Here is a 115343-nt window from a genome sequence, read left to right as displayed (position 1 = left end):
CCGAACGCCGCACCCCGCAAGACGGCCGCTTTCGTGCGCGTATACGCGACCGCGACATCGACTTTCGCGTGTCGATCATGCCGAGCATCCACGGCGAAGACGCCGTGATCCGCATTCTGGACAAGGAACACCTGAGCGACCAGATGGCGGGGTTGACACTGGATCACCTCGGCTTCGACGAGGTTCCGATGCGAACGATTCGCACCCTCGCCGCCAAGCCCTATGGCATGTTGCTGATCACCGGGCCCACGGGCAGCGGCAAAACGACGACGCTGTACGCAGCCCTTTCCGAGATCAACGACGGGACCAGCAAGATCATCACGATCGAAGACCCCGTCGAATACCAGGTTCCGGGAATCCTCCAGATTCCGGTCAACGAGCGCAAGGGGCTAACCTTCTCTCGCGGGCTGCGGTCGATCCTGCGCCATGACCCCGACAAGATCATGGTTGGGGAGATTCGCGACCCCGACACTGCCCAAATCGCTGTGCAGGCTGCTCTGACAGGGCACTTGGTTTTTTCTACCGTCCACGCCAACAACGTCTTCGACGTGCTCGGGCGGTTCGAGCACATGCAGGTAGACCCCTACGCCTTCGTCGGCGCGCTCAACGGCATCGTCGCGCAACGTCTGGTGCGGGTGTTCTGCACGCACTGCGCGGGCCGGGGCTGCGCGGACTGTCGGGGCACCGGCCTCAAGGGCAGGCGGGCGATTGGAGAATGTCTCGTCCTCGACGACGAACTACGCGAATTGATCGCCGCACATGCGCCGGTACGCAGCATCAAGGAAACAGCCCGGCAGCGGGGAACGCGAACGCTGCGCGAATCTGCCATGGAGCTGGTAGAGCGGGGCCTCACCAGCCAGGCGGAAATCGACCGGGTGACGTTTGCGTAATAGCACACGGTGCCACGCTGGAGTCGGTGCTCATGATGTCGTGGAATCACCCCCCACGAACATCAGGCTGGCCTGAATCTGTTCCTGCGCGCTGGCAAAAATCCTCGCCAGACCGGCGCCCACCTCGCGGCTGGCTTCCAGATCTCTGGCCGATGCTACGTCTTCCAACCTCTGGCACGCTGCTCCCAGCGCCAGAGCGCCGACTGTGCGCGAAGCCGATTTAAGCGTGTGCGCCGTCAGTTCGATGGCAGCCAGTTCCCCCGCAGACAGGGCATCTTCTATCGCGCATACCTGCTTGACTGCGTTGACCAGAAATTTTTCGAGCAGTCGGCGCTGCATCATCGGGTTTTCCCCCACCAGCTCGCTCAGCGTGTCTTCATTCCAGACGACCGCATGGGCTTCCGGTGCAGTGTCTTGCGGCCCCGGCAACGCGGAAGACTCGTCCGGCAATGCGGCAGACTGGAGAGCGATTTCCTGCATATCGCCATCCAAAGACAACGGCAACCACTTGGCCAACATCGCTCCCAGTTCCTGCAAGCGAACCGGTTTACTCAGGTAATCGTCCATGCCTGCGTCGATGCAGTGCCTCGACTCCCCTTGCATCGCACGCGCAGTCACGGCGACGATGGGAATGTGCTCGCCTTCGCCCTCGTCCTGCCGAATCGCTTGCGCCAGCCGGAACCCGTCCATCACAGGCATGTGGCAATCGGTCAACAACAGCGCGTAACGCCGGGTTTTCCACATCTCCAACGCCTGTTTCCCATCCCGCGCCACTTCGGCTTCGTAGCGCAACAGCCGGAGTTGTTCGAGCATGACTTCGCAATTGGTGTCGTTGTCCTCCGCCAGCAAAATCAAGCGCGAGGAGGAGCGCTCCCCTAGCTCCGGCATCGCGACATACTGCGCATCCACAGACACCAATTCCTTGGGTATCACCGATGTTGCAACCGATGTCGCAGCCGATGTCGCCACCGGGGCCGTCCAACGCCCGCACACGCTGCCCACCGCCTGGACCAGATCGAGATACAGCATGGGCTGCAAGGACACGGTGACTTCGTTCTCCAGCGACGTACTCTGATCACGCCGCAACTGCACCCAAGGGGTTCCCGGCGGCAGGCCGAAGCCTGGGCCACCACCGGCAATAGCCTGCCCCAGAAGCAGCGCGGGTTTTTCCGAGATGGGGGCACGGTGCCACACCTCCCGGGCAGCGACGAAATCGCCAGACATGGTGACCTGCGCCCCTGCTGCAGCCAAGTAGGCATGCACCACTTCTTGGCACAGCAAATCCTGCATTACCGCGAGCACTGCCACGCCAGCGAGATTCGGCTCTGCCGGAGGAGGCAGATTGACCCGCGCTTCCTGCAAGGGCAGCACCACGGCAAAGTGCGTTCCCTGCCCCGGCGTGCTGCGCACCGAAATGCTCCCGCCCAACATGCCGACAAGCCGCGCGCTGATCGACAGCCCCAGCCCCGTCCCCCCGAATTCGCGTGCGATGGAGGTATCCGCCTGCGTAAACGGCTGGAAGATGCGCGCCATGACTTCTTCGGACATGCCGATGCCGTTGTCTGACACGCTGATCTGGATGGCTTCGTAGTCGTTGGCCAGCACGCCCTTTTCGAGCCGCAACACGACTCTGCCCGTGCGCACCGCAGTACTGCGGGTGAACTTGACGGCATTGCCGATCAGGTTGAGCAACACCTGCCGCAGCCGCGCCGAATCCGTGATCACAAAACGGGGCAACTCGGGAGACACGAACACCGTAAGCTCGACGCCATTGCTGCTGGCCACATTGGCAAGCAGGTGCATCGCTTCCTCAGCCAGGTCGCGCAAATTCGCCGGCGCAAATTCGACATTGAGCTTGCCAGCCTCGATCTTGGAATAGTCCAAGATGTCGTTGAGGATTTTCATCAGCGCGTGCGAACTGCGCTGGATGGTTCGCAACATACGTCGCTGCTGCGGGTCGAGGCGCGTTTGCTGGAGGATGTCAACCATCCCCACCACCCCGTTCATCGGGGTGCGTATCTCGTGGCTCATGTTGGCCAAAAACTCCGACTTGGCGCGATTGGCCGCATTGGCCGCGTCTTCGGCCCGCTTGCGCTCGGTGATGTCCGAGTACGACCAGACCCTGCCGACGACTTCCTCGCCAATCCGCTGCGGCTGTGTGTACATCGCGTACATCTTGCCGTTGGCCAGCGCCAGCGTAGAGCTTACGACCTTGTCCGGGTGCTCGAACCACGCGGTGATGTCGGCCAAGTACGCATCGGGGTTGGACATTTGCGAGGCCATGAAAGGGCGCAAATTGCAAACTTCGTGCGTTTCGAGCACTTCCTCGGGAACGCCCCACAAATCAATGAATCGCCGGTTCCAGTGTTGGATATACCCGCTGTGGTTGACGACGAGGATCCCTTCCGCCGTCGAATTGAGCGTGGCATGAATCATCGCCAGCGAAGCATTGAGCGCCTGTTCCGAATGCTTGCGCTGCGTGATGTTCTTGGAGATGCACAACACTGTCGTGACATGCCCGTCGTCATCGGCGATAGGTTTGACAGTAGTCAGGTAATACAGCTCTTCCTGGATCGTCGGCACGCACACCTCGAAAGACACCTCCCGGACGTTATCGACGACCCACTGGATCGTTTCGGCCATTTCACCGGCTTCGTCCGGCGGAAAAAAGTCCACGGGGGTCTTGCCAACGAATTCCCCAGGCGCCTTACCGAACGGCTTGGCATACATGTTGTTGACGTACACATACCGCCCTTGGACGTCGAACGCAAAGATGGGATCGCTCGATTCCTGGATCAACAGACGGTAGCGCTCTTCACTCGTGCCCAACACGTCGACGAGCCGCTGCAACTCATGGGTTTTGAGGTCGACAAGCTCTTGGAGCCTGTCTCGGTACATCGCCAATTCCAGTTCGGCCGTCTTGCGTGCTGTGATGTCCTGTACCGTCCCGCGCAACAGCCCTGGGCTGCCCTCCCCCCCGTCCACGCGCAGCGCACGAACGGCCAACCAGCGCCGCTCCCCATCGCTGGGCCGCACGATTTGGTAGTCCAGCGAAAGCTCTGACGAACCGTGCAGACTCTGTTCCGTGCCTTGCACCACGCTGTTGCGAAACTCCGGAGCGATGAGCGACACCCACCCCTCCACCGTGCAATCGAACGCTTGGTCGACCCCCAGGATGCCGTACAGCGATTCCGACCCCGCCCAACGCCGCGTCTGCAAGTCGATCGCAAACGTGCCCACCTGGCCTACGCGCTGTGCTTCATTCATGGCACGCAGACTTTCTTGCAATGCCAAGGCACTGGCATGGGTGTGTTCCGCACGTTCGCGGCGTTCTCGCTCCACCAGATGCGACGCCGCAGCCTGCGCCTGCTGCCCATGCATCCGAATCACCAACGCCACCGCCACGCTCAGGACGATGCTGATCAACACCCCGGCTGCGGCGATGTACATCGGGCGGGTATGCACCTCTGGCGAACCGTATCCTGATCGAGATTCGAACGCCAGCATCCACTGGCGCATCCCAAAGGAAATGCGGCGTACCCCCTGAAAACGCGCCGGACCTGCGCGGGCGCTCACCCGCTGGGCAGTGGAACGAAACAGCACAGCCTCTTCCGACTGCGCTGTACCGTCGTACACCGCCAAATCCAGCAACCCCAGCCCCTGCGGCAAGGCAAATTGCAACAAATCCGCCACCCGGAACGGCGCATCAACCCATCCGACAAAGTGCGCACGGCGTGCGGCCAGATCGCCATGTACGGGGCCGTGACGATAGACCGGCGCATACATCACCAACCCCACGTTCATGGTTCCCACATCCTGCGCAAGTTGCAACCTGCCCGACATCGTGACCATTCCGCTATCGCGCGCCAGTTCGACCGCAATGCGCTCCACAGGAACAGACCAAGGATCGAAGCCCAGCACGCTGCGGTTGGCGCCTTGCAATGGCTCGATGTACAGCAGCGGCGCATACCCATCCCGCTTGCCCGCCGGGTGGATGCGGTACTCGGGGAACCCCTGCTGCCGCATGGCTTCGATGTGTCGTTCCACATCGGCCTCTGCGACAAGCTCGTGGTAGGCCACGGCGACCAGGCCGAGATGATCTTCCCCGGCATGTAGGGTCTCGTAATACTGCTGAAAGTCTTGGCGGCTAACGTGCCCCGTAGCGTGGAACAGCCCCTGGAAGCCCCGTAGCAGCGACTCATGGATCGACAGCGAACGCTCGATTGCCTGGGTCACCGTGTCCATCTCGTGGGCAAATTCCACCCGCAATCGCGCATCGGCCTGCTCCCGCGCCTGCCACCACAGCACTCCTGTCAACGCCAGCAGAGCCAGCAGCAGCAAGGCTGCCCAGCCGACGGCGTAAATGGGAGGATGGGAGATGGCGTAGGGATGTGCCGGTACGGCTGTGGGTTGGGACGGTGGCTGCATCGGAGCAAAGGCTTGCGGTGATTCGACCATCGGAACGGGGAATACAGACGGGGATACAAACGCGGGGCCTACGCTGGGAAACCACCTCGGCACTCGGCAAAAGTCGTTGCGCAGGAGAAAGGGGGCCTGGCAAAGAGTGCAAAAAGAATCAGCAGGGAATACGGCAACACCCGACTACCAGTCGGCGCACAGGCTCGTCCATCTTACTCTTCCCCCTATCTGCTGGCCGATGCGCCTTGGCATGGATTTATCGATCCCCATGTCAGGAACCATTCCGAACGCATACCCATTGCTATGACAAAGGTTGTGAGAGCGACGGAATGGATACGCCGCACTTTTCGTGGGGAATCGGTGAGCACAAGAGCCAAACGGTGATCACAGGGGCGAGGGGATTTTTTTGGGTATACCGGACTACTAGAATTTCCGCAGTATGAAAACCTCCCCTTTCCCGCCTGCCGGGTACTTTCGCGCCATGGCATTGCCGCTTGCGGGCCTGGCCGTCGCAATCTTCGTATCCGGGTGCAACAGTCTGGATCACGTCAGCCACAAGGTCGCGAATGCCATGTCGCCGTACCAGATCGACATCGTCCAAGGCAATGTCGTCACCCGGGAGCAATTTGCCGCGTTGCGCAAGGGAATGCGCCGCAATACCGTACGCAACATCCTCGGCACCCCCTTGCTGGAAAGCGCCTTCCATGCCGACCGCTGGGACTATGTTTTCACGTTCCGGCGCCAGGGTATGGAAACCCAGTCGCGTCGCGCCACCGTGTATTTCGAGGGCGATGTCCTTGCGCGCTTCGAGGCCGACCCCCTGCCCAGCGAGGCCGAGTTCGTCGCATCCCTCGACCACCATCGCCCTACCGGCCCTATCCCTGTGCTGGAAAGCCCCCCCATTCCCACGCAAGCAGCTCCCACTGCCCCAGTCAGTGCTGTGCTCCCGCCCCCTGCGCCGGAGCCTTTGCCAACAAGCTACCCCCCGTTGGAAGACGACGCTCTCGCGCCCTGAAGCGCCATCGCGCACAGCCGACGCACAGCCCGTTTTGTGCCTGTTTCCTGTTTCCTTTTTCCTTTTTCCTTCTCCCCTCCCACACACACCATGTCCACTGCTGACCGTATGCAGGTATGCATCGCAGGCGCGGGCGGCCGCATGGGCCGCGTGCTGATCGAAGCCGTTTTGGGCGCCACAGACTTGCAACTTTGCGGCGCGATTGATGTCGCTGGCAGCCCCCACATCGGTACAGATGCCGCAGCCTTTCTCGGCAGCCACAGCGGCGTGCAGATCGTTGCCGACCCCGGCGTGGGGCTGCGGAACGCCCAGGTGCTGATCGACTTCACCCGTCCCGAAGGAACGATCGGGCATCTGCGCCACTGCCGGGAATTGCGCATTCCCATCGTCATCGGCACCACCGGATTCGATACAGCCCAGAAAGCCGCCATCAAGGAAGCCAGCCGCGATATTCCCATCGTGCTCTCGCCCAACATGAGCGTGGGCGTGCAAGTCACGCTCAAGCTGCTGGCCGTTGCCGCGCAGAACTTGGGCGCAGAGTACGACGTCGAAATCATCGAAGCCCACCACCGCAACAAGGTCGATGCGCCGTCGGGAACGGCATTGCGCATGGGGGAAGTCATCGCGCAGGCGCGGTCGCAATCGCTGGCAGACTGCGCAGTGCATGGCCGTGCAGGCCACACCGGCGTGCGTCCAGCCTCCGCCATCGGGTTCCACGCAGTGCGCGGCGGGGACATCGTCGGCGATCACCTCGTTCTGTTTGCTGGAACTGGCGAACGTATCGAGATTCGGCACACCTCGAACAGCAGGGTCGGCTACGCGCAGGGAAGCCTGCAGGCTGCACGCTTTCTGCGTGGGCGCAGCAACGGGCTGTATGACATGCCTGAAGTCCTCGGCTTGACATCCGTGGCGTGACGGACATGACGCTGGCGCAATGGTTGTGGGGTAGCGACGCGCTCACCCAGGCTGTCGCTCTGGTTCTGCTGGGCATGTCGATCGGCAGTTGGGTCGTCATCGTCGGCAAAGTCTGGTTCCTGCTGCGTGCAGGGCGCGATGTGGCGCGCTGCGTCGATGCTTTCTGGCAATTCCGCGATATGGCGCAGGCAATGGCCTCGCTGCCCGCGTGGGATCGGGAACGGCTCATCTTGCCGCTGGTCGAAGCCTGGAGGGAAGCGCCTGACGCCACGCTGGCCAGCGCAGCCGATGCCCCGGCACGCCGCACGCGCCGTCTCCGCGACGTGCTGCATAGCCACCGCGCCCGCCTGCAATGGGGGCAGGCTTGGCTTGCGAGCGTGGGCGCCACCGCTGCCTTCGTCGGTCTGCTGGGCACCGTCTGGGCGATTCACCGGGCTTTGGTCGACATCGCCAACGCAGGTAGCGCGACGATCGACAAGATTGCCGGGCCGGTTGGGGAATCCTTGATCATGACCGCCGCCGGTCTGGTCGTGGCCATCCCGGCCGTACTGGCTTTCAATGCGCTAGGAAGGTGGGCAGTGCGCATCGACACCGCCCTCGACGGCTTTGCGCACGACTTGCTGGCGCTGGATATGCCGCACACTTCGCAGCATCCTGCGCCCGAAGCCGATGCAGTTTCCCTCACCCCCAACCCCTCTCCCGTTGGGCGAGGGGAGCTTCGAGAAGCCGCTTCGCGGCTTGCCCATGAGGGCTAGGCTAAGGCTGGCTGATGGCTCTCGGTTCTTTCGACCACCGTTGCACATCCAACCCTGAGAGGGAGATGAGCGACATCAACGTGACCCCCATGGTCGATGTGATGCTTGTCCTCGTCGTCATCCTGCTCCTGACGGCACCATTGCTCACGAATTCGATCCCCATCGACCTGCCCGTCGCGCAGTCCCAGGAAGGTGCTGCGGCATCGCAGCCGTTGACCGTCACCGTCGATGCCGAGGGCAACGCCTATCTGGATGGCCAGCCCGTGCTGCTGGAGGAACTGGCGCAACGCTGTGCCCGCGCCATCCAGGCCAACCCCCGCGCCGAATTGCTGCTTCGCGCCGACAAGCGCGTGGCGCATGGGCGAATCATCGACATCATGGACACCGCGCACCGCGCAGGCGTGCGCTACACCGGGTTTCTGACAGAAGCCCCGGCGGCGGGAACGGGGCGCTGAAGTGTGCTGAAGCGCTATCGGCGCCTCAGCCACGCCAGGGGAAGTCAACCCTTGGATTTGAGTTCGGCGTCGTGCTGATCAAGGAACGCCAGGATCTCCTGCGACATGCCGAGGAGCTTGCGCCACTGTTCCTTGTACAGGGTCACGGGAAAACGACCCATCCCGTACACCGACAAAGCCCCCTTGTCGCTGACCTTCAGCGTGATCCCTGTCGTAGGCGCTTTTTTGAGTGCGGCGTTTTCGCGGCGCAGGCGCTCCAGTTCGGCTTGCAGGTCTTCGGTGGAATCGTTCATTCGTGTGCTCCTGAATCATCTCTAGGTTGTTGATATTGCACGCTACCCTACCGGGCGCAACGGCATGCCATGGGCGGCGCAGTGTATCGGGCGAGGGGAGCTGCAAAAAGCCGCTTTGCGATTTCCGTCGCTGCTACAAGCGTTTCATAATTCCCCGTTTTGCCTGCTCGCTGCGCACCCTTGACCATGAGCCACCAACATTCGATCACCCCCCACGACCAGGCGCGTATCCTTGCCGAGGCGTTGCCCTACATCCGCCGGTTCCATGGCAAGACGATGGTCATCAAATACGGAGGCAATGCGATGACGGATACGGCATTGCAAGCCGCTTTCGCGCAGGATGTGGTGCTGCTCAAACTCGTAGGGATCCAGCCGATCGTCGTTCACGGCGGGGGGCCGCAGATCGAAACGGCGTTGCATCGTCTGGGCAAGAAAGGTGAATTTGTTCAGGGAATGCGGGTGACTGACGCGGAGACGATGGAAGTCGTCGAATGGGTGCTGGCAGGCGAAGTGCAGCAGGACATCGTCGGGCTGATCAACCACGCAGGGGGCAAGGCTGTGGGGCTGACGGGGCGTGACGGCGGGATGATCCGCGCAAAAAAACTGCGTATGCCCGACCAGCAGGATGCTTCCAAAGTGCATGACGTAGGCCAGGTCGGCGACATCGTGTCCATTGACCCCGGCGTGGTGCGCGCCTTGCTCGAAGACGCTTTCATCCCCGTCGTCAGTCCCATCGGTTTTGGCGAACACAACGAAAGCTACAACATCAATGCCGATGTCGTAGCGTCCAAGCTCGCCACCGTGCTCAAAGCCGAAAAATTGTTGCTGCTGACAAATACCCAAGGGGTGCTGAACAAATCCGGTGACCTGCTCACCAACCTGACCGCACGGCAAATCGACAAACTTTTTGCCGACGGCACCCTGAGTGGAGGGATGTTGCCGAAGATTGCTGGCGCGCTCGATGCAGCGCGCAGCGGCGTGAGCGCGGTACACATCATCGACGGGCGCGTGCCGCATGCCATCCTGCTCGAAGTCCTGACCGACCAGGCTTTTGGGACGATGATCCGCTCGCATTGACCACCACAAGGCACGGCAAACGTTCGCATAGCGTTGCAGGGCTACCCATGACACAGCGATTCGACGTCCACCCCGACAACCCCCAGCAGCGCTTATTGCAGCAAGCGGTAGCCTTGCTGGCGCGGGGAGAAATTCTGGCGGTGCCTACGGATTCGTCGTACGCATTGGCCTGCCGCATCGCGGACAAGGATGCAGCGGCCAAGATTCGGCGCATCCGGGGTATCGACGAGAAGCACTACCTCTCGCTGCTATGCCGCAATCTCTCGGAGCTATCGACCTACGCCCGCGTCGACAACCAGCAGTTCCGCCGCATCAAGTCCGCCACGCCCGGCCCGTTCACGTTCATCCTCGAAGCCAGCAAGGAAGTGCCACGCAGGCTCAGCCACCCGGCTGCGCGAACCATCGGGCTGCGCGTTCCCGATCACAAGGTGCTGCAAGCGCTACTGGAACTGCACGGCGAGCCATTGCTCGCCTCCACCTACATCCCCGCCGGGCAGACCGACCCCGTTCGCGACGCCGACGACCTCCCCGAACACGATGCCGGACAAATTTCGGCCATCGTCGACTGCGGAGCTTGCCCCGGCGAGCCGACGACGATCGTCGACCTCAGCCGGGACCCGATGGAAGTCGTCCGAGTAGGCGGCGGCGCTTTGCGATTGCTCGGGGTGTAGGGTTCGCGACTCCGGTCGCTCCCACCAAAGATGGATGCGCCGCGCCAAGGTCGATGCACCTGGCTATCGCTGGCTTTACCAAAACTTCAACGTTCTGCCTGCAATCCGTAACGGAATCCCGATACCCTCCCACCCATCACACCCCATCCCTACACCACCCATTGGGCATTGCCGCCACGCCAACGTTATGACTGCCCCCTCTACCGACATCGCCCTCGCCCTGCCAGACCTTGGTACCCCGGTTCCCTGGTGGAAGCGCCGCAGCGTTTGGGTGGTCGTTGTGGGCATTGCGCTCTTGGCCAGTGCCTATGTGCTATGGCAACGGCAGCAGGCACGCGCCGATGCGCCCGCTTTCGTCACCGAAGCTGCCACCCGAGGCCCGCTGACGTTGAGCGTCAACGCCACGGGTACCCTCTACCCCACCCGGCTGGTGCAGATTGGCAGCGAACTGTCCGGCACGGTGGCCGAGGTACTCGTCGATATCAATGACCGCGTTCGTACTGGGCAAGTGCTGCTGCGGCTTGATATTGCCAAGCTCGATGACCAAGTCAAGCGTTCCCGCGCCGCAGTCACCGTGGCGCAAACCCAGCTCGACCAGGCGCAGGTTGCTCTGGAGCAAGCGCAGCGGCATTTGCAGCGGCTCGAAAAGCTCTATCGCATCTCGGCGGGGGCATCCCTCTCCGCGCACGATCTCGACACTGCCCGCGCCGAGGCACAACGCACCGCAGCGGCCCGAGACGGCGCACGGGCCAGTCTGGATTCGGCGCGGGCCACCCTGTCTTCCGACCTCACCAACCTGGCCAAAGCGTCCTTGCGCTCGCCGATCGACGGCGTCGTGCTGTCCCGGTCTGTCGACCCCGGCAATGCCGTCGCTGCATCGCTGCAAGCCGTCACACTGTTCACGATTGCCGAAGACCTGTCCCGGCTCGTGCTGCGCGTCAACATCGACGAAGCCGACGTAGGGCGCGTCCAAGTCGGGTTGCCAGCCAACTTCACCGTCAGTGCCTTCCCTTCCAAACCCTTCCCGGCAACGATCACCCGCGTTTCGTATGGATCGACGGTGACGGATAACGTCGTGACGTACACGGCGGAACTCGACGTCACCAACCCCGATCTGCAATTGCGCCCCGGTATGACGGTAGCCTGCACGATCGAGGCCGCGCACCTCGACGACGCGCTGCTCGTCCCCAATACGGCTTTCCGCTTCCAATGGCCACCCACAGCGCAACAGGGAAGGTCCGGGCTGCTCGGCGCCATGGTTCCGCGTATGCCCCGAGCACGCAAAAGCGCGGGAGGCTCGTCCAAACAACTCTGGGTGCTGCGCGATGGCGCGCCCGTCGCCGTGGCCGTCACCCCCGGGGTGAGCGACGGAAGAATGACGGCAATCACCGCTGGCGAACTACGCGAAGGGATGCTCGTCATCACCGACCAGCAGGTTTTAGCCCCGCAATGAGCATCATTGAGCTGTCCCAGGTCACCAAGACCTACGGCGAAGGAGCCACGGCCTTTCAGGCACTGCGCGGGGTGGATTTGCGCATTGAAGCCGGAGAGTTCGTCGCGATCATGGGCCCCAGCGGGTCGGGCAAGTCGACGGCGATGAACGTGCTCGGATGCCTCGATACGCCAACATCGGGGTCATACAGCCTGCTCGGCACCCGCGTCGAAACGCTGAACCGCAACCAGCGTGCGCTGCTGCGCCGGAGCTATCTGGGCTTCGTCTTCCAGGGCTTTCACCTGCTGCCCCGCACCACTGCGCTCGAAAACGTTGAACTGCCCCTGCTCTACCGCCAGGAACCTCCGCGCCTCCGCCGCGCACGTGCAATGCAGGCGCTGGCGCTTGTCGGGCTGGAGGGGTGGGAGCACCATACCCCGTCGGAACTGTCCGGCGGGCAACAGCAGCGCGTGGCGATTGCGCGTGCGATCGTCACCCGTCCGGCGGTGCTCTTGGCCGACGAGCCGACGGGGAACCTCGATTCGACACGCAGCCATGAAATCATGCACCTGCTGCGCACCCTGCACGTCGAACACGGCATTACCGTGCTGATGGTTACCCACGAAGCCGACATGGCCAGCTACGCGCAACGCATCGTGCGTTTTGTCGACGGGCTGGTGGCCAGCGATTCCCCCAATGTGCCTTGCGACACCTCGTCTACCGGAAACGGTGGCGACACAGCCTGATGTGGACCAATGTTTTTTTGCTGGCGCTGCGGTCGATCCGGCGCAACCTGCTTCGGTCTTTTCTGACCGTGCTGGGCGTGATCATCGGGGTCAGCGCCGTCGTCACGATGGTCACCATCGGCAACGGGGCCACGCTTGCCATTCAGCAACAAATTTCCAGCCTGGGGACGAACCTGCTGCAAATCCGCCCCGGCCAGCGCATGGGCCCCGGTAGCGGGAACCTGGGGGCGCCGCCGTTTCAAGAAGCCGATGCCATCGCCATTGCCGCACAGATCAGCGGGGTGCTCGCCGTCGCCCCGGAAGCGCGCAGCGGGACCACTGCCGTCTACGAAGGGCGGAACTGGAACACGGTCGTCACCGGCAGTACCAACGACTGGCTGGTGACGGGAAACTGGAAGATTGAGCGCGGACGGGCGTTCAGCGAGGAAGAACAACGGGCAGGCGCCGCCGTTTGCGTAGTCGGCGCAACGGTGCGCCGCGAGCTGTTCCCCCAGGGCGACCCCATCGGCGCATGGATGCGTATCAAACACATCTCGTGCAAGATCGTTGGCATCCTAGCTGGGAAAGGGCAAGGCGCTTTTGGCCAGGATCAAGACGACGTGGTATGGGTTCCCCTGGCGACGATGCATCGGCGCATCGCTGGCAACACCCGCGTCCATACCCTGCTTGTTTCCATGCAAAGCAGTGCTGATTCCCGGCGTGTGCAGTCCACGTTGACCGAGCTTCTGCGCGAACGGCGCAAGCTCTCCGAAGGCGAGGAAGACAACTTCAACATCCTCGACACCAAGCAACTGGCACAAACTTTTTCGACGACGACACAGGTCATGACCATGCTGCTCGGCGCCGTCGCTGCGGTCAGCCTGCTTGTCGGCGGCATCGGGATCATGAACATCATGCTCGTCAGCGTGACCGAGCGCACCCGAGAAATTGGCCTACGGATGGCCATCGGCGCTTTCGAATCCGAGGTGCTGTGGCAGTTCCTCGTCGAAGCCGTCGTGCTCGCGGCCATCGGCGGGCTGCTCGGCATCGTGCTCGCATTCGGCGCTTCGATCGGCCTAGCAGCGTTGATGGAAGTGCCTTTCGTATTCCACGCCCAAATCAACCTGCTCGCCTTTGCGTTTTCTGCGGGGATCGGCATCGTGTTCGGCTATATGCCCGCACGCAATGCGGCAAGGTTGGACCCTATCGAGGCATTGCGGCACGAGTAGGACAATCTGGGTTGAAACATCTTTACGATTTGTTTTGGAGGAATTGATGATGATGAATTGGAAATACGCATTCATTGCAGCGACGACTTCCGCCCTTGTATTCGTATTCACCATGGTTGTATCCGGCTGTGGTGGCGGCGCCTCGGACGAGATGACAGACATGGAGCCAACCAGCGGGGTCGCGGTGGACGGGTATTTGTCCGGGGCCATCGTCACATGTGACGATGGCGATGCATGGGCACCCACTGCATCTGCCACAAAAGTCATCACATCAAGCCAAGGCGCATTCACCTTTCTCGACGGTTGCGCGCATCCGCTCATGCTGGTTGGCGGGTACAGCACCGATACGTTGCTCGGCTTTGTCGGCCAACTCAGGGCGCCAGCCCACTCCACCGTGCTGTCGCCCCTGACCACGCTGCTTGCCAACGGCGCCAGCAACGAAAAGATCGTCAAGGCGTTTGGGCTGGCGGCGGATACGGATATTGCCCACGTCAACCCCGCCGCGCCTGGCAGCGAAAGCAATACCTATTTGCACAGCGACCTGTTCCGAAAGACCCTGGCCGCGCAGCAGATGCTGCAAAAAACGACCGAAGTGCTTGCAGCATTGCAAGAAGGAACATCCGCTGGCGCAACCGGCACCCAAGCCCTCTACGCCGCCGTCGCCAAGGCTTTCAGCCAAACGCTGCGTGAGAACGACCTTTCGCTGATGGCATCACCGAACACAATCGATGCGGCCTACGTACCCAGCACTTTCGATGCGGAACAAGTAGCCATTCTTCTTGCGGGAACACTCCAGCGAGTGCATCAGATCGACAGCCCCGTCGGCATACAAGGCACGATCGATTCCGTAGGGGGTGTCATCACGTTGACCGATGTCATAGCTCCCGCCATGACAGTCCAAGCCAATATCTACCTGGCTGCAACCGATGCGAATCTGGCCCATTACACGAAGCAATACCAGGACCCCAGCCCCAGTGCGACCTATGGTTCCGTCATTGCCAGAATGGTCAACACTGCGAAAACAAGTGGCGTGCTGCATCCAGCCGCCGACACCGCCGCAGTGACCACGCTTGCGCAACGCATCGAATCCAGCGCCCTGGCTGTGCCGATTTCTGGCGGGCAGACTGTGACCATCAGGCGGGCAGATGGCTTGACCAGCACGATTGCCGCCCCCACGACGATCCAATTCGACTTTGGCACCCTGGTGAAAGACTTGGACATGGCATTCATTTCCGTCAGCGCCGGAAGCCTGGGCGCACTGACCCAAGACCGCACGGACCCGACCCTTTACACCGGAACGTGGACACCCCCCGCCAACGCCGCAGGTGCGGCACGCATCAGCATGGGTTCCGGCCCCTACACCGAAGGCCCCCTCCTATTCGATTTGCGCTACGACACCACGACCACTTCACCCATCACGGCAGCAGACACGATCTTGGCCAATTTTGAGGAACCAAACCAAAACTATGGTGAATATCCTGCGAAAGGTGCGAATGTTGGGATTTCTTACGAAGTCACTGAACAAACCAATCACATGCTGAATATCGAAAAACCGGCTGGTATCAAGGATAGTGATGGCAATTTGGTGACTTGGGCAGGCGCCTGGTACACACTCAAAAACCCTATCCCCTTTGCATCCAATCGGACGAGAATCAAAGCGAGAGTGTATTCTTCCGTAGCCAATGCGCCCATAAAATTGAAAATAGAGGGAGTGGGCGCTGCACCCAAAGACATATCCACCGAAGAGGTATCGGCCATCGTTGGCGCTGCAAATACCTGGCAATACTTGGAATGGGATTTCACGGGTTTAGATACCACCAAGAGCTATCGGACTATCGCTATCACCCCCAACCCGGATACTGTTCCCCATGGGGAAACGTATTACTTCGATGATATCGCCTTGGTTGCAGCGCCACAGGCTGCCACCAACGATTACCTTTATCTGGATGGCGACAGCGTAACGTACAACGATGGCGCCGAAGATCACGTGGTCACCCTTGCCGATTTCGAGCGTGGAATCGATCTTGCATGGCCCATGGCCACCACTGCCACGTTGCAATTCAAACTGTCACAAAAAGGCACTTTCACGCTTTCTGACAAACAAAAGACAGTCCATGCCGCCATCGAAATTCAAGAATGCACATCCAAAGACGTTTGCAATGGTGGCAAAACCATCGAATCTATCTGGGATGTCCCGTTGCGTCAATCTGGCAATGCATTGGAAATTACTATCAAACCAAACTATCTTCCATCTGGAGGTTCCGTCGCGATCAACATATATTCTGCAAGTTATTTTGCAACGAATGCAGATACCGAGGCCCATAATAAATTTGTGGTTTATTTTTCCGCGAGACCCAACCAGGAATTCGATAGTGGATTCGTTGCATTCTTTGGATTTGTAAAATCCATCCACCTGAATGGAGAAAATAATACGAATTTCGGTTCTGCGGTAGAATATATAAAACAAAAGTTTACCAAAACATTTTCGGGTATCGATGAACTGACCGGTTTGTACAAAGTCACCGTTGTCATCAGCAATTTGCCACTGAGAAAATCGAACGGGATGGAATTCGATCGATACAAAATCACCGATCCATACTCCGTGACCACCATCGGCAATGGTGTGGTGGGATATATTAGATTGAAATGATCGCAATCATTTTCTTCCCACATCTACCCACGTCTTTCCACAAATAGTGGTTGGATTACGCCAATTTGTTGAGAAGACAAACGCAACGGAAGCACGTTACCAAAGCGCTGGCGCGTGCTTTTGCAGCGTTCCCTCTCGGCGCTCCCGATCCACCCTCACGGCCTCTTGGCACAGACTTGATCGAATAGGGCTTCCAGCCCGGGGTGGACTCCCCGCAACCCGGCAACGACGCGGACCGCCCAGTCGAAATACGCCCGCTTGCGCTCGATCGACCAATGGGCGGGGGGTGAAGAGTGGAGGTCACGCAGGTTGCAAATTTTGTCCGCCAGCTTGACCAACTGCGCCTTCGCGGAAATGTGCGGAGCATGGCGAACCTGCTCTTCCTTGCGGACAGGCTTGGCTAGGCTTTTGTCGTCGGTCACTTCCCCAACGATTCCCGCAATCTTGTCCCCGAACAGGGAACGCAGCTCTTCGACCGTCGTGTCGGTGTCCTCGATGGTGTCGTGCAACAAAGCCGCGCAGAGCACTTCGGCATCCACCACCGCCCCTTCGACGGCCAACACGCTGGCCAACGCCAAAGGATGGTTGATGTACGGCGACGCATTTGCATCCTTGCGGCGCTGGTTTTGGTGTCTTTCCGCAGCGAAAAGGGCTGCTTGGAGGATGAGTGCGATCCCGGCGTTGGGGGCAGACTCTGCGTTGTCGGTGGTCACTGCGGTATGCATCGAACAGCCTTTCTTGACTTGGTCAGGAGGGAATCCGTTGTGGTATTTCGCAATGGATGGTATCGAATACAGCATAACGCCGCTGTAGCTGCTGGGGGTTCCCCACGTGGATCGCGCAGCATGCACCCGCATGGGTTCTTCCTGAACAAGGTCGAACACCGCAAGCCACTGCATCGCATCCACGCTACGTGGGTGCTGCTTTGCCCACCGGCGGGGCAACAAAAAACCCCGCCGATGCCGGCAAACCTGCCCTTCGGCTACCATGCACCGTTCCTTTTCCAGTTTCTTCCGATGCTTCGACCCATGAAAACATCTTCCCAACAGCAAGTGGAAACCCGTTTCGTCGAGTTGATGACGGAATTATTCCAGATGGAAGAAGCCCAGGCTTTGGATTTTGGGATATACCGCGTGATCCGTCGCCACAATAGGGAAGTACAAGCCTTTCTTGGAAAAGTGCGTAGCGACAAAAATGGAAAATGGCTTGAAGGCGGCAAACTTTCGACATTGCTCAATCAAGCGTTTTTGGCGGAAGGCCAAGAAGAACAAGCCACAGACAAATTCCGCCTGAAAGAACTGGAACAACAATTGGGAATCAGGCCCGGAATGACGCAGGCACAACGGGAAGAAGCGCTATCGAAAGCCGAAAGCTTTCCCGCGCTACAAAATATCGTAGCGGAGTACCAAAGCCGCATTGCGTCCCAATCCAGCCAACAAACTGTGCAGCAGGATCGAACCGAAGTATTGAACCGGTTGTACCAATTCTTTTCCCGCCATTACCAGGATGGCGATTTCATCGTCGAACGGCGTTATGGCAAAAGCGGCGCACGCTATATCAGATCGACGGGTGAAGATACCGAATTTCATTGGGCGACCGAGGGCATGTACTACATCAAATCGGGCGATATCTTTACCGATTTTCCCGTTCAATTGGCCAATGGGAAACGCCTGGTTTTTACCGTAGAGCCTGACAGTTTGCAGGCCACCCGCGCCGCATTGAAACCGAATGACAGGGCACATTACGCATTGCACAACACCAGCAACGACGGCCAGGTCATCACGGTTTGCCTGCAATACCGCAAAGGCGCGCAATCCGAAAAACAAAAAGACGAGATCGTCGCCGCAGTGCAAAAGGCTGGCGCGGGTGGATCTGCAGAAACCGTAGACGATATCCGCCGCTGGCTGCATCGCTTTGTGGCCCGGAACCAAAGCGACTTTTTCATTCACAAACGGCTCCAGGAAGCGCTGACCGAAGACCTCGATCTCTACATCAAAGTGGAAGTGATCGATGTCGATCAGCTTCTTGCAGGCGCAATGCAGCGCTCCGACCTTCCCCTACGCACCATGAAGGTGGCACGCCTCGTCCGCGAGATTGGCCTACAAATCATCGGTTTTCTGGCTGCGCTCGAAGATTTTCAGAAATCATTATTGGAAAAGAAAAAACTGGTATTCGAAACCCGCTATGTCATTACCCTGGATCGACTCGAACGCTATTGCCCGGAGTGGTTGGCACACCATATCGACGGCATTGTCCAGAAACAAAAGAAGGAATGGAAAGAGCTGGGGTTTGGCGAGTATGACAACGCATCGGATTGTTTGCAGAAAACGCAAGGCGATTTGGTATCCAATACTAGAAAACAATATCTACCTTTACCGATAGATACACATCACTTCAATGATGGATTCAAGTGGTCGATGCTGGGTGCCATGACTATGGAAGAATCACTAGATGATGCTCTCGATGGTGTGGCAATTCAGTCGGACAACTGGCAGGCACTCCACACCCTTTCGGAAAAGTACCGGGAGAAAGTGAAATGCATTTACATCGACCCGCCATACAACAAAGGCGGAGATGGATTTCCTTACAAAGATGCTTTTCAACATGCAAGCTGGATTGCGATGATCCACAGTCGGTTGGAGCAAGCGCGGCATTTCATGCCTCCATCGAGTGCCATCTATGTCAGCATCGACGAGAACGAGCGTGATAGTTTGCTACAAGCGATGAATGCAACCTTCGGCGCAAACAACCGCGTTGAAGAAATTGTTTGGGGCCAAAATACAACCAAAAACCAGTCTCCCACTTTTTCTACAAACCACGAATATGTGGCTGTTTATACCAAGGACATCGGTGCAGCCAAAGCAGACAAGATGATGTTTCGCGAGTCCAAGCCTGGGGCGGGCGATGTCTTGGAATTGATGGAACGGATCAACCCTGGTTACCCAACCATTGCAGAGATCGAAAAATATATTTCCGATCTGTACAAATCGCATATAGAAGAATTGAAGGCTGAATTCGAAGACGCAGGCGAAGAATACAAATCCAACCTCGATCCATGGCGGGGATTGTTCAACTACAAGCACGCTGAATACAGAGATGAAAATGGCATGCTCGTAACGGAGACTTCCGCAAGAACAGTTTCAGCAAAGATATGGGTTTGGCGGGAAGACAATCTTGCACAGGGCGCCGCTGCGGGGCAACTCAAAGAAGATACAAAAAATCCCAACAGCCCGAATTACCGCTACTACACACCCCACCACCCGGATGGCCATGCCATTCCTGCAGACAAGATTCCCAAAACAGGTTGGCGATTCCCTTATGAACCGCTGGAGGGCTACTCAGGCGCTTTTACGGAACTCGTGCAGAAAGATAGAATTGTTTGGGGAAATACGCACAAAGATAGGGTGCCGCAAATCAAACGATTTCTGCACGATGTAGATACCCAGGTTGCACAATCTGTGGTTCTGGATTACAGCGATGGCGAAAAAGACCTGACCAAATTGCTGGGCAAGTCCAAGCAGTTCCCCAATCCCAAACCAGCCAGCCTGGTTGCGCGATTTGTTGCGCAAGCCTCTGGCGATGGGGATTGGGTGATGGATTTCTTTGCTGGGTCAGGCACAACTTGGCAGGCTGTTGCAAACGCTTGCCGAGATGAACGGGTAACAAGAAAGGTTTTGCTGGTAGAAGGCGGTAAACATTTTGAGCCTATTTTATTGAAGCGTATCAAAAAGCTGGCTTTTGGCCTAGATTGGAAATCTGGCTTGCCTATTCACAGCAACGGCAAGGGTCTTTGTCTGCGTGTGCAAAGTCTGGAACAGTATGACGACACTCTTGCAAATTTGCATACTGAAACAGAAATCGGCGGTTCTGGAAATTTGCCATTCCAACATCCCGCTTTCTCCTTGCAATACCGTTTGAATTCCATAACACAAGATCAGTACTGTGGTGTGGAACGTTTCACAACACCCTTCGGCTACCAACTCCAACGCGCCGCTGGCGGTGGAAAAGCACAACCCCAGGAAGTGGATTTGGTCGAAAGCATTCCCTATTTGCTAGGATTGCATGTCGATAGGCTGTACTGGGAAGAACATGGCGTCGTGCTGCTGGGCCGTAACCGGCGCGGGCAGGCTGTTACGGTATTGTTCCGCTACTGCGCCGCCCAAGGCTCTGCCGAGTGGGTACAAACCAAAATGGCCACGCACCCGGCTGATCGTTTTTACACCAATGACCCAGCGAGCCTGTTTTTCGAGGGGTGTGACAGATTCGAGGCCATTGAATCCATTTTTGCCTTGCAATTTGGCAAGAATCACTAATAGCCGCTGCGCGACTTTCCTATCCACCATGCCACCTGTAAAACGCTCGGGCCACGCCCGGTTGCAATCCGCCCTGGTGCTGCGCGATGCGCTGGCCGCCGAATTGGGCCTGGCGCTCCCTTCCGCGATGGCGCAATTGCGGACGGTGGAAGACACGATCGGCGCAAAGCATGGCTTGACCGAGGGCAGGTACCTGGAAGCATTGGGGTCTGTTTGCAAAAGGGATACCGCGCACCTCTCTATCCTTGATGACGAAGTACGGCAGGCGTGCGGTCGCGTGCAGTTCGCCCCCCGTTACGCCCAATATCTGGCGCTGGTGCTCTTTGCCCACTGGATGGATGCGCAAAGGGAGGATGCTTCGGCGTTCCTCATCCGCCTGAACACCTTTCTTGCGCAACGCAACCCCGATGCCGAGACGGTGACGGAATTCGTCGATGCCGATTTGCAATGGGCGGCTTTCTGGATGGCGACGGCGGCGGGCAAAACCCATCTCCTGCACGCATGCATGGCCTTGTTGGAACGGCGCCGTTCCTGGGACCGGCGGATCGTCGTCACGCCTTCGGAATCATTGACCCGGCAACACGCCGAGAGGCTGCGTGCGCTAACGACGTGGGAGGTCTTTGCCTACCCGATGGATGGCGACGCATCCAGCATCGGGCGTCTTCCTTCGGATACCGTGATCGTGCTCGACATCAACAAGCTGGCAAACGAGAAAAAAGGCGATGGCGTGACGGTACCGACGAGCGTCTTTGCCGACGGCAGCAACCTCGTTTTCGTCGACGAAGGCCATAAAGGGCAGAAGTCCGAATCCAGCATCTGGAAAGCCCTGCAAGCCAACCTTGCCGGCGTGGGGGCGCGCCACGCCCCCCATCGCGGGATGCTGATCGAGTTCTCCGCAACCTTTGGCCAGGTGGCGGAAGCGGAACATGCCTTCGACCGCTACGCCAAGTCGGTGGTCTTCGATTACGCCTACGACCGCTTTCATCAAGATCGGTACGGCAAGGATTTCTGGCATGTGCGCGTGCAGTCGAAAGGGGATGCCAGCGCCACGACCCAGCGCCAGACGATGACTGCCGCGCTGCTATCGTTCTGGCATCAGGTCGCCAGTTTCCGTTCCGCCCAGGCCCAGAAAACCGCTACGGAACAAAGGCTGCAAGTGGCTGCACCGCTGTGGATTCTGTTGGGCCTTTCCGTCATCGGCAGCCAGAAAAACGAGGGAGACAAGCAGCAGACTTCCGACGTGGTCGAAGTTCTGGCCTACCTTTCGACGATGCTCGCGAATCCATCGACATTGGCGCAAAGCCTGGAGCAACTTTTGGCGACGACCACGGTCGGTGCCGAACTGTTGCCTGCAGAAGTGCGCAAAGCAACGGAAGGTTGGCAGGCGGGCGACCTTGCCGTGCGCATTCTGGCCGACTGTTTTGCCTGGCAGCAAGGCGACAAGCCGGTGCTGCGCGTGCTCAAGTCTGCGGCTGGTGAATTGGGCCTGGGGTTGTTGCGCGGCGATACATCGCATTACTACGGCGTGGTCAACGTTGGCGATGCCATCGGCCTGAAGAAAGCGCTCGAAGCAGCCCATTTGGCCGTCGAAGACGATGCCATGTCGGGGTCGCTGTTCGCAGAACTCGATGCGCCCCACAGTGGCTTGCAAGTGTTGATCGGCTCACGCCGGTTTGCAGAGGGCTGGGACAACTACCGCGCTTCCAGCCTGACCTTGCTGCGCTTGGGGCAGGGGGAAGGTTCGCTCATCATCCAGATGTTCGGGCGCGTGGTGCGCTTTGCCGGGGTGGGCGGCAACGGCAAAAGGCTGGCACAGCCGCCCGCCGAGCTGGTTCCCCTGCAAACCGCGTATGTTTATGGCCTGCAATCCAGGTATCTCGACGCATTCCTGCAAAGCCTTGGCAACAACGGCGTGCCGATGCTTCGGCGCATCGAGTGCAACGTTCGCAAGCACGCCCCGGCGCTGCTGCAATCGGTGCGGGCGTTTGCGCCGCATCCTGGCGACTTCCGCGTATCCGCTACGGGAAAAGATTGGCTCGCCGGGGTCAACCAGGTCAAGGTTGCGTTAACCGCAACGGTTTCCACGGCAATGCTGAAGGAGGGCAACGCCACAGTGCGCCAAGGCGTGGTGGGGGAAGACATCACTGCCGAGTTCCGGCAATGGAGCGTGCTGCTCGATCTCAATGCGGTGTACCGGGAGATGGTCGAGTGGAGGCAAATGCAGCGCTGGTGGAACTTCGCTTTCGACATGCAAGCCATCCAGTGCGCACTCGATAGCGAGAAATACAACATCACGGGGCTGCCCGGAATGCTCGCCGTTCGCGGGCCTGCCGATCTGGCGCGGTTGCAGCGTATGGCCACCACCGTGGTGCGGCGTTTGTTCGAGAGCGCATACCGCAAACAGGAAAACCGCATGAGTCGCTACGGCCTGGTTCCCTCCGACGAGGGCGGCATTCCCGACACGTATTTCAAGGAATTCGAGCATGTCGAGTAAGAAACCCGCAAAGCCCGTCCAAAGTGGGCTGTTCGGCGTCCCGTTCCGTTGTCCGGATATCGACAACTTGCCTTTGATCGTCGATCCGCAGGGCGCCGTGGAAGTACTGGCCCCTGGCAGTGTGTACCAGCCACTGCTGCTGAAACCCAATGAGGAAGGGATCGACGTTGGCCCAGGCCAGCTCGATGAGCACGAGGAAGCCTTCGTTCGCGACCTGATTCGTCGGCTGTACCCGGCAGGGAACCATCCCAAGAGCGACAAAACGCCGCTGCGATGGGGGGACAAGGAAATGTGGCTTCAACGCAATCTGGAAAAGCGCGACGATTCGTTCCGTCTTCGCGTTGACGATTCCGATTGGTTTTATCCCGATTTCATCGTCTGGATTCTGGACCATGGTTCCCGAACGCAGACCTTCGGTTTCGTCGATCCCAAGGGCCTCGCGGTGGGCGCGGTCGGCGGATGGTCGGATTACAAAATCGTCTCGACGCTGTACATGCCGCATGTGGTGGAGCGCCAACTCGCCGCGAGTGGGCAAAAGGTCGAATTCGAGGGAAAGGAATGGACTTTCCGCATTCGCGGCGTGCTCGTCTCAACCTCGCCCTACGCCAGCTTGTCAACCCATGCGAAATTTCTCGTCTACGACGAAGAAGGCCATCGCGTCGCCCCTTCCGAAGCCGACTTCCTGCGGGGCCGCATCGTTTTTCAGAAGCCGAACACGGCCTATATCGACGATGTGCTGGCGTTGCTGACCGAGGATTCGGTCGTGGACCATGTGCTGAGCCTGACAGCGCGGCTATTTGGCGATCCGTACTGGATCCCGAACGGAGAGATCGAACACGATGTGGCATTGCGCCGTGACGAACCTCCCGAGACGGAATCGGAGTTTGTCGCAAATCTGATCCACGATTATTTGCGACCGGATTCCCAAGGAAAACACGGCGTATGGGCAAGCAAAAACCGCAGACGCCAATTGATGGACTACGCCAAAGAAGGTCAATGGGGATTCGGGGCCGAAAAGGCATCGGCCATTCGGAACCACCCCACCCCCTGCGAAGAACTGTGGAACAGAAAGAAGAAAACCCCACAGAGGTGATGCAGAAACAGCGGCATGCCCCTCACACCACCTCCACTACCTCCACCCGTTCCCCATCCGTCAGCAACAACCAGCAATGCAGCTTTGCCATCGGTGCAATATCGGGCAACGCACGATACCCGGCGATTTGTTCCAGGCCTTCTTGCCGTTTTGCTTCCCACCCCGCTTCGCCGTCCTGTTTTTTCGCGTACTTCAGTTCGATCAGGTGTTGCCCGGCCAGCGTGTACGGGCTGCGTTCCCGCAGCAAGATGTCCGGGTAGCGGCGGTTTACCTCGGGTTCGCTTTGCAAATACCAAACCGATGTCTGAAACAGCAGCGTGATCAGGATGACTTTGAGATGCTTCTCGTCCATCCGCATGCTGTCGCGGTTCGACAAGTGGCGTAGCACGTATTCCAGCTTGGCGCGCAGCGGTTCGAGGTTGTTGAAATCGGATAGCGCATACAACGCATCGGCCAATTCATGCAATGGCAACGTCAACTGGTTGCGCCGTTCCCACTCCACCAGGAAATACTGAAAGTACAACTCCCGAATCACGTAATTGGGAATCGCGTAACGCATCCGATCCGACTGGACGGACACCAGCGAAGCAAAGCCCACGTAGGCCAGCAAACTGATGAAGTCGTCCCGCCCAAAGGCTTTGTCAAGGTCGAAGCGTCGCTGCTGCTGGGCAATGACTTCGCCTTCCGTCACCAACGCTTCGAGCACGCGGTAGTTGTCCGTGCGGTCTCCTATCGCAAACAGCGCCATTAGCTTGCCGTAATCCGATGCTATGTTCTCGTCGAGCATCCGGTCGGGATATGCGCAGCGCTTGCGGTCAAAGTTGTCCGCAAAGTACAGCACCATGTCGGAGTTGTAGACGGTGTCGCATCTGCGGTGAAAGCGATATCCGTTGTACCAGCGGGTCACGTCTTCCATGACTGTCTCGGCATTCATCTGGCAGCCCTCGACCAAGGGGCGAATCAACGTCAGCGTTTCGTCGCGGGTAAAGCCCAGGATGTCGTGAAAGTCTTCCTCGAAAGTCAGGTTTTTGGCGATGTTGAACCCACTGGTCAGGCTATCGAGCATGATCGCCGTGACGCCAGTGAGGAAAAACCGGTCAAGCATCCCAGCCTGGGTGGCGGTTTTGAGGGTTTCATAGAAGCTGCGAACGAAACCGCCCTTGCCGACCGCCTCGCGAAACGCACCCATGTCTTCAGCAAGCAGGCTGTTGGCAAAGTGGTCGTATTCGTCAATCAGCAATAGCAATTTGTTGCCGGAATCCGCCACGCATTGGCAGAGCAGGGTGAGTTGTTCTTGTGGGGAGGACAGGCTACGCAATTCCTCCACAACGGATGCAGGATAGCCATACCGCCGTAAAAAGCGGATCCCTGGCAGCGCCACCCTGGCAGCAAAGCCCCGCCGCACGGTCTCCACGCCGTGGCCCGTTTCGATCCCACTGAAGTCGAGCACAAGCACTTGGTATGTATGGGCAAGCGGCGTGGGATGCTGGCCCACATGCAGCTTGCCAAATAGCGCTTCGAATTCGGACTTGCGGAGCTGGTCGTAGTAGTGCTCCAGCATCGAGAGGAATAGGCTTTTGCCAAAACGGCGCGGGCGCATCAACACGTGGTACCGCCCATGCGCTTCCAGCTTGGCGATGTACCCCGTGCGGTCTACATAAAAGTAGTCCTCCAGCGCGACTTGCCGGAAATTGCTCAGGCCGTAAGGCAGTTTTGGTAATGTAGACATGGCTTGCAGACTAGGGAAACAGGGCGCAAAAGGCGTGACATCGCATAGCGTACATGCGCCATCACCAGCCCCACTGCCACCCCATTGCAATCTGCCGGTATTGCGAGGAAAGACCCCGCCCATCGGTAGCGAGGGTCAGGTACCCATGCTCCCCACCAATCCACAGCCGTAACGCGCCAAGTGTGGGTTCCAGCTCTGCGCCCCAGCGCAGGGCGCCAGCGTTGCGTTGCCACCCTAGCCACCGTTGCGTCAGCGGGGCCATGCGCACGGTGCGCAGGGTGCATTCCCCCACGGTGGATGCACCGGGGCTCCAGCCCAGCAGGGCTTGCCACTGCGTTCTCATCGTCGTCGATACGGCTGCGATGGCCTTTTTGCCACGGATGACCGGCGCGTAATCCAGCGTGCCGTCTTCGGCGCGGATGGCGATTTGCGAGTCGATGATGCGCTCGTCGGTGGCCAACTGCTTCCACCGCAGTCGGGAAGCCACGTCCTGCGCTCGAAGGTCTACACGCCAGCCTGGCCATGGCGTGCCCTGCAGGGCCAGCGAAAGCGAGGCCCCGGTGCCCACCTCACCGGAAGGGGGAAGAAAGCGCCCGGTTACGTTGCGGTCTGCGCGGTACATACGCAGCCTGGCGTCATACGCTGTACTGCCTTCGTAGGCGATGTCTCCTTCCACACTGCGCACCTTCAGCTTGTGCAGACGCAGCCAGTCCACGCTGGCCTGCCATCGCCATGTGTGCGAATCGGCCAATGCAAACCACGGGGTCACCCCGCGCAGGCCGCGCCCATCCCAGGCCTCGCTACGCGCCCACAGCGCAAAACGGCGCGGTGCTTCCGGCAGGCTGTGGCGGGACTCCATCGCAGCCAGCGCCACGGCGTCTGCGTTGGCCTCCAGCCACGTCTGCGAACGGGCCACCGCCGCCAGCCCCCATCCGCTGGGGTGGATCGCGCCCGCGTGCGCTTCGATGCGACGCAACGCCCTGCCGGACTGCCCCATTGCATGCAGATACGTGGCCCAGTCATCCCGATCCAGCGCCAGCACCGGAACGCCGACGCCCATCGATTCCTCCTCGGCGCCCACCCATACCGCCCAATGATCGGGCTGCACGCCCTGCGCTGGCAGGGACGACGCCCCCACCAGCGCCAGGGGAACCAGCGCCTTAGCCAACGCGAGCAGCCTGTTGTACATGCTGCGTCTCATCGAAGACGATCAAGGACGACCGGGGACAAACCCAGTCAATGCTGCTCGTAGCTCCCGTCGGTGTATTCCAGCGTGCCGTCTTCGGTGTTCAGGTACCCCGCCAACACGCCGTTCACGGTCAGCGGATGCACCGTTTGTGCGGAATCAAGCACCAATCGAACCCCCGTGTTGCTTTCCAGCGTGAGCACTTGCGCTGCATCGTCGCCGTAACCGCTGAGGTTGACCACGCTCGTACCTTGTGCGTACTGGCCGCTCCACCATACACGGCCCTGCGTGCCGCTGTCTGCGCCGGTGATGTCGAGTTGCATCGACAGCACGGGCCGGTTCGGGATCGATACATTGCCGGCAAGTCGCACGCGGCCCACATCGGTGTTGGCGGCATGTGCGCCCTGCGTCGCATCGAACGAGGGCAACCCGGTGTGGTCGGCACTGATCGTCCCCTCGAAGAACGGCGCTCCATTGCGCCCCACGCTCCCGGTGAAGGCAAATTGCGTGGGTTCGTACACGGTGCCGGAGCGGTCGTATTGGCAAGCGCCGATGCGCAGCCCTCCTTCCAGCGTGCTGACCGGTGACCCCGCATGCAAGATCAGATGCATCCGTTGGCCGCTGCTGCAATCGGAGTACGACCCCGCGGCATCAGGGGTAGCCTCCATGGTCGACCCCGGCGCAAAACCCACCCAGGAAGCGACCTGCCCTTGTCGAATCAGGCGAATATCTCCTTGCAGGGCCAGTTTGTGTGCGGTGCTGTCATGCTGCAACCAGGCAACGGAGAGATCGACTTCATGCTTCTCGCCCAGCACTTCGGCAGTGTGGTTCTGCCGGTAAATCCATTGCCCCAATGCCCCGTCGTAGCCAAAAGAAGGCTGCATATCGAATTGCACGGAAGGTGCGAGATCTCCCCGCAAAGCCCAGGAATCGATCGCCCCCTCTTCATCGCGAGTCAGCGACAGCGTTGCCGCGACGCCAGGGGCTGGGGTGCTCGCATACGTCTGCGTCTCGTTCCATGCCGTGGGTTCGACCCAGCATGACTCCCCGCTGGGGCAGGTATCGGCGCCTTCGATGTACTTCGATGTCATGTTGTCGTAGTAGCCGTACGCTACCGCAGCAACCGTCATGCGCGATGCCACGGTGCGGGTATGCACGAAGTAGTGGTGGGCATCGGCGGGGTCAGGCTGCAAGAGCAGCCGCAATGTCCACGCGGTTCCGCACACTTCCCCTACGGCATCGCAAGGCTTGTAAGTACCGTTGGCATCGGTGGCATTGATGAACGCTTTGCTACCCGGGCGGGGGGTCGTCGTACACGCCAGGTACCGCGCATCGTTGCGGCTGGTCGCAACCGTCATGGCTGCTGCGTCGGCGTACAGCCCACAACGCCATAGTCCGTTCACCTCACGTCGCTGCGCCGTGAACGGGGCGGAAGTGTCGCGAACAGTGTTGTCCCAGTAATCGGCCGCTTCCTGAACCAGTTGGAGCGTGTCTGTGGTGAATTCCGATACCGGCACGGTGCGCAACCGCAAGTCATCTGCCACGGCTTCGAGTTCCGTTTTGAGCGACAGGTCTTCGGCATCGAGCGCACGCGCATTGCTGCGCAACGTCGACATGAACGCTTTGGCTGCGTCAACCGCCGAAGCCGGGGGGTCGCTGGCTGGCGCGGCGTTGCCTATGCGAAGCCAGAAACCGTCAGTCGGTGCGGGGGCCGTGGCAAAGGGCTGATAACCGTACTGGACGAGATGTGCGCGCAAGGTGTCGATGCCCTGGGTTTCCAGCGATGGCGCATGCATGCGCCAGCTACCGGTGGCGGTGTCCCACGCCCACGCGGTGATGATGGCCTGCCCTTTGTTGCGCAGTGCCTTGCGCAGGCCCATTTCGAGCTGCGAGGGGTTTTTGTTGTCGGTGCTGGCAACCAAATTCCAGCCTGCAACCAGGTCGTCCGCTTGCAAAGCACCTGCCATGGCACCCGGCGCGGGCGGTACGGCAGGCATCCCGATATCGAACGCTCCCCCAGCCTTGGTACGAACCCAAAAGCCTTCTTTGGGGTTGATCGTGGTCAGGATGTCGTAGCCATGTTCTGCAGCATGGGCCGCCAGTTCCGACGCACTCAAGGACGGCGCATACATTGCCCATTTGCCCTGGGCCTTATTCCACTTCCAGACCGTCCAAACTTTGTCCGCATCGCCAAAGGCAGAAGCCACGGCAACCGGCGCCGTATTGCTATTGCCGAGCAAATTCCATCCCGCCACCAGCGAGACCCCCGCATCGGCGCCAGCCAATGCAGGTAGACACGCCCCCGCCAACAAAAAACGACGCACAGCGTTACGCATGGAAACACCTCCGTTACGGTGATACAAGGAACACACGACCAAGCCCCGGCGTTTGGCACCCGAGGCGCCTAGAACCTATTCCAGTAGGGGCTGCGCCATCGCATTGCACGCGGCGGCGGTGCTCGGAATCCTCATGTACTGTCAGTACATTCCGGTTCCTGCGCTCCGGTGCCACGCACACTGCTTCGGCTCGCCTGCCTACTGAAATAGGTTCCTAGTGGGCAGGAGGGGCATCAATACATGCGAACACGGGCGAACACCCGCTACCCACCGTGCCACGGTAGCACAACGGCGCGCATTGCATGGGCACCGCTACGGCCAGCCGCTGATCGCGACTTCTGTCGCTCTTCCCATGTCGCTCTTCGTACCACTCTTCATACGTCAATCTCCACCTCGTTCCCATAGCGCTCCATCAGCTCGCGCCGGGCGCTGGCTTCGCCTTTGCCCATCAGTTGGGTCATGGCTTCGCGGGTGGCTTCCACGCCGTATTTCCCGATGGTCACGGGCAGCAGGCGGCGTGTGTCGGGGTTGAGGGTCGTCTCCCAGAGCTGCTCGGCGTTCATTTCGCCCAGGCCCTTGAATCGGCTAATCGTCCACGTCCCTTCGCGCACCCCGTCCTTGCGGAGCTTGTCGAGGATCGCGGTGAGTTCCCCTTCGTCCAGCGCGTAGGCTTTGGTCGCAGGCTTCTTGCCGCGTGCCTGGGCATCGACCCGGTACAGGGGGGGGCGCGCTACACAAACATGGCCGGCTTCGATGAGTTGGGGGAAGTGGCGAAAGAACAGCGTCAATAGCAGCACCTGGATATGCGAGCCGTCGACGTCTGCATCGCTGAGGATGCAAATCTTGCCGTAGCGCAAGCCACCCAGGTCAACGGTATCGCCAGCCGCGTGCGGGTCTACGCCGATGGCAACCGAGATGTCATGCACCTCTTGATTGGCGAACAGCCGGTCTTTGTCGACCTCCCAGGTATTGAGCACCTTGCCGCGCAGGGGCAGGATCGCCTGGAATTCCTTGTTGCGCCCCATCTTGGCGCTGCCCCCGGCGGAATCGCCTTCGACGAGAAACACCTCGTTGATTGATAAGTCGCGGCTTTCGCAGTCGGTGAGCTTGCCAGGCAGAACGGCCACGCCGGAGCCTTTGCGTTTTTCGACCTTCTGCGCCGCTTTCTGGCGCTTCTGCGCGGCGCGAATCACCAAGTCCGCCAGCTTCTTGCCGTGCTCGACGTTTTGGTTGAGCCACAGCTCCAGCGCGGGCCGGACGACCGAGGCGACGATCCGCACGGCATCCCGCGAGTTCAGTCGCTCCTTGATCTGCCCCTGGAATTGCGGATCAAGCACCTTGGCCGAGAGCACGAAACTCGCACGTGACAACACATCGTCACCCACCAGCCGCACCCCTTTGGGCAACAGCGAATGGAGTTCGATAAAGCCCTTGACGGCGCTGAACAGCCCTTCCCGCAGGCCATATTCGTGCGTGCCGCCTGCGACGGTGGCGATGAGATTCACGTAGCTTTCGCGGATCGTTTCCCCTTCTTCCGTGAACGCGACGCACCAGCTTGCGCCTTCGCCCGGGGCAAAGCTATCGTGGGTCTCGTCAGCGTAGCCCGAACCCTCGAAAAACGGGATCAGCGGCTCGGCGGCAAGCCGGCTCGATAGGTAGTCGCGCAGCCCGCCTTTGTAAAGCCAGGTTTGCGTCTGGCGATTTCCTTCCTGCGCCAGAATCACCGTTACCCCCGGCATCAGCACGGCCTTGCTGCGCAGCAGATGAATCAGCGGCGCTTCGGGGATGGCTGGGGTGTCGAAATACTGCGGATCGGGCCACATACGCACCACCGTTCCGGGCTTGCGTTCTTCGGCGGTGGCATCGCGAATGTGGAGGGGTTCGCACACCGCGCCCCCCGCAAAAACGATACGAGCAACCTTGCCTTCGCGGGTCGTCGTGACTTCCAGCCGTTGGCTCAGGGCGTTGGTGACGCTAACGCCCACGCCATGCAACCCCCCGGAAAAACGGTAGGCCCCGCCCTGCGTTTTGTCGAACTTGCCCCCGGCATGGAGCTGCGTGAACACCAGCTCGATGACCGGAGCGTTCTCGGTAGGGTGCATGCCAAAGGGAACCCCCCGGCCTTCGTCCGCCACGCTGACCGAACCGTCGCCATGCAAAGTGACCCGAATCTTTTTGCCATGCCCTGCCAAGGCTTCGTCGGCAGCGTTGTCGATCACCTCCTGCACGATGTGCAGGGGGTTGTCCGTGCGGGTGTACATCCCCGGCCGTTGCCGAACCGGCTCCAACCCTTTGAGGACACGGATCGAACTTTCACTGTACGCGGGGGAAGAGGGGATGGGCATGGAAGCAGAAAAGAGTAAGACTTACGCAAAATTGCCCTGGCTAGGAGCCTGTCGGACGCTGGGCTGCTGCGCTGATCCACTGCCTGACCTCTGCCTCGCTGCATCCCACCAATTGGGCAATTTGTGCAGTCTCCATGCCTTGGTGGTGCGCAGCGCACGCCATGGCTTGGTACGCAGCCAAACGACCCTGTTCGATGCCTTTCTCGATTCCCTGCGCGATTCCCTTCTCCATGCCCTTCTCGAGGCCTTTTTCGAGGCCTTTTTCGATTCCCTGCGCGATGCCTTGCGCAAGGCCCTGCGCGATGCCTTGTTCCAACCCTTTCCGCAATCCGTCTTTGTGCGCTTTGATGGGCGCATTGCGAAGTATGTAGATAAAGTCCCGACGCTTGTGTTGGGCCTCTAGTTCTTCCGGGGTCATGGCTGCTTCGTTGATCCACTCCAAGGCTTTTCGGATCAGTGGATCGGGCAGCCCTTCGGGAATCATTTCGAGTGAACCTGCATTCTTCATAAAGTACAGCCATTGATCACGAATGTCGGCCAGATCCTTTTCCTCTTTCTGGAATTTTGGCAATTCGACGAATACCAGCTCAATGTCATCGCCGTACTCCGCCAGCCTGCTTTTCTCCATCAGCCGGTACCGGCTTGTCATTTGTTTCGGGGCGTCGTCGAACAACACAAAGTCCGTGAACGTCAATGCAATCACGGGGTTCAACAGCCGGTAATGCTCCCCAGGCCCAAGTTGGCTCGAATACTGTTTTGCGGCGTTGTACAAGATTCGTTGTTCAAAGCCCTCAACATTCAATACCTGCATTTCGATGATGACTTGGGTGCCGTTTGCCAGCACTGCTTTCACATCGACAAAAGTATCTTTCATCCCCTGCACCATGGGGATTTGGTACGGGTCGACGATTTCCAATTCTTGAATCTCGTGTTCGCCTTCGTATTCGAGGATCGCGTTCAGAAAACCCCGCAGTACCGGTTTCGACCGCTGCGAACCAAATACCTTCTTGAACGCAAAGTCTGTTCGTACATCCAAAAATCGCATCGTTTTTCCTTTGGGTGGTCGTTTTGTACCGGTGGCAGACCAGCGCGGGTACGTTGTGCCTTGTTACACACGGATTTGCACACGGGCAACCGTTTTGCATGCATGTACGTAGCGCCCATCGCTTTGCAGGGCGTCCCAGCCAAGCGCGGGGGCTATGGGTAGCAAGGAATGCCGCCGGGCTTCGCTGTCTTGCTTGCGTTGCGGGGTGGCTTGGCTGCATGAACGCTCCAGGGCTACCAGACATGCGTCGAAATCCTGCGAGGTAGCGGGATTGCACAGTAGCACCATGTCGCAACCGGCCTTCCACGCCAATTCCGCCGCACGCCCCACGCCGATAGGTTGCCCGGCTACCACCCGTGCGCCGACCATCGACAAATCGTCGCTGAAGATGGCCCCGCCAAAGCACAGCCGCTCCCGCAGGATGCCCTGCAACCACCTCGCCGAAAAACCGGCAGGCACGCCATCCACTGCGGGGTACACCACGTGCGCAGGCATCACGCTTTGCAATCGCAGGCACAAGTGACCGTAAGGCTGGGCATCCTGCTCCAGAATCTGCTCCAGCGTGCGGGAATCGACGGGCACCTCGGTATGCGAATCCCCACGCACATGGCCATGCCCGGGGAAGTGCTTGCCACAGTTGGCCATCCCCCCCAACTGCATCCCATGCATCAGCGCCGAAGCCAGGGCCGTGACTGTGTTCGCGTTGGCGTGGAAGGCGCGGTCGCCGATGACGGTGCTGGCGCCGTAATCCAAATCGAGGACGGGGGCAAAGCTCAGATCGACCCCGCAAGCGCGCAGCTCCGTAGCCATCACGAACCCACACGCTGTAGCCAGTGCAGCGCCAGCGTTCGGATCGACCTCCCAACGCTGTCCGAGTACACGCATGGGAGGCAATGGCGTGAACCCATCGCTGGCAAAACGCTGTACCCGCCCGCCTTCATGATCGACGCAAATCAGCAGATCGTTTCGCACGCTCTTGATGTCTGCGCACAGCGCAGTGAGTTGCGTACGATCACGCCAGTTGCGGGCGAAGAGCACTACGCCACCGACGAACGGATGCGCGAGGCGATCCCGATCCGCAGCGCACAGCGCGCAACCGGGCAGGTCGATCAACAAAGGGGAGGACAACACCACAACACCAAAAAAGCGCGTTCAGGCTTGAAATCGAAGCTTCATCACCAGAATGACCGCAACCAGAACGAGGGTCACGACATTCGCGGCAATGACGGGAACGGCGCGCAAAAGAATGCCATACGCCAGCCAACATACGATGCCTGCGGCCAAAACGCAGTACATCCCCAGCGAGATGCCGGAAACGTCCCGGGTGCGCCAGGTATGCCGGACCTGCGGCCAGAAACTCGCCGTCGTCAACACAGCGGCCACGAGGCCCACCGCATCCGCCACCGAAAAAACCATCTTCACGCTACTTTCCACGACACTTTTGCGACGACCCACACATCCTATCCCAGGGTGCCAAGCCATGATACAACGCGGCTTTGCGCACCCATTGCACCCATTCGTAATCGCTTTCCCCCGCATCGGAGCATGCCATGCACCCTTCCCTGCACACTGCTATCGAACGGCTGAACGCCATCATCGTCGGCAAATCCGCCCAGATTCGCGACTGCGTGGCCTGTCTGCTGGCCGGGGGGCATCTGCTCATCGAGGACGTTCCCGGCGTTGGCAAAACCACTTTGGCGCACGCGCTGGCCCGGACTTTCGGGCTGCGCTTTTCACGGGTGCAATTCACGTCGGACTTGATGCCCAGTGACTTGTCTGGCGTGGCGGTGTACGAGCGCTCGCAAGAACAGTTCGTTTTTCACCCTGGGCCGCTGTTCACGCAGGTGTTGCTGGCCGACGAAATCAACCGCGCCAGCCCCAAAACCCAAAGCGCCTTGCTGGAAGCGATGGAAGAACGCCAGGTGACGATCGAAGGCGAAACGCGGCCCTTGCCTGCTCCCTTTTTCGTCATCGCCACCCAGAACCCCCACGACCAATTGGGAACGTACCTGTTGCCCGAATCACAGCTCGACCGTTTTTTGATGCGCATCTCGCTGGGCTACCCCGACCGCCTTTCCGAGCGCGCCCTCTTGCAGGGGCAGGATCGCCGCTCCATGCTCGAAGCCCTGCCCAGCGTGCTCGGCCCCCAGGAGCTGGGCACCTTTCAGGAAGCCGTGCAAACAGTACACGTCTCAGACGCCCTGCTCGACTACCTGCAAAGCCTGCTTGCCGCCACGAGGGACGGGAGCTGGTTCATACAAGGGCTTAGCCCCCGCGCTGGCATGGCCGTGCTCCGCGCCGCGCAGGCACAGGCTTATCTGGGTGGGCGGGGGTACGTCGCGGTCGATGACGTGCAGGCCATCCTGGCGCAGACCACCGCGCACAGGCTGATCCCCACCGGGCAAAGCGGCCGCAGCGCCAGTGACCAGGTGCGTGCGATGGTCGAAGCCGTTCCGATCCCCTAAGCCCTATCTTCTGAGCGCCACCGATGCCCACGCCCCAGGATTCCCTAGGGAACCTTGACGCCAATGCGGCGTTGCGCCAGATGCGTGCCCGCTGGCACCAGCAGTGGGAACGGTGGTGGGAAGCGAGGCTCCCCCCGACGGATCGCGCCACGCTGACCCACCGCAATATTTACATCCTGCCGACCAAGGCCGGGTGGATGATGGGGCTGACGCTGCTAGTGCTGCTGGTGACGTCGATCAACTACCAGCTCAACCTGGGGTATCTGCTCACTTTTCTGCTCGGAGGATGTACCGCCGTCGGCATGGTGGCCTGCCATGCCACGCTGCGCGGCATGGTCGTTTCCGTCGCCGTGCCGGACGCAGCCTTTGCCAACGAAGCCGTATCCCTGCTCGTCACCCTGCACAACCCCAGCACCCAGGGGCGCTACGGTGTCGGCGTGGCTCTGGTGGATGGAGCGCCGTCGTGGATCGACGTGGCGCGCCAGGACAGCAGCGCTGTCACGTTGCGAATGATCCCCGCGCACCGTGGGTGGCAACGCCTGCCCGTCTTGCGCGTACATACGCGATTCCCGCTGGGGTTTTTCGAGGCATGGGCGCCGTTGCGGCCCGCAAGCCAGTTGCTCGTCTACCCCGCGCCGGAACGCCCTGTCCCCGCGCTACCCACGGGCGGCAGCCACGACGACGAAGCCGCCAGCTCGATCAGCACCCCTACCCGATTCGGCGATCCCGACGGCCTGCGCCCCTACCGCCGTGGTGACAGCCTCAAAACCATCCTGTGGAAGAAAACCGCCAAAACCGGCGAACTCGTCAGCCGCGACCACAGCGCTGCGGCCTCCCCCGCACTCTGGATTGATGCCCGCGACACAGGTCTGCCCGGCCACGCCGGTAGCGCGCAACGTGAAGCGCAGTTGTCCCGCATGTGCGCATGGGTGCTCGAAGCAGAACGCCGATCCCTGCACTACGGCCTGCGCCTCGGCGCAGAAGCCATCCCCCCCAATACCGGCCCGGCGCACGAACGGCAATGTTTGCGAGTGTTGGCGTTGGGGTAGTGGGTGATGATGCGCAATGGCTTTGTAGGCACTATCAGGCAAACATGGCCCTCAGCTCATAGCCTTGATTTGATGCAGACAGCGAGCGGCGCCAATCACTGGCAAACGCACACCGTGTTTTGTATTGAAGGCAAATCCTGCGCCCACATTGGGCCGTAGATACAGTCCCAAATAATAATTCTCGATTTTTCTGCAATTATTTTGCTACATGGGCTTTGACATTTTTCCAAACCTGCTCGTCAGGATCGAGCTGTAGAGCAGTATGGCGGCAAGAAATGCACTTCCAGCTTTCCGTTGGTAGATTCGAGATATTTATTGATAATCGATGTTTTGTGAATAGAAGACCCATCGACGACCCGGAAAACAGGCCGAGTGGCATCCTTCATCAGCAGTCGAAGGCAATGCAGGAGCACTTCAGCATGGACTGAGCCGACGTGGAGCATGCACTGAAGATGGCCGAAAGCATTTGGACAGAGACACGCTCTCCAGTAGAAGGCGCGACAGGGGTGTGTCCGCGAAGGCCCCAGGTGGTGCCAGCGCGGTAGTTGGAACGCATGACCGCTTCATTGGCGAACAAAGATGGTGGCACCTTTTTCTTGGGCGCGTTGCGTTGGAACGAAATACTCACTAATCATCGCTGTAGCACATCAGCGTCTGAGTTATGCAGACCTTCCCTACGCGGCGCGCGCCAAACTCGAGTGTTAGGTAGCATCGTGATGCATAACAAACAATATAAATCTTTCACTCAACAACCACCAGCTAAAGCTGGTGGGTTGATATTACGGACTGAAAGTCCGGATACGCGTCGGCTGAACGACGCGTTTTAGCCCGGCTCCATCTTGAAATCATCGTTCTGCCTCGGTTCAAAATGGTGTTCTAAGTAGCTCTTAATCATTTCTTCTGTCATCTGCCCTACAGTTGCACAAAAGTATCCTCTCGCCCAAAAGTGACGTCCCCAGTATCTCTTTTTATGTGTGGAAACTCTTCCAACAGCTTGCTTGCTGTCCGCCCTTTCAGCCTCCGGACAATCTCACTTGGTGCCATTACCGGCGGGCAACTTACCAAGATATGCACGTGATCCTTACTTACCACACCCTTCACAATCCTGATTTCAAATGCCTCACATGTTTCTCGCACTAGCTCTCTGACCCGCTCCCCAATTTCTCCCGTCAGAACCTTGTAACGGTATTTCGTAACCCATACAAAGTGATACTCTATCTGGAATACTGTATGACTTCCGTATCTATAATCCATGCCGTCCCCTTTTTTGAGGCTTATTCGCGTAGCTAAAGCTGACCGGCTAAAGCCGGTGGTTTTAACCTTGTGATTGATAATAAAATGTGGGCACTACATGGAAATATTTACAGAAATATATACCGGAAACAGTAAGGAACAGTTAAAAAAGATTCCGAATAACTCAGTTGATCTCATCGTAACATCACCACCTTACGCAGACCAGCGAAAAAGCACATACGGTGGTATTCATCATGACGAATACGTAGACTGGTTTCTGCCTATTTCAGAACAGCTTTTTCGTGTTCTCAAACCAACAGGCACTTTTATCCTAAACATCAAGGAAAAAGTCGTTGAAGGTGAGCGCAGTACTTATGTAATGGAACTCATTATAGAAATGCGTAAGCAAGGGTGGCTATGGACGGAAGAATTTATTTGGCATAAGAAAAATTGTTATCCTGGAAAGTGGCCCAATCGCTTCCGTGACGCATGGGAACGACTTCTTCAGTTTAATAAAAATAGAAAATTTAATATGTATCAGGAAGAAGTAATGGTACCAATGGGAGAATGGGCAAACTCAATACTGAAGAAACTTTCTGAAACAGATAAAATCCGTGATAACTCAAAAGTTGGCAGTGGATTCGGCAAGAATATTTCAAACTGGCTTGATAGAGATAAAGCATACCCAACAAATGTTCTTCATTTAGCCACTGAATGCAACAACAAGAATCACAGTGCGGCTTTCCCCGAAGAGCTGCCAGAATGGTTTATCAAACTTTTCACAAAAGAAAATGACACGGTTCTTGATCCGTTTATGGGTTCTGGAACGACGTTAGTTGTCGCAAACAGAATGAGACGGAATTCAATAGGTATCGATATTATTCCCGAGTATTGTGAAATGGTGAAAAAGCAATTGCAGCCCATTGAGTTATATCTATTTGAACCAAAGGCGGAATATGAAAAAATTAAACCTTAAAGACGTATCTCTGTACGTTGAAAAAAACATTGGGACTTTTCACGAGAAGCGAATTCAGAGTCTTGACGGATTACAGTTATCGCAAGTTCTAAAACGAAAAAATCCGTATTTATTCAAGGCAAAATATGTATTGACTGCTGAACAAATTATAAAAGGTTTGGTGGATGCGCATATATCTTCAAATGAGGAAACCATTTTTGGCGATTGGCTGGAAGGACTTGCCATTTTCATCAACAATAAGGTGTACGACGGTCGCAAATCTGGAATCACGGGCATTGACTTGGAATTTGACAACAATGGAATAAGAAATATTGTAACAATCAAATCAGGCCCTAATTGGGGAAATAGTTCGCAAATAGCCAAAATGGTTGCCGACTTCAAGACAGCTAAAAAAGCATTGAGAACCAGCAACTCGCAATTAAACATCGTTGCTGTAAATGGTTGCTGTTATGACAAGGACGGCAAGCCAGATAAAGGAGATTATTTTAAGTATTGTGGGCAACAATTTTGGGATTTTATATCTGGAGACAGTGAATTATTTACGGAAATCATCGAGCCACTTGGGCATAATGCCAAAGAAAAAAATGATGATTTTGTAAAATCGTATTCTCAGATGATTAACAAGTTCACCAAAGATTTTGCAAACATCTATTGCAAAGATAATGGAGATATTGATTGGGAAAAATTGGTGCGTTTTAACTCCGCAACAGTAGAGCCAAAAAAAAAACCACCCCATCGGGTAGTCAGAAGTTTCTACATCCCAGCTCCCACACCACCCACCATGCGAGTCCGCAGTGGGCGGTGCTACAAGTCGGCTCGCTCGACGGAGTCTTTCGCTTGATATTCGTGTATTCCTGTGCCTTGCACTACAGGTCTTTGACACTGAGCCGACCCTGTTCCGGTAACCACACCCACAGCGTGAAGCGCAGTTATCCCGCATGTGCGCATGGATGCTCGAAGCAGAACGCCGATCCCTGCACTACGGCCTGCGCCTCGGCGCAGAAGCCATCCCACCCAACACCGGCCCGGCGCACGAACGGCAATGTTTGCGGGCGTTGGGGTAGTGGGGGGGCGACAGCGTTTTTTGCGACCCAGTGATATTGCTTGGTTGTAACGGTGACGCATGCACACCGCGAAGAGGACGACAATCCAAAAAGCGTGATCGAAGACACATGAACCAAGGAGAGCAGGACGATGAATCAGCGCTTTTGTGGGATGCAGTTCGGTTCCTTGCATCGCGTGGCTTGGGGGATGGTGATGCCTTTCCTCGTCGTCTGTCTCGCCTTCCTCAGCCCATTCGCTGGTGCTCAGCCCGTATACAAATTCGGTGTCGTACCGCAGTTTGAGCCTCGGAAGTTGGCGTCGATCTGGGTGCCGATCCTGGCGGAGCTTGAACGACGTACCGGGTTCAAGCTGGTCATGGTCGGGGCTGCGCGCATTCCTGATTTCGAGGGCGAATTCGAGGCCGGACACTACGACTTCGCCTACATGAATCCCTACCACTCGCTCATCGCCGCCCGCACGCAGAAATATGTGCCGCTGGTTCGCGATGGTGGGAAAAAACTGTTTGGCATTCTGGTGACCGCAAAGGACGGGCCGATCAAAGGGATCAAAGACTTGGAGGGGAAGTCGATTGCCTTTCCCGCGCCCAATGCCATCGGCGCTTCACTGCTGATGCGTGCGGATCTCGAACATCTGCACAAGCTGGTTTTCACACCCGTCTGGGCACAGACGCATACCTCGGCATACCTTAACGCTGCCTTGGGCAAAGTTGCGGCGGCGGGCGGGGTAATGTCCACACTGCTGCAGCAGCCACCATCCGTGCGCGACAAGCTGCAAGTGATCTACGAAACCCGTCGTATCGCTCCGCATCCGGTCATGGCGCACGGACGGGTCCCCGCAGCCGACCGCGAGAAACTGCGCCAAGCCTTCCTTGATCTTGGGACCACCCCCGAGGGGCGCGCCTTGCTGTCCCCAGTTCCGATCAGCCAGATCGTGGCTGCCTCGGCCGAGGACTATGAAGAAATCACTGGTTGGGGCTTGGAGCAGTATTACGTCCAGGGCGGCGACTAAGAACCTGGTTCGGTAGGCTCCTGCACAGGTTGTTTTCCACAGGTTGGTTTTTTATGCAAGGCAGCCCTCGCCGCATTCACCCGGCTATGGCCAGCGCCCAATGAGCTTTTGCTTGTTCTTGGCTCAGCGACATTAGCCCTGTTTCGTCAACGCATTGCCCGGCAGTTTTTTCCATGTCGCTGCGAGTCAAAGTTTTGGTCATCCTGGCGGTGGCCTGTCTGGTCGGGGATGCTGTCCTCGTTTTACTCTGGCATCCCTGGCAGGTCCAAAGGTTGCTCGAACGCGAACATCGGGCCATGCAAGATCACCTGGTGACGCTAGGCGACGCCCTATCCCCGTTCTTGCAGCAGAACCAAATCGGCGCCATCCACGAAGTGCTCGATGCCATTCTCGAACGGCAATCTGAGTGGAAATCACTGGTTTTGACCGATGGCTCCGGCCTGATTCTGTATCCGCTCGACCCACCGTCCCTCGGTTCCGTCGGTCACTTAGACCGCTTGCAGCACTCGATCACGCAACACAATACCCTATTGGGACGGATCGATCTCGTCACGGACTTTTCCGTCATCCTCCAGGCCGAAACCCGCAAAACCTGGATCTCCGCGTCGATCATCACTGCGGGTTTCTTGCTCATCGCTATCGCGGTTGCCGTCTTCCTTGATGTATTGCTGGGACGACGGGCACGCCAACTCGTCACAGCGGCGCAGCGTATGAGCGAAGGGGATTTCGGCGCGGATCTGCCCACAGCCTCGCGGGACGAAATCGGCCAACTGGCCCGCGCCTTCGCCGATATGCGTGCAGCGATTGCGGCGAAAGAGCACGCGCTGGTCGAATCGCAACAGGCGGCGGAGGCGAGCAGCCAAGCCAAGTCGATCTTTCTGGCCACCATGTCGCACGAGATTCGCACACCCATGAACGGCATCCTCGGCATGGCGCAACTGCTACTGCGACCCCACCTCTCCGACAACGAGCGGCTGGAATTTGCCCGCATCATCCTCCATTCCGGCCAGTCGCTGCTGACTTTGCTCAATGACATCCTTGATCTATCGAAAGTTGAGGCCGGCCGTATCGAATTGCTCCACGAATCGTTTGCCCCCCAACCATTGCTGGATGAGGTCAAGACCCTGTTCCGCGAAATGGCGCACGAGCAAGGTCTGGACATAGAAGCCCACTGGGATGGACCGGCCAACGCCACGTACCTGGCGGATGCCCGGCGGGTGCGGCAGATGATTGCCAATCTGGTCAGCAACGCCATCAAATTCAGCGAGCGGGGAACGATCCGTCTGGCGGCGAGCGAGGTGCAGCGCAACGAGAACGAAGCGGTACTACAGTTTTCCGTCTCCGACTGCGGCATCGGGATTCCGGAAGACAAGCTGCCGCAACTCTTCCAGCCTTTTTCTCAACTCGATGGCTCGCATACGCGGAAGTACGCAGGGACGGGCCTGGGGTTATCCATCATCCGTAGCTTGGCGACGATGATGGGTGGCGAGGTCGGGGTGGAGAGCGTGGTCGGTACAGGCTCGACATTCTGGTTCCGCGTGCGTGCGACTGCCGAGAAAGCGCAGGAAGCGCAGCGCACGTCACACGCAAGCAACCTTCACGCTGCAACCGATGGCAGTGCCAGTGCTTCCATCCTGCAAGGCAAACGCCTGCTGGTGGTCGAAGACAACGCCATCAACGCGATGGTGGTGCGGATGCTGTTGGAACAACAAGGGGCAGAGATCGTGTGCGTCGACAACGGACAAGTGGCGCTGGATACCTTGGCATCCGCCCCCCGCTTCGATGCCGTGTTGATGGACTGCCAGATGCCGGTGATGGACGGCTTCACGGCAACAGTCAAGCTGCGCGAGTGGGAAGCCGCCACTACCCAACCCAGAATGCCAGTGATCGCTCTCACGGCCGGCGCGTTCGACAACGACCGTAAGGCTTGCTTGGCCGCTGGCATGGATGAATACCTAGCCAAGCCGCTCAAGCTCGACGAATTGATTTCCGTCTTGCGCCAATGGCTACATCCTTGACCGACGCCCACCAAGCCAGTCAGTGGGCGCCTCCTTGGGCAACGCGGGCTACACGTCCAGCGCTGCGGCAAACAAGGGGGCCGTCTTCAGACCAAGTGCGCCACGCCTGCCTGTTCTTCCTGCAATTCGCGCAGGGTTTTGTCGATGCAACCCTGGCTGAATTCGTCAATAGGCAACCCATCGACCACCTTGTATTCGCCGTTCTCGCAGGTGACGGGGAACCCGAACATCGTGTCCTGGGGAATGCCGTATTCGCCATTGGAGGGGATACCCATCGTGACCCATTTCCCCTGGGTTCCGAGCACCCAGTCACGCATGTGGTCGATCGCCGCGTTCGCTGCGGAAGCCGCTGAAGAAACCCCGCGTGCTGCAATGATTGCAGCGCCACGTTTGCCTACGGTTGGCAGGAAGGTGTTGACGTTCCAGTCGTGGTCGTTGATCAAATCCTTGATGCTCTGGCCACCAACGTTCGCAAAACGATAGTCTGCGTACATCGACGGAGAGTGGTTGCCCCAGACGGCCATTTTTTCGATCTCGCTGACCGGCTTGCCCGTTTTGGCCGCGAGTTGGCTCAAAGCGCGGTTGTGGTCGAGGCGCAGCATCGCGGTGAAGTTGCGGCGAGGCAAATCGGGAGCGCTCTTCATCGCAATATAGGCGTTGGTGTTGGCTGGATTGCCGACGACAAGCACCCGTACATTCCGGCTCGCAACGGCATTAAGCGCCTTGCCTTGCCCGACGAAAATCTGACCGTTGATGTTGAGCAACTCGGCGCGCTCCATGCCCGGGCCACGCGGGCGCGAACCGACCAGCATCGCATAGTCCACATCGCGAAACGCCTGTTGGGGGTCGCTGTGCGCTTCCATGCCTGCCAGCAAGGGGAAGGCGCAATCCTGCAATTCCATCATCACGCCCTGCATCGCCTGCTGCGCTTTGTCATTGGGGATTTCGAGCAGACTCAACACGACCGGTTGATCCGCTCCCAACATTTCGCCAGCAGCGATGCGGAACAGGATGGCATAACCAATCTGGCCGGCAGCACCGGTGACGGCGACACGAACAGGCTTTTTGCTCATAGGATGGCTCCAAAGTTGATGAGGAAAAGGGAAAAGGCGCGAACCGCAGGCACGTAAAAGGTCTGCCACCAAAGGCAATCGCACAACCACCCGGCAGGCGCACGATCCAACGCCTGCGCAGCGAGTCCGCCAAAGCAGTGTATCCCCCACGCATTGCACCTGGGCCGTAATGGACATGTTGCGGGTAGCACCACCAATACGGTATGCGAATCAATGCATTACAAGCAATAAAAACACAAATTTGGTACGTAGCAAGCGCCAAAATGCCCATGCAATAGAATGCCCCGAAGGCTGGCACCCCGCAGGGAATTCTTCACCAGCCGATCCCCCCTTCCGATTCCCTTCCTCTTACCAGGAATCTGCTCATGTCCGATCCTGCACGCCCTCGCGCAAAACCCGAGTTCTGCAACATCGAATTCCCCAGCCTCGTGGGGTACCGCTGGCCGCTCGCTTCCCTGGCCTCCGGGATGCACCGCGTCAGCGGGGCCATTCTGTTCTTCCTGATGCCATTCATCATCTGGATGTTCGACCATTCGTTGACTTCGGAAATTTCCTTTGCCCGGTTCAAGTCCGTTTTCGAGGTGGGCATTCTGGGCATTCCGGGGTGGATGTGGAAATTGGCGTGCCTGGGGTTGATCTGGGCTTCCCTGCATCACCTGATCGCCGGGATGCGCCACCTCTGGATGGATACCCACCACCACCAGATCAGCAAGGATTTCGGCAGGCAGACCGCCGCCGTGGTGCTGGTGTTGACGTTAAGCCTGACGGTATTGCTCGGCGCCAAGCTGTTCGGTTTGTATTGATCTTTTGTTGAACGTTCCCAGGAGCAGCTTTATGTCTATCAATTTCGGCCACCACCGTCTCGTCGTCGGCGCGCACTACGGCATACGTGATTGGTTGTCACAACGGGTCACTTCCGTCGTGATGCTGGTTTTCACCTTCCTCGTTCTGGGCCAGCTCCTGCTGAAATCCGGCGAGATCGGGTACGAGCTGTGGGCAGGCATCTTCTCCCCCCAATGGATGAAGTCCCTGACGTTCGTGGTGATCTTGTCGCTGCTTTACCACGTCTGGGTCGGCATGCGCAATGTCTTCATGGACTACGTCAAACCCTATGGGGTGCGCTTCGTCATGCACGTGTTCGCCATTGTGTGGCTCGTCGCCTGCGCTGGCTGGGCTATCCAAGTGCTGTGGCGCCTGTGATCGCGCTGTGAGCTTTTTTGTGTTGCATTCCTGTCCCTAGTTAACCCCGTCAATAACCCAGTCAACCCAGTCCCCCCTTCATCATGTTTACTGCTTCCAAAGTTTCCCGACGCAAGTTTGACGTGGTCGTCGTCGGCGCCGGCGGTGCCGGGATGAGCGCTTCCCTGCTGCTGGCCAGTGCCGGCTTGAACGTGGCGGTCCTCTCCAAAGTGTTCCCCACCCGATCCCACACCGTTGCCGCACAGGGTGGGATCGCGGCCTCCCTATCCAACATGAACGAGGACAACTGGAGCTACCACTTCTACGACACCGTCAAGGGCAGCGACTGGCTGGGTGACCAAGACAGCATCGAATTCATGTGCCGCGAGGCCCCCAAGGTGGTGTACGAGCTGGAGCACTACGGGATGCCCTTCGACCGCAACCCCGACGGAACGATCTACCAGCGCCCTTTCGGCGGCCACACCAGCAATCGGGGTGAAAAACCCGTTCAACGCGCATGTGCCGCAGCGGACCGCACCGGGCACGCGATGCTCCACACGCTGTACCAGCAGAATGTGCGTTCCAGAACCAACTTCTTCGTCGAATGGATGGCGTTGGATTTCATCCGCAATGCAGAGGGCGACGTCGTAGGGGTCACTGCGCTGGAAATGGAAACCGGCGACATCCATATCCTCCATTCCAAAGCCGTGCTGATGGCTACGGGGGGTGCGGGTCGCATCTACGCCGCATCGACCAATGCCTACATCAATACCGGCGACGGGCTGGGGATGGCCGCCCGTGCAGGCATCCCGCTGCAAGACATGGAGTTCTGGCAATTCCACCCGACGGGGGTCTACGGCGCGGGTGTTCTGCTGACCGAAGGCTGCCGTGGGGAAGGCGCCATTCTGCGCAACTGCAACGGCGAGCGTTTCATGGAACGCTATGCCCCCGGCTACAAGGATCTGGCCACGCGCGACTTCGTTTCCCGGTGCATGGATCAGGAAATCAAGGAAGGCCGTGGCTGCGGCCCGAACAAGGCCTACATCAACCTCGACATGACCCACCTGGGCGAGGACACGATCCGCAAACGCCTGCCTTCGGTCTTGGAAATCGGCCACAACTTCGCCAACGTGGACATCACCCGCGAACCCATTCCGGTCGTTCCGACCAACCACTACCAGATGGGCGGCATCCCCAGCAGCATTACCGGGCAAGTCGTCGTTCCCGGCAAGGACGGCACGCAAGAAGTGGTACGCGGCCTCTATGCGGTGGGGGAATGTTCCTGCGTCAGCGTCCACGGTGCGAACCGCCTCGGCTGCAACTCCTTGCTCGACCTCGTTGTTTTCGGTTTTGCGGCGGCCAAGCACATCATTGGCGAACACCATTGCGAAGAGTCGCACAAACCCTTGCCTGCCAATGCCGCAGACAATTCGCTCGAACGGCTCAACAAGCTGGAGAGCAACAAGTCCGGCGAATACTGCCAGCGCGTTGCCGACGACATCCGCAATACGATGCAGAGCCATGCCAGCGTGTTTCGCTCGCAGGAAAGCATGGACGAAGGCGTGCAAAAAATCGCCAAGATTCGCGATCGTGTCTCGGCACTCTCGCTGACGGACAAATCCCGCGTGTTCAACACGGAGCGCGTCGAAGCGCTCGAAGTGCAGAACATGATCGAAGTGGCCCAGGCCACGATGGTGTCTGCCGCAGCCCGGCACGAATGCCGGGGCGCGCACAGCGTGCGCGACTACGACCGGCCTGCGGATGACCCCCAATGTCCCCTCGGGCGCGACGATGCGAACTGGCTCAAACATACGCTTTGGCACAGCGCGACGAATAGCCTGGGCTACAAACCAGTGCAGATGAAACCCTTGACGGTTGAGTCCATCGCCCCACAAGTTCGCACGTTTTGATTCGGGTTCGCCCACGGAGTACACAAATGGCCAAACGCGTCTTCCAAATTTATCGCTACAACCCCGATACCGACGCCAAGCCCTATATGCAGCGGCTCGAAGTCGAGCTTGATGGCACCGAACGCATGCTGCTGGATGCGCTCGTCAAGATCAAGGCCATCGACCCCACCCTCTCCTACCGCCGTTCGTGCCGGGAAGGGGTATGCGGTTCCGATGCGATGAATATCAACGGCAAAAACGGCTTGGCATGCTTGGTCAACCTACGCACCCTGCCCGAGACGATCGTCCTCAAACCTCTACCCGGCTTGCCCGTGGTGCGTGACCTGATCGTGGACATGACGTTGTTCTTCAAGCAATACCACTCGATCAAGCCCTACCTCATCAACGACACGCGCCCGCCGGAAAAGGAACGCCTGCAAAGCCCCGAAGAGCGCGAAGAACTCAACGGGCTGTATGAGTGCATCCTATGCGCCAGTTGCAGCACAAGCTGCCCGGTGTACTGGTGGAACCCTGACAAATTCGTCGGCCCGGCAGGCCTCTTGCAGGCGTACCGTTTCATTGCAGACAGCCGCGACGAAGCCACCTCCGAGCGGTTGGACAACCTCGAAGACCCCTATCGCCTGTTCCGATGCACGACCATCATGAACTGCGTCGATGTCTGCCCCAAGGGGCTTAACCCGACCGCAGCCATCGGCAAGATCAAGGAATTGATGGTTCGCCGCGCCATCTAGCCGCCCCGCCATGGCGACGGCAGATTGCGCAGAAGATGCGTATACAAAGGATGCGCTGCTCGACGCATCCTTGTTCGGCAAACTCCGGTGGCGCTGCCGCCGGGGGATGCTCGAAAACGATTTCTTTCTCGAGCGTTTTTTCCACCAATACGCCGCCACCCTCACGGTGCGCCAGGCGGAATGCTTGCAAGAGCTGATGGCACTGGCTGACAGCGATTTGCTCGACGTGTTCCTCGGCCGCGTCAAGATTGGCAATGTCGATCCTGCAATGGATCGTGCAGACATGCACGCATTGCTGGCCCTATTGCAACCCAAACCGGAAACCCGACCATGAAACTCGCCAACCACGCTGCAACCCTGTCCTTCAGCAACGGAAGCCCCAACATTGAATTGCCCATCTACAGCGGGCGCATGGGCCCCGATGTCATCGACATTCGCAAGCTGTATGGGCAAACCGGGATGTTCACCTACGACCCCGGTTTTTTGTCGACAGCGGCATGCCAGTCGGCGATCACGTACATCGACGGGGACAAGGGCGAGCTGCTCTACCGTGGATACCCGATCGAACAACTCGCCAGGCAGTGCGACTACCTTGATACCTGCTTCCTGCTGCTGAAGGGAGACCTGCCCAAGATACAGGAGCGCAAGGACTTCCATCAGCTCATCATCAGCCACACGATGGTGCATGAGCAAATGCAGTTTTTCCTGCGTGGGTTCCGGCGCGATGCGCATCCCATGGCAGTGCTGACGGGTTTGGTGGGAGCGCTCTCGGCTTTCTACCACGACAGCACGGATATCAATAACCCCGCGCACCGGGAGATTGCCGCGATTCGGCTCATTTCCCAAATGCCGACGCTCGTTGCAATGGCCTACAAGTACGGCGTGGGGCAGCCCTACATGTACCCACGTAACGAACTGAGCTATGCCGGGAATTTCCTGCGCATGATGTTCGGCACGCCGTGCGAGGACTACCAAGTCAACCCGGTGCTCGAACACGCGCTAGACCGTATCTTCATCCTGCACGCAGACCACGAGCAAAACGCATCGACATCGACCGTGCGGCTGTGCGGTTCTTCGGGGACAAACCCCTTTGCCGCCATAGCCGCCGGGGTGGCGTGTCTGTGGGGGCCCGCGCACGGTGGCGCCAACGAGGCATGCCTCAACATGCTCGAAGAGATCCAGCGCCAAGGGGGCGTCGCTCACATCGGCCGGTTCATCGAGCAAGTCAAGGACAAGTCCACAGGCATCAAACTCATGGGCTTCGGACACCGGGTGTACAAAAACTACGATCCCCGCGCCAAGCTCATGCAGGAAACCTGCCACGAAGTACTCGCCAATCTGGGCCTGGACAACGACCCCCTGTTCAAACTGGCCCGCGAGCTGGAAAAAATCGCGCTGGAAGACGACTACTTCGTCCAGCGCAAGCTGTACCCGAATGTCGATTTCTATTCGGGGATCGTGCAGCGTGCGATTGGCATTCCCGTCAACCTCTTCACCGGAATTTTTGCGCTGGCGCGCACCGTGGGGTGGATGGCGCAGCTCAACGAAATGATCGGCGACCCCGAATACAAAATCGGTCGGCCCCGCCAGTTGTTCACGGGGTCTGCTCCCCGGGATGTCAAGCCTCTTGAGGAACGCTAGGAACGGTAGGGATTCGTGCGCCAAGGATTGGTGATGGCGGATGCCTCCGGCGCCGGGCCATTTTTTGCAAGACCATGGGAAAAACGCTCTACGACAAGATCTGGGACGCCCACGTCGTCCATACCGAAGAAGACGGTACTGCCCTGCTGTATATCGACCGGCACTTGGTGCATGAGGTCACCAGCCCGCAAGCTTTCGAAGGGCTACGGCAAGCGGGGCGGAAGGTGTGGCGTCCCAGCTCGATCATCGCCACGGCAGACCACAACGTGCCGACGACAGGATGGGAGCTGGGCTACGACGGCATCGCCGACGCCACCAGCAAAGAGCAAATCCTGACCCTTGACGCCAACATCCGGGAATGCGGCGTTGCAGCGTACTTCCCATTCCTGTCAGCTCGGCAAGGCATCGTCCACGTCATCGGCCCTGAACACGGGGCCATCCTGCCAGGGATGACTGTCGTCTGTGGCGATTCGCATACTTCCACCCATGGCGCATTCGCTGCGCTGGCGCATGGCATCGGTACCAGCGAAGTCGAACACGTGCTGGCCACCCAAACTCTTCTGGCCAAAAAGGCCCGCAATATGCAGATCATCGTCCATGGCCCCCTGCCCACAGGGTGCTCTGCCAAGGACATCGTGCTTGCGGTGATCAGAAGGATTGGTACCGCCGGTGGTACGGGCCACACCATCGAGTTTGCGGGGTCCGCCATTCGCGCGCTGAGCATGGAAGGCCGGATGACCGTCTGCAACATGGCGATCGAAGCCGGTGCCCGCGCCGGCCTCGTTGCCGTCGATGCGACGACGATCGACTATCTGCGCAACCGCCCCATGGCGCCGCAGGAGTCTTCTGCAGAATGGGAACAAGCCGTTGCCGTCTGGAACACCCTGCATTCGGACGATGACGCGCAGTTTGACACCGTCGTCGAACTCGATGCCCGCTCCCTCGTCCCCCAAGTCACGTGGGGAACGTCTCCAGAGATGGTGCTCGGCATTGATGGCCACGTTCCCGATCCAGCGCAGGAATCCGATGCCTCGCGCCGCGCCAGCATCGAGCGGGCGCTGGCATATATGGGGCTTGAACCCGGTACGCCGATCAACGGGGTACAGATCGACAAGGTGTTTGTGGGGTCATGCACGAACAGCCGTATCGAAGACTTGCGATCCGCCGCAGCCGTCGTGCGTGCGATGGGGTCAAAAGTTGCCTCCAACGTCAAGCTGGCGATGGTCGTCCCTGGCTCGGGTTGGGTCAAGGAACAGGCAGAACAGGAAGGATTCCACACCGTCTTCCTCGACGCCGGGTTCCAATGGAGAGAACCGGGGTGCTCGATGTGCCTGGCGATGAACGCAGACCGGCTCGAACCGGGAGAGCGCTGCGCATCGACCAGCAACCGCAATTTCGAGGGCCGCCAGGGAACAGGGGGACGCACGCACCTCCTCAGCCCCGCGATGGCCGCCGCAGCCGCGATACAAGGCCGACTCACCGACGTCAGAAAGTGGCTCTAGGATGCAGCAATTCACCGTATTCCAGGGACTGGTCGCCCCGCTCGACCGCGACAACGTCGACACCGACGCGATCATCCCCAAGCAATTCCTCAAGTCGATCCGCAAAACCGGCTTCGGCCCCCACCTTTTCGACGCCTGGCGCTACCTTGACGAAGGCTTTCCCGGCAAAGACCCCGCCACGCGCCAGTCCAACCCCGATTTCATTCTGAACCAGCCCCGGTATCAGGGCGCGGGCATCCTGCTTGCCCGCAAGAATTTCGGGTGCGGATCGTCCCGCGAACATGCGCCGTGGGCGCTGGAGCAATATGGCTTTCGGGCCATCCTGGCCAGCAGCTTTGCGGACATCTTCTTCGGCAACTGCTTCAAAAATGGCCTGCTGCCGATCGTCTTGACCGAAGCACAGATCGACCAGCTTTTTCAGCAGGTGTACTCCACTCCCGGCTATACGCTGACGATCGACCTCGAACGCACGCTGATCCAGCTTGCGGACGGCTCGGAATGGCCCTTCGAGGTGCAGCCTTTCCGACGGTACTGTCTGCTCCACGGGCTGGACGACATCGGGCTGACCTTGCGCCATGCCGACCGTATCCGTGGCTTCGAGGCGCAGTTTCTGTCCCACTATCCATGGCTGTCACGCCAGCATCCTTCGTCTGCTCTTTCTCCTTCCTGACCCATTCCGGCTTCATTCCTGAAACAAACGAACCATGCGTATCGCAGTCCTACCCGGAGACGGCATTGGCACCGAAATCGTTGACGCTGCCGTTGACGTACTCCAAGCCCTGGGCCTTCCGCTGGAGCTGGAAACCGCACCCGTAGGCGGCGCAGCCTACGAATCCTGCGGCCACCCCTTGCCCGATTCGACGCTGCGTGTCGTCGATGCAGCGGATGCCGTGCTCTTCGGCGCGGTGGGGGATTGGAAGTACGACACCCTGGAACGCTCGCTGCGCCCGGAACAAGCCATTTTGGGCCTGCGCAAACACCTCGGGCTGTTCGCCAACTTCCGCCCTGCGCTGTGCTACCCCGAACTCGTCGGGGCATCGACCCTGCGGCCTGATCTCGTCTCCGGCCTCGACATCCTGATCGTTCGCGAGCTGACCGGGGATGTGTACTTCGGCCAACCCCGTGGGCGCAGGACGGCAACGGACGGCCCCTTCCCCGGCACCGCAGAAGCCTTTGACACGATGCGCTACAGCCGCCCGGAAATCGAGCGCATCGCCCGCGTCGCTTTCGATGCGGCACGCAAACGCAAGCAAGCCGGTTCCGCTGGCAAAGTCACCAGCGTCGACAAGGCCAATGTCCTCGAAACCTCCGGGCTTTGGAGAGAAGTCGTCACTGACATCGCGGCAGGCTACCCTGACATCGCCTTCGAGCACATGTACGTGGACAACGCGGCCATGCAACTCGTTCGCAACCCCCGACATTTCGACGTGATCGTCACCGGCAACCTCTTCGGAGACATCCTCAGCGATGAGGCTGCGATGCTGACCGGATCGATCGGGATGTTGGCTTCCGCGTCGATGAACGACGCTGGCAAGGGGCTGTTCGAGCCTAGCCATGGCAGCGCCCCGGACATTGCTGGCAAAAACGTGGCCAACCCGCTGGCAACCATTCTGAGCGCGGCCATGATGCTGCGCTTCAGCCTGGGCCAACCGGCTGCGGCATCGGCCATCGAAGCCGCCGTCAAGAACGTGCTTGCCCAAGGGCTGCGCACCGCAGATATCCACAGCAACGGCTGCACGCTGGTCGGTACCCGGGAAATGGGCGCTGCGGTCGTTCGCGCACTCTGAGCGCGCACGCTGCATTTGTCCCTTCAAGAAGGAAAAAGAAACCATGCAAAAGATTGGCAATCTGGTCGGTATCGTTGGCTGGCGGGGAATGGTGGGTTCCGTGCTGATGGATCGGATGCAGGAAGAAGGAGACTTCGACCTTATCGAACCCCGCTTTTTCTCGACATCCAACGCCGGCGGGGCAGCCCCGCAGTGGGCGCGGAATGAAACCACGCTGCACGACGCCTACGACATCGAAGCACTGCGCGGCTGCAACATCGTCCTGAGCGCGCAGGGGGGGGACTACACCTCGGAAGTCTTCCCCAAGCTCCGTGCAGCAGGCTGGGCGGGCCACTGGATTGATGCTGCATCGACCCTGCGCATGCGCGACGATGCCGTCATCGTCCTCGACCCCGTCAACCTGCCCGTCCTTCGCAATGCCCTGCAAGCGGGAATGCGCAACTGGATCGGCGGCAATTGCACCGTCAGTTGCATGCTGATGGGAGTAGGCGCTCTGTACAAGGCTGGCCTCGTCGAATGGATGACGACCCACACCTACCAGGCAGCCAGTGGTGGCGGCGCGCAACACATGCGCGAATTGCTCACCCAATTCGGCACGCTGCACGCGGAAGTGCGCGAATTGCTTGCGGATCCCCGCAGCGCTATCCTGGAAATCGATCGCAAGATCATTGACAAGCAGCGTTCTCTGAGCGCCGAGGACATGGCGTGTTTCGGCGTACCGCTGGGAGGATCACTGATTCCCTGGATCGACAAGGATCTCGGCGTCGGCAAAAAAGCCGGGGAAGACGGATGGGGAGTGTCCCGGGAGGAATGGAAGGGGATGGCCGAAACCAACAAGATTCTCGGCCGTGGCGTGGCAGGCCAGGCTTCCGCGCAGGAAAGTCCCATCCCGGTCGACGGATATTGCGTGCGCGTCGGCGCCATGCGGTGCCATAGCCAAGCGCTGACCTTCAAGCTCCGCAAGGATGTCCCCCTGCACGATATCGAAGCGATGATCGCCGCCGACAACGAATGGGTACAGGTCGTCCCCAACGAACGAGAAGCCACGCTGCAATCGCTCACCCCGGTGGCAGTGACTGGCACGCTGCGCATCCCTGTGGGGCGCCTGCGCAAACTCGCGATGGGGCCGCAATACCTCGGCGCATTCACGATCGGCGACCAACTGCTGTGGGGCGCCGCAGAACCTCTGCGCCGGATGTTGCGCATCCTGCTGGAGGCATAACCTTCGTGCTGTGCGGGATACCCCACCCGCACTGGCTCCGTCTATAGAATGCGCCCGCGCCCCGGGTACCTTGGGTGCCGTGTCGACTGCAGGTACGGCCTTCCGCGTACTGTGTACTGGCTCGGGGTGTTTTCGTTCCCCTACTCCCAGCAACCGGAGTTCGCAAATTGAGCTCTCAATCCTATCGATGGCAAGTGGCGTGTGTCACCCTGGCTGGTGCCGCTGCGTTTGGCTGGGGTGATGCCTACGCCCTATCCCTGGGGCGGCTGACTGTGCAATCGGCCCTGGGCGAGCCCCTCCGTGCCGAGATCGAAGTCAGCAATCTCAGCGCCGATGACGCAAACTCGCTGCGAGCGCAAATCGCCAACCCCGACGCTTTCCGTTCCGCAGGATTAGAGTATTCAGCGGTGTTGTCAGGCACCAGAGTCAGCTTGCAACGCAGCATCAATGGCCGGGTTTTCCTGCATTTCACCAGCACCAGCCCGGTCAATGAACCTTTCGTCGATCTGGTACTGGAAGTGGACTGGGGCGCGGGCAAGATCGTGCGCGATTACACGATGTTGTTCGACCCACCCGTGTTGCGCCCCCCCGCCGCGCCCAGCCCCACCTTGGCGGTCATTCCTGCGGCGGCGCCTGTTGCAGCACGTCCCTTGCCTGCCCCCACCCCAGTGCTGCCCACGCCCCCAGTCGCTGTTGCTTCTGCACCCATTGCAGAGCGTGCTTCGGCCCCGGAAGCATCTCCAGCAGCCACTCCAGCCATACCACCGGCCCGTGCGCAGCAACCGGCAACGGCACCCCGTCCAACGGTATCCCGCCCGGCAACGCCGACTTCCGCAGTACCTCGCCCAGCAGCGCCCGAGCGCCGCGTCACCGTGCGTGCAGGCGATACCGCTGGAATGCTGGCTTCGCAACATCTACCCGGTGGGGTCACACTGGATCAGATGCTCGTCGCGATGGTGCGTTCCAACCCGGAGGCCTTTATTGCCGGGAACGTCCACCGTGTCAAAGCTGGAGCAGTGCTCGGTCTGCCATCCGATGCAGACGCTGAAGTCGTCGCTCCGGCAGAGGCACGCCGCATCGTCACAGCACATAGCAAAGATTTCGCCCAATACCGGCGCAATCTCGCCGCCAATGCCCCAGTCACGCAGACAACGGGGCCACGCCAGCAGATTCAAGGCAAGGTGCAAGTCACCGTCAAGGACGACAAGCCCGCAGCCCAATCGCCAGACCGCCTGACCCTCTCCAAAGGCAGCGTGCAATCCAAGCGCCCAGCGTCTCAGCCCACCCAACCCACTGCCCCCTCTGCCGAAGCCTTGGCACGCAGCCGTGCCGCCAGCACTGCTGCACAGCGAGCTTCCGAATTGCAGCGCAACATCGCCGACCTACACAAGCTGGCGCAATCCGTAGGCACAGCCGCCCATCCAGCGTCCAAAGCTGTTCCGGCTTCGCAAGGCGTCGGGGCGAAGCTGGCCCTGGCCGTATCTGCGCCCACTTCCACTCACGGACCCGCGCCCACAGCCGCAGTCTCAAGTACCCATCCTGCTTCCCACGCCACACCCCCTGTTCCTGCTGCATCTACCGCATCTGCAGCCACGGTTTCCCCTGCATCCCAAGCAGCCGATCCTCCAGCGCCGCCCTCTCCACCACCATCCGGGCTGCTGGACGGCCTGTTCTCGCCCAACGTATTGCTTGGTGCTGGCCTTGCCATCGTGCTGGGCGTGATCGGCGCAGTGGCGTTCTTCCTGCGGCGCAAAAAACAAACGATGCTGGCTGACAGTTCCTACATGGAAAGCCGTATCCCGCCGGAATCGTTCCACGGCGTGAGTGGCGGGCAGCGCATTGACACCAGCGAAGGATCGGGAACAAGCTCTTCCCTGGTGTATTCCCCCAGTCAGCTCGATTCTTCCGACGATGTGGATCCAGTCGCCGAAGCAGATGTGTACCTCGCCTACGGCAGGGATCTGCAAGCCGAAGAAATTCTCAAGGACGCGCTGCGCACCCAGCCGGAACGGGTTGCGGTGTACAAAAAATTGCTGGAGGTCTACGCCAAGCGCAAAGACGCCAAGTCCTACGAATCCATTGCCACCCTCGCGTTCAATATCGTTGGCGGCAACAGCCCGGACTGGACGCAAATCTGCGCTACGGGCCTGATCCTCGATCCGGACAACTCCCTCTACCGTCCCGGTGGGCAGCCCGCCGGGGAACCAGATCCCATGTCGGACAAGACGATCGTCATGGCCGCATTCGAACGTACTGCTCCGGCAGCGCCTTCTCTTCCAGAAGCGCCACCGCCAGACTCGGATATGGATCTGGATTTGGACTTCTCCCTCGACGATATGCCTGCCGCCAAAGATGCACAGCCCGGCATGGACGCCACGGTGCGCATGGAAGCCCGCTCTGGTCCCGATACGCAGCCTGGGGTCGATCCAGCCAACAATAGGGGTCGCATGGATGCGCTGCCTCCGCTCCCCGAACCTCCCCCAGCCATGGAAGAACCTCCGGACGATGGCTCGCTGCCCTTCCATCTCGAAGACACGCTCATCATCCCTCCTTCGAGCACGCCAGAGCCACCACCCACTGCGGCTGCGGATTCCGGCATGTTGGAGTTCGACCTCAGCTCTTTGTCGCTCGACATCGACGAAGACCAAACTCCGTACAGCTCGCCCACAGCAGCCCCGATAAGCGGTGACCCACTGGAGACCAAACTGGCTTTGGCCGAAGAGTTCCGTGCGATTGGGGATCTGGACGGAGCGCGTGCGTTGATCGAAGAAGTCCTTGAAACCGCCACGGGAGACATGCGGGCCAAGGCAGAGCGTGCGCTCAAAGATATCTGAGCTGAGATATCTGAGACTTCGAATACTGGAGATGTCGAAATGTCGAGATGTCGACATGTCAATTTCTCAGGCTGGTGTGGCCCCTCTCCCCTGCAAGTTGAACGCGGCTCGTGAAGCCTCCCTTCTTGCGGGTCGTATTGGGGCTGGGTTATTGCGGTAGCAACTACCAAGGCTGGCAAAGTCAGCCTTCGCAGCGCACGGTGCAAGACGCACTGGAGCACGCGCTAAGCCAGTTTTGCGCCTGTCCTTCCCACGCCGTGCGCACTGTGTGCGCCGGGCGCACTGATGCGGGGGTGCATGCCTTGTTGCAGGTCGTGCATTTCGACACTTCCCTGGAACGCCAGCCTTTCTCCTGGGTTCGGGGCTGCAATGCCTTGTTGCCGAAGGACATCGCCATCCTGTGGGCGCGTGTGGTACCGCAGACGTTCCACTGCCGTTCCTGTGCGCTATCCCGGCGTTACGTATACGTGCTGCGCAATGCTCCCGTTCGCCCATCGGTGGACACGGGGAGGGTGGGGTGGGTTTTTCGCCCGCTCGACGCCGACCGGATGCGCGAAGCCGCGTCGTATTTGCTGGGAGAGCACGATTTCTCCTCCTTCCGCGCCAGCGCATGCCAAGCCAGGTCGCCAGTCAAACGGATGCTGCGCATTGCCATCGAACGCCAAGGGAACCACGTGCGGTGTGACTTTGAGGCCGATGCCTTTTTGCACCACATGATCCGCAACATCATGGGCTGCCTGGTCGCCATCGGATCGGGCCAACGGCCCCCTGCATGGATGCTCGACGTGCTGCAAGCCCGTAACAGGACAATCGCCGCGCCTACCTTTGCGCCAGATGGGTTGTACTTCCTCGGCCCCCGCTACGACCCCGCATGGGGATTGCCGGACGATTCCTCGATGCTCGACGGGCTTCCTGGCTGCACGCCAACGCCATGAAGACCCTACAACCACGCACGCGCATCAAGATGTGTGGCCTCACCCGGGAATGCGATGTGGACGCTGCCGTCGCCGCTGGCGCCGATGCAGTCGGTTTCGTGCTCTATGCGCGCAGCCCCCGGTACGTCACCCCGGATCGTGCTGCGGTGCTGGCACGCAGGCTGCCCCCGTTCGTCACCCCGGTGCTGCTGTTCGTCAACCCCGACCCCGAAGAGGTACTGCGCGTGCGTGACACGATCACCGGAGCCATCGTGCAATTCCACGGCGACGAGACGGCCAGCCAATGCGTCCAGGCCAACCGGGGCTACGCCTACCTGCGCGCCGTGCGCATTCGTGCCGACGACCCCGCCCCCGCCGGGATACTGCATACCATGGTGTCGGAACACGAACGCGCCCTGGCGTTCGTGCTCGACACCTATGCCCCCGAATACGGAGGAACGGGCCATCGCTTTGACTGGACGGCTCTTCCCCCCCTGCCACAGACGCACGTCGTACTCGCTGGGGGGCTGACCCCCGCCAACGTCGGCGAGGCGATTGCGATGCTGCGTCCACGTTGCCTGTCACTGACTGTCGATGTCAGTTCCGGGATCGAAGTGACCGGACACAAGGGCCTCAAGGATCCTGACAAAATCGCGCAGTTTGCCGCCGCTGTACGTGCCGCAGATACGTGCTTTTCCTCTGCACAGCGCGAGTCGTGCCCAGAGTCCATGTCGGTCGATGCATATCTTGCCCTCACCACTGCCCCTCTCTCGCTGGGCTAAGGTAGGCACGCATCTTGGCTGCCATGGGAAACCACTGCACTTGATATCAGCACAACGCTTCCGTTCCCGTTGTAGGAGCGACGGAAGTCGCGATGCGGCACTCCCACAACGCCTGCCCATAGTGTGTTCCTTGCCCTTGGTGTGGCCGTACCTTACCGACTTTCATGACTACCTCAGCGGAATCCCTACCCGGCCCGGATGGCCACTTTGGCATCTACGGCGGCTGCTTTGTCGCGGAAACGCTGCAACATGCCGTCGATGAACTGACCGCAGCGTATGAGCGCTACCGCAACGACGCTGCCTTCCAGGACGAATTCGCCTACGAGCTTGCGCACTACGTAGGTCGTCCCTCCCCCGTCTACCACGCTGCCCGAGCCAGCCGCGAACAAGGCGGGGCACAGATATTCCTCAAGCGCGAAGACCTCAACCATACCGGCGCGCACAAGATCAACAACACGATCGGCCAAGCCATGTTGGCTCGGCGGATGGGCAAAAAACGGGTCATCGCCGAAACGGGCGCAGGCCAACACGGGGTGGCCACCGCAACGATCTGTGCCCGCTATGGGCTGGAATGCGTCGTCTACATGGGCAGCGAGGACATGCAACGCCAAAGCCCGAATGTCTACCGCATGAAACTGCTGGGCGCGCAGGTCGTCCCCGTGACCTCCGGCAGCAAGACGCTCAAGGACGCACTCAACGAAGCCTTGCGGGACTGGGTGGCCCATGTCGACGACACCTTCTACATCATCGGCACCGTGGCCGGTCCGCACCCCTACCCCATGATGGTGCGCGACTTCCAGAGCGTGATCGGCCGTGAATGCCTGACGCAAATGCCACCAATGCTTGCCGAAGCAGGCTGCGCGGGGGAACAGCCCGACGCGATCGTCGCGTGCGTGGGCGGCGGATCCAACGCAATGGGCATCTTCCACCCCTACCTCGAACACCGGCACATCCGGCTGATCGGCGTCGAAGCCGCTGGCGAGGGGCTAGACACCGGCAGGCACGCAGCCTCGTTGCAGCGCGGTAGCCCCGGCGTGCTGCATGGCAACCGCACCTATGTCTTGCAGGATCGCGATGGACAGATCCTGCCTACGCACAGCGTCAGCGCCGGGTTGGACTACCCCGGAGTAGGGCCGGAACACGCCTGGCTACAGGATGTGCAGCGTGCCGAATACGTCGGGATCACCGACACCGAGGCGCTCGCAGCCTTTCACTACCTGTGCCGCACGGAGGGGATCATCCCCGCCCTCGAATCGAGCCACGCCGTGGCGTATGCACTCCAGCTTGCCAAAACAATGCGCCCGGACCAATCGATCCTCGTTAACCTCTCCGGTCGTGGCGACAAGGACATCGGCACCGTCGCCGACCTCTGCGGCGCAGACTTTTGTAGCCCCCCCCGTGCCTTGGCCGACGCAGGAGCACAACCATGAGCCGCATCGCACCGACCTTCGCACGGCTGCGTTCGCAACACCGGACTGCGCTGATCCCCTTTGTCACAGCCGGGTTCCCCTATGCAGACGTGACCCCGGCGCTGATGCACGCCATGGTGGAAGGCGGTGCCGATCTGATCGAGCTGGGTATTCCCTTCTCCGACCCCAGCGCAGACGGCCCGGCGATCCAGCGCGCCAGCGACTTCGCCCTGTCACACGGTGTGGGGCTATGCACGGTGCTCGACATGGTGCGTGCCTTCCGCCGCGACGACACCACCACCCCCGTCGTACTGATGGGCTATGCCAACCCCGTCGAACGCTACGACCAAGTACACCGCACCGCCGACGCGCCATCGTCGGCCTTCGTCCAAGCCTGTACTGACGCCGGGGTCGATGGCGTGCTCATCGTCGATTACCCACCGCAGGAGTGTGTGGCTTTTGCCCATGCGCTGCGCAACAACGGGATCGATCCCATTTTTCTGCTGGCGCCGACGAGCACCGAAGCCCGCATCCGCACTATTGGGCAGATTGCAGGGGGGTACGTCTACTACGTGTCGCTCAAAGGCGTGACAGGCTCCAGTACGCTCGACGCCGATGCCGTAGCCCGCGCACTGCCGCGCATCCGCGAGCATGTCCATGTCCCCATCGCAGTGGGATTCGGCATCCGCGAACCCGCAAGCGCCCGAAACATCGCCCACGTTGCTGATGGCGTCGTCATCGGTAGCCGGATCATCGAATGCATCGCATCGCAGCCCCGGGAGGGCGTTTGCGACGCAGCGCGAACCTTCCTCACCGAAGTGCGCGCCGCGATGGATGCGCCAACCTGAATCACTGCCTTGACTTTGCGCAGATGCCTTGCATCAGGAAAGTCATGGCAGTGTCCATCCCCCCCAGCCCCTCTCCCTTTTCCCCGACCTTGCACTACCCCCATGAGCTGGCTCGAAAAACTCCTTCCCCCCAAAATTCAGCACATCAACCCCCGGGATCGGCGTAGCGTCCCCGAAGGGGTATGGATCAAATGCAGCGCCTGCGATAGCGTGCTGTACAAAACCGACCTCGAACAGAACCTCAACGTCTGCCCCAACTGCGCGCACCACCACCGCATCGGCGCACGCGCACGCATCAACGCCTTTCTCGACCCCGAAGGCCGCTACGAACTGGGGCAGGAAGTGCTACCCGTCGATGCGCTGAAATTTCAGGACAGCCGCAAATACTCGCAGCGCCTCAAGGAAGCGCTGGACAACACTGGCGAAACCGACGCGCTCGTCGTCATGGGCGGCGCGGTGCTTGGAATCGGGCTGGTCACGGCCTGCTTCGAGTTCGAATTCATGGGCGGCAGCATGGGTTCCGTCGTGGGGGAACGCTTCGTCCGGGGCGTGCATACGGCCATCGAGCAGAAAGTGCCTTTTCTGTGCTTCACCGCCACCGGGGGGGCACGAATGCAAGAGGGGCTGCTTTCCCTGATGCAAATGGCCAAGACCAACGCTGCCCTCACGCGGCTTGCGCAAGCCGGGTTGCCGTACCTCAGCGTGCTGACCGACCCGACGATGGGCGGTGTCAGCGCAGGGTTCGCGTTCCTCGGAGACGTCGTCATCGCCGAACCCAAGGCGCTGATCGGCTTTGCCGGCCCGCGCGTGATCGAGTCCACCGTGCGTGTCACCCTTCCGGAAGGGTTCCAGCGCGCGGAATTTCTGCAAAGCAAGGGCGCAGTCGACTTCGTTTGTGACCGCCGGGAACTGCGCAAGACCGTCGCGAACATCCTGGCCATGTTGACCCGCCAGAGCGCCGACGCCGTCAACGCAGCCTGACGACGCTGCATCCACGCGCCACCCATAGGGCGGGGTGCGCGCCCATCTTGGGCATGGCAAAATGGTTTTTCAAGGCTGCCTCGGACGCTCCCTGTACCAAAGAATTTTGGTTTTCGGCACCTTTCTCCCCCCGTTCCTCCGTCAGGAGTGCGCCATGCTTCTCTCGCTCCCACGCTTTGCCCTGCCGTTGCGTCCCCTGCTCGTCGGGCTGTGCTGTGCCCTCGTCGCATCCATCAGCTTGGCCCAGGCCAGCCCAGCCAGCCGTCTCGATCAAATCCAAAACACGCGCTCCCTGCGCGTTTGCATCTGGCCGGACTATTACGGCATCACGTACCGCAACCCCAGAACCCAGCAGCTTGCTGGCATCGACATCGACATGGCGCGGGAATTGGCCCGGGATCTGGGCGTTGCCGTCACTTTCGTCGATAGCTCTTTTGCCAAACTGATCGACGATCTGCACGCTGACCGTTGCGATGTGGCCATGTTCGCCATCGGCATCACCCCGCAACGGCAGGCCAAGCTCCGTTTCACCCGGCCCCACCTCGCCAGCGACATTTACGCCATCACCACCCGTATCAATCGCCGTATTCAACGCTGGGCAGACATCGACCAACCCGGCAGCATCGTGGCAGTGGCCAAAGGCACCCTGCACGAACCGATCATGAAAGAAAAATTGCGCAATGCCAAGCTGCTCGTGCTCGATACCCCATTCGCACGGGAACACGAAGTGCAGGCTGGCCGCGCGGACGTATTCATGACCGACTATCCCTACAGCCAGCGCTTTCTTGCCAATGCGGATTGGGCGCGTTTGGTCACTCCGGATAGTCCGTACCACATCACACCCTATGCCTACGCCGTGGCTCCCGGAGACGATGTCTGGCTCGCTCGTGTAGACCAGTTCGTAGCCGACGCCAAGAAGGATGGTCGGCTGCGCGCCGCTGCCATCCGGCACCGTCTGGAACCCATTCTGTCCCCCTGAGTCCGCATGAACCGTTTCGTCGGCTCATGGCTGCGCTTTGCACTCACGCTCACTGCTTTTCACATCGGCGTGCTGGGCGTGGCAGGCTACGCCTTGTGGCTCTTGCGTGCAGACGCACTCAGCCACCACTTCCGCATCTCTGCACTGCTTGCACGCAGTTTCGAGGGGTTCATCACCCAGAGCATTGATGCCACCACGCTGGCTGCGGGCCACGTGGTGTCCACGGATACCAAGTCGTTCGACGCCTGTCAGATCGAATCCAGCTTCGCACTGATCTTGCGCAATGCGCCCCATTTGCGCTCGCTGTCCTTGATCGATGACACTGGCCGAATCCTCGTCAGTTCCAACCCCGCCAACGTCGGACTTTCGCTATCCGGCGAGGCGTACTACCCCGTGTCCGACGCGACGTACCCCGTGCTGCACATTGGGGTACCTTGGTCAGGGCGGGATTTTTCCGAAGGACGGCCGGATACGCCCGATTCTGGCTTGCGCTACCCCGCAGCCCATGCATCGACTTTCCTTCCCCTCACGCTGGGGTTGCCATCCTCATCGCGTGCATTGACGCTGCTCGTCGCGCTCAATACCGACTATTTCCTCAACCACATCGCCCGCCAGCTCGACCCACAGCTTGACATCGTCGAAGTTCTTCGGCTCGACGGGGTGCTTCTGTTCTCTACCGCTCCCAAGTCTGCCATCGAGACCCATTCTTTATTTGCGCTGATGCAGCCTGACCAGCGCGAATATGGGCAATTCGTCGTCTTCCATCCGCAGCTTGGCCAATCCTTGGCGGCATTCCGGGTGTCTTCGCTGTTTCCTTTCGTCGTGGTATCCCGCGTGCCGCAAAACGTTGCGCTGCGCCAATGGAGAACAGAAGCGACGACGATCCTGGGGATCTTGGTTCCTGTACTCGTTCTGCTCAGCTTTTTGTCCACGGGGTACTACCGGCGTCATCTGCTGCTCCAGGAAGAGCGAGCAGAATCCGAGCGCCTGCATCGCGTCAACGCCTCTTGTGTGTTCACCAATACCCGCGAGGGCATCGCGATTACGGATGCCAACGGAATCATCCTCGACGTCAACGATGCCTTCACGCACATCACGGGTTACACACGCGAAGACGCTCTGGGCAAGACCCACAGCATCCTCCGTTCCGGGTACCACGACAAGGCGTTCTACGACGCAATGTGGCACGACTTGCGCACCCAGGGGCACTGGGGGGGAGAAGTCTGGAACCGCCGCAAGGATGGGGAGGTCTACGCGGAAATGCTCACGATCAGCGCTGCCGTCGATAGCCAAGGCCAGGTACAGCAGTACGTCGCCGTCTTTAGAAACATCACGGCCATCAAGAATTACCAAACCGAACTCGAACGCACCGCACGCCACGATGCGCTCACCCAACTACCAAACCGCATCCTGCTCGCAGACCGCCTAGGACAAGCGATGGCCCAAATGCAGCGGCGGGAAGAGTGCCTGGCCGTGGCGTTCATCGACCTCGACGGGTTCAAAGCCATCAACGACATCCACGGACACCATGCCGGGGATCAGGTGCTCATCGCTGTCGCCACTCGGATGCGTGACGCGCTGCGAGACGGCGACACCCTTGCACGCAATGGAGGGGACGAATTCGTCGCAGTACTCGTAGACCTCCAGGATCCGAGCGATGTCCTTCCCCTGCTGGAACGCCTGTTGCAAGCCGTGGCGCAGCCTATCCCTCTCGATGGCACACTGCTGTCCGTCACTGCCAGCATCGGGGTGAGTTTCTTATGTCGATCCCGATCCACCACTGCCGAAGAATTGCTGCACGAAGCAGATATTGCGATGTACCAAGCCAAGTTGGCAGGCAAACACCGTTACCACGTCTTTGGGCCTACAGACATCGAACCCCGCACTTCGATCTCCGCTTCGACTTCCGCCTCTACCGCTGACTAACGGCCATGCAAGTCTTACCCGTTTCCCGCACCCCCAACCCCTCTCCCGCTAGGCGAGGAGAGCTTCGAAGCCGCTTCGCGATTTTTCCCGTAAGCGACTTTTCCCTTAACGCACCGGCCACCACCCTATAACTTATGGAGCGCGCCACCGCACTAGGCATAGCAGGCAGCCTGTTGAGCGCCTTTGCTACCTACATCTACGTGCAGTTCAAACGGATCGAGGAACAACAGGAAGCGGCTGTCAAGATCCTCAAGGTGGGGTCGGAAATCGAGTCCACCAAGAAAAAACTCGACGAATACGACAAGTTCAAGGAATACCTGGCTCCACTGAAGATTCACCTCCTGACACAGACGCGCACCTTCAACGTTCGCATGGTTCGGGACTACACCCTGTCGGAACGCTTCATCAAAGAAAAGCACAAACTCAAAGCCGATGTCGTCTTGTTCGCCAAATACGCTGTCACGTTCCAGTTTGGCGCCGACCCCATCGCAGAGCCTTGCGATGTTGCGTACGAATCGCCCTACTTGCGCCTGACCTGCGACCCGCCCGCGCTGATCGGCACGCCACAGGTCAAGCTGGTCTCGCAAGAGGTGTCGGTACCCCATATCCTGACCGACGAACGTACCCATGTCGCTGCCTTGACCCAGCGGCTGACGGCATCATTACCACGGGATGGGATGAACCTGGCCAAGGACGATAACGTGCGGGCGGTGTTTCGCAACCAATTCGTCGACTGCGCACGCGAGTTCCTCGGAAGCCAGGATGGGTTGCAATACTTCCCCTGCATCATGGCGGAATACCGGCAACCCCCGCAGTGAGCGGAACCCAACGACGCGGTTCCTACCCGCTGCCGCACACCGCGTCCAACGGCCAGCGCGGCCGCACATCAAAGGCGTAGGTCGTCTCGGCACGCTCTACCCCGTGGGCGATGCGCATTGCCGCCGCCATCGCGATCATGGCGCCGTTGTCGGTACACAGTGCAACGGGTGGGTAATGCACGCGCACCCCTGCTTGGCTGCATGCAGCATCAAGCCGTTCGCGCAGCCTTCGATTCGCGCCCACTCCGCCAGCGACGACCAGCCGATCCATCCGCGTTGCGCGCAAGGCCCCCAACGTCTTGGCGACGAGCACATCGACGATCGCTTCCTGCGCCGATGCAGCCCAATCTGCGCGCAAGGCCATATACAAAGCCGTAGCCAGGTCTGCCCCATTCGCGTGCAGCGCCACCTGCCGCGCAACGGCAGTTTTTAGCCCGGCAAAAGAGAAATCCCACCCCGGTACATGCAACAACGGGCGGGGAAACCGGAATGCATCCGCCTTGCCCTCCTGCGCCAGCTTCGCCAATGCGGGGCCTCCGGGATAACCCAGGCCCAAGGTTTTGGCGATCTTGTCGAAGGCTTCCCCCGCAGCGTCGTCGATCGACTCGCCCAACAGCACGTACTTTCCCACGCCTTCGACACGCATCAACTGCGTATGCCCGCCGGAAACCAGCAGCGCGACGAAGGGAAAGCACGGCGGGTCCTCGGCCAGGAACGGCGAGAGCAAATGCCCTTCCAGATGATGTACGCCCAACACCGGCTTGCCCAAGGCAGCGCCCATCGCACAGGCCGTTCCCGCTGCAACCAGCAACGCCCCGGCCAACCCGGGGCCCCGGGTGAACGCGATCACATCGACGTCGGACAACCTGCGCTGCGCTTGCGCCAACACAGATCGCGTCAACGGCAACAGCCTGCGGATGTGATCCCGACTCGCCAGTTCCGGCACCACGCCACCGTAAGCACCGTGCAGTTCGACCTGGCTATGCAGTGCATGGGCCAGCAACCTCGGCGTGGAACGGCCCATTGCCTCGACCAACGCAACCCCCGTTTCGTCACACGACGATTCGAAGCCCAGCACGCACAAGGATGGATCAGTCAGGGATTGCTGCATCATTGCGGCACCCCTGCTTCCGGCGGCCATCCCTCGACCGGTTCACTCGATGCCCAAAGCATGTCCAGCACATCGCCATCGGCCTCGGTCATGCGCAGCCTCGCGGGCAGATAGCTAAGCCGGGGAGCCAGCCAGAGTTCGATCTTCTGGTCGTAAGTCTGTACGGGTTCGCGCACCAGATGGAGGGCATGCATCTTGCCCCCCGGGAGGTCGAGCAGCTCTTCCTTGCCAAAGCGCAACGTCCAGAACTCGGCGGAACGCGGCCCGACCACCTGTACCGTCCACGTTTTTCCGGCCACAAAGTACTCGACATTCGCGCCGACGAGCGCGGCCAACTGGACGAAAAGACTCAGCCGATCCTGCGCACCGGTATGGAGCGTGGCATCGGGCGTGTTGGCGCTGAACCGCACCCTAGCGGTTGCGTAATCGAAATGCGCGGCCACCTCGCTGCGGTATTTGTCGGAAAACCGCGTGGGCATCAGCCCCTCGTTGCCGACCTTCCCCCGGCTGGATTGCGAACGCATCTTGCCGAGCGCGCCGACCTGCCAATGCACCATATAGGCATCTTCTTGCTGCGCCCACAACAGCTCTGCGTCGAGCCGATAGGGAAACTTGTTCGCCCGCACTGCGTACCGCAACCGTACCGCCCCTGGAAACCCATCCGCGCTGGACAGCACGGCCTGCGCTGTTGCATGACCCTCCCCGGATGGGGTGGGAGTTGCTGCGTCCTCTAGCGCAACGGTACCTTGCTCCCCATTTCCCATACGCAAATCAATGTCTGGAATGGTTGTTCCTACGCCGGATGCAGCGATATTTGCAGCGATTTTTTTGCGGGCAGTCACCGCATCCTGCGCTGCCGGTGTGGGTGCAGGCAAGGGCTTGGGTACAGCTTGGGGTACCTGCTTCTGCGCATCTTGGGGGTGGGTTGGGGGCTGTGCCTGGGGGCGGAGCGATGCAGGAGTGGGCGGCATCGCTGGCGCAGTGGGCACCGGCGACTGCTGCACGATCCTGGCAAAAAACGTCTCTGCAGAGTACGCTGAAACCGCCGCCCAGTCCGACCGCACAGTCACGGCGCCCAATAGCCATCCATGCAGTAGCACGACAAACGACAGCAACGCCACCGTTCCAGGCTGGATCAACCGCGTTGCGTGCTGTGTCATCGAAAAACGAATACCGGTTTGGAACCCCGCCCTGCAGGGCGGTCAGCCATGACCCTGGCCTACAGGATGGTTCTGGATAGTTGCTGGGGGGAAGAAGTGCTGAGGCAGACTGCCAGCCATGGATTGCCGGGAGAAAACTTTCCAAACGGAGCCGGGAATCTGTCTCAAAAATTGTAGGGATGGCGCCATGTCGGCTTTCGTCCGGGTTCCAAGGTGGCCACACCCCCTTTGCGCCGACGAAAACCATCGCAAAGCCCATCAGCGTCGTCTCCTAGGCCGACCTCGTACCATCGCCCGCCCCGCATCGTCCCTCCCCCTTCCGCGTTCCCCAGCACCGTGCCCTTATCCGCCATCTTGCGTGATGTCTTTGGTTACACGTCGTTTCGCGGCGCGCAGCAGGAGATCATGGAGCACGTGACCCAGGGGGGCGACGCCCTGGTGCTCATGCCCACCGGTGGCGGAAAAAGCCTGTGCTACCAAATCCCCGCCATCGCCCGGGCGCGTGCTGGCTTAGGCGTAACCCTCGTCGTCTCGCCACTGATCGCGCTGATGCACGACCAAGTCAGCGCCTTGCACGAAGTGGGGGTAGAGGCCGCGTACCTGAATTCGTCGCTCGGCATGGACGATGCCTACGAAACGCAGCGCCGCCTGCTACGCGGGGAATGGACGTTGCTCTACGCCGCGCCGGAGCGCGTACTGTCACCCCGGTTCCTCGACCAGCTCGACACGCTGTACCAACGCGGGGCACTGGCGCTTTTCGCCATCGACGAGGCGCATTGCGTGAGCCAATGGGGGCACGACTTCCGGCCCGAGTACCGCGAACTGTCGATCTTGTACGAACGCTACCCCAACGTTCCCCGCATCGCACTGACGGCAACGGCAGACCCATTGACCCGCGCAGACATCGTCGAACGCCTGCAATTGCAAGCTGCGCGGGTGTTCGTGAGCAGTTTCGACCGCCCCAACCTGCACTACACGATCGTCGAAAAACACGACCCCCTGCGCCAGCTCCTGCACTTTCTGCGCGAAGGGCACGCCGGGGACAGCGGCATCGTGTACTGCCAATCGCGCAAGAAGGTCGAAGCCACCGCGCAATCGTTGCGCGAACACGGACTGGTCGCCTTGCCGTACCACGCTGGCCTCGACGCACACACCCGCCAACGCAATCAGGACACTTTTTTGCGCGAAGAAGGCGTCGTCATGGTCGCGACGATCGCCTTCGGCATGGGCATCGACAAGCCCGACGTGCGCTTCGTCGCGCACCTGGATATGCCCAAAAACATTGAGGGCTACTACCAGGAAACCGGCCGCGCAGGCCGGGATGGCGAACCTGCCGACGCTTGGATGTGCTACGGCATGCAAGACGTCGTGACCCAGCGCAGGATGATCGACGAAAGCACTGGCGGGGAAGAATTCCAGCGCTGGATGCTTGCCAAGCTCGAAGCCCTGCTCGCGCTGGCGGAGAGCATGGAATGCCGTCGCAAACGCCTGCTGGCGTACTTCGGCGAGCACCCTGCAGATGACCTACGCTGCAATCGTTGCGACAACTGCCTTTCCCCCCCCGCAGTGTGGGACGCGACCGAAGCCGCACGCAAGCTCCTCTCGACGGTATACCGCGTGCGCCAAAGCAGCGGCATTGGTTTTGGCTCCACGCACATCGTCGACATCCTGCGCGGCAAAGACACCCCCAAGGTGTCGCAATTCGGCCACGCTCGACTCAGTACTTTTGGTATCGGGGCCGACCTCGGCGAAGCGCAATGGCGCAGCGTGCTGCGTCAGCTCCTGGCCACCGGCGCATTGCGGGTCGATGCCTACCAAACGCTGGAACTGACCGAACGATCCCGGCCCGTCTTGCGCGGGGAAGTACCCATCCTGCTGCGCCAGCCCCTGCTTCGACCACCACGCAGCACGCCAGCCACCAAAACCCCACCACCATCTGCTTCGGCGCTCGACGACGCTGCAAAACGCCGTTTCGCAGCGCTCAAGGCTTGGCGGCACGCCGTCGCGCAAGAGCACAACCTGCCCGCATACATCATCTTTCACGACGCCACGCTCGCCGCCATCGCACAAATGGCCCCACGCACCCCGGAAGCATTGCAAACCATCCCCGGCATAGGCGCACGCAAACTCGCTGCGTATGGAGAAGCAGTGTTGCTAGTGGTGGCCCAATCGCAGCCACAGCCCCCGCCACATCCCCAGCCTCAGTAACACAAGGCAGCGTGGTAGCATCCTTTCGCCCTTTATCCCTCCTGCGCATTCCTTCCGCGTGTGCCAGGCCATTTGTTCCTGCCGAAGAAAGGTTTTTCGGAATGTCGAGTCAACCCTCCCGCAAAAACAAGGCTGCTTCTGCCAAGAAAGGAGCTTCCTCCGCCCTGGCTGTAGGCATGGCTGCCCTTCTGGGCGATCAAGTCGTCGCTTCCTCTTCCTCGGGCTTGGGTGTTTCCCCAAGCCAAGGGGTTGCAGGGTTGGACCCTTCTGCCCCTATCGAATCTGGTGCTTCCACTGCTGCGGAATCCCACGGTGCATTCGTCACCCATTCGCGTGACGTCTCCGCAACAGGCCAGCATGCCCAGACTATGGCGCAAATGCAGAGTCCTGTTGCTCCTGCTACTCCTGCTACTCCTGTGGCAACACCAGGCACCGTTGCGCCCACAGGCGCGGAAGCCGGGGCTGCCAGTGGCAGTGCCTCTTCCGGAACCGGGGCAGTAGCCAGCGGCGTGGAAACCGCTGCAGGCGTAGCTGGCGAAGCCGCAGCAGCAGCGGGTTCCGTGGCAGCCAGCGCTGGCGCGGCCGTGGCCAGCACAGGCATTGCGGCAGCATCTGCGGTAGTGGGGATGTCGCTGGGAACGTTTGCCGTGATCGGCGGCGTAGGCTTGGCTGTGGCTGCTGCGGCTGGTGGGTCGGATGACGATCCTGCTCCCGTCGAACCTACGCCTACCGGGCCTACCAATGTTTCTCAATCGCTAGTCCAGTTGGCTGCCATGAGCACCAATCCAGTCACTGGCAATGCTGGAGATGATTTCGTCATCCAGGGTGGTGTCGGCAACATCGGCTCCGCCACCTTGAATAGCCTCGGGCTGGATTTCAACGATGCGTTGGACGTCACCTTGCAGTTGACCCAGGCCGATGCTGGCTTGGATGGCGACGTAGATGGCACCGTCCAGCTCAACTCGTCGCTTTCCGGCTTGGCTGGCATGGGCATCGACCATGTCACGGGTGGTATCGGTCAAGACGTGGTGGTGGATGGAGGGTTTGGCGCCGTTGCGGGGAATTTTGATTCCCCCAGCTTTGCTTCTGCGCTGGATGTCACCGTCGATATGTCCGATGCCGATGGCACCATTGCACTCAACACCTCGCTTTCCAACCTGTCTGGACTGGGCATCGACCATGTCGTTTCTACCGACAACCCAGCAATGCAGGTGGATATCGCCGGTGGTTTGGGCGTCAGCATTGCGCAATTTGCAGCCAGCACCACGCTCGTGACATTCGCTGATTCTCTGGACGTCACGCTGCATCTGCCTGCTGCCAATGTGGCGCAGTTCTCGACAGCCGGGGCAGCAGCAGAGAAACTCGTTGCCAGCGGCATCGACCACCTCTGCGCTACCGATGATGCTGTGCTCGACCTTGCTGACGTTACCGCGCTCATCACTGCGGGCCTTGACTTTGCGGCGGGTTCGATGGTTACGCTGGACCTGGACGCCGATGTGGCTGCTACCGCTTTGCTGGGCGACGGCGATCCCTCCCTGGCAGACCTGGGCCACTTGGGCATCGACTCCGTCCATGTCACCGACGGGGAAGACGTAGTCGCCCTGCAAGTCGGCGGCAATGTGGCCGACGAGATGGAGACTGACGATCTCGAAGCTGCGATCCAAGACGTCCTTGCGAAGTTTGCCGCTTCGGAAGCTCCCGTCTTCGACGAAGCCGACGAAGTCACGCTGCATGTTGGCAACAACGACGTCGCATCCCTCAGTGCCGACGTTCTCGACGACATCCAGCTCCTGGGTATTGACTACCTGCAAGGCGCAGACGGGGACGATCCACTCGATCTCAAGGCCTAACCGGCCTCTGCGGCCCCTGCGGTCTACGAAGTCCACGAGGTCAACGAAACCTCCCCCGGCCGACTTGGCCCTCGTGGCTTACGACAAGGCGACCCTGGCGGTCGCCTTTTTTTTCCGCGTTTTTTTTCTCCACTCCGTCGCCCTATGCCAGGCTTGCTCGACCGTTTTCTGGGCACTGCCAACGCGCAGGCACCCCGCCCGGTGTCCGACCTGCTGCGGCAATGCAAGCGGTCTTTTGTTTTCGTCGCCGTACTCACTTTCGTCATCGAAGCGCTGTCGATCACCCCGATCGTGTTCATGTGGAACGTGTTCGACCGGGTCATCAGCAGCCGTAGTGTTGTCACCCTCGTTTCGCTAACTGCGCTGGTGATGCTGGTCTACGGCTTCTGGTCCGGGCTGGAATGGGTGCGGTCACGGATGATGGTGCGCATTTCCCTGCGCATCGACTGGGATATTGCTGCGCGGGTCTTCGACACCTCCTTCCGCCGCTACGTCGCACGCAAGGATGTGGACGTACACCAAGTGCTTAGCGATGTCGTGCAATTGCGCCAATTCCTTACTGGCCCCGCAGTACTCGCGCTGATGAGCGCGCCGTATGCCGTGTTTTTCATCGTCATCGGCTGGGCATTCCACCCTTACCTGGCGATCTTCATCTTCGTAGCGACGCTCGTGCAATGGTTGGCTGCGTACTCTACGCGCCGGGTCACTGCGCCCGCATTGCGTGAAGCGAACGATGCCTCCGCGCGTTCCAAGCGTGTCGCAGCGCAAAGCCTGCGCCAGTCCGACACCGCGCTGGCGCTGGGGATGCAGTCGGCCATCCGCAAACGCTGGTACCAGGAGCACCAACGGTTCTTGTCGCTGCAAGTCAATGCCAGCGAATCCGCCGGGCTGCTTGGCGGCGCGACGGGATATATCGCGCACGCGCTGCCTTCGCTGCAAATGGCGCTGGCGTGCTTTTTGGCGATTGAAGGGTTGATCACCGGGGGGATGGTCATCGCAGCGAGTTTTCTGCTCTCCCGCGCCATCAGCCCGATCAAGCAGGTCATGGGAAGCTGGCCTGCCATCGAAGCGGCGCGGCAATCGTTGGAACGGCTCAATGCAATGGTTGCCGAAGATGAAGCCCTGCGACAGCGCATGCCCCTGCCTGCCCCTACCGGCGTGCTCGAAGTGCGAGAAATGGTTTGGCAGCCCGCCACCGCACGCAGGCCCGTTCTGAGCGCACTGCACTGGGGGGCACAACCTGGGCAGATCGTCGCGGTGCTAGGCCCCAGTGCTGCGGGCAAAACCTCGCTATTGCGGCTGCTCGTCGGCATCTGGGAACCCACGCATGGCAGCGTGCGCCTTGATGGGGCGGACATCGGCGCGTGGGTACGCAACGACCTGGGCACCCATATCGGCTATGTTCCGCAAGACATCGCGCTCTTCGAAGGTACCGTCGCCGACAACATCGCACGGCTGGGCGATGTCGATCCCGACAAGGTCGTTCGCGCCGCGCAGGCCATCGGCCTGCACGAGACCATCCTCGGCCTTCCCCAAGGCTACGACACCCCCATCGGCGAAAGCGGCCACCCCATCACCGGCGGGCAAAAGCAGCGGCTGGCCATTGCCCGCGCACTGTATGGAGACCCCGTCCTTGTCGTCTTCGACGAACCCAACGCCAACCTCGACGACGACGGCGAACGCGCCCTCGCCACCCTGCTGGCCCAGCTCAAGGAACGCAAGGCCGTCGTCGTATTCAGCAGCCACCGCCCCAAACTCGTCGGATTGGCAGACCTGGCGCTCGTCTTGCGGGAAGGGCAGCAAGTCGCCTTCGGCCCGCTCAAGGAAGTGTTGGACCAGCTTCAGCATGCCCAACAAGGTGCCGCACCCGCCCTCAAGAAGGCCCCAGCATGAAAAACCCCTTCGAGCGTGTACACAACGCCCTCGACGCGGGCATCGACCGCCTGGGGCGGTGGGCGGAATCCTTCAATCCCTATGTTCCAGAAGGGGTGACGCAAGACGGCATCGCGCCCGTTCGCATTGAAGAAGCAGGGATCAAAAAACTGGCTGGCAAGGTCGTCGTCGTCACTTTTGCCATCTTCCTGGTATGGGCCATCGTCGCCCCGCTCGATTCCGGCGTCGTCGTCAACGGCAAGGTCGTCGTCCTCGGCAGCCGCAAGGCCGTGCAGCATCCCTCCGGCGGGGTAGTCGAGGAAATTCTGGTTCGCGAAGGAGCACAGGTGCGCCAAGGCGACGTGGTGCTGCGCATCAACCCCCTCAACATCGATGCGAACCTGCGACAGGCAGAGTACGAATACATCAACGCCGCAGCGGTGTATTCGCGGCTACTGGCTGAGCAGGTGGGATCGGACACCATCGTGTGGGACACCGATTTGCGGTCCTTCGGTCAACACGACCAGGTGGCCGAAGCACAACGCCTGCAATTCGCGCTGTTCCGCTCGCGCCGCGCTGAAATGCGTGACCAGACCGACATCCTCCACGAAAAACATCGCGGCCTGCTCCAGCAGCTCCAGGCGCAGGAAACCGTACTGCGCCTGCGCCAGGAACAACTGGCCCCGCTGGCCGAAGAAACCCGCAACCTGCAACAGCTTGCGAAGGACGGCTACGTCCCCCGCAGCACTGCGCGCGATGCCGAGCGCTCGCTCTCCGAAGCGCAAGCCACCTTGGCCACGCTCGTCGCGGAAATCGGAACGATCCGCACCGCCATTGCCTCGAACCAACTTGAACTGAGCAAGCTGCGCGCAGCCTTCCTCAAGGACGTCGACGCGCAGATCACCGAAACGCAAAAGCAGCGCGAAACCGTCCGCGCCCGCGTGGCCTCGTTACGCTTCGACCGCAGCCACAGCAACCTCAAGGCCCCCGCCAGCGGAACGGTCGTCGGGCTGAAGGTACACACCGTCGGCGGCGTCATCACGGCAGGGCAAGTGCTGATGGAAATCGTCCCCGCCGGGCAGACCCTGATCGCCGAAGCCGCAGTGCCGCCCCACCTCATCGACAAGGTGCGCGTGGGGATGACTGCCGATCTGCGCTTTTCCGCCTTCCAGCGCATCACGACGCCGGTCGTCGAAGGCGTGGTGCGTCTCGTCGGCGCGGATCGCCTGCCCCCCCAGCCACCGGAGTACCCGGAGGAGTACTACCTGATCCACGTCGAAACAACCCCCGATGCACAACATCGCCTGGCAGGGCACCACATCCTGCCCGGCATGCCCGTCGAAGTCATCGTCAAATCCGGGGAACGCAGCTTCCTGAGCTATCTGCTCAAACCCCTGACCGACCGGCTGGCCCGGTCTTTCAAGGAATGAATGCGTTCCTGCTGCGCCGGGCGTGCATCGCCGTCTGCGCACTAGCATGGTGTACCGCCCAGGCCAGCGGCCTGCTTGCGGACTTTCACACCGCCCAAAACAACGATGCCACCTTTGCTGCATCGCTGGCCGAATATCAAACAGCACAGATGCAGGCCGCCACTGCGGGGATGTCCTACTACCCGCAGGCTTCGCTCAGCCGCACGCAGCTCCCGAACGAAGGCACCGACCGGCAGACTTTCAGCCTGAGCCAGCCGGTGTTGCATGCGGATCGTTGGCTTGCCTTGCAGGAAAAAGAGCCGCGCGCGGCGATGGCGGAGCACCAGCACACCCAAAGCCGCCAGGACTTGGCGCGCAGGCTGTTCCAAGCCGTTCGCGCCCTGTGCGCCGCGCGCGAGCAGCGCGTACTCAACACCAAGACGCTCGAAGCCGTCCAGGCACAGATGCAGGCCGCCCAGCGTACCTACGAACTGGGCCGGGGGACGGTTACCGACGTCCTCGACGCGCAAGTCCTGCTGGCCCAGGCGCGTTCCCAAGAGCACACCTTGCGCGCCGCGCTCGAAGCCGCCACCCGCCAGTACCAAAGCATCGTCGGCGCCCCACCTGCTGCAAACGCCTACCCGTTGCACGACAGGGCCATTGCGCTGACGCTGCCCCCACTGGACACGCTGCTGGCGCAGGCCGATGCGCACCCTACGCTGCGCACCCGCGTACTGGCTGTGACGCTGGGCGACATCTCGCGCAAGCGGGCCAAGGCGGCGTACCTGCCTTCGCTCAACGCCGTCTTTCAACATTCGACATCGAGCGGAACGAGCACGACGAATTCCGGCCTGGTGCTGCGTTGGGAAGTGCCGGTGGACATGAGCGGCTACCTGCGCATCCAGTCCGCCGGAATCGAAGTGCAACGTCTGCGCGAACTCGAACGCGGCGCACGCACGCAGGTCCAGCTCGACGTACAGCGGCTCTACGCGGAAGTGCAGTCCTCGCTGGCCGAAATCGCCATCCGCCGCGAAGCGATCCACGCCGCGCAGCAAAGCCTGTACGCCAATGAACAGAGTTTTGCTGGCGGGGTACGCACGCGCATCGCCGTGCTCCACGCCGTGCAGGCGCTGCAACGCACGCGCACCGAGTACCTCACCGCGCTGCTCACCCTGGGAGAAAAGTGGCTTGATCTGCAACTCCAGTGCGCCACCGACCTCGACGCCGCGCTGGAAGGAGTGCAGGCACTGCTGTTCGGCGCGACATAGTTTTTGTAGGCAAGCCCATGAATGCCGCCCCTTCGCCCCCCCTGCTGCGCTGGTTGCAACAGGCCGATGCCCTGCGCAATGCGGAGCGCTGGGCTGAGGCGCTGCATTGCTATGAACAGGCGCGGGCACTGCGAGACGACGCCGTCGTCGCGCACAACCTGGCGCTGTGCCACCTGGCCTTGCAACATCCGCCGGAGGCCATCGCCCACGCTCGCCGTGCTCTGCAACGACAGCCGGGCCTGTGGCAATCGGCCCTGGTGCTGGCCAAAGCGCTGATCCTGGCGCAGGACAAACCCGGCGCGCTCGACGTGCTGCGCACCCTGCACCAGCGCCTACCGCAGAACGCCGAAGTGCGCGTCGAACTGGCGCGGCTGACCCTGCAACTGCTCTGCGACCCCCGGCAAGCCCGTGCGCTCGTCCAACCCTTGCTGGGCGACCCCCGCCACGGCGCTGACGCGCTGATCACCACCCTGATCACCCAGCTTTACGACCGCGACGGCAGCGCAAGCGACCTCAACGCCGCGTTCCTCGACTTCGGCCGCACGCACATGCCCGCCCCGCAGCCAACGCCACCAACCGCTCTACAACCGGCGTCACAACCCGCTCCACCGGCCCGCAGCGGCGGCCGCACCCGCAGCACCCGTACTGCTGCGCGGTTGCGCGTGGGGTTGCTGTCGCCGCAGTTTTGCGCTTCGCCCGTGTATTTTTTTGCGTTCGGTGCGCTGGAGCAGCTTGCCAGCGCCGTCAATCTAGTCGTACTACGCCGTGGCAACAAGGAAGACTGGGCCACGCAACGCTTCCGCGCCATCGCCAGCGAATGGAACGACGTCGCCGCGCTGGCCAGCGCACCGTTGGCCAAAGAATTGGAGCGCCAGAACCTCGACGCGCTGATCGACCTGGGCGGATGGATGGACCCTGCCGCGCTGCACGCGCTGGCATCCAAACCCGTGCGGCGGATGCTCAAGTGGGTCGGCGGGCAATCCGTCACCACCGGCCTGCGCAGCTTCGACGGCTTTCTGACCGACCGCTACCAAACCCCCCGTGGCAGCGATGCGCTCTACAGCGAACCGCTGATCCGCCTGCGCTCGGGGTACGTGACCTACACCCCGCCCCCGTACATGCCCTCCCCCATCGCCGACGATGGCAGCCGCCGCGCCACCGTCGTCGGCGTCATCGCCAACCCGGCCAAGCTCTCGCGTGCCTTTCTCGCCGAACTGACAACGTGCCTGGCACGCTGGCAGGGTGCGGAGACTGCGCCCATCGTCGTGCGATGCATCGACCAGCGGTACGCCCACACACCCGTTCGGCAACGGATTTGCGATGCATTGCCCGGCGTCTTGCTGGAATTCCTGACCCCTTCCAGCCACCGCGAATACCTCGAAGCCGTCGCCCAACTCGACGCCGTCGTCGACACCTGGCCGTACAGCGGGGGGCTGACGACAGTCGAAGCGCTCTCGCTGGGCGTCCCGGTCTACACCAAACTCGGCACGCTGTTTTGTGAACGGCACACCCTCTCACACTGCCGCTACGCCGGGCTGACGCTGGCGCAATGCCGCATTGACCGACTGGCCACCCTGCCCCACCCCCAACGCACCGGCCACGCATTGCTCCGCGCCGAATCGGCCCGAACCCGCCATGCCGACCTGGCCGCAGAGCTATTGCAGCATTTGGCGGGTCGCTGAAAAAGCATCATGAAGAAGCATCATGAGGAAGCACCACGATGGCGACACGCAAAGCCCCAAGCCCCAAAGCATCCGCCCGGCGCGCTGCCCCGTCGCAACGCGCTGCATCCTCCCCCCACGCGCCATCCTCCTCCACACCTTCCGCGCCCCAGATACGGTGGTACGCCTACCCTGGCACCGTGGCGCCGGGCTGCACTGCCTTGCCTGCCCTCCCCGCCGAGGATGCTTGCGCGACATTGGGTGCGCTGCGTGCCCTGGCCCACGCCACCCAACGCAAGCCCCGCGCTGACTGGTACGGGCTGGTCGGCACCGAAGGTTGGACGCAAACCGGATGGAACGCCGCCACGCTGGCGAACGCGGTGCAGGAGTGCGCCGGTGCGGGCGAAGCCGACGTTTGCTTCTGCCAAGCCCCTGCCGAGGTCGAAGCGCTGTACCACAACCCCTGGCTCTACGCCGAACACACGCACCCCCACTGCGGAACGCTGGCACGCGCGGTGCTTGACGCAGCGGGGCTGGATGGGGACAGCCCGGACACCGTCGCGCACTCGGCCTGCTTCGTCAGCGGGCATATCCTCATCGCACGGGCGGCGTTCTGGCCGCGCTTTGTCGCTTTTCTGGACGACGTGCTGGCACACGCCCGCGCCAAACTGGGCAAAACGGCCCGCGTGGCGCTTTTCGACGAAACGCCGCCCGCTGACCGCACCCGCTATCTGGACGTGCTGACCACCCTGCTGCTGATCCCTTTTTTGGAAGATGCCGCCAACGGCCTGCGGGCCTGCAAGCTCGCACTGCCGTCCAGCGAAGAGCCTCCTCCAAACCCCCACGTGCGCATGTTGCGCGAACTCAAAGACATGGCCGTAACGCAGCAATCGCGCTGGGCCACCGCCTGCTGGGGCAACTACCGCGCCCTATACCTGGCCCACACCCAAGGCGCAGCCTGGATCGCCCAACACCGCGCCATCCTCCACCCCCCCACGCTACGTATGGGCCATGCGCCGGGGCGAATCCGGTAATTTGTATCGCTACCCCCACGGGCTTATGGACGATCTGGGATCAAATCGACATTCTTTGCATTCAGGAAAAGCGATGCACTACGATGGTCACAACGAATCCAACGGACTAGTAACGCCCTTGCCCCCCTTATTGAGCACATGGGTATAGATCATGGTGATTTCTACATCGGCATGGCCCAATAGTTCTTGTACGGTTCATCAGTCCATGCGTTCCCTCCATCCGATCCAGCACAGCCAATACCTCGCGCTGCGTCAATACCACTGGCAAACGCGCAGGACGCTTGGCGCGCACCATATCCTGCATCAAAGGCAAATCCTGCGCCAGCACTGCTGCGGTACAAAAAAAGCAAAGCCGACAAAGCCTGATTTTGCGTCGATGCGGCAACATTGCCTGTCACCGCCAAATGCGTCAAATAGGCATCGACTTCTGGTGCGCCCAAGAGATTGGGGTGACGTTTGTTGTCAAACAGAATGCAATGCTTCACCCAATGGACGTACTGGGTCTCGGTACGAATACTATAGTGCCGCAGGCGAATTTTCTCCCGCAACTGATCCAGCAGTTTGGGCGGCGATGGAGTGTGTGGTGCGGGGGCTTCGACTGTCATGCCAGTGCGTGAAATGGGTGTATATGCACTGATTTCATGGGAAATCGATGTGCTATACACCTTCTGATCAATCTGAGTATACACCGCTCTCGGTGTATACTGCACGTTATATTATACCAATTCCCTAATGAAATAATTCATTTTTTGCAGCGTATTTAAAATAAAACTTTTAAAAAAAATTAATATGATACTTCAAAGAAATTGGTATTATTATTGCGCGCGTTTCTCTTGCAAATTCAAACACAAAAATATAGACTTTCAGAAAAGTACTTGCGCGAAGAAAGCCCTTAAGAACAGTGTATTTTCCAAAAAGGTCAGAAAAACAGGGCTATTGCAAACTCAGTTTTACCTATGATGATTCAACAAGCACTGGTACAGGTGAAAATTTATGAAAAAAGATCAGACCATTTTAATAATAAATGGTAACCCTACCGATCTTCTTGTTTTGATCGAAGATCTGAAATTATGGGGTTTTAATCTAATGATTGCGCATAACGGTGAAAGCGGACTTCAAAAAGCAGCTCAAAGCAACCCAGACCTTATTTTGCTTGATGTGCGTATGCCAGTCATGGATGGATTTGAGGTATGTGAAAAGTTGAAGAACAACTCTGAAACTGCGGGAATTCCAGTAATTTTTATTATCGCAGATGTTCATCAGACAGATAAAATAAAGGGGCTTGAAATGGGGGCTGTTGATTATATTACCAAATCATTTCAGCCTGATGAGGTTCTTGCTCGCATTAACCGACATTTGGAAATCAATGCCCTACGAAAACAATTAGAAGCTCAAAATGCTCAACTCAACAACCACCAGCTAAAGCTGGTGGGTTGATATTACGGACTGAAAGTCCGGATACGCGTCGGCTGAACGACGCGTTTTAGCCCGGCTCCATCTTGAAATCATCGTTCTGCCTCGGTTCAAAATGGTGTTCTAAGTAGCTCTTAATCATTTCTTCTGTCATCTGCCCTACAGTTGCACAAAAGTATCCTCTCGCCCAAAAGTGACGTCCCCAGTATCTCTTTTTTATGTGTGGAAACTCTTCCAACAGCTTGCTTGCTGTCCGCCCTTTCAGCCTCCGGACAATCTCACTTGGTGCCATTACCGGCGGGCAACTTACCAAGATATGCACGTGATCCTTACTTACCACACCCTTCACAATCCTGATTTCAAATGCCTCACATGTTTCTCGCACTAGCTCTCTGACCCGCTCCCCAATTTCTCCCGTCAGAACCTTGTAACGGTATTTCGTAACCCATACAAAGTGATACTCTATCTGGAATACTGTATGACTTCCGTATCTATAATCCATGCCGTCCCCTTTTTTGAGGCTTATTCGCGTAGCTAAAGCTGACCGGCTAAAGCCGGTGGTTTTAACCTTGTGATTGATAATAAAACTCCGGAACGCTCAACTTGAGAATGAAATTCTGGAACGTAAAAAAGCAGAAAATACCATTTGTCAAAAAGAAGCTCTGTTTAGGGGCATGTTTGAACATCATAGTGCTGTAATGCTGCTTATTAATCCTGAGACTGGACATATTATCAAGGCAAATAAGTCAGCTGCCAACTATTACGGATATTCCATACAGGAATTTGAAGAGATGGAGATCGGAAAAATTAATCAATTACAGCCCGAATGTATCCGTCAGACAATAACGCAAATGATGACCGAAGAGTGCAGGGAGTTTTCTTTTCAGCATCGCTTGAAAAACGGAGAGATTCGTTATGTTGAGGTTCATTCTTCCCCAATAATTTTTAAAGGAAAAACACTGCTGTTTTCGATTATTCACGATATCACCGACCGCAAGCGGGCAGAAGAAGCGTTACTTAACAGCGAGAGACATTATAACCGGATTATATCCTGTGTGCCAGTTATGCTGTATGACTACATTCTGTATCCTGACGGCAGCAGCAGATTCCTCTATGTGGGACCGAGCTGTCGGGAAATCCTGGAATTGGACGAAAAAGAACTTTTATCTGATATGAACTTATTTTGGAAGATGATTCACAGCGATGATCTGCGAAGGCTGCATGATGAGGATGCTGCATCTAACAGAGAAGGGAAATTTTTCGATACTGAAGTGCGAATCCTTACACAATCCGGTTGTTTTAAGTGGATACAGCTCTCCTCGCGTCCTAACCCTGCTCCGCCTGGTGAACCGGCAATTTGGAGCGGATTCATTCTTGATGTAACCGAGCGCAGGCGGATGATAGAAGAACTGAAAGAGGCAAAAGAGGCTGCTGAATCTGCCAATCGTGCCAAATCTGAATTTCTTGCCAACATGAGCCATGAAATAAGAACTCCGATGAACGTGATTATCGGCATGAGCAGACTTATTAGAGAGACTACGCTTACCGATGAACAGCAGGAATATGCTCTTATTCTGTCCCACTCCTCTGAAATACTTCTGTCACTTATCGAGGATATTCTTGATTTCTCAAAAATCGAGGCGGGTAAAATTGAATTGGAATCAGTTGATTTTGATCTGAAAAATTTTCTTGGTAAAATAACTGACATACTGAAGATAAAAGCCTCTGAAAAGGGATTGACTCTTAGCTGTAATATCTCTCCTGATATTCCGCGTTTTCTCAAAGGCGACCGCAACCGTCTTCGTCAGGTTATCCTGAATCTGCTCAATAATTCTGTCAAATTCACAGCAAAAGGTGGGATAACCATAACAGTTGAGAATGAAAATACTAACGAACAGAATCAGATTATTCTCAGCTTCAGCGTTGCCGACACAGGCATCGGCATTCCGCAAGACCGTCTGGATCGTATGTTTCAACCTTTTTCACAGGCAGATTCTTCAACAACCCGAAAATATGGCGGAACAGGTCTTGGACTTGTGATTTCAAAGAGGCTTGTCGAACTTATGGGAGGCAGGATTTTAATTGAGAGTGAATATGGAAAAGGCACTACATTCCGATTCACTGCAAAATTTGAACAAGGAAGCAAGACGCTCGACCCTGTTTGCACGCTTAATAACACGACTTTAATATCAGACTCACAATTTGCAGGTCTTCGCGTTCTGCTTGCTGAAGATAATGAGTTTAATCAGCGATTTGGCTTGATAATTCTAAAAAAAATGGGAATCTGTGCAGATGCGGTCCGGAATGGTAAAAAGGCAACAGAGGCAATTCGTCAAAATGAGTATGATATTATTCTGATGGATGTTCAGATGCCGGAGATGGACGGACTTGAAGCCACAAGAATAATAAGGGGTGAACAGTTCAAAGTGCCTATTATTGCCATGACCGCAAATGCAACACCGCAGGATCGCGAGGAGTGTATTGCTGCCGGAATGGATGACTATATTTCCAAGCCGGTTGAACCTGAAAAATTACGTGAAGTCCTTTACAGGTATTCTGGTATTATGTCCCAATCTTCTGACACATATATCACTCCGCCACATGCCGACTTAAGAAAAATATTTGACAGAGAAGAATTTTTGAACCGTGTCGAAGGAGATGAGGAAGTGATGAGTCAACTTTTTTCATTCCTGCGTAAAGATTTACCCGATTATATACAGATATTGAAAACAGCCGTAGATAATGATGATATTCAGGAAGTTATGAGACAATCACATACCATTAAAGGGCTTGCTGCAAATTTAGCTGCTCACAGGCTAAATGATGCAGCTTATCAAATAGAGATTACTGCAAAGAGCGGAGAAATGGAAAAAGTGCGACTTTTAATGCGTGATATTGAACAGGAATGTGAAGCTCTGTTGTCTGTAATATAATCGGGTAGGCAACGGCTTCTAACCGTCACCCCCCACACCACCCACCGTGCGGGTCCGCAGTGGGCGGTTCAACAAGTCGGCTCGCTCGACGAAATCTTTCTCTTGGTGACCATGTACCCCTGTGCCTTGCACCACAGGTCTTTCACACTCTGCAAACCCTGCTCCTGTAACCACACGTTGGATATAGCCTGATTGATAACCGGGGTTCTGGACATCTGCCAATAGCTTTTGCTGCTGACTCCGTGCTGAATCGCCGACTTCAGGCTTACGCCCAATGCCAGCAGGTTCTTGATTTTCGTGCGCGGCCAGCGCCACTGTTTTCAGTAGCACATTCGCTTACGCCGTCTGATCCACTCGTCCAGTTCGGGTACCGGGCGGTAATACTGGCTGATACCAAAGTACGCCGTCCACCCCCGCAAGTATTGCCCCAGTTTCGCGCAGTCAGCTTCTTGATGCGGTGCTTGAAATCCGCCAGAGCCTTATCAGTCCAGCGTACTTTCTTGCCCTTGATCGTGAAGCCCAAAAAGGCGCTTTCGCTCATCGGTGCCACCTTGCTTTTGACCAGCACCCCGGCGCGCAGGTAGCGCCCAAATTTGCTGTCGCACGGCTGGTCAGTGTGCGCGTGCATGGGTGGGGAAGCCTTCCATGGTCACGCCGTCATCCATTCGCACCGCACGCGGTGCAGATCTCCCCAGGTAAGAACGCAAACTTTCTGTGCGCAAACGCCGCATGTACCCTGAGCACCAAACCGATGGGCTTTGCCGTCCTGTGCCAGCTCGCCTCGGCACTCTGGGCCTTCTATGCGGTTCCTGTTCGTCGTCTCGCACTTTTGCTCTCGGGCTTCCTCCAGACTACTTCTCGCGAAATAGCCCTGGCCTTCGGCTAGTGGTGACTATTGCTCACAATGAGTCCAATCCGGTTCTCCCACAGGGGATTTCCACCCCATAAGTTCGCGCCCATGCTGGGCGCATACCCATCATTCCAGCGGTATGCCTACGGAAGCCGCTGAATTCAATCGTTAACCAAGTAAATCTCGACCAAAACGGTAGTACTCCTTAAAGGAACACCATGGCCAAGCAAGCAGCACCAAAACAGGAAGAACCCATCGAAAAGCAGATGTGGAAGGCGGCAGACAAGCTGCGCAAAAACATCGACGCGGCGGAGTACAAGCACATTGTGCTGGGGTTGATCTTCCTCAAGTACATATCCGATGCCTTTGACGAGCTATACGAAAAACTGCAAAAGGGTGAAGGCGACTACGCCGGCGCTGACCCGGAAGACAAGGACGAATACCAGGCGGAGAACGTGTTCTTTGTGCCGGAGACTGCGCGCTGGTCGTATCTGCTCACCCAGGCCAGGCAGCCGAACATCGGCAAGACGGTCGATGCCGCCATGGACGCCATCGAGAAGGAAAACCCCTCGTTGCGCGATGTACTGCCCAAAGTTTTCGCACGCGGCAATCTCGACCCCACCAGTCTGGGTGGACTCATCGATCTGGTCGGCAACATCGCCCTCGGCCATGCCAAGGCGCGCAGCGCCGATCTGCTCGGCCATGTGTTTGAGTATTTCCTCGGCGAATTTGCGTTGGCTGAAGGCAAGAAGGGCGGTCAGTTCTACACCCCGCGCAGTGTGGTCGAACTGCTGGTGGAGATGCTGGAGCCGTACAAGGGCCGGGTGCTCGACCCCTGCTGCGGCTCTGGCGGTATGTTTGTGGTAACTTCTCAATAAGTTATGGCGAAATTGCAAATAGTGTATTAGGTACGAATGAGCGTCGCCAATCGCGGAATGGCATTAGTTTGTGTGATGCGATCTTCCAAATACCGCCAAAACGAAATACCTTGTTTCCGACAAGTCTTCTTCAAACTCGCAAACGTATCTCGACATTGTCGCCCAAGGTCGCTACGGGTTCCACCACTCACTTTTCGTTTCTTTACCAAATCCCGAAGGGCAGTTTCGCTTCCGTTCGTATGTAGCGGGATTTCTGGTCGTTGCAATACTAACAACAACTCTTCTTTTTTCCCATACAAGCGCTTCAGGAGATTATCTAGTGTTTGGTAGCCGGTTTTTCTATTGAAAACACTATCAAAACGTTTTTCGAACTGTTCTACCATATTCGCGTTCGGGTTGCGCTTGTATGCTTTCAAATCGCCATACAACCTCCATATATCGGAGCGCACCTGCGCTACAGCTTGTCTCTGCCCTTCATTGACCGGTATCAGCTTGTGAACAAGACGTTCGGCGTGTATCCAGCACAGAGCGTGCAACAGGACTGCGAATTGACCGGCTCCATCACTGACGATTGCCAATTTCAGGTTGAAGCCTTTTTCTACCAGGCTCCCAAGTAAAGCACCTTCCGTAGCGATACGTACGTGCGTCTCACTATCGATTTTCAATGCTTCGAGATGTTTGCGCCATAGTTCGATGCTTAAGAACTCAGGAGTGGCATGATCTTGTAGCTGACTACATACGTCATTACTCAAGCCATGTTCTTCCATGTAGGTCAGGGCATGTTCGTTGACCTGGGTTGTGACCGGACCGGCGTGCAAACATTGGAGGAAGTTGATTCTGCTCTTGCTGTCGGTGCTTTGGAACCAGCCGAAGTCCTCGTTCCCGACGTGCAGGGCGTAGCCGTTCTGGCCTGCATGACGTGCGCCGGTGTCATCGACTGTGACGTACTGGCTTTTTTGCAGACCGATGGCCAGTATTTCATCTTTTTCTGTGTGGAATGGTTCAGTATGTTGACTCAGCAGGGCATTGATTTGACCTGACGAGATATCGATATGCCATTCGCTCAATTGCTCCAAGAGAAGTGGCTGTGTAACATGGCAGTGGTGATGTTGGTACAGAATATAGTTGCGCAATGTAGGATTGAAATGCTGGCCTTGCAATTCTGGTGGGAGCTGACCTCTGAGGCATTTCCCGTCATTGGTTTGATAACAAGCGAGGCGATAACAGATGTTGTGTGCCTTGATGATGAGGCCTTGAACAACGAAGTTTTGATAGCTTTTTAGCCGAGCGCCAGAGGGAATCGGGCCTGCTGGCTTGATGATGCGAATTTCGTGGATGATTAGTTGAGCTGTTTTGCTGCGCTTTGCGGAACCAGGTCTTTTGGAGATTACGCCACTGCCGTTACTGTGTGGGGGATTGTCATCCAGATCAGTATTTTTGTCCATTTTGCTGGGCTTTAATACTGGTTTTGATTTTTCACCTTTGAGGATAGCGATTTCATCGCGCAACTGCTGAATCTCTGTTTTCAATTCTTGGATGGTTTCAGCTTGCGCATCAATAATATCCGACTTATTTTTGCAATGCAGACACATTTCTTCTGCAGGAATTTGCGGGAGACTCGGCACAGGGGACACGGTATACTCGTCTCTGGCTAGTATCTGTGCTTGATCCATGGATAGCATTATATGCTGTTTTTTACGAAAAACAATATATTGCCATAACTTTTTGAGAAGTTACTGTTTGTGCAATCAGAAAAGTTCGTGACCGGCCACCAGGGTAAGGTCGACGACATCTCCATTTACGGGCAGGAGAGCAACCTGACCACCTGGCGTCTGGCCAAGATGAACCTTGCCATCCGCCACCTCGACAGCTCGCAGGTGAAATGGAACAACGAAGGCTCCTTCCTCAACGACACCCATAAAGACCTCAAGGCCGATTACGTCATCGCCAATCCACCCTTCAACGACAGCGACTGGAGCGGCGACCTGCTGCGCAAGGATGGCCGCTGGCAACACGGCGTGCCGCCCACCGGCAACGCCAACTACGCCTGGATTCAACACTTCCTCTATCACCTGAACCCCGGCGGACAGGCCGGTTTCGTGCTCGCCAAGGGCGCGCTCACCTCCAAAAGCTCCGGCGAGGGTGACATCCGCAAGGCGCTGGTCGAGGCGCGGCTGGTGGACTGCATCGTCAATCTGCCCGCCAAGCTGTTTTTGAACACCCAAATCCCCGCCTGCCTGTGGTTTCTGAGCCGCAACCGCCTAAACCCCTCGCCCTTTGGGAGAGGGGCTGGGGGTGAGGGCTTTCGCAACCGCGCAGATGAAATCCTGTTTATCGACGCCCGCAACCTCGGCCACCTCATCAACCGCCGCACCAAGGAGTTTTCCGCAGAAGACATCGCCACCATCACCCGCACCTATCATGCGTGGCGATCCCCCGTAGGGGCAGGCCCCCATGCCTGCCCCGATGACATTGGGAAACCGCAATCAGGGAAACCGCAAACTGGGCAACCACGGGGGGTTGCCCCTACGTATGCCGACATTCCCGGTTTCTGTGCATCTGTCGGTATTGATCGCGTCCGTGAGTTGGACTATGTGCTCACGCCGGGACGGTATGTCGGCCTGCCGGACGATGAGGACGACTTCGATTTCAAGGAACGTTTTACCCAGCTCAAGGCGGAGTTTGAGGCGCAGTTGCAGGAAGAAGCGAAACTGAATGCCTTGATTGCAGAGAGTTTGGGGAGGGTGAGGGTATGAGCGATAGCTCCTTGATTCTTGCTGATAATATTCAAAGACACATCTACACCATACGCGGCATTCAGGTCATGTTTGATGAAGAGCTGGCGAAATTGTACGGGGTAGAAACCAAGCGGCTCAATGAACAGGTGAAACGCAATATCGAAAGATTCCCTGCCGAGTTTATGTTTCAACCTTCAGAGGCTGAACTCGAAAACTTGAGGTCGCAATTTGCGACCTCAAGTTGGGGCGGACGAAGACACTCACCCTATGTCTTTACCGAACAGGGTATTGCCATGCTTTCGGCAGTGCTCCGCAGTGAAACGGCAGTCAAAGTCAGCGTTCAAATCATGAACGCTTTTGTCGCCATGCGCCGCTTTCTTCTTTCTAACGCCCAAGTCTTTCAGCGATTGGACAGTCTGGAATTGTGGCAAGCCCAGACCGATCAGAAAGTTGAACGACTCCTCAACGCTATTGAAGATCAATCGGTGATCCCCAAGCAGGGGATTTTTTACGACGGTCAGGTTTTTGATGCCTACGCCTTTGTAGCCGACCTGATCCGCGCCGCCGGCCGCCGGATTATCCTTATCGACAACTATGTGGACGAAAGTGTGTTGCTTCTGCTCGCCAAGCGCAAGGCGGGGGTGAGTGTGCAACTGCTGACCAGAACAATAAGCCGCGAACTCTCCCAGGACATCGACAAATTTAACGCGCAGTACCCGCCGATCGAAGCGCGAGAATTCACACTCGCCCACGACCGATTTTTGATCATCGACGACGATATCTACCACATCGGTGCCTCGCTGAAGGATTTGGGCAAGAAGTGGTTTGCGTTTTCGAGGATGGAGATGGGGGTTATGGAGATGTTGGGGAGGGTGGGGTTATGAGCGAGTGGAAAGAATGCAATCTGGCTAAAGCCCCATTGGAGATACTTGATGGTGACCGAGGCAAGAACTACCCGTCGCAGGATGAATTCATGCCACGCGGATACTGTCTTTTTTTAAGCACGAAAAACGTGCGTATTGATGGATTTGAATTTTCTGAATGCCAATTTATAAGGAAAGAACGAGATGAATTGCTTCGCAAAGGTAAACTGGAACGCGATGATTTAGTTTTGACAACTCGTGGAACTGTCGGGAATTTGGGCTTTTATGATTCATCAATAATTTACGATAACGTCCGAATTAACTCAGGAATGGTAATCATTAGACCTAAGAAGGATAAACTACTGCCAGCATTCAACTATTACCTTTTCAGAAAGTTACAGAGCGATTTCCATACATTTACTTCAGGTAGCGCACAACCGCAGTTACCCATAAGAGATATGAAGGAAGTTGAAGTATCTATCCCCCCCTCCCCGAACAACGCGCCATCGCCTCGGTGCTTTCCAGCCTTGACGACAAAATCAACCTGCTCCACCGCCCAAACAAAACCCTCGAAGGCATGGCCGAAACCCTCTTCCGCCAGTGGTTCGTGGAAGAAGCGCAGGAGGATTGGGAAACAGTAAAAGTCTGTGATTTCGTAAAGACGAATGTTTTGAGTATTACAAATAACTCAAAGCTAAAAACAATTCGATATTTGGATACGGGATCGTTAAATGAGGGAATCATTGAAGGCTTTCAGATTCTTGATATGAATGACGCACCAAGCAGGGCGCGACGTATCGTTAAACACAATGACATCCTGATTTCTACCGTTCGCCCTGATCAAAAACACTACGGAATAATTAAACATCCCGATGAGGATATTATCGTTTCAACTGGCTTTTGCGTCATCAGTTGTCAAACCATTAATCCTCATTTCATTTATATCTTGCTAACAATGAGCGATATGACTGAGTATCTGCATTCCATCGCAGAGGCTTCAACCTCGACTTATCCATCATTAAAGCCATCCGATATTGAATGTTTAGAGTTTAAACGACCACCGGATGATAGGCTCCGCGAGTTCTCCGTATATGCAGATAATGCATGGGGCAAAATTGAATATAACCACATTCAAATCCGCACCCTCGAAACCCTCCGCGACACCCTCCTCCCCAAACTCATGAGCGGCGAAGTGCGGGTGGACTACAAACATTAGGGAGGCAGCCATGGAACAGAACAAAATCCAGATTTACCAAACCGAGGATGGCAAGGCTCAGATCGATGTCAGGCTGGAGCAGGAGACAGTCTGGCTGCGGCAGGAGCAGATGAGCGAATTATTTGGGCGCGATCAATCTGTTGTCTCGCGGCATATCCGCAATGCTTTGGCCGAGGGCGAGGTCAGCGAAAAAAGCAATATGCAAAAAATGCATATTGCAAATTCCGACAAGCCGGTCACCCTTTATGACCTGGATGTGATTATTTCAGTCGGTTACCGCATCAAGTCCGGGCGGGGAGTGCAGTTCCGGCGCTGGGCTACCCAAGTGCTGCGGCAGCACCTGGTGAAGGGGTACACCCTGCATCAGGCCCGCTTCGAGCAAAACGCTGCCGAGCTGGAACAGGCGCTGGCCTTGATCCGCAAGGCGGCGCAAACTCAGACCCTCACCGCCGAGGCGGGCAGCGGGCTGGTGGAGATCGTCAGCCGCTATACCCAGACCTTTCTCTGGCTGCAACGCTACGACGAGGGGATGTTGACCGAACCGGGGGGCCAGCCAGGCGGGGATCTGCCCACGGAGGCGGAGGCCATGCGTTCGCTAACAGCGCTCAAGCAGTCGTTGATGAAGCGGGGTGAAGCGACCGAGCTTTTTGCCCAACTGCGGGGCGATGGATTGAGTGCGCTGTTGGGGAACCTGAATCAGACGGTTTTTGGCGAGCCAGCTTACCCCACCATCGAAAGCAAGGCCGCTCACCTGCTCTATTTTGTGGTCAAAAATCACCCGTTTGCCGACGGCAACAAACGCAGCGGCGCCTTTCTGTTCGTCGATTTTCTGCACCGCAATGGCCGCCTGCTCAATCCCCAAGGCGAGCCGGTCATCAACGATACCGGTTTGGCTGCGCTGACTTTGCTGGTGGCAGAGTCTGATCCCAAACAAAAAGAGACGCTGATTCGTCTCATCGTGAATATGCTGGCGCTCAATCAGGTCAGTGGGAATGGATAAGCTCACCGAGTCGGCCATCGAAACCTTCGCTATCGGGCTATTCGAGAAACTCGGTTACCAATACATCTACGGGCCGGATATTGCGCCAGACAGCGAAACGCCGGAGCGTGAGCGCTTCGAGGATGTGTTGCTGCTGAAGCGACTGCGCTCGGCGGTGGCGCGCATCAACCCGTCCATTCCTGCCGATGTGCGCGAGGAGGCCATCAAACAGGTTCAGCGCCTGAACTCGCCGGAGCTGATCGCCAACAACGAAGCCTTTCACCGCATGCTGACCGAGGGCATCAAGGTCGTCTATCAGGACAGAGGCAACGAGCGCGGCGATCTGGTGTGGCTGGTGGATTTTGCCAATCCCGATAACAATGAATTCGTCATTGCCAATCAGTTGACGGTGATCGGCCATTCGGATCATGGGCATCAGAGCAAGCGCCCGGATGTGGTCTTGTTCGTCAATGGTCTGCCGCTGGTGGTGATGGAACTCAAGAATGCTGCCGATGAAAACGCCACCATCAAAACCGCTTATCAGCAATTGCAGACCTACAAGGAAGTGATTCCCAGCCTGTTCACCTACAACGGTTTGTTGGTGATTTCCGACGGGTTGGAGGCCAAGGTGGGTTCGCTCTCAGCAGGGCTGTCGCGCTTCATGGCGTGGAAGACGGCGGACGGCAAGTTGGAGGCATCCGCGCTGATCAGTCAGATGGAGACTTTGATCAATGGCCTGTTGAACAAGGCGACGCTGCTGGATTTGCTGCGCCACTTCATTGTGTTTGAAAAGTCGAAGAAGGAAGACCCGGCAACGGGTGTGATCAGCATCAGCACGGTGAAGAAGCTGGCAGCGTATCACCAGTACTACGCCGTCAACGCGGCGGTGGTTTCCACCTTGCGGGCAGCAAGTAGCGCGGTGCCGTGTGTGGCGCAAACACCGGAAAGCTACGGCGTTGCGAGCGTCAAAACCCAGCCGCCGGGCGACCGCAAGGCCGGGGTGGTGTGGCACACGCAGGGCAGCGGCAAGTCGCTGTCGATGGTGTTCTACACCGGCAAGATCGTGCTGACGCTGGATAACCCCACCATTGTCGTGATCACCGACCGCAACGATCTGGATGATCAACTGTTCGATACCTTTGCCGCCTGTACGCAGGTGTTGCGACAGGAGCCGGTGCAGGTGGATGACCGCAAAGATCTGAAGCGGTTGTTGAAGGTTGGCTCTGGCGGGGTGATCTTCACCACCATGCAAAAGTTCCAGCCCGAAGAAGGCAATGTCTATGAGGAACTGACCGACCGCCGCAATGTGGTGGTGATCGCCGACGAGGCGCACCGTACCCAGTACGGCTTCAAGGCCAAAACCGTGGATGAGAAGGACGCGCAAGGCAACCTCATCGGCAAGCGGGTGGTGTACGGCTTTGCCAAGTATCTGCGCGATGCCCTGCCCAATGCGACCTATCTGGGATTCACCGGGACGCCCATCGAAAAGACCGATGTCAATACCCCGGCGGTGTTCGGCAATTACGTTGACATTTACGACATTGCCCAGGCGGTGGAAGATGGCGCAACCAAGAAGATTTATTATGAAAGCCGCCTGGCGAGGGTGTCGCTCAGCGATGAGGGCAAAAAACTGATTGCCGAGCTGGATGAGGAATTGGAACAGGACGAGTTGACCGAGACCCAGAAGGCCAAGGCCAAATGGACGCAGATGGAGGCCCTGGTCGGTGCCGAGCAGCGTATCCGGAATGTGGCGCAGGACCTCGTCGCGCATTTCGAGAAGCGACAGGAAGTGTTTGCGGGCAAGGCGATGGTTGTGGCCATGTCGCGGCGCATTGCGGCAGAACTGTATGCAGAGATCATCAAGCTGAAACCAGAATGGCATTCACCCGACCTGACCAAGGGTGTGATCAAGGTGGTGATGACGGCGGCCTCTGCGGATGGCCCGACACTGGCCGGGCATCACACCACCAAACAACAACGCAAGACCCTCGCCGAGCGGATGAAAGACCCCGAGGACGAGTTGAAGCTGGTCATCGTGCGCGATATGTGGCTCACCGGCTTCGATGCGCCCTGTATGCACACCTTGTACATCGACAAGCCCATGCAGGGCCACAACCTGATGCAGGCCATCGCACGGGTGAATCGGGTATATGGCGATAAGCCAGCGGGTTTGGTAGTGGATTACCTGGGCATTGCCTCTGATCTCAAACAGGCTTTGTCGTTCTATGCCGATGCCGGAGGCAAGGGCGCCCCCATGCTGGCCCAGGAACAGGCTGTAGCGTTGATGCTGGAAAAGATCGAAGTGGTGGCTGGCATGTATCACGGCTTCCCTTACGAGGATTATTTCGAAGCCGACACCGCCAAGAAACTCTCCATGATTCTGGCGGCCGAGGAGCATATCCTCGGGCTGGAAGATGGCAAGAAGCGCTATATCGACCAAGTCACCGCTTTGTCGCAGGCGTTCGCCATCGCCATTCCGCACGAGCAAGCCATGGATGTAAAGGATGAAATCGCCTTCTTTCAGGCGGTGAAGGCGCGGCTGGCGAAGTTCGACAGCACCGGTTCAGGTCGTACCAACGACGAAATTGAATCGACCATTCACCAGGTGATCGACAAGGCGCTGGTGTCGGAGCAAGTGATTGATGTGTTTGACGCTGCCGGAATCAAGAAGCCTGATATTTCAATTCTTTCTGAAGAGTTCTTGCTGGAGCTAAAAAACAGGGAGCATAAAAACGTCGCACTGGAAGTGCTCAAAAAACTGCTGGGCGACGAAATCAAGGCACGCGCCAAAAAGAACCTGGTGCAAAGCCGGACGCTGATGGAAATGCTGCAAGACGCCATCAAGCGTTACCATGCCAAGGTGATCACGGCGGTGGAGGTCATGGACGAGCTGATCAACATCAGCAGGGAGATCGTCAAGTCAGACAAGCAAGCCAAAGAGATGGGCATGAGCGACTATGAGTACGCCTTCTATACCGCCGTGGCCAACAACGACAGCGCCAGAGAGTTAATGCAACAGGACAAGCTACGCGAACTGGCTGTGGTGCTGTTTGAAAAGGTAAAGGCCAATGCCTCAATCGATTGGACAATCAAGGAAAGCGTGAGGGCGAAACTCAAAGTCATTGTCAAAAGGACTTTGAGGCAATTCGGGTATCCGCCGGACATGCAGAAGCTGGCCACCGAGACGGTGCTTAAGCAGGCAGAGATGCTGGCGAATGAGTTGTCAAGGAAAACTGACAATGTACATTAGGCAGCTCAAATCGATATGCTCTTTTTGCCTCTAGCCCTTGTTGCGTATTTCACGCGAACGTGACCGCGAATTCGCAGAAGTGTGACCGGCGTTTCACGAAAGCGTGACCGCGATTTCACGGTGAACGTGACCGCTGAGTGGGAGCGTGATGGATAGTCCGAAGTAGCCTTGCTGTTTTTTTTGAAAGCGAGCGGGGATGCCACAAGAGAGACTATCCATGAGAAAAATTCGAGACGTACTGCGTTACCGAAACGACACTGACCTGAGTCTGGAGGCGATTGCCCGGGCGCTGAGGCTATCGAAAGGGGTGGTATCGAAATACCTGAAGCTGGCGGAGAACGCCGGGCTGAAATGGCCATTGCCAGACGACCTGGATGACGGCGCTCTGGAGCATCGGCTGTATCGCCAATTGGCTGCCCGGGAGTCGGCATTTGTTGAGCCTGACCATGCGCTGATCCACCAGGAGCTGAAGAAGAAAGGTGTCACTCTCACCCTGCTGTGGGAAGAGTACAAGCAAGAGGCCGGGGAAACGGCTTACCAGTACACAGCTTTTTGTACCCGCTACAGAGCTTGGGCTGGTTCGCTCAAGCGCTCGATGCGTCAGATTCACCGTGCAGGTGAAAAGCTGTTTGCCGACTTTGCGGGCCCGACCGTTGCGATCTTCGATGCCGACACTGGTGAGAGCAGAGTGGCGAGCATCTTTGTTGCCGTGCTGGGCGCATCCAGCTACACCTTTGCTTGTGCAACGGCTGGGCAAACGCAGGCAGACTGGCTGGGCGGGCTGGCCAGGGCGCTCGAGTTCATAGGTGGCGTGACAAAACTGATCGTTCCGGACAATCCCAAGGCGCTGGTCAAAGTCGCCAACGCTTATGAGCCGGAACTGAACCGGGCAACAGCCGAATTTGCCCAACACTACGGAACGGTGATATTGCCTGCGCGACCGAAGAAGCCGCAGGACAAGGCGAAGGTCGAAGTGGGTGTTCAGGTGGTCGAGCGCTGGATTCTGGCGCGACTACGGCATCGCCAATTCTTCTCGCTGGTGGAACTGGACAGTGCCGTAGGTGAACTATTGCCAGTGCTGAACGACCGGCCATTCAAGAAACTGCCTGGTTCCCGGCGGGAAGCATTCGAGAGGCTGGACGTTGCGTGCCTGAAAGCCCTGCCGACCACCCGATTCGAACTGGCAGACTGGAAACGCGCACGTGTCAATATCGACTATCACGTCGAGTTCGAGGGCCATTTCTACAGCGTACCGCATGTGCTGGCGCGGCAGGAAGTCGAATTGCGCATTACGCAAGGAATGGTGGAAATCCTGGCTCGCAATCGCAGGGTGGCAGGCCATGCGCGCAATACCAGCAAAGGCAACTACACGACCGTGGCCGAACACATGCCGGCGGCGCACCGCGCCCATGCAGAGTGGACACCTGGGAAGTTGATCGCCTGGGGGACTTTGGTAGGCGTTGCCACTGGCGAATTGGTTCAGCGCATGCTCCTGGAAAAGCAGCATTCAGAGCAGGGGTACCGCGCCTGCCTCGGCCTGATGCGTTTGGCCCGCAAGGTGGGCGCGGAACGGATGGAAGCCGCCTGTACCCGGGCACTGGCTATTGGCGCGTATCGCTTCCGGTCGGTGGCATCGATCCTGGACAAAGGTCTTGATCGCCAGCCCGTCGATCCCACCAAAACTGACACGCCCTTGCCCAGCCATGCCAATGTGCGTGGGCCTGATTACTACCACTGATGAAGGAGGAATCATGTTGATGGAACAGACCGTACAAACTCTCAAGACCCTGCGTCTGCCTGGCATGCTTGCCGCATTCGAAGAGCAGCAGACGAATAGCGCAGCCGCCAGCCTGTCATTCGACGAACGATTCGCCATGCTCGTCGATCGTGAACAGACTTGGCGGGAAAACCGCCGTGTTTCTCGTCTGCTGCGCGAGGCCCGCATGAAGTCTGGTCAAGCGTGCCTGGAGGATGTGCGCTACGGCACCGACCGGAAACTGGACAAAGCGTCCATGGCGCAGCTAGGTTCCTGCCAGTGGATACGAGCGCATCAAAATGTGATTTTGACGGGTGCCACGGGGTGTGGAAAGACCTGGCTTGCTTGCGCACTGGGCAACGCCGCATGCCGTCAGGGACTGTCCGTGGCGTATGTTCGTACCCCCCGGTTCTTCGAGGAACTGCGCATCGCGCACGGTGATGGCAGTTTCGGCAAGAAATTGGCCAGCCTGTCCAAGACGGACTTGCTGATCCTGGACGATTGGGGCCTGGCTGCGCTCAACCAGTCCGAGCGCAATGACCTGCTGGAGGTTCTCGACGATCGCGTCGGCTCCCGATCGACCCTGATAACGAGCCAATTGCCGGTCGAGCATTGGCATGCCTACCTGAACGATCCCACACTGGCCGATGCCATTCTCGACCGAGTCATCCATGCTGCGCACAAGATTGCCCTAGCGGGCGAATCCATGCGCAAACAGAAAGAACTTCAGTGAGACCGGTTCCATCCAAACCGGGTTACCCACCGCGCCGTCCACCTCCGGCAGGAAAGATACCTGCGGCGAACGGCACCGTGGATAACCCTATCCCCGTACCCATTTCATGCCATCGTGACCGGCGTTTCGCAAAAGCGTGTCCGCCATTTCACGAAAGCGTGACCGATTGAACCTACCATCTAGCCCTATCCATTTCGCACCCACTATCGGTCACGTTCGCGTGAAATCACCGGTCACGTTCCGCGAAATACGCACTTGTCACATCTATGTTGGCAGATATCATTTTTGCAGTCGTTGCGCCTTTGTTGCACTCGCTGTTCAGAGATTGTTTTGGCTTTTATACGCTAGCTGCCGTTCGTGGGTTGTGCGTCGCGTGCGCCACCTGTTTAGCACCGCTGTCTAATCGGGTAGGCAACGGCTTCTAACCGTCGCCCCCCACACCACCCACCGTGCGGGTCCGCAATGGGCGGTTCAACAAGTCGGCTCGCTCGACGATGTCTTTCGCTTTGTAACCATGTATCCCTGTGCCTTGCACCACAGGTCTTTCACACTCAGCAAACCCTGTTCCTTTATCCATGCATTGGATATGGCCTGATTGATAACCGGGGTTCTGGACATCTGCCAATAGCGGTTGCTGCTAACTCCGTGCTGAATTTCCGACTTCAGGCTTACGCCCAATGCCAGTAAATTCTTGATCTTCGTGCGTGGCCATCGCCTCTGTTTACCGTAGCACATTCAGATGCGCCTTCTGATCCACTCGTCCAGTTCGGGTACCGGGCGGTAATACTGGCTGATGCCAAAGTACGCCGTCCACCCCCGCATAATCAGGCACAGCAGTCGCTTGCCCGCAATGGTTCGCCCTAGCAAGTTCATCAGCACGTCATGGTTGACGGTGTCGAAAAACTTGGCCAGATCAATGTCCACTGCGATGTTTCTGCCTTCCTTTACCTTACTTTTGACGTTAGGCGGCGCCGACAGACAGCCGGTTCATCACCCTTGCAAGCTCCGGTTACTGTATATACAATAACCGCGTGCGCCTGACCTACGATCCAGCCAAGCGACTGAAGACCCTGGCTGAGCGCGGACTCGACTTCGAGGACGCCGCCCTTGTGTTCCACGGGCTGACCGTGGAGGTGGAAGACACACGCAAAGACTATGGGGAGCGCCGGATTCTCTGCTTCGGGCTCCTCCATGCGCGTTTGGTCGTCATTGGGTACACACCGCGTGGCGCGGATCGCCACGTGTTCAGTATGCGAAAGGCAAACGAACGTGAGCAAACCCGCCTCGCGCCATACTTTGGGTTCTGACTTGGCGCGCGTTGACGCGCACCGCATCAAGCCTCACGAGTACAAGGAACTGCCCGAGCTGACCGATGAGATGCTTGGCCGAGCGGTCATCAACAAGGGTGGTAGGCCCAAGTCAGAGAACCCGCGCCAACTGATAAGCATCAGACTGCCTGTTGAAGTCATCGAGAAGTGGCGAGCCACTGGTCCGGGCTGGCAAACACGCATGGCTGAGCATTTGGCTCGCATTCCAACTCCAAGATCGAAGAGCACCGCCTAATCGGGTAGGCAACGGCTTCTAACCGTCGCCCCCCCTACCACCCACCGTGCTGGCCCCCAATGGGCGGTTCCACAAGTCGGCTCGCTCAACGATGTCTTTCGCTTCATGCCCGTGTATCCCTGTGCCTTGCACCACAGGTCTTTCACACTGAGAACCTATTCCAGTAGGGACTGCGCCATCGCATTGCACGCGGCGGCGGTACACGGAATCCTCATGTACGGTAAGTACATTCCGGTTCCTGCGCTCCGGCACCACGCACACTGTTTTGGCTCGCCTGCCTACTGAAATTGGTTCTTATGCACCCAGAAACAGTCTGCGTCGTGCTTTGCGCAGCCGTCTGGGTAGTCCGCACCTTGCAGGTGTAGCCGCTCGCCACGCATCTTGAGCAGGTAAACTGACAACATTAGCCATATCACGAGGAATACAACGTGCCAATCATTTCTATGTTCTACGGCATCATCATCCGCCTGTACTTGCTCGACAACCAGTACCACAACCTGCCTCACATTCATGCCAGATACGCTGAATTCGAGGCGTAAATTGGCCTTGGCGACGGTGAAATTCTTGCAGGTGAATTGCCCCGCAAGCAGTTGCGTCTGGTGCAGGCGTGGATAGAACTTCATCGTGACGAACTAATGGCAGACTGGGAACTCGCTATCAGTGGAGAGAATCCCTACAAAATCGAACCACTTTGAGGAACCCGCCATGTATTGGGATGTTAAATCCGTTAAACCGCTGCCGGACTTCCGTATTTATGTCGAAATTGAGGACGGCCGCAAGGGTATTTTCGACTTGAACCCCTTTCTCGACCATGGTGTATTTCGAGAGCTTCGGGACGTGCATTATTTCAATCGGGTAGGCATTCTGTTTGGTGCGATAACTTGGCCAAACGAACAGGACATCGCCCCGGAAACCCTGCTGTCTGGAATGACCCCTGTGGAATCAACAGCGTCTAATCGGGTAGGAAACGGTTTCTAACCGTCGCCCCACACACCACCCACCGTGCGGGTCCGCAGTGGGCGATTCAACAAGTCGGCTCGCTCGATAAAGTCTTTCGCTTCCTACCCGTGTATCCCTGTGCTTTGCACCACAGGTCTTTCACACTCAGCAAACCCTGCTCCTGTAACCACACGTTGGATATGGCCTGATTAATAACCGGGGTTCTGAACATCTGCCAATAGCTCTTGCTGCTGACTCCGTGCTGAATCGCCGACTTCAGGCTTATGCCCAAAGCCAGCAGGTTCTTGATCTTCGTGCGTGGCCATCGCCATTGCTTCCCGTAGCACATCCGCATACCCCGCCTGATCCACTCGTCCAGTTCGGGTACCGGACGCTAATACTGGCTGATGCCAAAGTACACCGTCCACCCTCGCAACTATTGCCCCAGTTTCTTCAGCCAATATTCCATGAAAACGCCCCAGCTTCGCCCGGTTAGCTTTTTGATTCGGTGCTTGAAGTTCGCCAGGGCCTTATCAGGTATCTTTTTGCCCTGGATCGGGAAGCCCAGAAAGGTGGTTTCCAGATACCGCGTGATGGATTGCATCACCCGCTGTGCAGCGCGTGGCGCTGTAGACCAGAATGATCAAGTCATCGGCGTAGCGTGCAAAGCGGTGTCCCCGCCTTTCCAGCTCCAGGGTTCCACTTTACTTATCCCAGCGTTTGCATACCAAGCACTTTTGCCGCTTTATTCAGGCGTGCATCGAAGCAGGCAAAACACAAATCTTCACTGGCCGCCTCCTGTAGCTGGCGGGCAGCGGCCAGTTGAACGCTGTCATAGCCGCGCAAGGCAAACGTGTCTGCATACTCGCCCGCCTGTTCCACGATGGTTTGGGTGACTTCCACAATGGCAAACATGGGCCAGTCATCACGCAACTTGGCCCGGACCGCTTCAACGGCCTCGGCATCGACGGAATTTTCACGAACGCGCCGCGCCAGTGCTGCCATGGCTTCGGCCCACGCGATACGCGACACCGCGACCGCCTTGGCGATCGCGGCACGCGCATGAACCTCTGCGCTGAAAGCTTCCAGGACGTACAGCTTGATCAGGGCCGAGGTGTCACAAAACAAAATCACCCACGATCCTCCAGCAGCATCTGGCTGACTGGTTTGCCACCACGAGCCAGTTCAACGGACGGCGACAACTTGGGCTTGTCGCCATGCCAGGAAAGCGTGCCGGATGCCATCAAGCGGCGCAGGCCCTCATTGGCCTGCGGTGGTATCCCAAGAATGCGGGCTATGGGTTTGTTGTGCGAGGTCACCTCAATCAGTTCGCCGCTTTGTGCAAGCGACAAAAACCGTGAGAGTCCTGATTTGAGTTCGCGAACGGCTACGTGCATGGTGAACCCCCTGTCCAGTATCGAGGCCTCATTGTATGAATTTTCCCAGTTCAATGTGGTCTCATTACACCCTGCACAGCCACGCCTGGTAGCCTAAAGTGGACCCCAGTGTCAAGACAATTTTTCAGTCCATGTAAGCTGTACCTGTTTTCACACACCACTGCACGGCGTTGCCCCGGTTTTTGTCTTGGTGCATATTCCGGTGAACGTGACCGCTGATTCCGGGAACGTGACCACTGCAAGCTCTCCCCAAAACGATTCCTTGGTTGTTTTTGGGTTGCCCGCGCCCATGCTGGGCGCACACTCATCATTCCACCAGACCTGCGCGAAAAGCCGTGCAGGCGGGTGAATTCAAACGTTAGGGTGGTATTTCACGTTGCATAAAAATTTACTTATCCAGAGACAAGGCCAGAACATGCGCTATTTCATAGGATTCATCATGTTTTTTGCTTGGTTAGTGACCGCAGATGCGTTGACGCCTCTGCCTGATAACTCTCCCAGCTTCTTTTCAGGAGAATGGGCGGGCACTGGTGAGCAGGGAACTTACTGCTATCTGAACCTGAGCGCTGATGGCTGGGGATGGGTGCTCATTGATGGCGGGGCGGGTGACTGGCTTGGCGCTCGAATGCAATGGCGTAATCGGCAACAGGCGCTTCAGGTCGAAAAAATCATCCCCTTACCCACATCAACCCAACTACGCGTCATGCCATTGGGAAAGTTTGTGCTCGGCAGCGGATTCAATCAATCCTTGATGTTGACGTGGAACGAACAGTCCGGTGGTTGCCAACTGCAAAAGATCGAAACAACAGCACGTCACCTTATTCGGGCACGCAGTGCCATAGAAAGCTTGCTGCAAAGAGAACGCATGCGATGAAGAACGGGAACCATTTCTGGTGGGCCGTCCGCATTTCATGGCCTTTGCTCGGGGGCGTGTGGGGCGCTTGGCTGGGGTTTGGAGGTTATCTTCGGCTTCCCCAAAATGCAGATAGCTTTGGGACGGTTTTTGCGTTAGGTTTTTTTAGTTTTTTCGCTTGGGTCGGCCTCTTTGCTGGCATTGCATCAGGTGCGTTGATCGGCGGATTGGTTGAAAGGCTGCTTCGGCGTTTTGGTGCTGGGATTGCCAGCGCTGTGGGCGTGGCGACCTTGGTGAATGCGTTAGTTCTCTGGCAAATCGCCGGTGTAGTTCAAGCGAAATACCCGGGATTGCGCCCCCCTGCTGCGAAGCCCCCTGTGTCTTCGACAACCACGCTTCCTCCTGAGAATCCCTGTGCATACCCGCCTCCAGACAATACTAAGGAGCGTGCGATCTGGGACTCTGAATGCCGTTGAGATGTTGAAGATCGAAAGCATCAACGGTTTGTTCGGGTCCGCTTTCACTGCGCATCCCCTACGCAAACCGCCCATCCTGCGGTTCTTCGATCGAATTCGCACGCAACGATGCGAGATGCTGGTACACGGCCTGCATTAGCGCCGTACAGCCCATGTGGGTCAACGCCGAGATGCAAAAAACCGGCGCGCCTTCCTCCATCCGGGCCACAAGCGCTTGCACCCGTTCGGCGCGTTCCTCTTCGGGAACCATATCGACCTTGTTGAGCACGAGCCAGCGAGGTTTTTGGTACAGCGCTTCGTCGTACTTGCGCAGCTCTTCGACAATTTTTTGGGCACCGGCAACGGGGTCGCTGCCGTCAAAGGGCGCCATATCGACCACGTGCAACAACAAGCGGGTACGTTGCAGATGTCGCAAAAACTGGTGCCCCAGCCCAGCCCCTTCCGAAGCGCCTTCGATGAGGCCAGGCAAGTCTGCAATCACAAAGCTCTGCTCAGGCCCCACCCGCACGACGCCAAGATGGGGGTACAGCGTGGTGAAGGGGTAGTCCGCAATCCGCGGCCGTGCGTTGGATACCGCGCTGATCAGCGTCGACTTGCCTGCATTGGGCAGCCCCAGCAGGCCGACGTCCGCCAGCACCCGCAATTCAAGCTGGAGCGAGCGCCGTTCCCCCGGCCACCCCACCGTCTTCTGGCGTGGCGCGCGGTTGGTCGAACTTTTGTAGTGCAGATTGCCAAACCCCCCATCGCCTCCCTTGGCCAGGGTGATGACCTCGCCAGGCTGCAACAGTTCAAACAGGACTTCGCCCGATTGCGCATCGCGAATGACCGTACCCACCGGCATCTTCAGGGTGATGTCATGCCCTGCTGCGCCGTACATGTCCGAACCCATGCCATGCTGGCCACGCTGGGCTTCGTGCCGTCGTGCATAGCGGTAGTCCACGAGGGTGTTGAGGTTGGGGTCGGCCACGGCGTACACATGCCCGCCACGCCCGCCGTCCCCGCCGCTGGGACCGCCGAATTCGCGGAACTTCTCGTGCCGAAACGCGGAGCACCCCGCACCGCCGTCCCCGGCGCAGATTTCGATATAGGCTTCGTCAACGAATTTCATAAAACAAAAAACCCTGCGCGGGGCAGGGTTCCAGGACGACCAGTCGCCCTAAGGGCAGGGGTAGGGGCAGAGGCAGGTGCTCAGCCGCGCAGGCGCTATGCAGCGACGACGCTGACCGTCTGCCTGCGCAAGGCGCCGCGCACCGCAAACTGGACCGTGCCATCGGTCAGCGCAAAGAGCGTGTGATCCCGCCCAAGGCCGACATTCGTCCCCGGATGGAAACGGGTGCCGCGCTGGCGAACGATGATCGCACCAGCCTGGATACGCTGGCTGCCGAAAACCTTGACGCCGAGCATCTTCGGCTGCGAATCGCGGCCATTGCGTGTGGAACCGCCGCCTTTTTTGTGTGCCATGGAATGTTCTCCTCGGAAGTGGTGACAGGTGAGCGCCCGGAAGGCACTTAGCCCTCAATGGTGTCGATCGCCTCGATCAGCAATTCGGTGTACCGCTGGCGGTGCCCCTGGTGCTTTTGGTAGTGTTTGCGGCGGCGCAGCTTGAAGATGCGCACCTTGGGGTGCTTGCCCTGCGACAGCACCTTGGCGCGCACGCTGACACCGGCCACCAGAGGAGCACCAACGCGCAATTCCGCACCAGCACCCACGGCGAGCACTTCGCTCAGCACCACTTCTTGCCCGACTTCCGCAGCGATCTGTTCTACCTTGATTTTTTCGCCAGGGGCAACCTTGTATTGTTTGCCTCCGGTTTTTATGACTGCGTACATGTTTTCCTCTCGTCAATCTACGCCCAAATTTGGGGGGAAGCCGAAGATTTTCGCATAAGCGCTATCGCGATTTCCGCCATTCCTGCAACGCAAATGCATGCGCAGCACTGCGCAAGATGTTGCAGGAGCGACGGAAGTCGCGATATGCAGCGGCCTATGTCCATCGCTTACGGACAAGCCTTTAGCTTGCCTTGTCCTCCGCGCAGCTCACACGCCCCATGCGTACAGCGGCTACCCCGTTGGGCATCCGGCCTTCCCCGGACCAGCGGACGGCCAGATTCACCAGGGTGCCGACGCAGGCGACGAGTTGCTCCCCGGCGGGAGTCAAAAAATAGCCGCCGGTTCCGTGCGTGATCACCCCCGCAGCGCGCAATTCCTTAAGCCGGGCGTTGAGGGTATTGGGCGTGACCCCTCCCACGCTGTCTTGTAACAGCCGGAAAGTCTGCGCCCGGCCATCGGCCAAAGCCCACAAGATGCGCATCGCGTAGCGCGCCTCCAGCAAAGCGAGTAGGCGATGGATTGCCAAGGTGTTTTCTTTGTTTTCCATGGTGAAAGATCGAAAAAAGGGGGGGTACCCGGAGCAACAGCGCCCGCCACCCACCGCACATCCTATGCAGTGGCAAAGCGGTCAGCCAGCTCCTGGGCAAATGCACAAAAAGCCCGCGCGCCCTTGGAGGAAGGGTCGAACACCACGCCGGGAAGCCCGTAGCTCGGCGCTTCCGCAAGACGGACATTGCGCGGGATGATGGTTTGGAACAACTGACCCTTGTCTTGGTAGCGTGCTTCCAGCTCTTGGCTGACCTGCTGCTGCAAAGTCACGCGAGGGTCGAACATGATGCGCAGCAGCCCAATATGCTGCAAACCACGGTGCAGATTGGCATGAACCTGGCGAATCGTATTCACAAGGTCGGCCAGCCCTTCCAGTGCGAAGTATTCGCACTGCATCGGCACGACCACCCCTCTGGCGCAACACAAGGCGTTGAGCGTCAGCATCGACAGGCTGGGCGGGCAGTCCACCAGAATGAAGTCATAGGCGTCATCGACGAGCGCAAGAGCCTCGCGCAACCGAGATTCGCGCCGCTCCAGCTCGACAAGCTCCACTTCAGCGCCGGATAGCTCGCGGTTCGCAGCCACCACGTCGTAGCCGCACCCCGCGTCAAAGAGCCGTGCATTGCGCACCCGTGCTTCCTCGATCGTTGCCGTACCCAACAACACGTGGTACACCGACAACGGCAGCGTGCGCTTGTCAATGCCCGACCCCATCGTCGCATTGCCCTGGGGATCGAGATCGACCATCAACACCCTGCGCCCGAGCTTGGCCAGCCCTGCAGCAAGGTTGACGGTGGTCGTCGTCTTGCCGACACCGCCCTTCTGGTTGGCAACGCACAAATTCCATGCCATGGCTACGCACCCGCGTACACGAAAACCCCCACCGAACGCACCGGCGCCCGGTGGGGGTTGGAAGCAACGCCTGGATCGAAAAAACCCGACGGGTCTCAGTAGGTGTACGTCACCCCCAGCGACAAGCTGGGCAGGATCGAGTGCGAATTCAGGGAATCACGCAAATCCTGGGTTTCCGCGTCGATGTCTGCTTGGTCTACCTTGCCGCTATCGACCAGAGTGGTCTCCACTTTCGTATTGAAAGACCCCACCATCACGCCCAGATCGGCGTGGAACCCCCAGCCCTTGGTATCGCGAAGGTGGTGGCCATAGCCGATGCCCACATACGGGGTCACGGAAGGAAAGCGCACATCGACGTTGAAGGTTTCCCCCGTCATATCCACGGTTTTGCTGTTGATCGTCGCGGTGCCCGCACCCACGCCACGCAAATTGGCTTTGATGTCGTTGACGGTCAGCCCGCCGACGAGCCGGAACCCGCTCTCGAACGGAAACCAGTCCGCCAGCAACCCCACGCGATTCGAGCGAATTTCGCCGAGGTAATTCACCCCTTCGCGTTCCCCGTTCTTGTCGGCTTTCAGCCCTCCGGCAAATTCAGCGCGTACACCCCAGTTGCGCGCCATGGGAAAGGCATACCCCAGCTCGACCAAGCCGGGCAGCCCCACTCCGGCATACAGCTCATGCGCCTGCGCCGCGCTGCCTGCTGCGGCAAGCGCCGCAACCATCCACCATTGCTTTTTCATACCGATTCCTTGAACGAAGTTGTCGAAGAACACCCCCAAGACACCCCTAGGGTATGCACACATCTCCCGTCCCCGTGATTCATGATGTATGCGCACCGTAGCCCAGAGAATCCCCAGGATAAGGAATTATCGTCAGCGGCCCTGCGTGAAAACCGTCCGACCGGGGCATTCCACCACACTGTGGCGCAGCAACGGCAGCCGCTTCACCGCTCCTCGAACGACAGCACGCACCCTGCGCTATCGCTCGCAATCCGCGAAAGGATGTCGAAAAACCCGCCTCGACCCCGGGTGTCGAGCCAGCGCTGCCCATCGAAGCGAAAGTGGTAGCCCCCCTCCCCGGCTGCCAGCCAGATCTCCTGCAAAGGCTTTTGCAGGTTCACCACGATCTGGCCTCCGCGCTCCGGGGTCAACGTCAGCATATCGCCCGAGCGACAGCAGTCGATATCGATACTCTGCGTATCGCAACCCTCCTCCACCGCAGCCAACACCCGCTGCGCCCGATCCCAAAACTCCCTGTCGTTGTCCACCATGGTTCCTTCTCCCAGCACGTACCGCATTGCCCGCCATGCCCGATCCCGATGGCTCGCCTGTTCCCTGGTGCTCGCCACCACCCTACTCACCGCCTGTGGGCAGACCGGCCCACTGTACTTGCCCGACGCTGTATTCCCCCTGACGCTTTCCGAGTGACCGGCATAGGGTATCGACGAAGCGCAATGGTCCAGGCCGTGAAACGGCAAGGAGCGAGTGCAGAGGAGCCGCGCTAGTGCGGAAATGCCGCCCTATCTCCCCACATATTCCAACAAGGCCCTTCGTACCGGGTCATTTGCTGTCGCTCCGGTCGTCGCTTCGGTCATCGAAGAACCTACGGCGTCGGCGGGGGATCTTGCCGTGGCGCCGGGCCATTTGTCCAATGCCTCCAGATAGGCATCCAAAGTCAGCGAGCCTCCTGCGCCTTCTTCCCATCGGCTGCGGCGGTGTTCTTGCCAACGCTGTACCTCGGCGGGAGACAGGGTATCGGGGAAATTGCGCGCACGGTAGCGCCAGCACAATTCCGCAAGTCGTGGGTCGTCGAAGCGCGTCCGGGCTGCGGCCAGCTCCTGCGGAGGCAGCGCCCGCAGCGCATCGAGGCGTCGCCGGTCTGCAGAACCGATGAATCCTTCGTACAGCGCCAGATCGACATCCGACTGCGCTTTGGGCGAACGCTTGTACACATCTCCCCAGACGTGGTCGAGCCTGGGCAGGCCCGCAGCGTATTCGGCGTGCCGACGCAGCGCATCCAAGTCGATCCCCAGTTCTTCAGCCCTCGCGGGATCGAGCACTTTTGGGGAGCGCACCACCACTGGCGACTTGTTGAGGTGAATCGTTTTGAGCGGAAGGCGCTGCGTTCCGGCAGGCAGATCGGCGGTCGCGACAAACATCCGCTCCCGCATTTGCGTTGCGGACAAACCGGCCAGTTCACGCGGATCCTGCGCCAAGTCCCACACCAACAGCTCGTTGTCGCTACCAGGAGCCATCCCCAACGGCCACACCAGCGCCAGGCAGCCCCGCTGCGCCGGGTACATGCCAGAGACATGCCAGAACGGGCGCGGTGTGGCCAGCATCCCCGGCAAGCCCAGTTCTTGGAGCACCCCGGCCTTTTTGTGCAACCCCAGGCAGAAAGAAAACAGCCGGGGCTGGCGGGAACGGATCAGGCGCGCCAAGGCAATGGTGGCGTACACGTCCTGCGCAGCATCGTGGGGGCGGTCGTGTTCCAGGTCATTGGCGGCGCCCAGATCTTCCAGACGGAACGAGGGAATGCCGTCCGGGTTCCGGGGCCACGCGATACCGTCCGGGCGCAGGGCATACACGGCGCGCACCACGTCGAGCAGATCCCAACGTCCACAGCCGTTTTTCCACTCCCGGGCGTAGGGGTCGATCAGATTGCGCCAAAACAGAAAGCGCGTGACTTCGTCGTCGAAGCGGATCGAGTTGTAGCCCACGCCGATCGTCTCCGGCTGCGCGAACAGTTGCGCGATGCGCCGGGCAAATTCGTGCTCGGCCACCCCCCGCTCCAGGCATTCCTGCGGGGTGATTCCCGTCAGACGGCAGGCGTCGGGGTCGGGCAGAAAGTCGTCGGCAAGCTGGCAGTACCACACGACGGGTTCGCCCACGGGTTCGAGGTCGCCATCGGTGCGTACGGCTGCAAACTGCGCAGGCCGCGTGCCACGTGCGTCTGCGCCAAAGGTTTCGTAGTCGTGCCACAGAAAAGTGCGCATGGTGTCCTCCCATCGATGCGACGGGGCCTCAGCGCCTGCGGGCGCAGCGCACCCCATGGAGCGCCTCGACCAACGCCAATACCTTGTGCAGCCGCACGGCGTCGCCCACTTCGAGCGTGAAAGTCATCCAGGCAATGCCCTTGACCGTCCTCGTCTGCACGCCGGTCACATTGATCCGCTCGCGGGTGAACACGTCGGAAATATCCCGCAGCAGCCCCTGACGGTCTTGGGCCTGTACAAAGATATCGACCGGGAATGTCGGCATCGATTCTTTCGACGGGGCGCTGTCCCATTCGACCTCGACCCAACGCTGGCCATGCTTGCGCAGCATTTCCCCGACATTGGGGCAGTCGCGGCGATGCACGCTGACCCCCTTGCCGCGTGCCACGAATCCGCAAATGTCGTCTGGCGGGGCGGGCTTGCAGCATTTGGCAAGCTGCGTCAGCAAGGAATCCACCCCCGCCACCCGCAGCCCCCCTTGGGATCTGCGGCGCGCAGCGCGTGAGGGCAGGGTCTGCGGCACTTCCAGCAGCTCGGGTTGCGCAGGTTGCGGGCGCAGCAAGATTTCGATTCTGCGCAACGGCAGGCGGCCACGGCCCACTTCTTCCAACATCGTCTGCGCTTCGTCATACCCCAATTGCGCAGCCAGGTCTTCGAACGCGAGGGCGGTCTTGCCCTCGCGTTGCAGCAATTTGGTGACGGCGTCGCGCCCTTTCGCCATCGTCTCCTGCAACGCCACGGCATGGAACCATGCACGCACCTTGGTCTTGGCGCGATGGCTAACCAGATACCCCAACTCGGGGTTGAGCCAGTCCCGCGAGGGGGCTTCTTCCTTGCCCGCAACGATCTCGACAGTCTGGCCATTGCCCAGCGGCGTATGCAAAGGCACCATCACACCATCGACCCTCGCCCCCCTGCAACGATGCCCGAGCGCGGTGTGGACTCCGTAGGCAAAGTCCACGGGCGTGGCGCCCTGCGGCAGTTCGACGATCGCCGCCTGCGGGGTCAGCACATAGATGCAATCGCCCAGCCCGGCATGGTCCGCGATGGGCTGCGCGGACAAATCGCGCTCCCACGCCAGCAATTGGCGCAATACGGCAATCTTGCCCTCGTACTCCCCTGTGGCGCTGACCCCCGCGTACCCCTTGGTGCCTGCCTCCTTGTAAGCCCAATGCGCCGCAACGCCGTGTTCGGCATGGTCATGCATGGCCTGTGTACGAATCTGCACCTCTGCGGGACGACCGTCCATATCGTGGATCACGGTGTGCAGCGATTGGTACCCGTTGGCCTTGGGCCGGGCGATGTAATCGTCGAACTCCTGCGTCAGGGGAAGGAAATGGCCGTGAATCCACCCCAGCGCGGCGTAGCACTCTCTGATGCTGGAGACGATGACGCGCAATGCGCGCACGTCGTAGACCTGGTCGAATTCCAGCGATTTGCCGCGCATCTTTTTGACGATGCTGTAGATGTGCTTGGGGCGCCCCGTGACCGTCGCTGCAATCCCCATCCCCCGCAATCCTTCTTCGATGCTGCTGCGCAACCGCTCCACGCTGGCTTCGCGATCCACGCGGCGCTCGCTGAGGAGGCATGCGATGCGGTAGTAGGTCTCAGGTTCGAGGAAGCGAAACGAGAGATCCTCCAACTCCCACTTGAGTTCCCATATCCCCAGGCGATTGGCCAGCGATGCGAACACGTGCAGCGACTCCGCAGCCAGCCCGGGCGGCGTGGCAATCTTTTCCTGCGCAAAGTAGCGCAAGGTTTGCAGCCGCGAAACCAGCCGCAGCAACACGACGCGCACATCGCGCGAAAACGCCAGCAACATCTTGCGCACGTGCTCGATCTGGACTGCATCCAGTTCGCTGCCCCCCTTCTGCGCAGCAGGGTTCCGTACAGCGTATGCGCGACGCTGTACCGCCACCAGCCGGGCGGTCTGTGTGACCAAATCGGCCAGGTCGTCGCCAAAACCCTTTGCGATGCGCTCGTGCGCCGGATGGAGGTACGCACTGGCGTACACCAAGTACAACGCCGCCTGCATGGTCGGCGATCCACCCATCCCGGCAACGATGCGCGCTACCCCATCGGCGTGGGCCAGTTGCCCTTCCCCGGTTTCCAGCGCCTCATCTTCGATCAAGGGCAGCGCAAAGGCGCGCGCCCTGGCAGGCAGGGTGCCAGGGTCGGGCTGTACACAAGTTTTCTTCGTCGAATCCACGCAGTGTTTCCCCGGAACGGACTCAGACTGCGACCGGAGCACGCAAGGCTGGGTGGTGTTGGTAGCCGATCACCTCCACGTCGTCGTACTCGTAGTCAAACAGGGTCGGTGGATGCCGCCGCAACCGCAAGGTAGGGTATGGGTATGGCGTGCGTTCGAGTTGTTGGGCAACGACGTCGGCGTGGTTGTCGTAGACGTGACAGTCGCCACCCGTCCAAATGAACTCTCCCACGTCCAGGTCGCACTGTTGCGCCACCATGTGCGTCAGCAGCGCGTAGCTGGCGATGTTGAATGGCACGCCCAGGAACAGGTCGGCGCTGCGTTGGTAGAGCTGGCAACTCAGCCGGGGCCGCTGCCGCGCCGAGGCTGCCGGGGTCACATAGAACTGAAACAGGGCATGGCAAGGAACCAGCGCCATGTCGTCGAGGTCGGCCACGTTCCATGCACTGACGACCATGCGCCGCGAATCGGGGTCGGTGCGCAATGTTTGCATGAGCTGCGTCATCTGGTCAATGTGCCCACCGCCCGGGGTAGGCCAGCTTCGCCATTGCGCTCCGTAGATGGGGCCTAAGTCCCCGTCGGGACGCGCCCATTCGTCCCAAATCGTGCATCCACGCTCCTGGAGCCAGCACACGTTGGTATCCCCGCGCAAAAACCACAGCAGCTCCAGCACCACTGCGCGAAAGTACACCTTCTTCGTCGTTACCAGCGGAAAGCCCTCGTGCAAGTCAAAGCGCATCTGGTACCCGAAGACGCTGCGGGTGCCCGTGCCCGTGCGGTCGGACTTCAGTACCCCGTACAGCCCAACGTGGCGAAGCAGGTCTTCGTATTGCGAACGCACCGGGTGCGGCGCGGCATGGGGAACATCGACGGGATGGGTGTGTTTCGAGGGCATGGGGCTGAGAACCAATTTCAGTAGGCAGGCGAGCCGAAGCAGTGTGCGTGGCGCCGGAGCGCAGGAACCGGAATGTACTTACGGTACATGAGGATTCCGAGCACCGCCGCCGCGTGCAATGCGATGGCGTAGCCCCTACTGGAATAGGTTCTTATAGCCTGGCTTCATAGGGCTTCTCCGCCTTCATTCAAAATTTTCAGGTAGGCATCGTAGACAAATACTCTATTGCGGCGCTGGCCAGTGAATTCGCGGGCAATCCCCATCTCGACCAAAGTCATCATGGCCTTGGAGGTGGTTGGGAAGCTGATATCGGCCCGTTGGCCGGTTTGACGCAAGGTGGAGAGGGGGCGTTGGCGCAAGGCTTCCAGTACACGCAAAACATTGGCCGAACCGCGACCTGTTGCCTGAACCCGCTGGCTGTCTTGTTGGAACAAATCGACCAGACGGCGGGCAGTTTGCACGGCAGCACTGGCCGTCTGTTCCACTCCTTCAAGAAAAAATTCGACCCAATCTTCCCAGTTGCCATCGGTGCGCACGCTGTTTAGTAGTTCGTAATAACGGGCGCGGTGCTGTTTGAAATAAAGGCTAAGGTACAGCAGCGGCTGTGTGAGTACTCCACCTTCATGCAATAACAAGACGATCAGCAGCCGCCCAAGGCGACCATTGCCATCCAGAAAGGGGTGGATGGTTTCAAACTGAACGTGGGCCAGCGCCGCTTTCAGCAGCATTGGCAGCTTGGCTGTTTCGCTGTGAATGAAACCCTCCAGCGCTGCCATGCAAGGCTCCACCTCTTGCGGCGGCGGAGGAACGAAGCGGGCATTGCCAGGACGGGTTCCGCCTATCCAATTTTGGCTGCGGCGAAACTCGCCCGGTTCTTGGTTACTACCGCGCCCTGTACGCATCAATTGGGCGTGCATTTCACGCAAAAGTCTGTTGCACAGCGGAAAACCTTCACGCAAACGTGCCGTGCCATGTTGCAGTGCGGCGACGTAGTTGGAAACTTCCACCACATCATCAAAAGGCACACCTGGCGTTTCATCCAACTCAAACAGCAAAAGGTCTGACAAGGAGGATTGGGTCCCCTCGATCTGCGATGACAGCACCGCTTCGCGCCGCACATAGGCATACAGAAAAAGCTGGGGATCGGGCAGTAGCAGAGCGATGCTGTCAAGTCGGCCCAGTGCCAGGGTAGCCCGTTCCAGCGTTGCCTGGAGAACCCCATTCAATTCCAACGGCGGCACAGGCGGCAAGGGATCGGGCACAAAGGCGCGGACGGTTTCGCCACCCGCACCACTGGCAAGATAACGACCGGTCACACGATGCAGCATCTCGGCATTCCTTGAATAAGATGGCCGACTATTAAAGATAACTGAGATTTCTTTAATAGTGACGTCGCCGTCATGACCACACCGCCCCCATCTTTTTCAGGTGTTCAGCAAGATGCCCAGAGAGATGAGTAAAGGTCTGATTGCTTGATGGCCATTGGTAATCCTATTTCGGAACGCTATGGGCATAGGCCACTACGCATCACGACTTCCGTCGCTCCTACAACGGGAACGTAGGCATTGTGCTAGGGCAGACATGGCCTCTTTTCCATGCATGGGTTCTGCACACTGTGCAGCAGCACCCGGCCAGGGTTGAGCAGGTTAGTAGGGTCGAGCGCTTTTTTGATTGCATGCATCATCGCCATCGCAACGGGCGGTTCGACTTGCGCCAAGCGCCGGGCACGCAAGCTTCCGATGCCGTGCTCCGCCGCAATGGCCCCACCGTGGGCAGTCACCTGCGCAAAAACGAGGTCGTTGATACGCTCTTCCTCGTCGCGAACGAAGGCGCGACCATCGACATGCTCCGGGGGAAAGACGTTGTAGTGCAGGTTCCCGTCACCCAGATGCCCGAAGTGCAGCACGCGCACGCCGGGAATCGCCGCGCACAGCGCCGCAGCGGTGGCGTCGAGGAACGAGGACATCGCCCCCAACGGCAGCGACACATCGTGTTTCACGCTCGGGCCTTCCTGGGCCTGCGCTTCTGGAATGGCCTCGCGCACCTGCCAGAACGCCCGGGATTGGCGTGCGTTCTCCGCCAATACGGCATCGGTCGCGCAGCCCTGCTGCATCGCAGCGGCCAGCGTATCTTCGAGCGGAGCGCGCATCCCGGCATCCGTCGCACAGTATTCGAGCAAAACCGCATAGGCCCCGGAAGGATAGAGCGGAACGCGCAAGGCAGGCCGGTGTTTGCGAACCAGATCGAGCGCGGAGCGATCCATCAGTTCGAAAGCTGTCAGCGCGTCTCCCAGGCTGTACCGCGCCCGTTCCAGCAGGCCGAGCGCCGAAGCCATGTCCGGCACATCGGCCCACGCCACCCAGCACGCTTTGGGAGCAGGGTACAGCCGCAACGTCGCTGCGGTGACGATGCCCAGGGTGCCTTCCGAACCGATGAAGAGCTGGCGTAGGTCGTAGCCGGTGTTGTCCTTGCGCAGGCCGCGCAAACCGTCCCAGACTTCCCCGGTTGCGGTGACCACCTCCAGCCCCAGGCAAAAGTCGCGTGCGGTACCAAAGCGCAGCACCCTGGTTCCCCCGGCGTTGGTCGAGAGCACCCCACCGACGGTGCAGGAAGCCTCCGCAGCCAGACTCAGCGGCAACCACAAGCCTTGGGCGCTCGTGCATTCGTGCAGGGTGTCGATGATGCAGCCCGCATCGACGGTCATGCTGAGATTGGTGGCATCGACGTTGCGCACGGCCTGCATACGGCGAAGGCTCAACACCAGCATCGTTCCCGACTCGTCTGGCGTCGAACCCAACACCAGCCCGGTATTGCCGCCTTGGGGAACGATGCCGATACCGCAATCGGGGTGTTGCTGCACGTAGGCCGCAGTGGCCCGCACGACGTCGGCTACCTCCTGCGTACACGCGGGGCGAACGACCGCGAGCGCCTTGCCCCGTGCCCGTCCACGCCAATCGCGTTCCCAGGCGCCGAGGTCTCCACCAGTCAGCACGTGGCCGTCCCCGACGATCCCGCGCAAGGCTCCCAACAGTGCGTCCATTCGTCGCCTCACCCGTCGAAAAAAGGGGCAGATTATGCGTACCGGCCCCGCAGAGGGTGCCTCCGTAGAATCTTTGCGCTCCCAGCCAAGGTCGTCGGGGAGGAGCGCTTGTTTTGCCCTGTTCCCCCTGTTTCGGCCTGTTTCATCTTGGAAAGGATATGTCGCCATCGATCGATGAACGCTGGGTTGCCCGCCTGCTTCGCTTCCGTTGGCTGCTCTGGCTAGGGCTGCTGACGCTGGCAATCGGGGGGGTACTGCTGTGGCGATGGGCCGATTGGCAGCGCAGTGCGATGGACGATGCGCACGAGGCGATGCGATCGTTGCACGAAGTACGGTTGCGCGCCCACGCCGAGCATGTGTTGGCCTCCATCGCCAATCTGCATTCGGCGGTTCCACAGCAGGAACGACTGCAAGCGTTGGCAACGCAACGACATCCCCACGACGTGGGGCATTTGTCGCTCCATCTCCTTGACCGCAACGGCGCGAGCCTGTTTCCCCAGGATGCAATCGCCCCCCTTCTGCCAGGCCACTACGGAAGCCAAGCAGTGGCGTTGTGGCTGGCAACCGCCCAGCGCGGCGGCGGCTTGGTGCGCTTTTCCGCGCCCCTACCCATCGCCGGGCCTCATGCTGCCTCCGGTGCGCGGTCCCACGCGGAACTAGTCGTTTCGCACACCGCAGTCGTACACCCTGTACACCCTTGGGACTGGACACTGGTCGTTGCAGCCCCCGATCCGGCACCACAGGGCGTGGCCTCGTACACACGGGTCCTGCTCGCCCAACACCGTTGTTGTCCCTGGGTGCTGCCTTTGGTGGCGCCACTCGTGTTGTCACTCGGGGTGGGGCTGCTGGTGGCCCACGGCTTCCTGCGCCGCATGCGTACTTGGCTGGGAATGTGGCGCGCCGACATTGCCATACACCAGGCTGCCCAGACCTGTTGCGAATCGCTGCTCCAAGCCGTGTTCGAAAACGCAGCGGTGGGCATGGTCATGGCTACCCCGCAAGGGCGGTTCCTGCGGGTCAATCAGCACTTTTGCGATTTGCTACAACGAACCCGGGAAGAATTACTCGGTACCACCCTCGACTGCCGTGCGCTCACAGACCCCCGGGATCGTGCAGCTACAGAATCCGCCCTGCAGTGGGCGATGCA

Annotated in this window: 98 protein-coding genes and 1 pseudogene (2 of these 99 cut by a window edge); 64 read left to right on the top strand and 35 right to left on the bottom strand. The window is 59.0% G+C overall.

Going from position 1 to position 115343, the window contains the following annotated elements; all coding sequences use genetic code 11:
- Window positions 1–890, top strand: the 3' portion of a protein-coding gene (locus CENROD_RS11275) for a GspE/PulE family protein (protein WP_022776499.1). Its footprint begins 715 nt before the window's first position; 890 of the gene's 1605 nt are visible here — the last part of the coding sequence; the start codon falls outside the window, past its left edge; its stop codon occupies window positions 888–890.
- A 30-nt stretch (window positions 891–920) separates the two neighbouring features.
- On the opposite strand, the gene CENROD_RS11270 is transcribed toward CENROD_RS11275, so the two are convergent.
- Window positions 921–5348 (bottom strand): CHASE domain-containing protein, encoded by a 4428-nt coding sequence (locus CENROD_RS11270; RefSeq protein WP_022776498.1) that lies wholly within the window; start codon window positions 5346–5348, stop codon window positions 921–923.
- A gap of 400 nt (window positions 5349–5748) precedes the next feature.
- On the opposite strand from CENROD_RS11270, the gene CENROD_RS11265 reads away from it, so the two are divergent.
- The 4 genes from CENROD_RS11265 (at window position 5749) to CENROD_RS11250 (ending at window position 8449) form a co-directional block, all read left to right on the top strand.
- Window positions 5749–6324: an outer membrane protein assembly factor BamE gene (locus CENROD_RS11265; RefSeq protein WP_022776497.1), complete on the top strand. Its 576-nt coding sequence runs from the start codon at window positions 5749–5751 to the stop codon at window positions 6322–6324.
- Between the two features lie 90 nt (window positions 6325–6414).
- On the top strand, window positions 6415–7239 hold the full coding sequence (gene dapB, locus CENROD_RS11260) for a 4-hydroxy-tetrahydrodipicolinate reductase (RefSeq protein WP_022776496.1): 825 nt from the start codon (window positions 6415–6417) through the stop codon (window positions 7237–7239).
- 5 nt (window positions 7240–7244) lie between these two features.
- Window positions 7245–7994 carry a MotA/TolQ/ExbB proton channel family protein gene (locus CENROD_RS11255; RefSeq protein ID WP_022776495.1) on the top strand — a complete coding sequence of 250 codons (750 nt, stop codon included), beginning with the start codon at window positions 7245–7247 and terminating at the stop codon, window positions 7992–7994.
- A gap of 65 nt (window positions 7995–8059) precedes the next feature.
- On the top strand, window positions 8060–8449 hold the full coding sequence (locus CENROD_RS11250) for an ExbD/TolR family protein (protein ID WP_051360379.1): 390 nt from the start codon (window positions 8060–8062) through the stop codon (window positions 8447–8449).
- A 44-nt stretch (window positions 8450–8493) separates the two neighbouring features.
- On the opposite strand, the gene CENROD_RS11245 is transcribed toward CENROD_RS11250, so the two are convergent.
- Window positions 8494–8742, bottom strand: coding sequence for a hypothetical protein (locus CENROD_RS11245; protein WP_022776493.1), 249 nt, complete (start codon window positions 8740–8742; stop codon window positions 8494–8496).
- A gap of 186 nt (window positions 8743–8928) precedes the next feature.
- On the opposite strand from CENROD_RS11245, the gene argB reads away from it, so the two are divergent.
- The 6 genes from argB (at window position 8929) to CENROD_RS11215 (ending at window position 16526) form a co-directional block, all read left to right on the top strand.
- The gene (gene argB, locus CENROD_RS11240) at window positions 8929–9819 is read left to right on the top strand and encodes an acetylglutamate kinase (RefSeq protein WP_022776492.1); all 891 of its coding nucleotides are present in this window, start codon (window positions 8929–8931) and stop codon (window positions 9817–9819) included.
- A 47-nt stretch (window positions 9820–9866) separates the two neighbouring features.
- On the top strand, window positions 9867–10490 hold the full coding sequence (locus tag CENROD_RS11235) for an L-threonylcarbamoyladenylate synthase (RefSeq protein WP_022776491.1): 624 nt from the start codon (window positions 9867–9869) through the stop codon (window positions 10488–10490).
- Between the two features lie 187 nt (window positions 10491–10677).
- Window positions 10678–11943 (top strand): efflux RND transporter periplasmic adaptor subunit, encoded by a 1266-nt coding sequence (locus tag CENROD_RS11230; protein WP_022776489.1) that lies wholly within the window; start codon window positions 10678–10680, stop codon window positions 11941–11943.
- The gene (locus CENROD_RS11225) at window positions 11940–12668 is read left to right on the top strand and encodes an ABC transporter ATP-binding protein (protein WP_022776487.1); all 729 of its coding nucleotides are present in this window, start codon (window positions 11940–11942) and stop codon (window positions 12666–12668) included. The genes CENROD_RS11230 and CENROD_RS11225 overlap by 4 nt, the downstream gene beginning before the upstream one ends.
- Entirely contained in the window at window positions 12668–13876 is a 1209-nt protein-coding gene (locus CENROD_RS11220) for an ABC transporter permease (RefSeq protein WP_022776485.1), read from the top strand. Before CENROD_RS11225 ends, CENROD_RS11220 begins: the two co-directional genes overlap by 1 nt.
- A complete protein-coding gene (locus CENROD_RS11215; protein ID WP_151194628.1) occupies window positions 13833–16526 on the top strand; it encodes an Ig-like domain-containing protein in 2694 nt (897 codons plus the stop codon). Before CENROD_RS11220 ends, CENROD_RS11215 begins: the two co-directional genes overlap by 44 nt.
- Window positions 16527–16681: 155 nt before the next feature.
- Here CENROD_RS11215 and CENROD_RS11210 read toward each other — a convergent pair whose 3' ends face one another.
- Window positions 16682–17200, bottom strand: coding sequence for an HD domain-containing protein (locus CENROD_RS11210; RefSeq protein ID WP_041194731.1), 519 nt, complete (start codon window positions 17198–17200; stop codon window positions 16682–16684).
- A gap of 171 nt (window positions 17201–17371) precedes the next feature.
- Here CENROD_RS11210 and CENROD_RS11205 point away from each other — a divergent pair, with 171 nt between their 5' ends.
- The 3 genes from CENROD_RS11205 to CENROD_RS11195 are packed head-to-tail and all read left to right on the top strand — an operon-like array spanning window position 17372 to window position 24426.
- Window positions 17372–20839, top strand: coding sequence for a site-specific DNA-methyltransferase (locus CENROD_RS11205; RefSeq protein WP_187292302.1), 3468 nt, complete (start codon window positions 17372–17374; stop codon window positions 20837–20839).
- 28 nt (window positions 20840–20867) lie between these two features.
- A complete protein-coding gene (locus CENROD_RS11200; RefSeq protein ID WP_022776476.1) occupies window positions 20868–23333 on the top strand; it encodes a DEAD/DEAH box helicase family protein in 2466 nt (821 codons plus the stop codon).
- Window positions 23323–24426, top strand: coding sequence for a hypothetical protein (locus CENROD_RS11195; RefSeq protein ID WP_022776474.1), 1104 nt, complete (start codon window positions 23323–23325; stop codon window positions 24424–24426). Before CENROD_RS11200 ends, CENROD_RS11195 begins: the two co-directional genes overlap by 11 nt.
- Before the next feature lie 22 nt (window positions 24427–24448).
- Here CENROD_RS11195 and CENROD_RS11190 read toward each other — a convergent pair whose 3' ends face one another.
- From CENROD_RS11190 to CENROD_RS11160, 7 genes are all read right to left on the bottom strand, one after another.
- Complete coding sequence (locus tag CENROD_RS11190) at window positions 24449–26155, bottom strand: AAA family ATPase (protein WP_022776471.1); 1707 nt, start codon at window positions 26153–26155, stop codon at window positions 24449–24451.
- 61 nt (window positions 26156–26216) lie between these two features.
- Window positions 26217–27344, bottom strand: a complete 1128-nt coding sequence (locus CENROD_RS11185) for a hypothetical protein (protein ID WP_022776469.1) — start codon at window positions 27342–27344, stop codon at window positions 26217–26219.
- Between the two features lie 47 nt (window positions 27345–27391).
- On the bottom strand, window positions 27392–29677 hold the full coding sequence (locus CENROD_RS11180; RefSeq protein WP_151194626.1) for a hypothetical protein: 2286 nt from the start codon (window positions 29675–29677) through the stop codon (window positions 27392–27394).
- Between the two features lie 374 nt (window positions 29678–30051).
- A complete protein-coding gene (locus tag CENROD_RS11175) occupies window positions 30052–32022 on the bottom strand; it encodes a DNA topoisomerase IV subunit B (RefSeq protein ID WP_022776463.1) in 1971 nt (656 codons plus the stop codon).
- Window positions 32023–32062: 40 nt separating this feature from the next.
- Window positions 32063–33067 (bottom strand): Rpn family recombination-promoting nuclease/putative transposase, encoded by a 1005-nt coding sequence (locus CENROD_RS11170; RefSeq protein ID WP_022776460.1) that lies wholly within the window; start codon window positions 33065–33067, stop codon window positions 32063–32065.
- A 63-nt stretch (window positions 33068–33130) separates the two neighbouring features.
- A complete protein-coding gene (gene nagZ / locus CENROD_RS11165; protein WP_041193574.1) occupies window positions 33131–34201 on the bottom strand; it encodes a beta-N-acetylhexosaminidase in 1071 nt (356 codons plus the stop codon).
- Window positions 34202–34219: 18 nt separating this feature from the next.
- Window positions 34220–34483 (bottom strand): SemiSWEET family sugar transporter, encoded by a 264-nt coding sequence (locus CENROD_RS11160; protein WP_022776454.1) that lies wholly within the window; start codon window positions 34481–34483, stop codon window positions 34220–34222.
- A 134-nt stretch (window positions 34484–34617) separates the two neighbouring features.
- On the opposite strand from CENROD_RS11160, the gene CENROD_RS11155 reads away from it, so the two are divergent.
- Both CENROD_RS11155 and CENROD_RS11150 read left to right on the top strand, forming a co-directional pair.
- Window positions 34618–35532 (top strand): AAA family ATPase, encoded by a 915-nt coding sequence (locus tag CENROD_RS11155; RefSeq protein ID WP_022776452.1) that lies wholly within the window; start codon window positions 34618–34620, stop codon window positions 35530–35532.
- A gap of 23 nt (window positions 35533–35555) precedes the next feature.
- The gene (locus CENROD_RS11150) at window positions 35556–36581 is read left to right on the top strand and encodes a DUF58 domain-containing protein (protein WP_022776449.1); all 1026 of its coding nucleotides are present in this window, start codon (window positions 35556–35558) and stop codon (window positions 36579–36581) included.
- Window positions 36582–36820: 239 nt separating this feature from the next.
- Here CENROD_RS11150 and CENROD_RS14620 read toward each other — a convergent pair whose 3' ends face one another.
- The gene (locus tag CENROD_RS14620) at window positions 36821–37108 is read right to left on the bottom strand and encodes a transposase (protein ID WP_420795909.1); all 288 of its coding nucleotides are present in this window, start codon (window positions 37106–37108) and stop codon (window positions 36821–36823) included.
- A 296-nt stretch (window positions 37109–37404) separates the two neighbouring features.
- A pseudogene (gene tnpA / locus CENROD_RS11145) lies at window positions 37405–37835 on the bottom strand (IS200/IS605 family transposase).
- Between the two features lie 97 nt (window positions 37836–37932).
- On the opposite strand from tnpA (CENROD_RS11145), the gene CENROD_RS11140 reads away from it, so the two are divergent.
- The 4 genes from CENROD_RS11140 to CENROD_RS11125 all read left to right on the top strand — a co-directional run bounded on the left by CENROD_RS11140 (window position 37933) and on the right by CENROD_RS11125 (window position 42881).
- Entirely contained in the window at window positions 37933–38790 is an 858-nt protein-coding gene (locus CENROD_RS11140) for a DNA-methyltransferase (protein ID WP_022776443.1), read from the top strand.
- Window positions 38771–39631 carry a PmeII family type II restriction endonuclease gene (locus CENROD_RS11135; protein ID WP_022776440.1) on the top strand — a complete coding sequence of 287 codons (861 nt, stop codon included), beginning with the start codon at window positions 38771–38773 and terminating at the stop codon, window positions 39629–39631. Before CENROD_RS11140 ends, CENROD_RS11135 begins: the two co-directional genes overlap by 20 nt.
- Before the next feature lie 353 nt (window positions 39632–39984).
- Window positions 39985–40863: a phosphate/phosphite/phosphonate ABC transporter substrate-binding protein gene (locus CENROD_RS11130; RefSeq protein WP_022776435.1), complete on the top strand. Its 879-nt coding sequence runs from the start codon at window positions 39985–39987 to the stop codon at window positions 40861–40863.
- A 173-nt stretch (window positions 40864–41036) separates the two neighbouring features.
- Window positions 41037–42881: an ATP-binding protein gene (locus CENROD_RS11125; RefSeq protein WP_022776432.1), complete on the top strand. Its 1845-nt coding sequence runs from the start codon at window positions 41037–41039 to the stop codon at window positions 42879–42881.
- An 86-nt stretch (window positions 42882–42967) separates the two neighbouring features.
- On the opposite strand, the gene CENROD_RS11120 is transcribed toward CENROD_RS11125, so the two are convergent.
- Window positions 42968–43954, bottom strand: coding sequence for a malate dehydrogenase (locus tag CENROD_RS11120; RefSeq protein WP_022776429.1), 987 nt, complete (start codon window positions 43952–43954; stop codon window positions 42968–42970).
- A 365-nt stretch (window positions 43955–44319) separates the two neighbouring features.
- On the opposite strand from CENROD_RS11120, the gene sdhC reads away from it, so the two are divergent.
- The 19 genes from sdhC (at window position 44320) to CENROD_RS11025 (ending at window position 65417) form a co-directional block, all read left to right on the top strand.
- Window positions 44320–44757, top strand: a complete 438-nt coding sequence (gene sdhC, locus CENROD_RS11115) for a succinate dehydrogenase, cytochrome b556 subunit (RefSeq protein WP_022776425.1) — start codon at window positions 44320–44322, stop codon at window positions 44755–44757.
- Window positions 44758–44788: 31 nt separating this feature from the next.
- Window positions 44789–45154 carry a succinate dehydrogenase, hydrophobic membrane anchor protein gene (gene sdhD, locus CENROD_RS11110; RefSeq protein ID WP_022776421.1) on the top strand — a complete coding sequence of 122 codons (366 nt, stop codon included), beginning with the start codon at window positions 44789–44791 and terminating at the stop codon, window positions 45152–45154.
- Window positions 45155–45237: 83 nt separating this feature from the next.
- A complete protein-coding gene (sdhA, locus tag CENROD_RS11105; RefSeq protein WP_022776418.1) occupies window positions 45238–47043 on the top strand; it encodes a succinate dehydrogenase flavoprotein subunit in 1806 nt (601 codons plus the stop codon).
- Between the two features lie 26 nt (window positions 47044–47069).
- On the top strand, window positions 47070–47774 hold the full coding sequence (locus tag CENROD_RS11100) for a succinate dehydrogenase iron-sulfur subunit (RefSeq protein WP_022776414.1): 705 nt from the start codon (window positions 47070–47072) through the stop codon (window positions 47772–47774).
- 10 nt (window positions 47775–47784) lie between these two features.
- Window positions 47785–48108: an FAD assembly factor SdhE gene (locus tag CENROD_RS11095; protein ID WP_022776413.1), complete on the top strand. Its 324-nt coding sequence runs from the start codon at window positions 47785–47787 to the stop codon at window positions 48106–48108.
- Window positions 48105–49415, top strand: a complete 1311-nt coding sequence (locus CENROD_RS11090) for a citrate synthase (RefSeq protein ID WP_022776410.1) — start codon at window positions 48105–48107, stop codon at window positions 49413–49415. The genes CENROD_RS11095 and CENROD_RS11090 overlap by 4 nt, the downstream gene beginning before the upstream one ends.
- Window positions 49416–49489: 74 nt before the next feature.
- Entirely contained in the window at window positions 49490–50917 is a 1428-nt protein-coding gene (leuC, locus tag CENROD_RS11085) for a 3-isopropylmalate dehydratase large subunit (RefSeq protein ID WP_022776406.1), read from the top strand.
- A 1-nt stretch (window position 50918) separates the two neighbouring features.
- Window positions 50919–51587, top strand: a complete 669-nt coding sequence (gene leuD, locus CENROD_RS11080) for a 3-isopropylmalate dehydratase small subunit (protein WP_022776402.1) — start codon at window positions 50919–50921, stop codon at window positions 51585–51587.
- A 34-nt stretch (window positions 51588–51621) separates the two neighbouring features.
- The gene (gene leuB, locus CENROD_RS11075; RefSeq protein WP_022776399.1) at window positions 51622–52704 is read left to right on the top strand and encodes a 3-isopropylmalate dehydrogenase; all 1083 of its coding nucleotides are present in this window, start codon (window positions 51622–51624) and stop codon (window positions 52702–52704) included.
- A gap of 43 nt (window positions 52705–52747) precedes the next feature.
- Window positions 52748–53926: an aspartate-semialdehyde dehydrogenase gene (asd, locus tag CENROD_RS11070; protein WP_022776397.1), complete on the top strand. Its 1179-nt coding sequence runs from the start codon at window positions 52748–52750 to the stop codon at window positions 53924–53926.
- Window positions 53927–54093: 167 nt separating this feature from the next.
- The gene (locus tag CENROD_RS11065) at window positions 54094–56760 is read left to right on the top strand and encodes a motility hub landmark protein FimV (protein ID WP_022776394.1); all 2667 of its coding nucleotides are present in this window, start codon (window positions 54094–54096) and stop codon (window positions 56758–56760) included.
- Window positions 56761–56885: 125 nt separating this feature from the next.
- Window positions 56886–57695: a tRNA pseudouridine(38-40) synthase TruA gene (truA, locus tag CENROD_RS11060; RefSeq protein ID WP_022776390.1), complete on the top strand. Its 810-nt coding sequence runs from the start codon at window positions 56886–56888 to the stop codon at window positions 57693–57695.
- Window positions 57692–58456, top strand: coding sequence for a phosphoribosylanthranilate isomerase (locus CENROD_RS11055; protein WP_022776386.1), 765 nt, complete (start codon window positions 57692–57694; stop codon window positions 58454–58456). The genes truA and CENROD_RS11055 overlap by 4 nt, the downstream gene beginning before the upstream one ends.
- Window positions 58457–58620: 164 nt before the next feature.
- Window positions 58621–59886 carry a tryptophan synthase subunit beta gene (trpB, locus tag CENROD_RS11050; RefSeq protein ID WP_022776384.1) on the top strand — a complete coding sequence of 422 codons (1266 nt, stop codon included), beginning with the start codon at window positions 58621–58623 and terminating at the stop codon, window positions 59884–59886.
- The gene (gene trpA, locus CENROD_RS11045; protein WP_022776382.1) at window positions 59883–60713 is read left to right on the top strand and encodes a tryptophan synthase subunit alpha; all 831 of its coding nucleotides are present in this window, start codon (window positions 59883–59885) and stop codon (window positions 60711–60713) included. The genes trpB and trpA overlap by 4 nt, the downstream gene beginning before the upstream one ends.
- 102 nt (window positions 60714–60815) lie before the next feature.
- On the top strand, window positions 60816–61694 hold the full coding sequence (accD, locus tag CENROD_RS11040) for an acetyl-CoA carboxylase, carboxyltransferase subunit beta (RefSeq protein ID WP_022776379.1): 879 nt from the start codon (window positions 60816–60818) through the stop codon (window positions 61692–61694).
- A gap of 154 nt (window positions 61695–61848) precedes the next feature.
- Entirely contained in the window at window positions 61849–62673 is an 825-nt protein-coding gene (locus CENROD_RS11035) for an ABC transporter substrate-binding protein (RefSeq protein WP_022776375.1), read from the top strand.
- Window positions 62674–62679: 6 nt separating this feature from the next.
- The gene (locus tag CENROD_RS12725) at window positions 62680–64599 is read left to right on the top strand and encodes a diguanylate cyclase domain-containing protein (protein WP_022776372.1); all 1920 of its coding nucleotides are present in this window, start codon (window positions 62680–62682) and stop codon (window positions 64597–64599) included.
- 134 nt (window positions 64600–64733) lie between these two features.
- Complete coding sequence (locus tag CENROD_RS11025; RefSeq protein WP_022776369.1) at window positions 64734–65417, top strand: hypothetical protein; 684 nt, start codon at window positions 64734–64736, stop codon at window positions 65415–65417.
- 22 nt (window positions 65418–65439) lie between these two features.
- On the opposite strand, the gene tsaD is transcribed toward CENROD_RS11025, so the two are convergent.
- Both tsaD and CENROD_RS12720 read right to left on the bottom strand, forming a co-directional pair.
- On the bottom strand, window positions 65440–66531 hold the full coding sequence (tsaD, locus tag CENROD_RS11020) for a tRNA (adenosine(37)-N6)-threonylcarbamoyltransferase complex transferase subunit TsaD (RefSeq protein WP_022776366.1): 1092 nt from the start codon (window positions 66529–66531) through the stop codon (window positions 65440–65442).
- A complete protein-coding gene (locus CENROD_RS12720) occupies window positions 66528–67688 on the bottom strand; it encodes a DUF3108 domain-containing protein (RefSeq protein ID WP_022776363.1) in 1161 nt (386 codons plus the stop codon). The genes tsaD and CENROD_RS12720 overlap by 4 nt, the downstream gene beginning before the upstream one ends.
- Before the next feature lie 336 nt (window positions 67689–68024).
- Between CENROD_RS12720 and recQ the strand changes: the two genes are divergently transcribed.
- The 7 genes from recQ to CENROD_RS10980 all read left to right on the top strand — a co-directional run bounded on the left by recQ (window position 68025) and on the right by CENROD_RS10980 (window position 78990).
- Complete coding sequence (gene recQ, locus CENROD_RS11010) at window positions 68025–69896, top strand: DNA helicase RecQ (RefSeq protein ID WP_022776360.1); 1872 nt, start codon at window positions 68025–68027, stop codon at window positions 69894–69896.
- 101 nt (window positions 69897–69997) lie between these two features.
- The gene (locus CENROD_RS11005; protein WP_022776358.1) at window positions 69998–71746 is read left to right on the top strand and encodes a hypothetical protein; all 1749 of its coding nucleotides are present in this window, start codon (window positions 69998–70000) and stop codon (window positions 71744–71746) included.
- Window positions 71747–71890: 144 nt separating this feature from the next.
- Window positions 71891–73639: a type I secretion system permease/ATPase gene (locus tag CENROD_RS11000; protein ID WP_022776355.1), complete on the top strand. Its 1749-nt coding sequence runs from the start codon at window positions 71891–71893 to the stop codon at window positions 73637–73639.
- Entirely contained in the window at window positions 73636–75048 is a 1413-nt protein-coding gene (locus CENROD_RS10995) for an HlyD family type I secretion periplasmic adaptor subunit (protein WP_022776352.1), read from the top strand. Before CENROD_RS11000 ends, CENROD_RS10995 begins: the two co-directional genes overlap by 4 nt.
- Window positions 75045–76295 (top strand): TolC family protein, encoded by a 1251-nt coding sequence (locus CENROD_RS10990; RefSeq protein ID WP_022776348.1) that lies wholly within the window; start codon window positions 75045–75047, stop codon window positions 76293–76295. Before CENROD_RS10995 ends, CENROD_RS10990 begins: the two co-directional genes overlap by 4 nt.
- A gap of 17 nt (window positions 76296–76312) precedes the next feature.
- Window positions 76313–77977, top strand: coding sequence for a tetratricopeptide repeat protein (locus CENROD_RS10985; protein WP_022776344.1), 1665 nt, complete (start codon window positions 76313–76315; stop codon window positions 77975–77977).
- 38 nt (window positions 77978–78015) lie between these two features.
- A complete protein-coding gene (locus CENROD_RS10980) occupies window positions 78016–78990 on the top strand; it encodes a hypothetical protein (protein ID WP_022776340.1) in 975 nt (324 codons plus the stop codon).
- 161 nt (window positions 78991–79151) lie between these two features.
- Here the strand turns inward: CENROD_RS10980 and CENROD_RS10975 are convergent, their stop codons facing one another.
- Entirely contained in the window at window positions 79152–79595 is a 444-nt protein-coding gene (locus CENROD_RS10975) for a phage integrase N-terminal SAM-like domain-containing protein (protein WP_051360377.1), read from the bottom strand.
- Between the two features lie 388 nt (window positions 79596–79983).
- On the opposite strand from CENROD_RS10975, the gene CENROD_RS10970 reads away from it, so the two are divergent.
- Window positions 79984–80427, top strand: coding sequence for a response regulator (locus tag CENROD_RS10970; RefSeq protein ID WP_022776331.1), 444 nt, complete (start codon window positions 79984–79986; stop codon window positions 80425–80427).
- A gap of 46 nt (window positions 80428–80473) precedes the next feature.
- On the opposite strand, the gene tnpA (CENROD_RS10965) is transcribed toward CENROD_RS10970, so the two are convergent.
- Window positions 80474–80905, bottom strand: coding sequence for an IS200/IS605 family transposase (gene tnpA / locus CENROD_RS10965; RefSeq protein ID WP_022776326.1), 432 nt, complete (start codon window positions 80903–80905; stop codon window positions 80474–80476).
- Between the two features lie 73 nt (window positions 80906–80978).
- On the opposite strand from tnpA (CENROD_RS10965), the gene CENROD_RS12715 reads away from it, so the two are divergent.
- Window positions 80979–83336, top strand: coding sequence for a PAS domain-containing hybrid sensor histidine kinase/response regulator (locus CENROD_RS12715; protein WP_081699888.1), 2358 nt, complete (start codon window positions 80979–80981; stop codon window positions 83334–83336).
- A 265-nt stretch (window positions 83337–83601) separates the two neighbouring features.
- On the opposite strand, the gene CENROD_RS14680 is transcribed toward CENROD_RS12715, so the two are convergent.
- The gene (locus CENROD_RS14680) at window positions 83602–83964 is read right to left on the bottom strand and encodes a hypothetical protein (protein WP_051360375.1); all 363 of its coding nucleotides are present in this window, start codon (window positions 83962–83964) and stop codon (window positions 83602–83604) included.
- Window positions 83965–84404: 440 nt separating this feature from the next.
- Between CENROD_RS14680 and CENROD_RS10950 the strand changes: the two genes are divergently transcribed.
- Entirely contained in the window at window positions 84405–85064 is a 660-nt protein-coding gene (locus tag CENROD_RS10950) for a type I restriction-modification system subunit M (protein ID WP_022776314.1), read from the top strand.
- Between the two features lie 26 nt (window positions 85065–85090).
- Here the strand turns inward: CENROD_RS10950 and CENROD_RS13320 are convergent, their stop codons facing one another.
- On the bottom strand, window positions 85091–86737 hold the full coding sequence (locus tag CENROD_RS13320) for an IS66 family transposase (RefSeq protein ID WP_202961155.1): 1647 nt from the start codon (window positions 86735–86737) through the stop codon (window positions 85091–85093).
- Window positions 86738–86806: 69 nt separating this feature from the next.
- Between CENROD_RS13320 and CENROD_RS10930 the strand changes: the two genes are divergently transcribed.
- From CENROD_RS10930 to istB, 8 genes are all read left to right on the top strand, one after another.
- Window positions 86807–87820 (top strand): N-6 DNA methylase, encoded by a 1014-nt coding sequence (locus tag CENROD_RS10930; protein ID WP_022776304.1) that lies wholly within the window; start codon window positions 86807–86809, stop codon window positions 87818–87820.
- On the top strand, window positions 87817–88686 hold the full coding sequence (locus CENROD_RS10925) for an ORF6N domain-containing protein (RefSeq protein WP_022776301.1): 870 nt from the start codon (window positions 87817–87819) through the stop codon (window positions 88684–88686). Before CENROD_RS10930 ends, CENROD_RS10925 begins: the two co-directional genes overlap by 4 nt.
- Window positions 88683–89306, top strand: a complete 624-nt coding sequence (locus CENROD_RS14140; protein WP_022776296.1) for a restriction endonuclease subunit S — start codon at window positions 88683–88685, stop codon at window positions 89304–89306. Before CENROD_RS10925 ends, CENROD_RS14140 begins: the two co-directional genes overlap by 4 nt.
- Window positions 89243–89881 (top strand): restriction endonuclease subunit S, encoded by a 639-nt coding sequence (locus CENROD_RS14135; protein ID WP_022776292.1) that lies wholly within the window; start codon window positions 89243–89245, stop codon window positions 89879–89881. The genes CENROD_RS14140 and CENROD_RS14135 overlap by 64 nt, the downstream gene beginning before the upstream one ends.
- Window positions 89882–89891: 10 nt before the next feature.
- Complete coding sequence (locus tag CENROD_RS10915; protein WP_022776286.1) at window positions 89892–90881, top strand: virulence RhuM family protein/type II toxin-antitoxin system death-on-curing family toxin; 990 nt, start codon at window positions 89892–89894, stop codon at window positions 90879–90881.
- Complete coding sequence (locus CENROD_RS10910; protein WP_022776284.1) at window positions 90874–94110, top strand: type I restriction endonuclease subunit R; 3237 nt, start codon at window positions 90874–90876, stop codon at window positions 94108–94110. The genes CENROD_RS10915 and CENROD_RS10910 overlap by 8 nt, the downstream gene beginning before the upstream one ends.
- A 196-nt stretch (window positions 94111–94306) precedes the next feature.
- Complete coding sequence (gene istA, locus CENROD_RS10905; protein WP_022776276.1) at window positions 94307–95848, top strand: IS21 family transposase; 1542 nt, start codon at window positions 94307–94309, stop codon at window positions 95846–95848.
- Window positions 95849–95861: 13 nt separating this feature from the next.
- Window positions 95862–96599 carry an IS21-like element helper ATPase IstB gene (gene istB / locus CENROD_RS10900; RefSeq protein WP_041193651.1) on the top strand — a complete coding sequence of 246 codons (738 nt, stop codon included), beginning with the start codon at window positions 95862–95864 and terminating at the stop codon, window positions 96597–96599.
- Window positions 96600–97334: 735 nt separating this feature from the next.
- On the opposite strand, the gene CENROD_RS14130 is transcribed toward istB, so the two are convergent.
- Window positions 97335–97523 carry a group II intron maturase-specific domain-containing protein gene (locus CENROD_RS14130; RefSeq protein WP_022776273.1) on the bottom strand — a complete coding sequence of 63 codons (189 nt, stop codon included), beginning with the start codon at window positions 97521–97523 and terminating at the stop codon, window positions 97335–97337.
- A 107-nt stretch (window positions 97524–97630) separates the two neighbouring features.
- Between CENROD_RS14130 and CENROD_RS10885 the strand changes: the two genes are divergently transcribed.
- Both CENROD_RS10885 and CENROD_RS10880 read left to right on the top strand, forming a co-directional pair.
- A complete protein-coding gene (locus CENROD_RS10885; protein WP_041193563.1) occupies window positions 97631–97906 on the top strand; it encodes a BrnT family toxin in 276 nt (91 codons plus the stop codon).
- A complete protein-coding gene (locus CENROD_RS10880) occupies window positions 97869–98162 on the top strand; it encodes a BrnA antitoxin family protein (protein ID WP_041193561.1) in 294 nt (97 codons plus the stop codon). Before CENROD_RS10885 ends, CENROD_RS10880 begins: the two co-directional genes overlap by 38 nt.
- Window positions 98163–98440: 278 nt before the next feature.
- On the opposite strand, the gene CENROD_RS14675 is transcribed toward CENROD_RS10880, so the two are convergent.
- Window positions 98441–98785, bottom strand: a complete 345-nt coding sequence (locus CENROD_RS14675) for a hypothetical protein (RefSeq protein ID WP_022776266.1) — start codon at window positions 98783–98785, stop codon at window positions 98441–98443.
- Between CENROD_RS14675 and CENROD_RS14670 the strand changes: the two genes are divergently transcribed.
- Window positions 98738–98857: a DUF4160 domain-containing protein gene (locus CENROD_RS14670; RefSeq protein WP_476577874.1), complete on the top strand. Its 120-nt coding sequence runs from the start codon at window positions 98738–98740 to the stop codon at window positions 98855–98857. The genes CENROD_RS14675 and CENROD_RS14670 overlap by 48 nt on opposite strands.
- A gap of 10 nt (window positions 98858–98867) precedes the next feature.
- Window positions 98868–99140, top strand: a complete 273-nt coding sequence (locus tag CENROD_RS10870) for a DUF2442 domain-containing protein (RefSeq protein ID WP_022776263.1) — start codon at window positions 98868–98870, stop codon at window positions 99138–99140.
- Window positions 99141–99809: 669 nt separating this feature from the next.
- Here the strand turns inward: CENROD_RS10870 and CENROD_RS10860 are convergent.
- Both CENROD_RS10860 and CENROD_RS10855 read right to left on the bottom strand, forming a co-directional pair.
- Entirely contained in the window at window positions 99810–100235 is a 426-nt protein-coding gene (locus CENROD_RS10860; protein ID WP_022776251.1) for a type II toxin-antitoxin system VapC family toxin, read from the bottom strand.
- Entirely contained in the window at window positions 100232–100498 is a 267-nt protein-coding gene (locus tag CENROD_RS10855) for a type II toxin-antitoxin system Phd/YefM family antitoxin (RefSeq protein ID WP_022776247.1), read from the bottom strand. Before CENROD_RS10855 ends, CENROD_RS10860 begins: the two co-directional genes overlap by 4 nt.
- 415 nt (window positions 100499–100913) lie before the next feature.
- On the opposite strand from CENROD_RS10855, the gene CENROD_RS10850 reads away from it, so the two are divergent.
- Window positions 100914–101372, top strand: a complete 459-nt coding sequence (locus tag CENROD_RS10850; RefSeq protein WP_041193559.1) for a hypothetical protein — start codon at window positions 100914–100916, stop codon at window positions 101370–101372.
- A gap of 513 nt (window positions 101373–101885) precedes the next feature.
- Here the strand turns inward: CENROD_RS10850 and cgtA are convergent.
- The 7 genes from cgtA to cyaY form a co-directional block, all read right to left on the bottom strand.
- On the bottom strand, window positions 101886–102935 hold the full coding sequence (gene cgtA / locus CENROD_RS10840; protein WP_022776232.1) for an Obg family GTPase CgtA: 1050 nt from the start codon (window positions 102933–102935) through the stop codon (window positions 101886–101888).
- Window positions 102936–103030: 95 nt separating this feature from the next.
- Window positions 103031–103288, bottom strand: coding sequence for a 50S ribosomal protein L27 (rpmA, locus tag CENROD_RS10835; protein WP_022776231.1), 258 nt, complete (start codon window positions 103286–103288; stop codon window positions 103031–103033).
- A gap of 47 nt (window positions 103289–103335) precedes the next feature.
- On the bottom strand, window positions 103336–103656 hold the full coding sequence (gene rplU / locus CENROD_RS10830; RefSeq protein WP_022776228.1) for a 50S ribosomal protein L21: 321 nt from the start codon (window positions 103654–103656) through the stop codon (window positions 103336–103338).
- Window positions 103657–103837: 181 nt separating this feature from the next.
- Window positions 103838–104203 (bottom strand): winged helix-turn-helix transcriptional regulator, encoded by a 366-nt coding sequence (locus tag CENROD_RS10825; RefSeq protein ID WP_022776225.1) that lies wholly within the window; start codon window positions 104201–104203, stop codon window positions 103838–103840.
- Between the two features lie 62 nt (window positions 104204–104265).
- Complete coding sequence (locus CENROD_RS10820) at window positions 104266–105057, bottom strand: ParA family protein (RefSeq protein WP_022776222.1); 792 nt, start codon at window positions 105055–105057, stop codon at window positions 104266–104268.
- Window positions 105058–105152: 95 nt separating this feature from the next.
- The gene (locus tag CENROD_RS10815) at window positions 105153–105797 is read right to left on the bottom strand and encodes a hypothetical protein (protein ID WP_022776219.1); all 645 of its coding nucleotides are present in this window, start codon (window positions 105795–105797) and stop codon (window positions 105153–105155) included.
- A 203-nt stretch (window positions 105798–106000) separates the two neighbouring features.
- Window positions 106001–106327 (bottom strand): iron donor protein CyaY, encoded by a 327-nt coding sequence (cyaY, locus tag CENROD_RS10810; protein WP_022776216.1) that lies wholly within the window; start codon window positions 106325–106327, stop codon window positions 106001–106003.
- Here cyaY and lptM point away from each other — a divergent pair.
- Window positions 106326–106484 (top strand): LPS translocon maturation chaperone LptM, encoded by a 159-nt coding sequence (lptM, locus tag CENROD_RS13300; RefSeq protein ID WP_022776213.1) that lies wholly within the window; start codon window positions 106326–106328, stop codon window positions 106482–106484. The genes cyaY and lptM overlap by 2 nt on opposite strands.
- Before the next feature lie 92 nt (window positions 106485–106576).
- Here lptM and sbcB read toward each other — a convergent pair whose 3' ends face one another.
- The 5 genes from sbcB to CENROD_RS10785 form a co-directional block, all read right to left on the bottom strand.
- Window positions 106577–108052, bottom strand: a complete 1476-nt coding sequence (gene sbcB / locus CENROD_RS10805) for an exodeoxyribonuclease I (RefSeq protein WP_022776210.1) — start codon at window positions 108050–108052, stop codon at window positions 106577–106579.
- A gap of 28 nt (window positions 108053–108080) precedes the next feature.
- Window positions 108081–110261 (bottom strand): RelA/SpoT family protein, encoded by a 2181-nt coding sequence (locus CENROD_RS10800; protein WP_022776206.1) that lies wholly within the window; start codon window positions 110259–110261, stop codon window positions 108081–108083.
- Between the two features lie 22 nt (window positions 110262–110283).
- Window positions 110284–111156 (bottom strand): thymidylate synthase, encoded by an 873-nt coding sequence (locus tag CENROD_RS10795; protein WP_022776203.1) that lies wholly within the window; start codon window positions 111154–111156, stop codon window positions 110284–110286.
- A gap of 164 nt (window positions 111157–111320) precedes the next feature.
- A complete protein-coding gene (locus CENROD_RS10790; protein ID WP_022776199.1) occupies window positions 111321–112484 on the bottom strand; it encodes a Fic family protein in 1164 nt (387 codons plus the stop codon).
- Window positions 112485–112726: 242 nt separating this feature from the next.
- Window positions 112727–114196 carry an FAD-binding oxidoreductase gene (locus CENROD_RS10785; protein WP_022776195.1) on the bottom strand — a complete coding sequence of 490 codons (1470 nt, stop codon included), beginning with the start codon at window positions 114194–114196 and terminating at the stop codon, window positions 112727–112729.
- A gap of 158 nt (window positions 114197–114354) precedes the next feature.
- On the opposite strand from CENROD_RS10785, the gene CENROD_RS12700 reads away from it, so the two are divergent.
- A protein-coding gene (locus CENROD_RS12700; protein ID WP_022776191.1) for a putative bifunctional diguanylate cyclase/phosphodiesterase crosses the window boundary here: on the top strand, window positions 114355–115343 show its beginning. It continues 1888 nt past the right edge of the window; the window shows 989 of its 2877 coding nt (coding positions 1–989); the start codon lies at window positions 114355–114357; its stop codon lies beyond the right edge, outside the window.

Source organism: Candidatus Symbiobacter mobilis CR (assembly GCF_000477435.1).
In the GTDB taxonomy this organism is placed as follows: domain Bacteria; phylum Pseudomonadota; class Gammaproteobacteria; order Burkholderiales; family Burkholderiaceae_C; genus Rhodoferax; species Rhodoferax mobilis.
Note: the sequence above shows the minus strand (reverse complement) of the source record. Positions and strands in the feature narration are given on the sequence as shown.

Bases quoted from the DNA above. Each gene is read 5' to 3' on its own strand.
- CENROD_RS11270 (WP_022776498.1), bottom strand. From the start codon at position 5,348: ATGGTCGAATCACCGCAAGCCTTTGCTCCGATGCAGCCACCGTCCCAA.
- CENROD_RS11265 (WP_022776497.1), top strand. From the start codon at position 5,749: ATGAAAACCTCCCCTTTCCCGCCTGCCGGGTACTTTCGCGCCATGGCA.
- dapB (WP_022776496.1), top strand. From the start codon at position 6,415: ATGTCCACTGCTGACCGTATGCAGGTATGCATCGCAGGCGCGGGCGGC.
- CENROD_RS11255 (WP_022776495.1), top strand. From the start codon at position 7,245: ATGACGCTGGCGCAATGGTTGTGGGGTAGCGACGCGCTCACCCAGGCT.
- CENROD_RS11250 (WP_051360379.1), top strand. From the start codon at position 8,060: ATGAGCGACATCAACGTGACCCCCATGGTCGATGTGATGCTTGTCCTC.
- CENROD_RS11245 (WP_022776493.1), bottom strand. From the start codon at position 8,742: ATGAACGATTCCACCGAAGACCTGCAAGCCGAACTGGAGCGCCTGCGC.
- argB (WP_022776492.1), top strand. From the start codon at position 8,929: ATGAGCCACCAACATTCGATCACCCCCCACGACCAGGCGCGTATCCTT.
- CENROD_RS11235 (WP_022776491.1), top strand. From the start codon at position 9,867: ATGACACAGCGATTCGACGTCCACCCCGACAACCCCCAGCAGCGCTTA.
- CENROD_RS11230 (WP_022776489.1), top strand. From the start codon at position 10,678: ATGACTGCCCCCTCTACCGACATCGCCCTCGCCCTGCCAGACCTTGGT.
- CENROD_RS11225 (WP_022776487.1), top strand. From the start codon at position 11,940: ATGAGCATCATTGAGCTGTCCCAGGTCACCAAGACCTACGGCGAAGGA.
- CENROD_RS11220 (WP_022776485.1), top strand. From the start codon at position 12,668: ATGTGGACCAATGTTTTTTTGCTGGCGCTGCGGTCGATCCGGCGCAAC.
- CENROD_RS11215 (WP_151194628.1), top strand. From the start codon at position 13,833: ATGCGGCAAGGTTGGACCCTATCGAGGCATTGCGGCACGAGTAGGACA.
- CENROD_RS11205 (WP_187292302.1), top strand. From the start codon at position 17,372: ATGCACCCGCATGGGTTCTTCCTGAACAAGGTCGAACACCGCAAGCCA.
- CENROD_RS11200 (WP_022776476.1), top strand. From the start codon at position 20,868: ATGCCACCTGTAAAACGCTCGGGCCACGCCCGGTTGCAATCCGCCCTG.
- CENROD_RS11195 (WP_022776474.1), top strand. From the start codon at position 23,323: ATGTCGAGTAAGAAACCCGCAAAGCCCGTCCAAAGTGGGCTGTTCGGC.
- CENROD_RS11190 (WP_022776471.1), bottom strand. From the start codon at position 26,155: ATGTCTACATTACCAAAACTGCCTTACGGCCTGAGCAATTTCCGGCAA.
- CENROD_RS11185 (WP_022776469.1), bottom strand. From the start codon at position 27,344: ATGTACAACAGGCTGCTCGCGTTGGCTAAGGCGCTGGTTCCCCTGGCG.
- CENROD_RS11180 (WP_151194626.1), bottom strand. From the start codon at position 29,677: ATGCGTAACGCTGTGCGTCGTTTTTTGTTGGCGGGGGCGTGTCTACCT.
- CENROD_RS11175 (WP_022776463.1), bottom strand. From the start codon at position 32,022: ATGCCCATCCCCTCTTCCCCCGCGTACAGTGAAAGTTCGATCCGTGTC.
- CENROD_RS11170 (WP_022776460.1), bottom strand. From the start codon at position 33,067: ATGCGATTTTTGGATGTACGAACAGACTTTGCGTTCAAGAAGGTATTT.
- CENROD_RS11160 (WP_022776454.1), bottom strand. From the start codon at position 34,483: ATGGTTTTTTCGGTGGCGGATGCGGTGGGCCTCGTGGCCGCTGTGTTG.
- CENROD_RS11155 (WP_022776452.1), top strand. From the start codon at position 34,618: ATGCACCCTTCCCTGCACACTGCTATCGAACGGCTGAACGCCATCATC.
- CENROD_RS11150 (WP_022776449.1), top strand. From the start codon at position 35,556: ATGCCCACGCCCCAGGATTCCCTAGGGAACCTTGACGCCAATGCGGCG.
- CENROD_RS11140 (WP_022776443.1), top strand. From the start codon at position 37,933: ATGGAAATATTTACAGAAATATATACCGGAAACAGTAAGGAACAGTTA.
- CENROD_RS11135 (WP_022776440.1), top strand. From the start codon at position 38,771: ATGAAAAAATTAAACCTTAAAGACGTATCTCTGTACGTTGAAAAAAAC.
- CENROD_RS11130 (WP_022776435.1), top strand. From the start codon at position 39,985: ATGAATCAGCGCTTTTGTGGGATGCAGTTCGGTTCCTTGCATCGCGTG.
- CENROD_RS11125 (WP_022776432.1), top strand. From the start codon at position 41,037: ATGTCGCTGCGAGTCAAAGTTTTGGTCATCCTGGCGGTGGCCTGTCTG.
- CENROD_RS11120 (WP_022776429.1), bottom strand. From the start codon at position 43,954: ATGAGCAAAAAGCCTGTTCGTGTCGCCGTCACCGGTGCTGCCGGCCAG.
- sdhC (WP_022776425.1), top strand. From the start codon at position 44,320: ATGTCCGATCCTGCACGCCCTCGCGCAAAACCCGAGTTCTGCAACATC.
- sdhD (WP_022776421.1), top strand. From the start codon at position 44,789: ATGTCTATCAATTTCGGCCACCACCGTCTCGTCGTCGGCGCGCACTAC.
- sdhA (WP_022776418.1), top strand. From the start codon at position 45,238: ATGTTTACTGCTTCCAAAGTTTCCCGACGCAAGTTTGACGTGGTCGTC.
- CENROD_RS11100 (WP_022776414.1), top strand. From the start codon at position 47,070: ATGGCCAAACGCGTCTTCCAAATTTATCGCTACAACCCCGATACCGAC.
- CENROD_RS11095 (WP_022776413.1), top strand. From the start codon at position 47,785: ATGGCGACGGCAGATTGCGCAGAAGATGCGTATACAAAGGATGCGCTG.
- CENROD_RS11090 (WP_022776410.1), top strand. From the start codon at position 48,105: ATGAAACTCGCCAACCACGCTGCAACCCTGTCCTTCAGCAACGGAAGC.
- leuC (WP_022776406.1), top strand. From the start codon at position 49,490: ATGGGAAAAACGCTCTACGACAAGATCTGGGACGCCCACGTCGTCCAT.
- leuD (WP_022776402.1), top strand. From the start codon at position 50,919: ATGCAGCAATTCACCGTATTCCAGGGACTGGTCGCCCCGCTCGACCGC.
- leuB (WP_022776399.1), top strand. From the start codon at position 51,622: ATGCGTATCGCAGTCCTACCCGGAGACGGCATTGGCACCGAAATCGTT.
- asd (WP_022776397.1), top strand. From the start codon at position 52,748: ATGCAAAAGATTGGCAATCTGGTCGGTATCGTTGGCTGGCGGGGAATG.
- CENROD_RS11055 (WP_022776386.1), top strand. From the start codon at position 57,692: ATGAAGACCCTACAACCACGCACGCGCATCAAGATGTGTGGCCTCACC.
- trpB (WP_022776384.1), top strand. From the start codon at position 58,621: ATGACTACCTCAGCGGAATCCCTACCCGGCCCGGATGGCCACTTTGGC.
- trpA (WP_022776382.1), top strand. From the start codon at position 59,883: ATGAGCCGCATCGCACCGACCTTCGCACGGCTGCGTTCGCAACACCGG.
- accD (WP_022776379.1), top strand. From the start codon at position 60,816: ATGAGCTGGCTCGAAAAACTCCTTCCCCCCAAAATTCAGCACATCAAC.
- CENROD_RS11035 (WP_022776375.1), top strand. From the start codon at position 61,849: ATGCTTCTCTCGCTCCCACGCTTTGCCCTGCCGTTGCGTCCCCTGCTC.
- CENROD_RS12725 (WP_022776372.1), top strand. From the start codon at position 62,680: ATGAACCGTTTCGTCGGCTCATGGCTGCGCTTTGCACTCACGCTCACT.
- CENROD_RS11025 (WP_022776369.1), top strand. From the start codon at position 64,734: ATGGAGCGCGCCACCGCACTAGGCATAGCAGGCAGCCTGTTGAGCGCC.
- tsaD (WP_022776366.1), bottom strand. From the start codon at position 66,531: ATGATGCAGCAATCCCTGACTGATCCATCCTTGTGCGTGCTGGGCTTC.
- CENROD_RS12720 (WP_022776363.1), bottom strand. From the start codon at position 67,688: ATGACACAGCACGCAACGCGGTTGATCCAGCCTGGAACGGTGGCGTTG.
- CENROD_RS11005 (WP_022776358.1), top strand. From the start codon at position 69,998: ATGTCGAGTCAACCCTCCCGCAAAAACAAGGCTGCTTCTGCCAAGAAA.
- CENROD_RS11000 (WP_022776355.1), top strand. From the start codon at position 71,891: ATGCCAGGCTTGCTCGACCGTTTTCTGGGCACTGCCAACGCGCAGGCA.
- CENROD_RS10995 (WP_022776352.1), top strand. From the start codon at position 73,636: ATGAAAAACCCCTTCGAGCGTGTACACAACGCCCTCGACGCGGGCATC.
- CENROD_RS10990 (WP_022776348.1), top strand. From the start codon at position 75,045: ATGAATGCGTTCCTGCTGCGCCGGGCGTGCATCGCCGTCTGCGCACTA.
- CENROD_RS10985 (WP_022776344.1), top strand. From the start codon at position 76,313: ATGAATGCCGCCCCTTCGCCCCCCCTGCTGCGCTGGTTGCAACAGGCC.
- CENROD_RS10980 (WP_022776340.1), top strand. From the start codon at position 78,016: ATGGCGACACGCAAAGCCCCAAGCCCCAAAGCATCCGCCCGGCGCGCT.
- CENROD_RS10975 (WP_051360377.1), bottom strand. From the start codon at position 79,595: ATGACAGTCGAAGCCCCCGCACCACACACTCCATCGCCGCCCAAACTG.
- CENROD_RS10970 (WP_022776331.1), top strand. From the start codon at position 79,984: ATGAAAAAAGATCAGACCATTTTAATAATAAATGGTAACCCTACCGAT.
- tnpA (WP_022776326.1), bottom strand. From the start codon at position 80,905: ATGGATTATAGATACGGAAGTCATACAGTATTCCAGATAGAGTATCAC.
- CENROD_RS14680 (WP_051360375.1), bottom strand. From the start codon at position 83,964: ATGCACGCGCACACTGACCAGCCGTGCGACAGCAAATTTGGGCGCTAC.
- CENROD_RS10950 (WP_022776314.1), top strand. From the start codon at position 84,405: ATGGCCAAGCAAGCAGCACCAAAACAGGAAGAACCCATCGAAAAGCAG.
- CENROD_RS13320 (WP_202961155.1), bottom strand. From the start codon at position 86,737: ATGGATCAAGCACAGATACTAGCCAGAGACGAGTATACCGTGTCCCCT.
- CENROD_RS10925 (WP_022776301.1), top strand. From the start codon at position 87,817: ATGAGCGATAGCTCCTTGATTCTTGCTGATAATATTCAAAGACACATC.
- CENROD_RS14140 (WP_022776296.1), top strand. From the start codon at position 88,683: ATGAGCGAGTGGAAAGAATGCAATCTGGCTAAAGCCCCATTGGAGATA.
- CENROD_RS14135 (WP_022776292.1), top strand. From the start codon at position 89,243: ATGGCCGAAACCCTCTTCCGCCAGTGGTTCGTGGAAGAAGCGCAGGAG.
- CENROD_RS10915 (WP_022776286.1), top strand. From the start codon at position 89,892: ATGGAACAGAACAAAATCCAGATTTACCAAACCGAGGATGGCAAGGCT.
- CENROD_RS10910 (WP_022776284.1), top strand. From the start codon at position 90,874: ATGGATAAGCTCACCGAGTCGGCCATCGAAACCTTCGCTATCGGGCTA.
- istA (WP_022776276.1), top strand. From the start codon at position 94,307: ATGCCACAAGAGAGACTATCCATGAGAAAAATTCGAGACGTACTGCGT.
- istB (WP_041193651.1), top strand. From the start codon at position 95,862: ATGTTGATGGAACAGACCGTACAAACTCTCAAGACCCTGCGTCTGCCT.
- CENROD_RS14675 (WP_022776266.1), bottom strand. From the start codon at position 98,785: ATGAAGTTCTATCCACGCCTGCACCAGACGCAACTGCTTGCGGGGCAA.
- CENROD_RS10870 (WP_022776263.1), top strand. From the start codon at position 98,868: ATGTATTGGGATGTTAAATCCGTTAAACCGCTGCCGGACTTCCGTATT.
- CENROD_RS10855 (WP_022776247.1), bottom strand. From the start codon at position 100,498: ATGCACGTAGCCGTTCGCGAACTCAAATCAGGACTCTCACGGTTTTTG.
- CENROD_RS10850 (WP_041193559.1), top strand. From the start codon at position 100,914: ATGCGCTATTTCATAGGATTCATCATGTTTTTTGCTTGGTTAGTGACC.
- cgtA (WP_022776232.1), bottom strand. From the start codon at position 102,935: ATGAAATTCGTTGACGAAGCCTATATCGAAATCTGCGCCGGGGACGGC.
- rpmA (WP_022776231.1), bottom strand. From the start codon at position 103,288: ATGGCACACAAAAAAGGCGGCGGTTCCACACGCAATGGCCGCGATTCG.
- rplU (WP_022776228.1), bottom strand. From the start codon at position 103,656: ATGTACGCAGTCATAAAAACCGGAGGCAAACAATACAAGGTTGCCCCT.
- CENROD_RS10825 (WP_022776225.1), bottom strand. From the start codon at position 104,203: ATGGAAAACAAAGAAAACACCTTGGCAATCCATCGCCTACTCGCTTTG.
- CENROD_RS10820 (WP_022776222.1), bottom strand. From the start codon at position 105,057: ATGGCATGGAATTTGTGCGTTGCCAACCAGAAGGGCGGTGTCGGCAAG.
- CENROD_RS10815 (WP_022776219.1), bottom strand. From the start codon at position 105,797: ATGAAAAAGCAATGGTGGATGGTTGCGGCGCTTGCCGCAGCAGGCAGC.
- lptM (WP_022776213.1), top strand. From the start codon at position 106,326: ATGGTTCCTTCTCCCAGCACGTACCGCATTGCCCGCCATGCCCGATCC.
- cyaY (WP_022776216.1), bottom strand. From the start codon at position 106,327: ATGGTGGACAACGACAGGGAGTTTTGGGATCGGGCGCAGCGGGTGTTG.
- sbcB (WP_022776210.1), bottom strand. From the start codon at position 108,052: ATGCGCACTTTTCTGTGGCACGACTACGAAACCTTTGGCGCAGACGCA.
- CENROD_RS10795 (WP_022776203.1), bottom strand. From the start codon at position 111,156: ATGCCCTCGAAACACACCCATCCCGTCGATGTTCCCCATGCCGCGCCG.
- CENROD_RS10790 (WP_022776199.1), bottom strand. From the start codon at position 112,484: ATGCTGCATCGTGTGACCGGTCGTTATCTTGCCAGTGGTGCGGGTGGC.
- CENROD_RS10785 (WP_022776195.1), bottom strand. From the start codon at position 114,196: ATGGACGCACTGTTGGGAGCCTTGCGCGGGATCGTCGGGGACGGCCAC.